Annotated in this window: 113 protein-coding genes, 4 tRNA genes and 1 pseudogene (1 of these 118 cut by a window edge); 57 read left to right on the forward strand and 61 right to left on the reverse strand. The window is 66.7% G+C overall.

All coding sequences use genetic code 11. The annotated features are described in order from the left end of the window. Together NS6_RS18930 and NS6_RS18935 are read left to right on the forward strand one after the other, a co-directional pair. Positions 1-333: arsenate reductase/protein-tyrosine-phosphatase family protein (locus NS6_RS18930; RefSeq protein ID WP_068043587.1), on the forward strand; the 333-nt coding region annotated here is incomplete at its 5' end. 35 nt (positions 334-368) lie between these two features. Beyond that, entirely contained in the window at positions 369-1076 is a 708-nt protein-coding gene (locus NS6_RS18935; RefSeq protein ID WP_040793579.1) for a hypothetical protein, read from the forward strand. On the opposite strand, the gene NS6_RS18940 is transcribed toward NS6_RS18935, so the two are convergent. The 4 genes from NS6_RS18940 to NS6_RS18955 are packed head-to-tail and all read right to left on the reverse strand — an operon-like array spanning position 1073 to position 4718. Then, positions 1073-1879, reverse strand: a complete 807-nt coding sequence (locus NS6_RS18940; protein WP_245551288.1) for an alpha/beta fold hydrolase — start codon at positions 1877-1879, stop codon at positions 1073-1075. The two genes, NS6_RS18935 and NS6_RS18940, sit on opposite strands and share 4 nt — an antisense overlap. Next, complete coding sequence (locus tag NS6_RS18945) at positions 1876-2958, reverse strand: flavin-containing monooxygenase (protein WP_040793580.1); 1083 nt, start codon at positions 2956-2958, stop codon at positions 1876-1878. The genes NS6_RS18940 and NS6_RS18945 overlap by 4 nt, the downstream gene beginning before the upstream one ends. Then, complete coding sequence (locus NS6_RS18950) at positions 2955-4184, reverse strand: MFS transporter (RefSeq protein WP_083874789.1); 1230 nt, start codon at positions 4182-4184, stop codon at positions 2955-2957. Before NS6_RS18950 ends, NS6_RS18945 begins: the two co-directional genes overlap by 4 nt. Before the next feature lie 15 nt (positions 4185-4199). Further along, the gene (locus tag NS6_RS18955) at positions 4200-4718 is read right to left on the reverse strand and encodes an ArsI/CadI family heavy metal resistance metalloenzyme (protein WP_040793606.1); all 519 of its coding nucleotides are present in this window, start codon (positions 4716-4718) and stop codon (positions 4200-4202) included. 96 nt (positions 4719-4814) lie between these two features. Here NS6_RS18955 and NS6_RS18960 point away from each other — a divergent pair, with 96 nt between their 5' ends. From NS6_RS18960 to NS6_RS18975, 4 genes are all read left to right on the forward strand, one after another. Further along, a complete protein-coding gene (locus NS6_RS18960) occupies positions 4815-5174 on the forward strand; it encodes an Rv2640c family ArsR-like transcriptional regulator (protein WP_040793607.1) in 360 nt (119 codons plus the stop codon). Positions 5175-5770: 596 nt separating this feature from the next. Then, entirely contained in the window at positions 5771-6142 is a 372-nt protein-coding gene (locus NS6_RS18965) for an AbrB/MazE/SpoVT family DNA-binding domain-containing protein (RefSeq protein ID WP_068043589.1), read from the forward strand. After that, positions 6139-6624: a site-specific integrase gene (locus tag NS6_RS18970; RefSeq protein WP_068043591.1), complete on the forward strand. Its 486-nt coding sequence runs from the start codon at positions 6139-6141 to the stop codon at positions 6622-6624. The genes NS6_RS18965 and NS6_RS18970 overlap by 4 nt, the downstream gene beginning before the upstream one ends. Continuing rightward, positions 6621-6998, forward strand: coding sequence for an SgcJ/EcaC family oxidoreductase (locus tag NS6_RS18975; protein ID WP_245669410.1), 378 nt, complete (start codon positions 6621-6623; stop codon positions 6996-6998). The genes NS6_RS18970 and NS6_RS18975 overlap by 4 nt, the downstream gene beginning before the upstream one ends. Before the next feature lie 190 nt (positions 6999-7188). On the opposite strand, the gene NS6_RS18980 is transcribed toward NS6_RS18975, so the two are convergent. Continuing rightward, positions 7189-7911: a nucleotidyltransferase domain-containing protein gene (locus NS6_RS18980; RefSeq protein ID WP_068043592.1), complete on the reverse strand. Its 723-nt coding sequence runs from the start codon at positions 7909-7911 to the stop codon at positions 7189-7191. A 397-nt stretch (positions 7912-8308) separates the two neighbouring features. Further along, positions 8309-8452 (reverse strand): DUF2306 domain-containing protein, encoded by a 144-nt coding sequence (locus NS6_RS35475; RefSeq protein WP_210747036.1) that lies wholly within the window; start codon positions 8450-8452, stop codon positions 8309-8311. 1806 nt (positions 8453-10258) lie between these two features. Between NS6_RS35475 and NS6_RS18990 the strand changes: the two genes are divergently transcribed. The 3 genes from NS6_RS18990 to NS6_RS18995 all read left to right on the forward strand — a co-directional run bounded on the left by NS6_RS18990 (position 10259) and on the right by NS6_RS18995 (position 13260). Then, positions 10259-11803, forward strand: a complete 1545-nt coding sequence (locus NS6_RS18990) for an ArnT family glycosyltransferase (protein WP_157112833.1) — start codon at positions 10259-10261, stop codon at positions 11801-11803. 187 nt (positions 11804-11990) lie between these two features. Further along, complete coding sequence (locus NS6_RS35220) at positions 11991-12131, forward strand: hypothetical protein (protein WP_168443459.1); 141 nt, start codon at positions 11991-11993, stop codon at positions 12129-12131. Positions 12132-12684: 553 nt separating this feature from the next. Continuing rightward, complete coding sequence (locus NS6_RS18995; RefSeq protein ID WP_068043917.1) at positions 12685-13260, forward strand: TerD family protein; 576 nt, start codon at positions 12685-12687, stop codon at positions 13258-13260. A gap of 73 nt (positions 13261-13333) precedes the next feature. Here NS6_RS18995 and NS6_RS19000 read toward each other — a convergent pair whose 3' ends face one another. Then, complete coding sequence (locus NS6_RS19000) at positions 13334-13747, reverse strand: DUF6223 family protein (RefSeq protein ID WP_068043595.1); 414 nt, start codon at positions 13745-13747, stop codon at positions 13334-13336. A 324-nt stretch (positions 13748-14071) separates the two neighbouring features. Here NS6_RS19000 and NS6_RS19005 point away from each other — a divergent pair, with 324 nt between their 5' ends. Together NS6_RS19005 and NS6_RS19010 are read left to right on the forward strand one after the other, a co-directional pair. Continuing rightward, positions 14072-15187, forward strand: a complete 1116-nt coding sequence (locus tag NS6_RS19005) for a sensor histidine kinase (protein WP_068043598.1) — start codon at positions 14072-14074, stop codon at positions 15185-15187. Beyond that, on the forward strand, positions 15184-15846 hold the full coding sequence (locus tag NS6_RS19010) for a response regulator (protein ID WP_068043600.1): 663 nt from the start codon (positions 15184-15186) through the stop codon (positions 15844-15846). Before NS6_RS19005 ends, NS6_RS19010 begins: the two co-directional genes overlap by 4 nt. 280 nt (positions 15847-16126) lie before the next feature. On the opposite strand, the gene NS6_RS19015 is transcribed toward NS6_RS19010, so the two are convergent. Both NS6_RS19015 and NS6_RS19020 read right to left on the reverse strand, forming a co-directional pair. Beyond that, the gene (locus NS6_RS19015; RefSeq protein WP_068043602.1) at positions 16127-16630 is read right to left on the reverse strand and encodes an allene oxide cyclase barrel-like domain-containing protein; all 504 of its coding nucleotides are present in this window, start codon (positions 16628-16630) and stop codon (positions 16127-16129) included. 144 nt (positions 16631-16774) lie between these two features. After that, a complete protein-coding gene (locus tag NS6_RS19020) occupies positions 16775-17965 on the reverse strand; it encodes an NAD(P)/FAD-dependent oxidoreductase (protein WP_068043604.1) in 1191 nt (396 codons plus the stop codon). 424 nt (positions 17966-18389) lie between these two features. Here NS6_RS19020 and NS6_RS19025 point away from each other — a divergent pair, with 424 nt between their 5' ends. Next, on the forward strand, positions 18390-19346 hold the full coding sequence (locus tag NS6_RS19025) for an RNA polymerase sigma-70 factor (protein WP_068043606.1): 957 nt from the start codon (positions 18390-18392) through the stop codon (positions 19344-19346). 69 nt (positions 19347-19415) lie between these two features. Here NS6_RS19025 and NS6_RS19030 read toward each other — a convergent pair whose 3' ends face one another. From NS6_RS19030 to NS6_RS19145, 24 genes are all read right to left on the reverse strand, one after another. Beyond that, positions 19416-20543 (reverse strand): FAD-dependent monooxygenase, encoded by a 1128-nt coding sequence (locus tag NS6_RS19030; RefSeq protein ID WP_068043608.1) that lies wholly within the window; start codon positions 20541-20543, stop codon positions 19416-19418. A 52-nt stretch (positions 20544-20595) separates the two neighbouring features. Beyond that, positions 20596-20994 (reverse strand): RidA family protein, encoded by a 399-nt coding sequence (locus NS6_RS19035; RefSeq protein ID WP_068043610.1) that lies wholly within the window; start codon positions 20992-20994, stop codon positions 20596-20598. Beyond that, the gene (locus NS6_RS19040; protein WP_068043612.1) at positions 20991-21332 is read right to left on the reverse strand and encodes a hypothetical protein; all 342 of its coding nucleotides are present in this window, start codon (positions 21330-21332) and stop codon (positions 20991-20993) included. Before NS6_RS19040 ends, NS6_RS19035 begins: the two co-directional genes overlap by 4 nt. Next, a complete protein-coding gene (locus tag NS6_RS19045; protein ID WP_068043614.1) occupies positions 21329-22414 on the reverse strand; it encodes a Rieske 2Fe-2S domain-containing protein in 1086 nt (361 codons plus the stop codon). Before NS6_RS19045 ends, NS6_RS19040 begins: the two co-directional genes overlap by 4 nt. A gap of 1 nt (position 22415) precedes the next feature. Beyond that, positions 22416-22643 (reverse strand): recombinase-like helix-turn-helix domain-containing protein, encoded by a 228-nt coding sequence (locus tag NS6_RS19050; protein WP_068043615.1) that lies wholly within the window; start codon positions 22641-22643, stop codon positions 22416-22418. Next, entirely contained in the window at positions 22636-23226 is a 591-nt protein-coding gene (locus tag NS6_RS19055; RefSeq protein WP_084471196.1) for an alpha/beta fold hydrolase, read from the reverse strand. The genes NS6_RS19050 and NS6_RS19055 overlap by 8 nt, the downstream gene beginning before the upstream one ends. A gap of 4 nt (positions 23227-23230) precedes the next feature. Then, on the reverse strand, positions 23231-24907 hold the full coding sequence (locus NS6_RS19060; RefSeq protein ID WP_068043617.1) for a thiamine pyrophosphate-binding protein: 1677 nt from the start codon (positions 24905-24907) through the stop codon (positions 23231-23233). Positions 24908-24964: 57 nt separating this feature from the next. After that, entirely contained in the window at positions 24965-25753 is a 789-nt protein-coding gene (locus NS6_RS19065; RefSeq protein ID WP_068043619.1) for an SDR family oxidoreductase, read from the reverse strand. A 51-nt stretch (positions 25754-25804) separates the two neighbouring features. Beyond that, positions 25805-26545 carry an SDR family oxidoreductase gene (locus NS6_RS19070; RefSeq protein WP_068043622.1) on the reverse strand — a complete coding sequence of 247 codons (741 nt, stop codon included), beginning with the start codon at positions 26543-26545 and terminating at the stop codon, positions 25805-25807. Continuing rightward, the gene (locus NS6_RS19075) at positions 26542-27372 is read right to left on the reverse strand and encodes an alpha/beta fold hydrolase (protein WP_068043623.1); all 831 of its coding nucleotides are present in this window, start codon (positions 27370-27372) and stop codon (positions 26542-26544) included. Before NS6_RS19075 ends, NS6_RS19070 begins: the two co-directional genes overlap by 4 nt. 18 nt (positions 27373-27390) lie before the next feature. Next, positions 27391-28353, reverse strand: coding sequence for a VOC family protein (locus NS6_RS19080; protein WP_068043627.1), 963 nt, complete (start codon positions 28351-28353; stop codon positions 27391-27393). 28 nt (positions 28354-28381) lie between these two features. Then, positions 28382-29335 (reverse strand): PDR/VanB family oxidoreductase, encoded by a 954-nt coding sequence (locus tag NS6_RS19085; RefSeq protein ID WP_084471197.1) that lies wholly within the window; start codon positions 29333-29335, stop codon positions 28382-28384. A gap of 32 nt (positions 29336-29367) precedes the next feature. Then, a complete protein-coding gene (locus NS6_RS19090) occupies positions 29368-29886 on the reverse strand; it encodes a cupin domain-containing protein (protein ID WP_068043629.1) in 519 nt (172 codons plus the stop codon). Between the two features lie 42 nt (positions 29887-29928). Further along, positions 29929-30270 (reverse strand): RidA family protein, encoded by a 342-nt coding sequence (locus NS6_RS19095; RefSeq protein WP_068043630.1) that lies wholly within the window; start codon positions 30268-30270, stop codon positions 29929-29931. A 12-nt stretch (positions 30271-30282) separates the two neighbouring features. Next, complete coding sequence (locus tag NS6_RS19100) at positions 30283-31887, reverse strand: aldehyde dehydrogenase (RefSeq protein WP_084471229.1); 1605 nt, start codon at positions 31885-31887, stop codon at positions 30283-30285. Positions 31888-32064: 177 nt separating this feature from the next. Then, entirely contained in the window at positions 32065-32907 is an 843-nt protein-coding gene (locus NS6_RS19105; RefSeq protein WP_068043632.1) for an aspartate dehydrogenase domain-containing protein, read from the reverse strand. Between the two features lie 130 nt (positions 32908-33037). Further along, positions 33038-35506 (reverse strand): xanthine dehydrogenase family protein molybdopterin-binding subunit, encoded by a 2469-nt coding sequence (locus tag NS6_RS19110; RefSeq protein ID WP_084471198.1) that lies wholly within the window; start codon positions 35504-35506, stop codon positions 33038-33040. Next, entirely contained in the window at positions 35503-36051 is a 549-nt protein-coding gene (locus tag NS6_RS19115) for a (2Fe-2S)-binding protein (RefSeq protein ID WP_084471199.1), read from the reverse strand. The genes NS6_RS19110 and NS6_RS19115 overlap by 4 nt, the downstream gene beginning before the upstream one ends. Beyond that, entirely contained in the window at positions 36044-36919 is an 876-nt protein-coding gene (locus tag NS6_RS19120) for an FAD binding domain-containing protein (RefSeq protein WP_068043634.1), read from the reverse strand. Before NS6_RS19120 ends, NS6_RS19115 begins: the two co-directional genes overlap by 8 nt. Next, positions 36919-37740 carry an ABC transporter ATP-binding protein gene (locus tag NS6_RS19125; protein ID WP_068043636.1) on the reverse strand — a complete coding sequence of 274 codons (822 nt, stop codon included), beginning with the start codon at positions 37738-37740 and terminating at the stop codon, positions 36919-36921. Before NS6_RS19125 ends, NS6_RS19120 begins: the two co-directional genes overlap by 1 nt. Further along, the gene (locus NS6_RS19130; RefSeq protein WP_245669411.1) at positions 37733-38656 is read right to left on the reverse strand and encodes an ABC transporter permease; all 924 of its coding nucleotides are present in this window, start codon (positions 38654-38656) and stop codon (positions 37733-37735) included. Before NS6_RS19130 ends, NS6_RS19125 begins: the two co-directional genes overlap by 8 nt. Then, complete coding sequence (locus tag NS6_RS19135; RefSeq protein ID WP_068043638.1) at positions 38632-39423, reverse strand: ABC transporter permease; 792 nt, start codon at positions 39421-39423, stop codon at positions 38632-38634. Before NS6_RS19135 ends, NS6_RS19130 begins: the two co-directional genes overlap by 25 nt. Position 39424: 1 nt before the next feature. After that, the gene (locus NS6_RS19140; protein WP_068043640.1) at positions 39425-40396 is read right to left on the reverse strand and encodes an ABC transporter substrate-binding protein; all 972 of its coding nucleotides are present in this window, start codon (positions 40394-40396) and stop codon (positions 39425-39427) included. A gap of 307 nt (positions 40397-40703) precedes the next feature. Further along, positions 40704-41249, reverse strand: a complete 546-nt coding sequence (locus tag NS6_RS19145; protein ID WP_068043642.1) for a MarR family winged helix-turn-helix transcriptional regulator — start codon at positions 41247-41249, stop codon at positions 40704-40706. Positions 41250-41474: 225 nt separating this feature from the next. On the opposite strand from NS6_RS19145, the gene NS6_RS19150 reads away from it, so the two are divergent. Beyond that, positions 41475-42605 carry an XdhC family protein gene (locus NS6_RS19150; RefSeq protein WP_068043643.1) on the forward strand — a complete coding sequence of 377 codons (1131 nt, stop codon included), beginning with the start codon at positions 41475-41477 and terminating at the stop codon, positions 42603-42605. A gap of 72 nt (positions 42606-42677) precedes the next feature. Here NS6_RS19150 and NS6_RS19155 read toward each other — a convergent pair whose 3' ends face one another. Then, positions 42678-43517, reverse strand: coding sequence for an AraC family transcriptional regulator (locus tag NS6_RS19155; protein WP_068043646.1), 840 nt, complete (start codon positions 43515-43517; stop codon positions 42678-42680). 146 nt (positions 43518-43663) lie between these two features. Here NS6_RS19155 and NS6_RS19160 point away from each other — a divergent pair, with 146 nt between their 5' ends. Beyond that, positions 43664-45109 (forward strand): DHA2 family efflux MFS transporter permease subunit, encoded by a 1446-nt coding sequence (locus NS6_RS19160; RefSeq protein WP_068043647.1) that lies wholly within the window; start codon positions 43664-43666, stop codon positions 45107-45109. A 42-nt stretch (positions 45110-45151) separates the two neighbouring features. On the opposite strand, the gene NS6_RS19165 is transcribed toward NS6_RS19160, so the two are convergent. Further along, positions 45152-45559: a hypothetical protein gene (locus NS6_RS19165; protein ID WP_157112834.1), complete on the reverse strand. Its 408-nt coding sequence runs from the start codon at positions 45557-45559 to the stop codon at positions 45152-45154. Between the two features lie 103 nt (positions 45560-45662). Here NS6_RS19165 and NS6_RS19170 point away from each other — a divergent pair, with 103 nt between their 5' ends. Further along, the gene (locus NS6_RS19170; RefSeq protein ID WP_068043650.1) at positions 45663-47657 is read left to right on the forward strand and encodes an APC family permease; all 1995 of its coding nucleotides are present in this window, start codon (positions 45663-45665) and stop codon (positions 47655-47657) included. Between the two features lie 71 nt (positions 47658-47728). Here the strand turns inward: NS6_RS19170 and NS6_RS19175 are convergent, their stop codons facing one another. Continuing rightward, positions 47729-49060 carry an alpha/beta hydrolase gene (locus tag NS6_RS19175; RefSeq protein WP_068043652.1) on the reverse strand — a complete coding sequence of 444 codons (1332 nt, stop codon included), beginning with the start codon at positions 49058-49060 and terminating at the stop codon, positions 47729-47731. Between the two features lie 265 nt (positions 49061-49325). Between NS6_RS19175 and NS6_RS19180 the strand changes: the two genes are divergently transcribed. Next, positions 49326-50036 carry a rhomboid-like protein gene (locus NS6_RS19180; protein ID WP_068043929.1) on the forward strand — a complete coding sequence of 237 codons (711 nt, stop codon included), beginning with the start codon at positions 49326-49328 and terminating at the stop codon, positions 50034-50036. A gap of 65 nt (positions 50037-50101) precedes the next feature. Here the strand turns inward: NS6_RS19180 and lysX are convergent, their stop codons facing one another. Next, on the reverse strand, positions 50102-53419 hold the full coding sequence (lysX, locus tag NS6_RS19185) for a bifunctional lysylphosphatidylglycerol synthetase/lysine--tRNA ligase LysX (RefSeq protein WP_084471201.1): 3318 nt from the start codon (positions 53417-53419) through the stop codon (positions 50102-50104). Between the two features lie 91 nt (positions 53420-53510). Then, positions 53511-53807, reverse strand: a complete 297-nt coding sequence (locus NS6_RS19190; protein ID WP_157112835.1) for a hypothetical protein — start codon at positions 53805-53807, stop codon at positions 53511-53513. A gap of 249 nt (positions 53808-54056) precedes the next feature. Between NS6_RS19190 and NS6_RS19195 the strand changes: the two genes are divergently transcribed. Continuing rightward, positions 54057-55001 (forward strand): SAM-dependent methyltransferase, encoded by a 945-nt coding sequence (locus NS6_RS19195; RefSeq protein WP_084471202.1) that lies wholly within the window; start codon positions 54057-54059, stop codon positions 54999-55001. 253 nt (positions 55002-55254) lie between these two features. Here the strand turns inward: NS6_RS19195 and NS6_RS19200 are convergent, their stop codons facing one another. After that, positions 55255-56325, reverse strand: coding sequence for a LacI family DNA-binding transcriptional regulator (locus tag NS6_RS19200; RefSeq protein ID WP_084471203.1), 1071 nt, complete (start codon positions 56323-56325; stop codon positions 55255-55257). A 125-nt stretch (positions 56326-56450) separates the two neighbouring features. On the opposite strand from NS6_RS19200, the gene NS6_RS19205 reads away from it, so the two are divergent. The 5 genes from NS6_RS19205 to NS6_RS19225 all read left to right on the forward strand — a co-directional run bounded on the left by NS6_RS19205 (position 56451) and on the right by NS6_RS19225 (position 61867). Then, the gene (locus NS6_RS19205) at positions 56451-57050 is read left to right on the forward strand and encodes a DUF1989 domain-containing protein (protein WP_068043659.1); all 600 of its coding nucleotides are present in this window, start codon (positions 56451-56453) and stop codon (positions 57048-57050) included. After that, on the forward strand, positions 57047-57658 hold the full coding sequence (locus NS6_RS19210; RefSeq protein ID WP_068043661.1) for a flavin reductase family protein: 612 nt from the start codon (positions 57047-57049) through the stop codon (positions 57656-57658). The genes NS6_RS19205 and NS6_RS19210 overlap by 4 nt, the downstream gene beginning before the upstream one ends. A 42-nt stretch (positions 57659-57700) precedes the next feature. Beyond that, positions 57701-59053 carry an MFS transporter gene (locus NS6_RS19215; protein WP_068043664.1) on the forward strand — a complete coding sequence of 451 codons (1353 nt, stop codon included), beginning with the start codon at positions 57701-57703 and terminating at the stop codon, positions 59051-59053. Then, positions 59050-60336: an amidase family protein gene (locus NS6_RS19220; protein WP_068043667.1), complete on the forward strand. Its 1287-nt coding sequence runs from the start codon at positions 59050-59052 to the stop codon at positions 60334-60336. Before NS6_RS19215 ends, NS6_RS19220 begins: the two co-directional genes overlap by 4 nt. 352 nt (positions 60337-60688) lie before the next feature. After that, positions 60689-61867, forward strand: coding sequence for an NADH:flavin oxidoreductase (locus NS6_RS19225; RefSeq protein WP_245669412.1), 1179 nt, complete (start codon positions 60689-60691; stop codon positions 61865-61867). Between the two features lie 54 nt (positions 61868-61921). On the opposite strand, the gene NS6_RS19230 is transcribed toward NS6_RS19225, so the two are convergent. Beyond that, positions 61922-62407, reverse strand: a complete 486-nt coding sequence (locus tag NS6_RS19230; protein ID WP_068043669.1) for a nuclear transport factor 2 family protein — start codon at positions 62405-62407, stop codon at positions 61922-61924. A 226-nt stretch (positions 62408-62633) separates the two neighbouring features. Here NS6_RS19230 and NS6_RS19235 point away from each other — a divergent pair, with 226 nt between their 5' ends. Both NS6_RS19235 and bphC read left to right on the forward strand, forming a co-directional pair. Continuing rightward, positions 62634-63806, forward strand: a complete 1173-nt coding sequence (locus NS6_RS19235; RefSeq protein ID WP_068043670.1) for an acyl-CoA dehydrogenase family protein — start codon at positions 62634-62636, stop codon at positions 63804-63806. A gap of 28 nt (positions 63807-63834) precedes the next feature. Continuing rightward, positions 63835-64746 (forward strand): biphenyl-2,3-diol 1,2-dioxygenase, encoded by a 912-nt coding sequence (bphC, locus tag NS6_RS19240; protein WP_068043672.1) that lies wholly within the window; start codon positions 63835-63837, stop codon positions 64744-64746. A 165-nt stretch (positions 64747-64911) separates the two neighbouring features. On the opposite strand, the gene ctaD is transcribed toward bphC, so the two are convergent. Continuing rightward, positions 64912-66657, reverse strand: a complete 1746-nt coding sequence (gene ctaD, locus NS6_RS19245) for an aa3-type cytochrome oxidase subunit I (protein ID WP_068043674.1) — start codon at positions 66655-66657, stop codon at positions 64912-64914. A gap of 402 nt (positions 66658-67059) precedes the next feature. Between ctaD and NS6_RS19255 the strand changes: the two genes are divergently transcribed. The 4 genes from NS6_RS19255 to abc-f all read left to right on the forward strand — a co-directional run bounded on the left by NS6_RS19255 (position 67060) and on the right by abc-f (position 71416). Further along, on the forward strand, positions 67060-68355 hold the full coding sequence (locus NS6_RS19255; RefSeq protein ID WP_068043937.1) for an APC family permease: 1296 nt from the start codon (positions 67060-67062) through the stop codon (positions 68353-68355). Positions 68356-68640: 285 nt separating this feature from the next. Then, complete coding sequence (locus NS6_RS34840) at positions 68641-68814, forward strand: hypothetical protein (RefSeq protein WP_157112836.1); 174 nt, start codon at positions 68641-68643, stop codon at positions 68812-68814. A 211-nt stretch (positions 68815-69025) separates the two neighbouring features. Next, the gene (locus NS6_RS19260; protein ID WP_068043678.1) at positions 69026-69460 is read left to right on the forward strand and encodes a hypothetical protein; all 435 of its coding nucleotides are present in this window, start codon (positions 69026-69028) and stop codon (positions 69458-69460) included. A gap of 315 nt (positions 69461-69775) precedes the next feature. Further along, a complete protein-coding gene (abc-f, locus tag NS6_RS19265; protein WP_068043939.1) occupies positions 69776-71416 on the forward strand; it encodes a ribosomal protection-like ABC-F family protein in 1641 nt (546 codons plus the stop codon). A 63-nt stretch (positions 71417-71479) separates the two neighbouring features. Here the strand turns inward: abc-f and NS6_RS19270 are convergent, their stop codons facing one another. Then, positions 71480-72307, reverse strand: coding sequence for a Vgb family protein (locus tag NS6_RS19270; protein ID WP_068043942.1), 828 nt, complete (start codon positions 72305-72307; stop codon positions 71480-71482). A 301-nt stretch (positions 72308-72608) separates the two neighbouring features. Here NS6_RS19270 and NS6_RS19275 point away from each other — a divergent pair, with 301 nt between their 5' ends. Then, positions 72609-74075, forward strand: coding sequence for a hypothetical protein (locus NS6_RS19275; protein ID WP_084471206.1), 1467 nt, complete (start codon positions 72609-72611; stop codon positions 74073-74075). 45 nt (positions 74076-74120) lie between these two features. After that, the gene (locus tag NS6_RS19280; protein WP_068043680.1) at positions 74121-74711 is read left to right on the forward strand and encodes a TetR/AcrR family transcriptional regulator; all 591 of its coding nucleotides are present in this window, start codon (positions 74121-74123) and stop codon (positions 74709-74711) included. A 56-nt stretch (positions 74712-74767) separates the two neighbouring features. On the opposite strand, the gene NS6_RS19285 is transcribed toward NS6_RS19280, so the two are convergent. Continuing rightward, positions 74768-75247, reverse strand: a complete 480-nt coding sequence (locus NS6_RS19285; protein ID WP_068043682.1) for a Dps family protein — start codon at positions 75245-75247, stop codon at positions 74768-74770. Between the two features lie 201 nt (positions 75248-75448). Here NS6_RS19285 and NS6_RS19290 point away from each other — a divergent pair, with 201 nt between their 5' ends. Beyond that, positions 75449-76039 carry a type 1 glutamine amidotransferase domain-containing protein gene (locus NS6_RS19290; protein ID WP_068043684.1) on the forward strand — a complete coding sequence of 197 codons (591 nt, stop codon included), beginning with the start codon at positions 75449-75451 and terminating at the stop codon, positions 76037-76039. Positions 76040-76124: 85 nt separating this feature from the next. On the opposite strand, the gene NS6_RS19295 is transcribed toward NS6_RS19290, so the two are convergent. Beyond that, complete coding sequence (locus tag NS6_RS19295) at positions 76125-77306, reverse strand: 4-hydroxybenzoate 3-monooxygenase (RefSeq protein WP_068043686.1); 1182 nt, start codon at positions 77304-77306, stop codon at positions 76125-76127. Then, positions 77303-78535 (reverse strand): MFS transporter, encoded by a 1233-nt coding sequence (locus tag NS6_RS19300; RefSeq protein ID WP_084471207.1) that lies wholly within the window; start codon positions 78533-78535, stop codon positions 77303-77305. Before NS6_RS19300 ends, NS6_RS19295 begins: the two co-directional genes overlap by 4 nt. A gap of 122 nt (positions 78536-78657) precedes the next feature. Between NS6_RS19300 and NS6_RS19305 the strand changes: the two genes are divergently transcribed. Then, positions 78658-79563 (forward strand): LysR family transcriptional regulator, encoded by a 906-nt coding sequence (locus NS6_RS19305; protein WP_068043687.1) that lies wholly within the window; start codon positions 78658-78660, stop codon positions 79561-79563. Between the two features lie 8 nt (positions 79564-79571). Here the strand turns inward: NS6_RS19305 and NS6_RS19310 are convergent, their stop codons facing one another. Together NS6_RS19310 and NS6_RS19315 are read right to left on the reverse strand one after the other, a co-directional pair. Beyond that, a complete protein-coding gene (locus NS6_RS19310; protein WP_068043689.1) occupies positions 79572-80228 on the reverse strand; it encodes a CoA transferase subunit B in 657 nt (218 codons plus the stop codon). Further along, positions 80225-80971 carry a CoA transferase subunit A gene (locus NS6_RS19315; RefSeq protein ID WP_068043691.1) on the reverse strand — a complete coding sequence of 249 codons (747 nt, stop codon included), beginning with the start codon at positions 80969-80971 and terminating at the stop codon, positions 80225-80227. Before NS6_RS19315 ends, NS6_RS19310 begins: the two co-directional genes overlap by 4 nt. 150 nt (positions 80972-81121) lie before the next feature. Here NS6_RS19315 and pcaH point away from each other — a divergent pair, with 150 nt between their 5' ends. The 6 genes from pcaH to NS6_RS19345 all read left to right on the forward strand — a co-directional run bounded on the left by pcaH (position 81122) and on the right by NS6_RS19345 (position 87609). Continuing rightward, a complete protein-coding gene (pcaH, locus tag NS6_RS19320; RefSeq protein ID WP_068043693.1) occupies positions 81122-81844 on the forward strand; it encodes a protocatechuate 3,4-dioxygenase subunit beta in 723 nt (240 codons plus the stop codon). After that, positions 81837-82463, forward strand: coding sequence for a protocatechuate 3,4-dioxygenase subunit alpha (pcaG, locus tag NS6_RS19325; protein ID WP_068043695.1), 627 nt, complete (start codon positions 81837-81839; stop codon positions 82461-82463). Before pcaH ends, pcaG begins: the two co-directional genes overlap by 8 nt. A gap of 8 nt (positions 82464-82471) precedes the next feature. Continuing rightward, positions 82472-83800: a lyase family protein gene (locus tag NS6_RS19330; protein WP_068043697.1), complete on the forward strand. Its 1329-nt coding sequence runs from the start codon at positions 82472-82474 to the stop codon at positions 83798-83800. A 564-nt stretch (positions 83801-84364) separates the two neighbouring features. Next, positions 84365-85600, forward strand: coding sequence for a bifunctional 3-oxoadipate enol-lactonase/4-carboxymuconolactone decarboxylase PcaDC (gene pcaDC / locus NS6_RS19335; protein ID WP_068043698.1), 1236 nt, complete (start codon positions 84365-84367; stop codon positions 85598-85600). After that, a complete protein-coding gene (locus tag NS6_RS19340; RefSeq protein WP_068043700.1) occupies positions 85597-86376 on the forward strand; it encodes an IclR family transcriptional regulator in 780 nt (259 codons plus the stop codon). The genes pcaDC and NS6_RS19340 overlap by 4 nt, the downstream gene beginning before the upstream one ends. Positions 86377-86397: 21 nt before the next feature. Further along, positions 86398-87609 (forward strand): acetyl-CoA C-acetyltransferase, encoded by a 1212-nt coding sequence (locus NS6_RS19345; RefSeq protein WP_068043702.1) that lies wholly within the window; start codon positions 86398-86400, stop codon positions 87607-87609. 116 nt (positions 87610-87725) lie between these two features. On the opposite strand, the gene NS6_RS19350 is transcribed toward NS6_RS19345, so the two are convergent. Further along, positions 87726-88061 (reverse strand): hypothetical protein, encoded by a 336-nt coding sequence (locus tag NS6_RS19350; RefSeq protein ID WP_068043704.1) that lies wholly within the window; start codon positions 88059-88061, stop codon positions 87726-87728. A 98-nt stretch (positions 88062-88159) separates the two neighbouring features. Here NS6_RS19350 and NS6_RS34845 point away from each other — a divergent pair, with 98 nt between their 5' ends. After that, positions 88160-88318, forward strand: a complete 159-nt coding sequence (locus NS6_RS34845) for a hypothetical protein (protein ID WP_157112837.1) — start codon at positions 88160-88162, stop codon at positions 88316-88318. 217 nt (positions 88319-88535) lie between these two features. On the opposite strand, the gene NS6_RS19355 is transcribed toward NS6_RS34845, so the two are convergent. After that, the gene (locus tag NS6_RS19355; protein WP_068043706.1) at positions 88536-88871 is read right to left on the reverse strand and encodes a hypothetical protein; all 336 of its coding nucleotides are present in this window, start codon (positions 88869-88871) and stop codon (positions 88536-88538) included. Then, positions 88868-89152 (reverse strand): hypothetical protein, encoded by a 285-nt coding sequence (locus NS6_RS34070; protein ID WP_168443460.1) that lies wholly within the window; start codon positions 89150-89152, stop codon positions 88868-88870. The genes NS6_RS19355 and NS6_RS34070 overlap by 4 nt, the downstream gene beginning before the upstream one ends. Positions 89153-89537: 385 nt before the next feature. Here NS6_RS34070 and NS6_RS35935 point away from each other — a divergent pair, with 385 nt between their 5' ends. The 3 genes from NS6_RS35935 (at position 89538) to NS6_RS19375 (ending at position 91895) form a co-directional block, all read left to right on the forward strand. After that, complete coding sequence (locus NS6_RS35935) at positions 89538-90419, forward strand: helix-turn-helix domain-containing protein (RefSeq protein ID WP_068043710.1); 882 nt, start codon at positions 89538-89540, stop codon at positions 90417-90419. Next, the gene (locus NS6_RS19370) at positions 90416-90622 is read left to right on the forward strand and encodes a DUF397 domain-containing protein (protein ID WP_068043711.1); all 207 of its coding nucleotides are present in this window, start codon (positions 90416-90418) and stop codon (positions 90620-90622) included. Before NS6_RS35935 ends, NS6_RS19370 begins: the two co-directional genes overlap by 4 nt. Positions 90623-90815: 193 nt before the next feature. Beyond that, complete coding sequence (locus NS6_RS19375) at positions 90816-91895, forward strand: hypothetical protein (protein WP_157112838.1); 1080 nt, start codon at positions 90816-90818, stop codon at positions 91893-91895. Between the two features lie 132 nt (positions 91896-92027). Here NS6_RS19375 and NS6_RS19380 read toward each other — a convergent pair whose 3' ends face one another. The 3 genes from NS6_RS19380 to NS6_RS19390 are packed head-to-tail and all read right to left on the reverse strand — an operon-like array spanning position 92028 to position 94403. Further along, entirely contained in the window at positions 92028-93392 is a 1365-nt protein-coding gene (locus tag NS6_RS19380; RefSeq protein WP_068043714.1) for a DUF6297 family protein, read from the reverse strand. Continuing rightward, positions 93383-94018 carry an ABC transporter ATP-binding protein gene (locus NS6_RS19385; protein WP_245669414.1) on the reverse strand — a complete coding sequence of 212 codons (636 nt, stop codon included), beginning with the start codon at positions 94016-94018 and terminating at the stop codon, positions 93383-93385. The genes NS6_RS19380 and NS6_RS19385 overlap by 10 nt, the downstream gene beginning before the upstream one ends. A gap of 55 nt (positions 94019-94073) precedes the next feature. Then, on the reverse strand, positions 94074-94403 hold the full coding sequence (locus NS6_RS19390) for a DUF6412 domain-containing protein (RefSeq protein ID WP_068043719.1): 330 nt from the start codon (positions 94401-94403) through the stop codon (positions 94074-94076). A 167-nt stretch (positions 94404-94570) separates the two neighbouring features. On the opposite strand from NS6_RS19390, the gene NS6_RS19395 reads away from it, so the two are divergent. From NS6_RS19395 to NS6_RS35945, 9 genes are all read left to right on the forward strand, one after another. Continuing rightward, the gene (locus tag NS6_RS19395) at positions 94571-95839 is read left to right on the forward strand and encodes an ATP-binding protein (protein WP_068043721.1); all 1269 of its coding nucleotides are present in this window, start codon (positions 94571-94573) and stop codon (positions 95837-95839) included. Between the two features lie 161 nt (positions 95840-96000). Beyond that, a complete protein-coding gene (locus NS6_RS19400) occupies positions 96001-96543 on the forward strand; it encodes a hypothetical protein (RefSeq protein ID WP_068043723.1) in 543 nt (180 codons plus the stop codon). A gap of 115 nt (positions 96544-96658) precedes the next feature. After that, positions 96659-96728 (forward strand) — tRNA-Trp (locus NS6_RS34850). Between the two features lie 49 nt (positions 96729-96777). Next, positions 96778-96851 (forward strand) — tRNA-Met (locus NS6_RS19405). 88 nt (positions 96852-96939) lie between these two features. Beyond that, a tRNA-Leu gene (locus NS6_RS19410) sits at positions 96940-97013 on the forward strand. Between the two features lies 1 nt (position 97014). Continuing rightward, positions 97015-97088 (forward strand) — tRNA-Leu (locus NS6_RS19415). A gap of 566 nt (positions 97089-97654) precedes the next feature. Next, positions 97655-97897, forward strand: coding sequence for a helix-turn-helix transcriptional regulator (locus NS6_RS19425; protein ID WP_068043945.1), 243 nt, complete (start codon positions 97655-97657; stop codon positions 97895-97897). A 4-nt stretch (positions 97898-97901) separates the two neighbouring features. Further along, complete coding sequence (locus NS6_RS35940; protein ID WP_245669415.1) at positions 97902-98354, forward strand: HipA N-terminal domain-containing protein; 453 nt, start codon at positions 97902-97904, stop codon at positions 98352-98354. Beyond that, positions 98321-99049 carry a type II toxin-antitoxin system HipA family toxin gene (locus NS6_RS35945; protein WP_068043728.1) on the forward strand — a complete coding sequence of 243 codons (729 nt, stop codon included), beginning with the start codon at positions 98321-98323 and terminating at the stop codon, positions 99047-99049. Before NS6_RS35940 ends, NS6_RS35945 begins: the two co-directional genes overlap by 34 nt. 57 nt (positions 99050-99106) lie before the next feature. On the opposite strand, the gene NS6_RS19440 is transcribed toward NS6_RS35945, so the two are convergent. The 3 genes from NS6_RS19440 to NS6_RS19450 form a co-directional block, all read right to left on the reverse strand. Then, a complete protein-coding gene (locus tag NS6_RS19440) occupies positions 99107-100321 on the reverse strand; it encodes an SfnB family sulfur acquisition oxidoreductase (protein ID WP_068043730.1) in 1215 nt (404 codons plus the stop codon). Next, complete coding sequence (sfnG, locus tag NS6_RS19445; RefSeq protein WP_068043731.1) at positions 100318-101436, reverse strand: dimethylsulfone monooxygenase SfnG; 1119 nt, start codon at positions 101434-101436, stop codon at positions 100318-100320. Before sfnG ends, NS6_RS19440 begins: the two co-directional genes overlap by 4 nt. Positions 101437-101891: 455 nt before the next feature. Next, positions 101892-103265, reverse strand: coding sequence for a styrene monooxygenase/indole monooxygenase family protein (locus NS6_RS19450; RefSeq protein ID WP_068043733.1), 1374 nt, complete (start codon positions 103263-103265; stop codon positions 101892-101894). A gap of 149 nt (positions 103266-103414) precedes the next feature. On the opposite strand from NS6_RS19450, the gene msrC reads away from it, so the two are divergent. Continuing rightward, positions 103415-103906, forward strand: a complete 492-nt coding sequence (msrC, locus tag NS6_RS19455) for a free L-methionine (R)-S-oxide reductase MsrC (protein WP_068043735.1) — start codon at positions 103415-103417, stop codon at positions 103904-103906. Between the two features lie 81 nt (positions 103907-103987). Here the strand turns inward: msrC and NS6_RS19460 are convergent, their stop codons facing one another. Next, a complete protein-coding gene (locus NS6_RS19460) occupies positions 103988-105205 on the reverse strand; it encodes an acyl-CoA dehydrogenase family protein (protein ID WP_068043948.1) in 1218 nt (405 codons plus the stop codon). A gap of 232 nt (positions 105206-105437) precedes the next feature. On the opposite strand from NS6_RS19460, the gene NS6_RS19465 reads away from it, so the two are divergent. Further along, entirely contained in the window at positions 105438-106583 is a 1146-nt protein-coding gene (locus NS6_RS19465; protein ID WP_068043737.1) for an LLM class flavin-dependent oxidoreductase, read from the forward strand. Between the two features lie 234 nt (positions 106584-106817). On the opposite strand, the gene NS6_RS19470 is transcribed toward NS6_RS19465, so the two are convergent. The 3 genes from NS6_RS19470 to NS6_RS19485 form a co-directional block, all read right to left on the reverse strand. Continuing rightward, positions 106818-107183 (reverse strand): hypothetical protein, encoded by a 366-nt coding sequence (locus NS6_RS19470; RefSeq protein WP_245669416.1) that lies wholly within the window; start codon positions 107181-107183, stop codon positions 106818-106820. A 250-nt stretch (positions 107184-107433) separates the two neighbouring features. Then, a complete protein-coding gene (locus NS6_RS19480) occupies positions 107434-108783 on the reverse strand; it encodes a type II toxin-antitoxin system HipA family toxin (RefSeq protein ID WP_068043740.1) in 1350 nt (449 codons plus the stop codon). Then, complete coding sequence (locus NS6_RS19485; protein WP_084471233.1) at positions 108776-109102, reverse strand: helix-turn-helix transcriptional regulator; 327 nt, start codon at positions 109100-109102, stop codon at positions 108776-108778. The genes NS6_RS19480 and NS6_RS19485 overlap by 8 nt, the downstream gene beginning before the upstream one ends. 264 nt (positions 109103-109366) lie before the next feature. Here NS6_RS19485 and NS6_RS36470 point away from each other — a divergent pair. Then, a pseudogene (locus NS6_RS36470) lies at positions 109367-109585 on the forward strand (SAM-dependent methyltransferase); the annotation flags it as partial. 360 nt (positions 109586-109945) lie between these two features. On the opposite strand, the gene NS6_RS35950 reads toward NS6_RS36470, so the two are convergent. Further along, positions 109946-110362, reverse strand: coding sequence for a hypothetical protein (locus tag NS6_RS35950; RefSeq protein ID WP_068043744.1), 417 nt, complete (start codon positions 110360-110362; stop codon positions 109946-109948). A gap of 402 nt (positions 110363-110764) precedes the next feature. Between NS6_RS35950 and NS6_RS19495 the strand changes: the two genes are divergently transcribed. The 3 genes from NS6_RS19495 to atzD form a co-directional block, all read left to right on the forward strand. Beyond that, entirely contained in the window at positions 110765-111430 is a 666-nt protein-coding gene (locus NS6_RS19495; protein ID WP_068043746.1) for a GntR family transcriptional regulator, read from the forward strand. Between the two features lie 338 nt (positions 111431-111768). Then, complete coding sequence (locus NS6_RS19500) at positions 111769-113064, forward strand: nucleobase:cation symporter-2 family protein (RefSeq protein ID WP_068043952.1); 1296 nt, start codon at positions 111769-111771, stop codon at positions 113062-113064. Beyond that, positions 113061-113425: the 5' end (the start) of a cyanuric acid amidohydrolase gene (gene atzD / locus NS6_RS19505; RefSeq protein WP_068043748.1), read on the forward strand. Its footprint extends 694 nt past the window's final position; 365 of the gene's 1059 nt are visible here — the first part of the coding sequence; its start codon is at positions 113061-113063; its stop codon lies off the right edge, out of view. Before NS6_RS19500 ends, atzD begins: the two co-directional genes overlap by 4 nt.

Here is a 113425-nt window from a genome sequence, read left to right on the forward strand (position 1 = left end):
CACCTCGCCGACGGGGCGATCGAGGTCCGCTCCGCCGGCAGCGCCCCCGCCGAACACCTCAACCCCGCGGCAGTGCAGGCGATGGCCGAGGTCGGGATCGATATCACCGCCCAGGCCCCGAAAATCCTCACCCCCGCCGCGGTGCAGTCCTCGGATGTGGTGATCACCATGGGCTGCGGCGACACCTGCCCGGTCTTCCCTGGAATCAGCTACCGAGACTGGGACCTGGAAGACCCCGCCGGCAAAGGCGTGGAAGCGGTCCGCCCGATCCGCGACGCGATCCGTGCACGGGTGGAGGCGCTCATCGCCGAGCTACTGCCCGCCCACGCCTGAACCCCGCTCAGCCGACCACCGTCGAGGTAGCAGCGATGACCGGCGCCACGCCCGCACCGGGCCTCGGTGCTCGGGCATCCGCGCGATATCGCGCGGACCTGCTCGGCACTGGGGTGGTGATGGCGGCGCCTGTGACGGGCTGGTGGGCAGCGCATCTGGTCGGCCCCGGGCCAGCCCGGGCGGGGCTCACTGCGGCCGTGACGGTCACGTTCCTGGCCCTTGGCACCGGCTTGTTCCGGAGCCGGGAGCCGCGGTGGAACCCGCTACTGATTGTGGCCGATGCGCTACTCGAACGCCGAAAAAGCCTGTCCGGCCCTCTGCTCGCCGGCCACCTCCTCACCCAGGTAGCGGCAGCGACTGCCGTGGCCGGTGGGGTGGCCGCGGGGTGCTTCCTGGCCGGGATCACCCCTCCGGCGGTGCCCGCCCCGGGTGGTGTGCACGCATTGAGCGAGATGACCGCCGCCGCAGCGGCGGTCATCTCGTTCTTCGCCGCCACCTGCACACCGACGCTGAGAATGTCCACGGCCGGTGCCAGCGCACTGGCTGCCGCGGTGTTCCTGGTGACAGGGGCAGGGTTTCTCGGCAACCCCGCCGTGGTCGCCGGCGCGGTCGTGCTCGGACTGGATCCGGCGCTGGCGTTGGTGATCGTTGTCTGTCAGCTGGGTGGTTGCCTCATCGGCTACGGGGCCGCCACCGCCTGGTGGCCGGATATCGGCCGCCGCCTCGACACCCTCACCACCTAACCCGAGAGCAGGGCCTGGGCCAGGCCGCCAAGGGCGACGTGATGGCCTTGTCCCGACAGCGTTTTGCGGATCGGGTTCCGGAGTGCTGTGGTGAGCCGGTCGGCGGCGTCGAGGATGTAGTCGGCGCTGGTGGTGCCGGTGATCACCGTAGTCTGGGCGGTGATCGCGGCGTAGCGGCCCACGTCGGGATCCAGGCCGGCCAGCACCCGCAACGTCGCGGCCAGGGTCGGGGCCTGGGCGACCTTGTGCCACCACAACGGATCACTACGCAGCACGGCCAGCTCAGCAGCAGAGAACCCGCCGGATACCGCGGAGGCATCCAGGATCAGACGCTCGTAATCCCCGCCCTCGATCCCCGCATCCACTGCCGACAGATCAGGAATCGGGTACATGACCGGTAAGGGTGGTTCGTAGACGGCCAGCCGCGACACCCGATCCGATGCGCGCAGTGCGGTTTCCAGGGCCAGGACCGCACCGAAGGAGTAACCGAACACCACCTCGACCGGCCCGACCGCATCGATCACCGCGACGATATCGGCGACCTCGTGCGCGATATCCGGCGCCGACTGCGGGGTTCCGGAGGTGCCGTGACCGCGGCAGTTCATCGCCACCACCGTGTAGTGCTCGGCGAGATAGCCGGCCAGCGACAGCATGCTCACCGCGCTGCCCAAGCCACCGTGCACCACCAGCAGCACCGGCCCGGAACCCTGGACCAGGTAGGTGATCGGGGTGCCATCGGCGGACAGCACGCGCCCACCCCGGACCAGCACCTCCGAACCCGTGCCCAGCGGTGCGGTGGTCACTCGGCGTGCTCCCGCTGCGGTGCCGTCGCCGGCCGCAGCCGCCGCACCAGATAGGCCGCGTCCCGGCCCACCCCACGCAGCGAGTTCGACGACGGAGTGCGCTGCCACTCCAACCCGAGAAAACCCAGCCCCGGATGAGTGAGCGACAGGCCTCGGCGCTGTCGCGGCACCCCGGACTCGGTCACCGCCCCGACACCGGCGAGATAGGGCAGGTGCGGGCGGTAACCGGTGGCGAAGACGACCGCATCCACCGGCGTGCGAGTATCGTCCGGCCACACCACTCCCTCGGAGTTGAAGGCGGTGAACACTTCTCGTCGCTCCGGCTTCCCGGCGTCGAGCGCGGCCCGGTAACGGCCGGCGTCGAGCACCGGCTGCGTCGGCGCCTGTTTCACGATCCAGCCCAGCGGGGCGGCGTCGAATCCGGTGAGAGTGAACCAGAAATGCACATCCCGGCCCAGCGGACGCTGCGGCACGAACTTCACCGGCGCCCGGCTGGCCAGCACCACCTTCGCATGTCCGGCCAGTTCGGCGGCGATCTGCACCGCGGAGTTCCCCGCGCCCACCACAACCACCCGCTGGTCGGCGAACTCGCCCGGATGACGGTATTCGCTAGCGTGCAGGACCCGGCCTCCGAACTCGTCGCGGCCGGGCACGGCGGGCAGGAACGGGGAACCGAACGACCCGGTTGCCGCGATCACCCGCGGCGCGGTGAACACCGCACCCGATCCGGTGGTGACCGCGAAACCCTCACCGTCGCTGGAGGCGACGGAATCGACGACAGTGCTGGTGTGGATCTCGGCGTCCAGGGCTGCGGCGTAGGAGCGCAGGTAGTCGATCACTTCGTCGCGGTGCGGGTACCGGTCCGGACCCCCGGGGAACCGTCGCCCGGGTAGCGAGCTGTAGCGGGCAGGGGAGAACAGCGTCAAGCTGTCGTAGTACCGCGGCCACGACCCGGTCGCCTCCGGCGAGGCCTCCAGGACCGCGGTGCTCAGACCTGCGGCGGTGAGGTGGTGGGCGGCGGCGAGGCCGGATTGGCCGCCGCCGATGACCACCGCGTCATAGTCGTATTCGCTTGTCACAACATTTCTTTCTTCGAAACACGGATACCGGTAAGTGGCGCGATCATCGCGGCGAGGGCGGCGACGGCGCCGAGGATGAGGTAGGTGTGGGCGTAGCTGCCGGTCCACGCCGACAGCACGGTGCCCGCCCACGGGGCCAGCGCGGACACGACCACCACGGGCGCGGACAGTAGGCCGTTCAACCGGCCGTAGTGAGTGGCGCCCCACCGGTCGGTGATCGCGGTGGCCTGGATCAGCGTGAAGATCCCGCGCACCAACCCCGCACCGATCGCGACCGCGATCAACACGATCACCGCCGACACCACCCCGAGCAGGGCAGTCGAAGCGGCGAGAGCAGCCAGTACCACGACGGTGCGGGCGGTGACACCGGTGTGGCGGGCCAGCGGCAGATATCCGATCCGGCCCAAAACCTGTCCGGCGCCGCCGAGCCCGAGCGCGGTCGCAGCCAGACCGGGGCCGAAGCCCTGTTCCTGGAGCAGAGCGACGAGGTTGAAGATGCCGGCGAAGCTGGCGAACGCCGCCAGGCACATGGTCACGACCAGCGCGGCGAAGCGTGGGCTGCGCGCGATCTGCGAGTGGTCGGCATGCGCAGCCACGGTCGGGACTGGTGGATCCGGCCACAGCGCCCGCAGTCCGAACCAATGCGCCGGGATCGTTAGTACTGCCAGAGCCGCGGCGAGGACGAGATAGGTGGCACGCCACTCGATGCTGGTGTCCAGAGCGGCGGTGAGCGGCGCGAACACCGTGGACGCCAAACCACCGGCCAGAGTGAGGATCATCAGCGCGGTCACGCGCTCGGCACCCCACCAGCGGGTCAGCGCCGCGAACGCCGGCGGATACAACACCGCCCCCATCGCCACCCCGGCCGCCAGCCAGCCAAGATAGAACACGGCAAGGTTCGGCGCGGACGCGATCGCGACCAAGGCGGCTACCCCGAGAACCGATCCAGCGGTCATCACCCGCCGCGGACCGGTCCGATCGATCAACGCGCCCACCGGAATCCCGGTGAGCGCGGTCGCGAGCTGGCCGAGCGAGAACGCCGCGGTGATCACCGGCGCCGACCACCCCGTCTCGGCGGTGATCGAGGTCGACAACACCGGAAACGCGTAGTACAGGATCCCCCAGCTCGATATCTGGGTCAGGCACAGCACCGCCAACACCCGGCGACGCCCCGCCCGCGACAACCCGTCCTCCGCCGCCGCGGGCGCGGTCTCCACATCGGTCACGCCGAAACCCGGGCTCTACCGAGCGGCAGCGGCCGGGGCGCAGCACGCCACGCCCGACTCGACCTCCGCCTCAGAGGTGGAAACGTCGCCGCGGCCGTCGGTGCCACAGCACGCCTGCACCGCCTCGCCGTCGTCCTTCCCCGCGAACCGAGGTTCGGTGCCGAAGTGCTCGGTATCGGCCAGCACGGTGTAGACCTCCCACCGCTCGGCATTCGGGCCGGTCACCCACACCTTGTCCTGGGTGGCGAAGCAACACGTGGTCGCGATCTGCTCCTCGGTGAACAGACCGGCTTCCGACAGGCGCGCGATCTCGGCGTGCACCTTCTCCGAGGACTCCACCTCGACCCCGAGATGGTTCACACTGCCACCCTGACCGGGATTCTCGATGAGGACCAGCTTCAGCGGCGGCTCGGTGACCGCGAAGTTCGCATAGCCGGGCTTGCGTTTGGCCGGCTGGACTCCGAACAGGGTCGAGTAGAACTCGACGGCCTGCTCCAGATCGTCGACGTTGAGTGCGAGCTGAACACGTGACATGATGACCACCACCTGTGTGACATATATCGAAGAGTTGACAGCGCCCAGTGTGCCACCTTTTCGACATAAGTCAATATTGTCGGTAGGATGGATTTCATGCCCAAAGCGCTGCCCGTCATCGACATGACGACCCCCTTGTGCTGCCCTCCTGTGGCCGCGGGCCCGATCGACGACGAGGCCGCCCTACACGTGGCCCTGCGGTTGAAAGCTCTCGCCGATCCGGTGCGCGTCAAACTGATGTCGCTACTACTGGCCAGCCCCGAGAACGGACGCAATGGCGGCGAACTCGCCGACGCGGTAGGGCTGGCTGAATCCACGGTCAGCCATCACCTTTCCCAACTCCGCAAAGCGGGGCTCGTGAACTCCGAACGCCAAGGCATGAACGTCGTCCACCGCGTCCACCGCGACGCTCTGGCCGCGCTCTGTGTGGTCCTCGACCCCGACTGCTGCCGGTGACCACCGGCTTAACTTCAAACATCTCGCCTGCAACGCCATCACCCGATACCCACTCAGGCGTCTTCCGCACGACCACGGGCGCGCCCTACGAGTAAACCCTGCGTATACCCATGTCGCTTGATCCCCTCGACGCCATCAACCTATCGTTCGATGCGATCGAACACACGAAACCAGCAAAGTTGCTGGTTAGAGGGGTTCAAGTCCCCCCTCGCGCACCGCTCTACCCTCGATTCCTGCCATTCGTGACAGGAATCGGTGTGCGAGCGGCACTCGAACCACCGAAACCGGGTGAAAACACCACCGCGGAGAGCCACAGCCCACCGAGGATCAGTAGCCGCGCTCCCGAAAAATCCGGATGTCTCCGCGAACCCACGTCCCGCCAGCGGCTGGAGACCAACGCCCGACCCACCCGTACGTGACTGCTGACATGGTTCGAGTGGCGCGACAGCCCGTTTTCGGGTTTCCTGAAATCAGGGAATCGTCGGCTGGCAGACAGTCAGGAATTCGCTGTGCCAGTTAGACCTTCCTGTCCTGCCTTCTTGCCCCCGATCAGCGGGGCACCGGCCGCACCCGGTCCCGGTCTCCCACTCCCCGCCGTGCCCTCGAGCCGTCCCGGCTCTGCACAGCAGGACCTGTTCGCGGTGTCGGTGATCAACGACCGCTCCCGCGTCGTCGCCCGCGCCGTCGTCGATCGACTCGGCCGGCAGCCCGGCCAGCACCTGTACGACAACCTCCGTGGTGGCCTCGTCGTCATCACCGCGGTCCCGGCCGGGCACAGCCGCCACACCCTCGCCAACCGCGGCCACCTCCGGCTGCCCGCCGCCATCCGCCGCGCCGCCGGCATCACTGCCGGCGACACCCTGCTCTTGGCCGCCGCACCCGACCACCACCTCGCCCTGCTCTGCCCCACCGATATCCAAGCTCTCCTGCTGGACAGCCTTCTCGGCCACATCACGGAGCAGCCATGACCTTTGAACCTCCTGAACCCGACGTGGTCTCTGCCGACCTACGCATACCGCTCGATCACCTCGGTGTGGACTCCGACAGCCTCGCCCGCGCCGCTGCCGCCCGCCTGATGCCGACATTCGCCGAGTACATCGGACACCTGGAATCGGTAGTCCCCGCCGAAACCCTGCGCACCTACCGCCCCTACTGGCGCCGCCTCGTCCACGCCTGGCCCGAGCACCGCCTCGACACCCCCACACCCCGCGACCTCGACACCCTGATCGACCACACCCGCCGCAACGCCGAAACCCGCCGCAACACCCGCGCAGGCCACGCAGCCGCAAACCACATGATCGACGCCCTGCGCTGCCTCTACCGCACCGCCATCGACGAGGGACACCTCACCCCACTCACCAACCCTGCCGCTCGCGGGCGCAGCGTTCGTCGCGAGTTTCGCCGCCCTCGAGTCGCGGGCCTGCGTCAGCGGGGACCGGTGACGCCGTGACCGGCGAAACCGCCGTCCTCGCCCTGCTGCGCGCGCAGATGGAAGCCTGGGCCGCAGGTGACGGCACCGCCTTCGCCGCCACGTTCACCCCCGACGCCGATTTCGTATCGGTAATCTGGGAATTCATCCAGGGCCGGACCGAACTCGCCGGGTTCATGAGGGGCACCCATATGGCCGAACCCGATACCACCACGCTGCGCTTCCCGGTACCGAATGTCGCGGTGCTGGTCGCCGTGGGCGATCGCCCCATGCCCCCGGGCGCGACCGCGCCACCGGATGCCCGGTCCGTGCAAACCCGGGTCGCGGTGCGCCACACAGGAACCTGGCTGTTCACCACCTTCCAGAACACCCGGATCAGCCAATTCCCGCAGTGAGTCCGGTACGTGGCATGCCCGTGCGGCAGCCCAAGCCAGTCCCCGCGAGATCTCCTCACGCTCGGCCGGCGTCAGGTACCGGCCATGCCGAACTCGGGGTCGCTTTCGGATTCCTCCGGTCTGGGCCAGAAACCGGCGCACATGCTGCAGCGGAATCCGGAGTGACCGCGACATCGAACTGGGCGAGGGCTCAGGCGGGTCCCTGGGCGGTGAATCCGTCGAAGAATCGGCCACCGAAGATGGTCAGCGCCTGGGTGACGGTCTCGACGATCGGCTCTGGGTTTCCCTGAGCCACCGAGCGAACACCGTGGGCCAATGCTTTCGCGTACTCCGTACCGGCATGGTGGTCGAAGGCGGCCAGCTCCCGGTGTAACCATTTGCCGGTCCCTGTCCAGTGGCCGTGTCCGGTGAGCAGCAGGTCGGCGGTGGCCTGCCACAGGTCGGTGGCGATCAGGAGCCGTTCGTCGTCATCCGCGCAGCCCACGAGATCATCCAGCCGGTCGGTGATCCCGTAGCGAGCCGACTGTAGTTCCTGCGCGGTAAGCGGGTCCGGACCCGCGGCCAGCTGTGTCGCACATCCTTCCCGCAGAGATTCCCCGCTGCCGTCGTTGTCGAGCAAAACCAGAGAGCGACCGATCAGGCGCAGGGTCGCCGGCCGCCGGTCCTTGCGGTCCTTTGCCAAGAAGTGCCGCATCGCCTCTTCGGTGTGCACGAACAACTCGACCGGCCACCCTTGATACCGCAGCGATTCGCTATACGGGGCCGGCCGACCATCGAAGAGCACGCTGATGTCCAGATCCGAGGTGGGCGTTGCCATTCCGAGCACGGTGCTGCCACCCAGCCACGCTGCCCGCGCCCCGGGGAAGCGTTCACAGACCAGACTCCGCGCGATATCGAACCCGTCGATGCTCATCCTCCTATCGGACCCCACTCCACACGGCGGAGCAACGGGGCCGAAGGCGTCCCACTACCCGCCGCGGCTCCGCTACCGGACCTGCTCGCGCGATACCATGCCACCGCCGAGCGCGTCGAGGACCGCTTTCGGTGCGGACCGGTAGCGAAGCTCCTGAGGTCTTCGTCTCGCCGGCCCACTGATCCTGAATCGGCTTGGGCGGAGGGACTTTTCACCGACCGGCCCGGACGACTCTGCGGGGTACCGTGGGCACCCCCGCCGGAGGAGATCCGGATGAGAAGTCACCGCGAACGCGCCGACATCGCCGCCTACCCCACCCAAATTTGGCCGATCGGGATCATCGAGTGCGCGTTGTCACCGAGTGATCCGGTGGTGGTGGCGCCGAACGGAATCTGCACTATCGGCAGGAGGGGCACAGGATCCGGGACGTGACGGCCAGGAAGGTCAGCGCGTAATTGCGCATCATCCATTTGCGGTGCCGCTCGAAGTCGCGGCGGCGGGCGGAGCGACAGGCGAGGTACCCGGTGACCAGCCACAGCACGGCGGGATGCTCAGGCCGATCTGGGTGATCGGCCTGCCGGTAAGAACGGCCACCGGGATGCCGGTCAGCGCCGAGGGCAGCACATCACCGAGCAGGTAGTAGTGCACGTCGCCGGCGATGTCGAGGCGGCTGCTGTTTGATGTCGAGCAGCAGGTTGGGGCTGACGAGGACTGCGCCGGCGATTACTGCGCCGGTGAACATCAGCCACCCGCGTGCGGCGTTCGGCGACGCGGTATCCCGGTGCACGGCTATGAGATCTCCCAGGGATTGGATGTCGGCGAACGGGCGGCCCGCACGGACCATCCGGTGTGCGGCGGTTGTTCAACGTGCCGGCGGGCGGACCGGTCTCGCGTCCGTTGAGTTGCGCTGACCGTCTACGCAAATTTGCGTATAGTGGATGCCGCCTTCGCGCCGATGCTCTCCTGGACTGCACTGGCGCACGATGGGGGCGTCTCAGGAGTCGGACCGGTGCGGAGGCGGTCGTTGTGAGTACCTCGACGGGTCATCACTGTCAGTACGCCGTCGGTGATGGTTCCAGTGGTCGAGGCCGATACCGGTCGTGAAGCGCGAGACGGTGGGAAATATCCGCCGGTTGAAGCTGTGGAACCGGGCTACCTTTGATCGTCACGTTGCCGTAACAGGAAGGTGGATCGGGTGAAAATGATGCTGGGTGTGCATGGCGGTAGCGCAGCTATCTCGAGGGTGGCAGCTGCCACCCTCACAGCGCTGGGAGTGGGTGCCCTAGTGGCTGTCGGTGCTGGCTCTGCGCAGGCAGCGAGTCCACAGGATTGTGGTCTGCAGCGAGATCTTTTCGGAGCTTCGGCACAATGTCCGGTCGGCGAAGGCTGGATCTACGAATTGTCTGTCGAATGCTTCGGCCTCAACATGCCATTTGCGAAACCGCCGACCATCGGGCCGTACACCCAGACGATTTCGACCCTTGCGGCCGGTCCGAGTATATCGGCAAGTTGTATGACAGGAGGGCCGGCCATCGCTGGCGTGGTCACCAATGCCTACGTGACGCCTCACCAGCTCTGGCGCTGACCGAAGCACGGGACGGAACTTCTCGATGCCTTCAGCCGTCGGATCACGAAAGCCGACCTGGTCGGATCCATGGGCACAGTCGATGACTGCTACGACTGTCAACGCGATGATCGAATAATCATGGAACAGAAAGCTCCGGCATCCGACTCTGGAGCATGTCTGCGGCGCCCCCGATGGCAGACGGTCCGGAACTCTCCTTGCGGATCTCGCGCAGGGCGTCTCTCTCCAGACCAGCGGCGACGAGCAGCTATTTCAAACGGTCATCCCATTCCCGCAGATCCTCGGTCACCTCCGTTTGCCGGTGCCGACCCGTCCGAGCCGCGAATCACTAATGATAACGGGGACTATCGGAACTCCGATCAAGGATTGTGTACCTGATTACGATCGCCCTGGCAGCGCTGGGCGGCTTCTTCATCGTGAACGCACAGCGGGCATGGAGCACCGCACGACGGGTGCACACGAACGGCGTTCCTGTTCGCGGCACGATACTCGGGGTCGACCCGTCCGGGCCGACCGGAATTCCCGACGGCTATGTCGACCTCAGAGTCCGCTTTCGTACGCACAGTCGGTGCCGTGCGAGGAGAACTGCGGGCGTATACAGTGGACCAGTTCCAACCACCGTGCCGGGGGCGCTGATCCCGTTTATCGGCCGAGTTTCGTGACGCCGATCAGCCTGGGCCTGACATCGTGTCCAGGGTGAACTGCGCAACTGTGCGGAACGTACGGGCACCCGGCATCGGTCACCTGGCCGATAATCGTGGTGTGGATGGCTTCACTGAGTCGGACAGATTGCTGCATCGTTGTTTTCGTGAGTTCTGGCCGCTGCTGATGCTTGCGGGCACCGTTTTCGGAGTGTTGACGGCATGCTCCGGGCGGTATGGTTTTCACCGCGACGAGTTTTACATCCGTGAATCCGGTAGGCATTTGGCGTGGGGTTACCCGGATCATCCGCCGCTGAGCCCGTTACTCGCCCGGCTCGCCGATGAGCTCGCACCAGATTCCCTGATGGCGTTGCGCCTCCCGGCTACCCTGGCGGCTGCCGTCACCATCGTGTTGGTCGGTCTCACCGCCAAAGAGTTCGGCGGTGACCGCCGTGCGCAATTCTTCGCCTCGGCGATAGCGGCGAGTTCGGTCCTGGTACTGGCTTCGGGCCATGTCTTGTCGACCGCGACGCTCGATGTCGCGTTCGGCACCGCGCTGGTGTTCCTCGTCGCGCGTCTGGTGCGCACGGGTGATCGGCGCTTGTGGGCGGTGGCCGGGGTCGTGCTCGGGGTCGGTCTGCTCAATCGGGTGTTCCTCGCCGTGTATGCCGTCATCGTCTTCGCCGCTGTCGTCGCGGTGGGTCCACGAGATCGGCTGCGCAGTTGGTGGCTTCCGATCGGGGTCGGGCTGGCGGCTGCGATCGCGGCACCTACGGTTGTCTGGCAGGCTCGTAACGGGTGGCCGCAGTGGCAGATGGCGACCGAGATCAGTGCAGACAACAGCCGCTGGGAGTTGATGGTCTATCAGCTCGTGATCGTCGGTCCGTTGTTGCTGCCGGTGTGGGTCGCCGGATTGTGGTGGCTGCTGAAACGGCCCGCGACGCGCAGTTTCGGTGTCGCGTTCCTCGCTCTGCTGGGGCTGTTGCTGATCACCAGCGGTCAGCAGCATTACTTGTTCGCCGCCTACCCGCCGTTGCTGGCCGCGGCCGGCGTCGCCGCGTCGCAATGGATCGGCGGTGGTGCTCGACGACTGCGAGTGCTGGTGGCGGGCACGGTGGTTGCTGTTTCGGCCGCGATCGCGGCGGTGTTCTCACTGCCGATATTGCCGGTATCGGTGCTTGCCGATACGCCGGTCGTCGGTGTCAACGGGGAAGTCGGTGAACAGATCGGGTGGCCGGAGATGGGCCGGACGGTCGCTGAAGTCGTTGATCGACTTCCGGCCGGGCTGCGCGCCGAAACCGTGGTTATGGCCGACAACTACGGACAGGCTGGTGCGATAGCGGAATTCGGCCCCGGCTTCTATGGTCAGACCACGCCGTTTCCGCCTGTCTACAGTGGGCATCAGGCTTATGGGTGGTGGGGGCCGCCTCCCGAGCGGTATACGACGGCTGTCGTCATGGGCACCGACGCACCATCGATCGTCCCGCCGTGGGCCGAGCAGGCTTGCGGCCGGCTGACCGAGGTTGCCGTCGTGCACAACGATTACGGCATCGAGAATCAAGAGAACGGCACCCGGGTGTTCCTGTGCCAGGACCTGACGACATCCTGGGCGGATCTGTGGCCCTCGATTCGTCGTATCGGACCCGCCGATCTCCCGGAACCCTGACCCTGTCACGGAATCGACAGGCGGCTTCAACCATGGTGCCCGGAACCCAGAAGCCGGTCGGCGGTACACCACAAAGTTCGACGATGCGCCAGGGCATCACTGGCCATGCCAGCGTGAGCGCCGCATCGCCCGGCGTCAGCAGCGCGGCCAGAACCGTGACCTCGGCGGGATCTTCATCGTCAGTTCGTTGATCGGTATGCTGGTGACCGGCACGGAGCAGCGGATTACGCAACTGCGCAAGGGCCGGGCCCCGCTGATCGAGGCCCGGCACACGGTGGTGCCGGGCTGGTCGGATCAGGTGTTCACCGTGGTAGCACCGCATACCTGATCTTGCTGCTGGGCAGCGCCGAGCGTGCACCGCAGCGATATTCGACACAGCGTGCGCCCCGTGGACACGGAGCGGCGGCGCCGTGCCCCGGTCGACCGGTAGTGTCGAATTCGTGACGAACGGTGAGGGGGGACCGCGCGCCCGGCGACCGAACCCACAACCTGCGTCGGTGACGGCGGCACAGCTGCGGCAGGCGGTGTGGGCAGCCAACAGCGAATCCGCGCGGGCCGCGAGTGCAGCGCACGCGGCGGGGCTCGGGCTGAGCCGCGAGATGATCGAACTCATCGAGCTACGCCGCCGCGTGCTGTCGATCGCCGAACAACTCGATGACCGCGGCACTCCTTACGCGATCGAGGATCCTGGTACCGACCTCTCGGTCACATCGCGTACGCCCCGCACGATGATCGTCCCTCCTTACAGCTCACCCGGATCGTCGGTGCCGCGATGGGAAACGGCACCGCCACGGACATCAGGGTCGATACCGTTACCTTCGCCATCGGCCGATCCGTATCGGTGGCACGGGAAGGTTCATCACGGCAAGAGAGGACTCGCAATGGGTGTCACTCTGGCCAAGGGCGGCAACGTCTCGCTGTCGGAACAGGCCCCGAACCTGACCGCGGTTGCGGTGGGTCTCGGCTGGGATGTGCGCTCCACCACCGGCATCGACTTCGACCTCGACGCCAGTGCCCTGGCCACCGGCCCCGATCAGAAGGTGCTCTCCGATCAGCACTTCATCTTCTACAACAACCTGCGTTCCCCCGAAGGAAGCATCGAGCACACCGGCGACAACGTCACCGGTGAAGGCGAAGGCGACGACGAAGTGATCAATGTCGACCTGGCCAACACCCCACCGACGATCACCAGTATTTTCTTCCCCGTCTCCATCCACGACGCGCAGGCTCGCCGGCAATCCTTCGGGCAGGTCCGCAAAGCGTTCATCCGTGTCGTGGACCGCGCCAACGGCGCTGGACTGGCCCGTTACGACCTCGCCGAAGACGCCTCGTCGGAAACCGCGATGGTCTTCGGAGAGCTCTACCGCCACGGCACCGAATGGAAATTCCGCGCCATCGGCCAAGGCTACGCTTCCGGGTTGGCCGGCATCGCTCGCGACTACGGCGTCAACATCTGACACATGGCGGCACCGTAACGTCCGAGATGTGGTGGGCGGCACGCAGCGATCGGGGCTCGAGGCCAGGACGGTCTCATACGGTCCGGCTGCGAGTGCGAACAAGGGCCGATACAGCGAGGGTGAGTCCGAGCACCCCGAGCAGCATCGCCAGCCAGGCCCCGACGATCCCGTTGCCCGTGCCGGGCCCGCCGTCGGCCTGCGCCGCGAACAGGGCGCCCAAGGCCAGACTGCCCGTCCCGAGTACCAGGGCGATAATGGCCTGTTTCTTCCCGCCACGGCTACCGATGGCACGTACCAGCGCCAGCACTCCAGCGATCAGGCCGAGAAGTCCCATCAGCGCGGTCAAGGTGGGTCCAAGGCGCCCGGAGGTCATCCCGTGGTCGGCGGCGACCAGCTGGACCGAGGCGTACGCCACCGCTGGTTCGACCGGGACGAGGCCCGCCGGAAGAGCGCCCACAGTGGCGGCAGGCAGGCAATGGACAAACATCGAATGCTCCTTCGTCGAACGACTGGACGACACTCATCATGGCGATGGCGGCACCCCCTCCACATCGTGCGGGCGTAGGCAATTCGAGCTACCGTCAGCGTTGTACGCGACTACTACGGAGGCAGCAGAGCGGCCCGGAAATACTGCGGCCGTGGTAGATAAGCGATCATCCGAGGCAGGGGTGTCGTGCACGGACATCCGGTTCGCGCCTACAGCTGCCGGCGAATCAGCACCCTCGACCGAAACGAGAGTCGCCGTCGACCCCGCAATTCGGCGCCCGGATTACCTGTCCACGGTTGCTCGACGCGGCGCTAGGGTGCACTTATGAGCTGGCCACGGATAGGCGCCACAGATTGGGCGATCGCCGGCGCCGTGGCGACGGTTCTGCTCGCCACCGGGTTCACCGTGGCCGAGCCCCCCACGGTGCTCGCACCGCTCGGTTACGCATTGCTGATCGCCGGTGGCCTGGTGCTGGCTGCGCACCGCACGAACCCGGTCCCGGTTCTGACTGCGTCCGGATTGTGCGTGCTCGGGTATCACGCCTGCGGTTTCGACGTGGCCGCCGTCCCGTTTCTGGTCGCGGTGTACGCGACGGTGCGTGCAGGTCACCGGATGATCGCGGCGGCGGGTTCGGTTGTCATGGTGGTGGTGCTTCCGTTCGCGATGCTGGCCGCCCATGGTGAGTGGACTGTGGGTGAAGCGTTTTCGCGGGCCCGCGACACTCTGCAACTTGCCTGGCTGGTCGCTGCCGCGGCGGCAGGTGAGGCGCTGCGGCAGGCCGAGCGGCGAGCCGATGAGGCCGAGCGCACTCGGGAGGAGACAGCGCGGCGCCGCGCCGATGAGGAGCGATTGCACATCGCGCGGGAGCTGCACGATTCGCTCACCCATCAGATCTCGGTCATCAAAGTACAAGCCGAGGCGGCGGTCCATGTGGCCCAGAAGCGCGGTGAGAAGGTGCCCGAGTCGTTGCTGGCGATCCGTGAGGCCGGTCGTCACGCCGCGCGAGATCTCAGAGCGACCCTCGAGGTGCTACGCGATGACGACACCACCCCACGGCAAGGGCTCGACGACGTCCCGGAACTGGTGCATCGTGCCCGCGCAACCGATTTGGCCGCGACGCTGACGATCGACGGGCAGCGCCGCGAACTCCCGGCAGCAGTCGACCGAACCGTCTACAGGATCGTTCAGGAATCGCTGACCAATACTTCACGGCACGCCGGCGCCACGACGGCCCGGATCCGGATCGACTACCGCCCCGACACTCTGGTCGTACAGGTCGAGGACGATGGCAACGCCGAACCTGGCAGCCCACCGGTGCACGGCGTCGGGCTGCTCGGAATGCGCGAGCGCGTCACTGCTCTCGGTGGGCAATTGCGGGCGGCGCCCCGCGCCGAGGGCGGCTTTTCCGTAAGAGCCGAAATTCCCGTGGAATCAGCATGATCCGCGTTCTGCTGGTCGACGACCAGCCACTCATCCGTAGCGGATTCCGCGCGCTGCTCGACACCGAGGATGATGTCACGGTGGTCGCCGAGGCCGCCGATGGGCACGCGGCCTTCACATTGGCCAAACGCCATCGGCCAGATATCGCGCTCATCGATATCGAGATGCCGGACGTGGACGGTATCGAAGCAACCCGGCGCATCGCCGCAGACCCGGAACTGGTCGGAGTGCATATTGTGATCCTGACCAACTACGGCTTCGACGAATACGTATTCCACGCCTTACGGGCCGGTGCGGCCGGCTTTCTCGTCAAAGACATCCAGCCGGAGGATTTCCTGCACTCCGTACGTGTCGCCGCGCGGGGCGACGCTCTGCTGGCACCGTCGATCACCCGCCGGCTGATCGACCGCTACATCGCGCAGCCGCTCGACAGCCATGCCGGCCGGCGGATAAAGGGACTGACCGCCCGCGAGCGCGAGGCCGTGATCCTGGTTGCCCGGGGTCTGTCCAACGACGAGATCGCCGACCGCATGGTCATCAGCCCGCTCACCGCCAAAACCCACATCAATCGCGCCATGACCAAGCTCGGCGCCCGCGACCGCGCCCAACTCGTTGTCTTCGCCTACGAATCCGGCCTGGTCACCTCGCGCGGTACTTGACGGCTCGTCAGCGATCCCCTTTCGCCCGCACGCTGCTCGCCGCATCCAGGATCAGCGCTCCAGTCGAGCTCGCCGGAAGTAGGTACCCACGCACACCCACTCCGCCGAACCCGTCGGACGCCAACCGGTGCGCGTGCATTGCCAACTGGGTGAACAGCCGACTCCGCACGGATAGGTGACACCGCGCTGCCCGCGAATCCGCTCGCACCAGTGGTGCTACGCGCCCCCGGCAGCCGGACTTCCGGCCCTACAAATGGACGATATATTGTTGGCCCTTCATTCACTCCTCGGGGAGAACGACCTCGGCACGCATCCGTTCATCCGGAGTGTTGATATCCCAGAAACGAGCAGTACCGGTCGCACTCCTATATGCGCCGGTACCACCGGTAATCGCCAAATCGAGCGGGCTGGCCCCCTCGAGCCACACCGCCTGCATGGTCAGCGATCCCCGCTCCATCTGCGCGGTGAGCACGCACTGCATGGTGATCTCATCACCCTCGATGTAGATGGTCTGACACGAGCCACCACCGTGCCCGATCCGACGGCCATCTTGTTGAATGCTGCCCGAGTAGACGACCGTATCGCCGAGGCTCGGGCCCGGTTTGTCGAGATCCAGAGCCGCAAGTTGATCCGTCAACGCGACTGCTTCGATAATCTCCACCCGCGGCGCCGACCCGTCCTCGCTGCCGTCGTCAGCACCACAAGCGCTGAGCCCACCTCCGACGAGCAGGACTCCGGCGACAGCAGCCAACCTGGCTCCGACCGGTGATTTGGCGTAAAACATTATCTTCTCCTCTTATATGGGGACTTCCGATATGTCTCGTCGAGCGGCGCCGTGACGTCCCGCCGCGCCGCGTTTCGATTGCACACACGATTCGTCCGGTCTCGGGCTGCCAACTTGCGGTCAGATGATCTTCAGGTTGGGCCACTATGCTGCGGACCCGCTGGGGAAGCTGTCCCTGGTGGTGACCAAGCGGTATTTGCGGTTCGGCTTGCCGAAAGTCGGGTGGCCGACAGCCCAGGCGGCGGTATCGATGATCGCCATTTTGACGCGTGCGGCTGCCCGGCCGCGCAGGGCTCCCGATTTGGCTCGCGCGTCTCCGTCGACCAGTTGGAACAGTCCGTCTTTGCGACCGAGGCTGATGTGGTTGCCGATATAGGAGAAGGTGGTGGGCGCGACTCGGCGGCCGGTGAGGTGCGCGATGATCGCGGCTGTGGCCGCCTTGCTGGTGGGGCCCGCGGATGCGCACGACATGGGATACGGCAGGCCGTTGTCGCCGATAACGAAGGCGCTGTCACCGGCGGCGTAGACGTCCGGATGGGAGACCGAGCGCATCTGCCGGTCGACCGTGAGTTGTCCGTTGGGTTCGACCGCGAAGCCACTGGCCGCGGCGATCGGATGTACGGCGAAGCCGGCCGCCCATACGATCGCGTCGGCGGGGAACGCGGTACCGTCGGCGGCGATCGCCCGGCCCGCCTCGACGCGTTCGATCGGGGAGTTCTCGTGGACCTGGATACCGAACCGGTCGAAAGCGCGCCACAGGTGCCGGTGGGCCTTGTCGCCGAGCCGGCCGCCGAGTTCGCCGCGGGTGACGAGGCCGATTCGAAGCCGGGGGCGGGATTCGGCGAGTTCGGTGACGGCCTCGATCGCGGTCAGATTGCCGCCGACCACCAGCACGCGCCCGCCTTCGTCCAGCTCGTCCAGGCGTGCGCGCAGCCGCAGCGCCGCCGGTCGCGCCGCCACATGATAGGCATACTCGCCGACGCCGGGAACGCCGTGGTCGTCGATCGTGCTACCGAGTGCATAGAGCAGGGTGTCGTATTCGATTCGGCCGGGACCGTCGTCGCCGGTCACGGTGACCGACCGGTTCTCGGCGTCGATGCCGGTGATACGGGCTACCCGCAACCGGATTCCGGTGCCGGCGAAAATCTCGGCGAGCGGCCGGTGGCGCAGCTGCTGTCCGGCGGCGAGCTGATGCAGGCGTAGCCGCTCCACGAAATCGGGTTCTGCGTTGACGACCGTGATCTCGAAGTCGTCGGAGTGAAGCTGTCGGGCAAGAAACGTCGCGGAGAAGGCTCCGGCGTATCCGGCCCCGAGAATGACGATGTGGTGCTTCATGGTTGAGGCTCCTGTCGGTTTCGCGTGCTCACCGAACAAGACACCGGTGGGCCCGATTTCCTGACAGGGCCGTTTAGTGACGTGCGCCACTCCATACTGTCGACCCGGTGGACGCTACGGATGGCCACGATGCGTCGATCACCGAGAAACCCGCGCACCGAACTTCTGTGATCTGTTTCACAACTTGTCAGGATTTGCGGGGCTGCGGTGTCTGGTTATCGACCCGTTCGGAGCGAAGGAGACACCAAGGGCAAGCGAATCGGGGGCGTCGTGGTCGGCGGTGGATACGCCGGGGTGAGGGCGGCCGACCGGTTGCGGCAGCGCGATGACGTGTCCGTGACCGTGATCAATCCCCGGCAGGTCGTCGTGCCACAGCTGTGTCTGCATCACACCGGGCCCAGGATCCACTCGCGGAGAGGACATCATGCACACAGCAGGCGAACCCGGCGAACGACAACAGGCCGAGGGCGAGGCCGACGGCCCGAACGATCCGCACGCTGTTCTCGCGGCGACGAGAACCTTTGTTGCGCACCGTAATTTATTGTTCACCGTCGCTTACGAGATGCTCGGATCCGCGGCAGATGCCGATGATGTCCTGCAGGAAACCTGGTTCCGCTGGGTCGGCGTCGACACAGCGCAGGTCGATGACCAGCGGGCCTACCTGGTTCGGATCACCACGCGGCAAGCGCTCAACCGGCTGCGGTCGGTGAAGCGGCGGCGGGAGGCCTACGTGGGCTCCTGGTTACCGGAACCACTGCTCACCACCCCGGATGTGGCCGCCGATGTGGAACTCGCCGAAAGCGTATCGATGGGGTTGATGGTCGTGCTCGAAACCTTGACGCCGACCCAGCGAGCGGTCTTCGTGCTGCGCGAGGCGTTCGGCCTGGGCTACGACGAGATCGCGGCCGCGGTCGACAAGTCACCCGCCGCCGTACACCAGATCGCCCACCGGGCCCGCCGCCACGTCGAAGCCCGGCGGCCGCGCCGGCGGGTCACCGCGGACGAGGCCCGCGCGGCGGTGGATGCGTTCCAGCAGGCGTTGGAGACGCGGGACCTTCAGGGCCTGCTCGACATACTCGCCCCCGACGTGGTGGCGATCAGTGACGGTGGCGGTATCAAACAGGCGAGCCCGCGGCCCGTCATCGGCGCGGACAAGGTGGCTCGATTCGTGGTCGCGGGCCTCACCAGGCATAAAATCGCGCTCACCGCCGAACCGGCCGCGATCAACGGCAGCCCCGCTTTGGCGCTGCACATCGACGGGGAGCTCGACGGTGTCCTCGCGCTACGGGTCGAGGACACCCGGATCGTCGGTCTCTATCTGGTCCGCAACCCGCACAAACTGACCTATATCGACTCCGAAACCGTCCTCACCCTGCGCTGAACCAGCGACGTGCCGAAGGAGTACACGTCGCCGAAGCCGCCGACACCGCGAGCGAACAACTCATGGTCGCTACGCGTCGGCCAGTGGCACATTCCAGGCGTCGTACTCGTACACCCAGTCACCGTTTCCCGCCGTTTTCAGCCATTCGTTGGATCGGGAGCCGCGTTGGATCCGGGCGGTCCGGTCCATCCGGGAGTTCTCGTAGCCGACCAGGGCATCGGCCGCGCAAGCGTAGTTGTCCGCCCCGAGGCAGCGCGCCAGCACCACCGCATCCTCGATCGCCTGACCTGCACCCTGTGCCATGAAGGGCATCATCGGATGGCACGCGTCGCCGAGTAGCGTCACGGTCTCCCGTGTCCACGCGGGCAGTGGATCACGCACGTAGAGCGCTGATTTCAATACCTCGTCGCAGGCGTCCAGCAGAGCGCGCGCGTCCGGGTGGAAGTCCCGGTACAGGTCGCGGAGTTCGTCGGCGCTGCCGGGGGTCGTCCACGACTCCTCGGTCCACTCGTCCTGCGCGCAGGTGGCGAAGATGAAGATGTCCTTGCCCTGGCTCAGTGGGAACGTCACGATCTGCGTGGCTGCGTCCGGGCCCCACCATTTGGTGAAGCAGTCCAGGTTCGGCACCGCGGCGACCGCCGCCGCGGGAACCACCGCGCGGAACGCCACGACACCGGTGAAGGTGGGGTGCTCCCGGCCGAACAACACGGTGCGGACGGCCGAATGGATTCCATCCGCTCCGATGATCACGTCGGCCCGGTGGGTACCGCCGTCGGCGAAATGGATCGTCTGGTCGCGGACGTCGACTACCTGCCGGCCCAGCGCTACGTTCTCCCCCGGCAGCGCTGCCTCGAGAGCGGACATGAGATCACCGCGGTGCAGGGTGAGCTGCGGTGACCCGTAGCGCGCTTCCGCGGACGAACCCATCTCGAGCCGTGAGGTCTCCGCGCCGGTATCCCAGGTCCGGCTGATCCGGAACTGCGGCCGGGCCGCCGAATCCCGCAGCGCCGGGCCCAGACCGAGGCCGTCGAGGGCCCGGACGGCGTTCGGGGTGAGGTTGATATCGGCGCCGACCCGGGCGAAGCGGGCGGTCCGCTCGAAGACCTCCGCATCGATACCGAATTTCCGGAGTGCCAGGGCGGCGGTGAGACCGCCGATACCCGCCCCACAGACGGCCACACTCGGTGCCTTGCTCATGATCTCTTCCTAACCTTTCGAAAGTGTGAATCCGATCCGGGCCGGCGGCGGATCAGGTGCGCGCGTGTGATCCGAGGACCCCTTGGGCTTCGATCTCCACCTTCAGGCCGGGCTCTACGAGCGCCGACACTTCGACGAGCGTCGAGCACGGGAAATCGCCGGAGAACACCTCGGAGCGTGCTCTCCCGACCGCCACCCGGTCGGCGATATCGGTCAGATAGATCCGCAATACGAGAATGTCGTCCACCACAGCACCACAGGCCTCGGTGAGCAGCCGGATCCGCCGGAATGCCTCCTGAGCCTGGAGGTAGGCATCGGCGCCGCCCACTGTTCCCTCAGGACCGCCGGCGTGCATACCGGACAGGAAGAACTGACCGCCGTGCACCCTGGCGTTGCTGAACATGCCCGCACGCGGCGGCTCCGGAACCGTCTCCGTCGCAACCCGGCTCATGCGCCGCGCCGTTCGCGGGATTCGCGGGTCAGCCGCTCGCGGACCGGTACGAAGTCGTAGGTCGGGTAGAAGTCCGTGTGGAACACACCCCACGCCCGCCGTTCCAGCTCCACGTTGACGGCGGCGAGCTTCGCCACCGGCAGCCGTAGCGTCACAATCTGGCCGACCCCCATCGCGACCACCCACGAGACCACCTCGCACCCCGGCGGTGGAAAGTGCTCCCACCAGCCGGCGTCGTCGAGTTTGCCCTGGATCTGTTCCAGGTTCTGTGCCTGGTCGTGCCGCAGGAATACGGTCAGCATCATGGTGTCGGCGGAGACCGCCCCGGTCGTGCTCATACCGGTTCGCCGGCCAGGATAGCGGCCTGTTTCTTCGCGTCTGCCCGGTAGATGCGGCGGATCCGCGAAACTCCCAGGTCGTGTTGATAGAGGTGTTCCTCGTGATCGGCGTCGGCGGCCAGGGCCTCGAGCACTTCGCGGTCCTGCTCGAGTACCTCCCAGTGCCGGGCCTCGAGCCGCGTGCGGTACAGGAAACGCCACACCTCACGTTCCCATCCGTCGACGCGGCGGGTACGCCAGTGGAAGATCGCGGAATTGCCGGCGTCGATCGGCGTGGCCATGCCGACGATGCCGAAAACACCGCCGGGCCCGGCGTTCGGGGCGTAGGGGATCTCCAGGTCCACGTAGTCCATAGAGCCCCGCACGTACTCGACCCAGTCGAAGTTCACCCCGACCTGATCGGTTTTCTCGAAGAAGAAGCCGCGGTCGGTTTCCCGGATCCGGAAGCGCGCCGAGGTGTCCCCACCGGACATCGAATGCGAATCGCGGTGCAGGAACGCACCGTGCATCGGATCGAGGACATTGTCCATATAGAAGCGCCAGGGCCCGGACCATTCCGCGAAGTTCGGGAACCAGGAGACGGCCTCGTCGGTGAGCCGGTCGGGCAGCACAAATGGTGTGGGTTCGGAGTCGTGGGTCAGCGGGACGAACGCGAAGATGGTGTCGGCGGCCTCGACGACCTGCAAGGACACCGTCGCCCGTTTACCTTCGAGCGCGCAACCGGGCATACCGGGTACGGAGACGACAGTGCCGGTGCCGTCGACTTGGACGCCGTGATACTTGCAGGCGAGCCGGTCGCCGAGATGCTGCCCGACCGACAGCGGGGCGCTGCGGTGCGGGCAGCGGTCCTCGAGCATATGGACGGTCCCCCGTGGGTCCCGGAACAGCACCCAGTCGACGGACAGGCGGGTGACCTTCTTGGATTCGCCGGGTTTCACCATGCGCGACGGCAGGATCGGATACCAGCGGTCGCGCAGCCCGGTGGCGGCGATATCGGCGGCGGTCATATCCCTGCGGACACCGACCGCGCGCTTCTTCGGACCGCCGGTCGCGGTTGGGGCGGATGTGGTCGCGGTGGTCATCTCAGTCTCCCAGTCGTCGCATCTCGGCGCGGAAATTGTCCTCGTTCCAGGCTTGCCCGTCGGGAGCGTGCAGCCCGAGATCGTTCAGTCCCGCGATCAGTCCCGGCAGGTCATGAGTGCCCCGGCCGAAAACCTCCATGATCGAACCGGACAGTTTTGTCTCGTAGGGGCTGATCGGTTCGGGGTGTGTCTGGTTGGGTTCGAGGTAATGCGCGGCTTGTTCAGGCATTGGCTTTCTCCTGTCGCTGCGATGCCATGGCATCGAGACCTTCGGCGATAAAGGTGAACGCGGTGACCCACTCGTTGAAGGAGGCAGCGCGTTCGCGGTGGGCCGGGATCGTGCCGCCGTCGATGACGACGAACACGCCGTTGTCGATGCCACCGGCGATGCTCTGCGCGGTAGCGATATCCGCGTGCCCGTCGGGGACCGAGGCGATCACCAGGCTCGGTGCGGTCACCCGCGTCAGGAGTTCGCAGTACTCGGGAACGTCCGGCTCGATCTCCGGGTCACCCAGTACGAGACTGGTGACGAGTGCGGGGCGCCGGGCGGCGAGCGCGATGGCGCCGTATGCGGTGGCGCCGGTGGCCAGCAGGTGCACGCGGTCGTGGCCGAGGGCCGCCACGGCGGCCGCGACCTCGTTCACCCACGGCTCGACGGATTCCGGGTCGGCCGGGTCCAGCGCGCCGGACCGGTACGCGAGGGCGCCGAGCGCCTCGATCTGATCGGCGAACCAGCGGTCCGGGTCCGGTCCGGCGTGCAGACATACCAGTGCCTGCGCCGGGATCTCGTCGTCCCATTCGTTGCGGTTCATCGGATCAGCCCTCCCGAACCGGGATGTGTACGGGTGGTGTGAACGGGCCCGGCGGCGGTTCGACTGCCGCGATATCGACCTCGACGATCGCCGGACCGCGCGTCGCCACGGCGTCCGCGAACGCTTTCTCGAAACGTCCCGGACCCTGGACCAGGGAGTAGGGCATATCGAGCGCGGCCGCGAGCAGATCGAACCGCGGCGTGAACAGGTCGACACCGGATCGATCGAACCCGTTGGCCGCCTGCATATTCCGCAGTACGCCGTAGCCGCCGTCGTTGAATACCACTACGACGCACCAGGCGCCGCTGCCCGCGAGCGAGGCGAGTTCGCCCAGATGCACGGCGAGACCGCCGTCCCCGGCGATCACGGCGGTCGGCACCTCGGGCCGGCCGAGGGCGGCGCCGATCCCCATAGCCAGCCCTTGGCCGATACCACCGCCGAGGGGAAAGATATTGGTCTCGCGTTCGTAGAAGGGCAGCAATCGATTGCCCCACTGGCTGGACGGGATGGTCACATCGCGCGCCACAACGGATTCGCGCGGCAGTACCGACCGCATCGCCGTACAGATCTCGGCGTAGCCGCCGATATAGTCCGTGAGTGCGGCCCGTACCGCCACCCGGGTGGCGGTGACCTGGGCAGACCACCCCGGGTCCACCGATGTGCTGGTCAGGGCTCCGTTGATCGCAGCGAGGGTGGCCGCGGTATCCCCCACGATGCCGACCTTCGCCGGATAGATCCGGCCGATTGCCGCCGGATCCACATCGATCTGGATCTGGGCGGCGGGTAACCGCAGGTGGTAGCTCTTGGTCTCGTTGGAGCGGAAATGGGTACCGACCGACAGCAATAGATCGGCATCCGCGAGCAATGGCGCGACCTCCGGCGCCGTCGCGAAGTTCCCGATGACCAGCGCGTCGTCCTCGGGCACGATCGCCCGCCCCGAATTACTGGTCAGCAGACCCGCACCCAGGGTGTGCAGCAGGGCGGCCAGCTCGGCCTTCGCGCCGGCCGCTCCCCCGCCCACCCAGAGCAGGGGACGCTCGGCCGCCGACAGCAGTGCCACGGCCTCGGCGATCGCACTGCTGTCGGGTGCCGGCGTATCGAAAACCGGCGGCTCGTAGGCGCGCTGATCGGCCGGACGTGCCAGATACTGGAGATCCGAGGGCCATTCGACACTGGCCGGGCCCTGCGGGGCGGCCAGGATATGGGCGATGGCGATTTCCAGATCGGCTTCGACATCCTCTGCGCGTTCGATGGAGGCCGCATAGCGGGAGACGGCGTCGAGCATCTGGAGTTGTTTGGGCACTTCGTGGATGACGCCGCGTGTCGACCCGCCGGCACCGAGGTACTCGCTCTCGATCTGGCCGGTCACGTGCAGCACCCGGCTACCGGCGGTCAGCGCTTCGAGCAGGGAACCCGCGGCATTGCCGGCGCCGGTTCCCGTGCTGGTGATCGCGACCCCGATCTTGCCTGTCGCCCGCGCGTACCCGTCGGCGGCGTTGACCGCCGCCGCTTCGTGACGCACCTCCACGAACTTCAGCTCCCGCGCCACCGCTTCGACGAGTGGCAGGTTGTGGATGCTGATCACGCCGAAGGCGGTGTCGATTCCGTGCCTGCGCATCACGGCGACGAGCACATCGCCCCCGGTGGGCTCCTTGGTGCCGGGGCTGTCGGTGGTCGTCATGATGGGTCCTCCGGAAAGAGATCTGGGAACGGCGGATACGCCGGACCGGGCCGATGGTCAGATGTAGCGGCCGACGCCACCGCCGACGTCGATGCTGGTGCCGGTGGTGTAGCCGCTCAGTGGCGAGAGCAGGGTGACGATCGGGAACGCGACCTCCTCCGCGGTGCCGAAGCGGCCCAGCGCGATACCGCGATCGGCGGCGATCTCCGCACTCCACGCGTCGTAGTCGAGTGCGGTCCCGGATGCCTCGAAGCGGCGGCGCCACTGCCCGGTGTCGACGAGGCCGAGCAGTACCGAGTTCACCCGGGTTCCGTCCGCGGCGAGGTCCTCGGCCATGGAGTGGGTGAGGTTGAGCAGCGCGGCCCGCGCCGCCGAGGTGACGGCCAGGCGAGGTTCCGGCTGGCGGGAGAGGATCGCGTTGACATTGACGACGGCGCCGCGGTCCGCGGCTGCGAGCGCGCCACGGGCCGCGCGCACCAGGTTCCAGGAACCGAAGATCTTCAGGTCGAATTCCGCGCGTATCTGTTCGTCGGTGGTCCGGGCCAGGGGCGCCATCAGCGAACGTCCGGCATTGCACACCAGCCCGTCGATTCCGCCGAATCGCCCGGCGGCGGCGCCGATGAAGGATTCGACCTCGTCGCGATCGGTGACATCGCAGGCGGCGAGGTGGATCCGGGCGGGGTCGGCACCGTCGATCGAATCGATCGCCGCGCGCAACCGGTCCAGATCGCGGGCGCAGGCGGCGATCCGGGCGCCCTCGGCGATCAGCATCCGGGTGGTCGCCAATCCCACACCGGAGCTCGCGCCGGAGACGACCACGGTGCGGTCGGTGAGCTGCAGATCCATCGAGTGTCGGTCTCTCTGTGAGGGAGGGTTTCGGTAGGCCGCAAGGGTCGATCAGTTCATGACGAATCCGCCGTCGACCACCAGGGTCTGGCCGGTCAGGTAGCTCGCCGCGTCCGAGAGCAGGAACTGCACCGTCCCGGCGACATCGTCCGGGGTCTGTTCGCGGGCCAGCACCTGGTTGTCGGCGTAGAGCCGGTACCGCGACGCCGGCACCGTGGCCGTTGCCTCCACCCGGGTCAACCCGGGTGCGACGGCGTTGACCCGTAGCCCGTGCGGGCCCCCGTCGCGCGCCATCGTGCGGGTCATCGCCATGACCGCACCCTTGGAGCCGACATAGTGCACCAGGCGCGGCGACCCGTACAGGGCGGCATCGGAGGCGATGTTCACGATCGCGCCGTTGCCACTACGAGTCAGCTGGGCGAAGAGGTGCTTGCTCACCAGCCAGGTACCGAACGCGTTGACGGTCATCACCTGCTGGAAGAACCCCTCATCGAGTTCCCAGAAGGCATCACCGCCCACACCGTCGGCCAGCGCCGCATTGTTGACCAGCGCGTCCGCGCCGCCCAGGGCCGCCACCCGGCGCGCCAGGGCCACCACCGAATCGCGATCGGCGATATCGGTGACCACAGAAGTGACGTCGTACCCCTTGTCCCGCAACGTTTTCTGGGCATCGTCGGCCAGCTCGGCACGCATCTCCGCAATGACGATCCGGTCGCCCGCGGCGGCCAGCCGCTCGGCGATCGCGAAACCCAGTCCACGGCCCGCCCCGGTGACCACGATCAGTCTGCTCATTCGTCCAGTTCCTTCCAGAACCGCAGGATGTGTGCGGCCACCGCGCCCGGTTTTTCCTGCACCGCCGCATGGCCGGCACCCAGGATCAGCCCGAAGCGCGCCCCGGGAATCGCGTCGGCGAGCAACCGGGATTCGTCGACACCGGTGACGACGTCGTCCACCCCAACCAGAACCAACGTGGATGCCGTCAGAGTTGCCAGGCTCGGACCGGTGTCGGTGCGGGCCATGAACTCGGCGGCAGCGGTGTAACCGGACAGCCGGACCCGTGCCATATCGGATTCCACCGCGCGCGCGATCTCGGCGCCGCAGCCGGGCGAGACCAGCCGCCCCGCCCGGGCGGCCGCGAATGCCGGAGCACCGGCCGCACGCAGTTCACCGATCCGTGCCCGCATCCCCTGCGCCCGCTCCCGGCTCACACCCGAGCCGCGGGTGCTGTCGGCCAGGACGAGCGAACGGACCGACGCCGGATCCGCGGTGGCGACCACGGTCGCGATCACCCCGCCCCACGAGGTGCCGATCAGATGTACCGGCCCGCAGTCGAGCTCGGCGATCAGTTCCGCGACGACCAGCGCGTGGTCGTACCTGCCGGTGGAGCCGTCGGCGCCCGGCGCCGGATCGGCGGACTGCCCGTATCCCGGCGCGTCCCAGCAGTATGTGCGGTAGCCCCGCGTGCTCAGTACTTCGGCCAGTGCGCCACAGGCCGCGGCACTCCCGCCGATCCCGTGCAGGAGCAACACCGGGTCGCCCGCGCCGCGCACCTCGAGCGAGACCCCCCGCGCCGAAACCCACCGGGTCGTCCGGGCGGCCGATTCGGCCGTGGCGGTCACGGCTGCCTCCTGCGCATCTCACTGACCCCCGAAGAAGTAGTCGTCCATCCCCGGTGCGACCCGGCCGCGGTGCCCGAGATCGGGCACTCCGGCCATGGCCGCGCGGACCGTGGTCGTCGGCGGACCCGCAGTGCCCCACTGGTCGGAGAGTTCGGGCGTGCGCTTCCAGGTCCGGCACAACCAGCGGTCCTCGTCGATCTGGGCCACCTCGGAGGTGTACTCGCACACCAGTCCGGCCGGATCGGTGAAGTAGGAGAAGGTGTTGTCGCCCGGACCGTGCCGGCCGGGGCCCCACTGCGGGACGATGCCGCTGCGTTTGAGGCTGCCGAGACCGCGCATGAAATGGTCGAGACTCTCCATCTCGTAGGCCACATGGTTGATCGACGGGAAGTCGGCCTGGTTGAGGGCGATGACGTGGTGGTCGGAATTGCACCGCAGGAAGGTCATCTGGTGTTCGGACCAGTCCGAGATCCGCATACCCAGCACCTGGGTGTAGAAGTCCGCGGTGCGATCGATATCGCTGGTGTTGAGCACGATATGCGCGAGTTTGCGGGGAATTGCCCGGCGACCGGCCGGTTCCTGTGCCGAGACCGCGAATGTATCGGCGGACAGTTCGAGGCAGCGGCCCTCCGGATCGACCAGTTGCAGGCCGTAGCCGCCACCGGCGTCGTCGAGCCGGCCGGGCTCGCGCAGCAGCGGGATACCCAGCTTCTGTAGTGCGCCGGCCGCATCGTCGACCTCGCGCGGCGTGCCGACCGCGAACGAGATCCGGTCCAGTGCGTTGCCGGTGCCGGCGCGCAGTTGCAGAACGTGGTGCTCGGTACCGGTGGCACGCAGCCAGAAGGTGTCACCGTCTTCGTCGACGGTGCTCAGGCCCCACGCCTCGTGGTAGAAATCGCGGGAGCGGGCCGGATCGGGCACCGTGACCGATACCGACCGCAACGCCCGGAGAGTACAGACCGGTGTTCCGGAGAATCGCATGATCGACCTTTCTGTCGAGGGTGGCCGGTTACAGGTCGAGGACGAGTTCGGCGGAGCGGCAGCGGGAAACGCAGACGAACATGGTGCCGCCCGTCTGCTGTTCCTGAGGTGAGAGCAGGAAGTCGCGGTGCTCGACGTCACCTTTGACGACACCGACCTCGCAGGTCCCGCAGATACCCTCGGTGCACGAGCTCTCCACCGGCACACCGGCGTTCTGCAGGGCACTCAGGACCGAGACATCCGGCGCGACCGGAATCCGCCGGCCACTGGTAGCGAGGACCACATCGAAGGCGGTATCCGTCCCGGTGGTCACCGGTTCGGGAGCCTTGAACCGCTCGATACGCAACTGCCCGGGATCGGTCAGCGCGTCGGAGCAGGCCGTCATCAACGACTCGGGGCCGCAGCAGTAGGTAACCGCATCGCCGTCGATAGCTCCGAGCAGCCCGGCGAGGTCGGGGTATCGACCCGCTGCCGCCTCGTCCGCGTGGATCGTCACGCGGTCGGCGGGCAGCGAGCCGATCTCGTCGAGGAACGCCATCGTCGACCGGGATCGGCCGGTGTAGAGCAGCGTCCAGTCCGCGCCCGCGCGGTGCAGGTCGCGCACCATCGAGAGGATCGGGGTGATACCGATCCCGCCCGCGACCAGGATGTGGCGGGCCGCGGTGTCGAGCGCGAAGTTCTGGCGCGGGCCCTCTACTTCGAGGAGCCCGCCGACCGGCAGCAGGTCGTGGATATACGCACTGCCGCCCCGCGAATCCGGTGTGCGCAGTACCGCCACGGTCCACCGCGACCGGTCTCCGGGATCCGAACAGAGCGAATACTCGCGGACGAGGCCGTTCGGCAGATGCAACGCGAGGTGCGCTCCGGGTGCCCAGCGCGGCAACTCGGTACCGGCCGGATCGACCAGCGTCACGCTGACGACCCCGTCGGCTTCCCAGGTCTTCTGCTGGACGCGCAGCGTCCGCCTCATCGGCTCGTCCATCGGGCTCTCCTCGTCCGTCTTCCGGTACTCGATCAGCGAGTGACGCCGAACATTTCGGAGCTGGGCGGGTAGGTGGGCAACTGCGGCTTGGGAGTCCCGATGATGACGCAGAACAGCGCATCGGCATCGGAGACATTCGCGAGACTGCGCGGCACCCCCGCGGGTACGCGAATCAGATCGCGGTAGCCGAGTGTGCGGACCGCCTTCTTCGTCCCGTCCTCGACATCGTGGACGGCGACCTCGATTTCGCCTTCGAGAACGTAGAAGACCTCTTCGACGTCGTGATGGGTGTGCTCGGGACCGACCGCACCGGCCGGCAGCCGCATATTGGAGAAGGTGAAGTGATCGGCCTTGATGATGTTGTTGTCGGTGTCGTGGTTACCGGTGGCGCCCGAGCCGATATAGCGGATCTGGGCCCTCTTGAATCGGTCGCCGCCCTGGGCGGCCTGGAACCCGAGAGTGTCCCAGTCCTCGTAGCGGGTATCGGCGGCGGCGATGCAGGAGTCGATCAGAGCGTCGAGATCGACGCCGGCCTTTTCGGTGCTGGACATGATGTGCCTTCCTCAGTCGGTGATCCGTAGGGTGCGGGTGTACTACCCGCGGTGGGCGATGGCCTCGATCTCGACCGTCGCGCCGTAGGGCAGCGCGGCGACCTCGACGAAGGACCGGGCCGGACGGGGTTCGGCGAACACCGCTTCGTAGTGCCGGTTCGCTTCGTCGCGCAGGGCGACGTCGGTGACGAAATAGGTGGTCTTCACGACGTTCTCGAGCGTCATATCGATGGTCGCGAGCCGTTCGCCGAGCCGGGCCATCGCGGCTTCGAGGGCTGCCCGGCGGCCGGGGACCGCGATACCGTTCTCGTCCACCGACAGTGCGCCGGAGACGAATCCGAAACCGGCGGCACCGAAGGCTGGGCTATAGGGATGAGCGCTCACGGTGCTCCCTTCTCACCGACCTGCCCAGGGCAGCGGCTGCCCGGACACGTCGAGGTAGATGCTCTTCTGGTTCATGTAGGACCGGATTCCGTCGCGGCCCTTCTCCGTACCGATCCCGCTGTCCTTCAGCCCGCTGAAGGGAGTCGAGATACTGAACTGCTTGTAGGTGTTGATCCACACCGTTCCGGCCTGGACGGCGCGGGCGGTCCGCCACGCGCGGCGGTAGTCCGAGGTCCAGATTCCGCAGGCCAGACCGAATACCGTGTCGTCGGCCTGGGCGACGACGTCGGCCTCGTCCTCGAACGGGAGCACGACGGCCACCGGCCCGAAGATCTCCTCCTGGCAGACGGTCGCACTGTTCGGGACGCCGGTGAGCACGGTGGGCAGGTAGTACGCGCCGTCGGCGAGGGCGGGATCGGTGGGAACGGCGCCGCCGCACAGCACCGTCGCGCCCTCGCGTACCGCGTCGTCGACCATCGCCGCGACCCCGTCCCGGTGCGCACGGGTGACCATGGGCGCCACCTGGGTTCGCGGATCGGTGCCCGGCCCCACTCGCAGCGCCGTGGTGGCTGCCACGAGGCGGTCGACGAATTCGCTGTATACCGCGCGCTGTACGAAGACCCGGGACCCCGCGATACAACTCTGACCCGATGAGGAGAAGATGCCGAACAGCACCCCGGCCAGCGCCTGATCGAGATCGGCGTCGGCGAAGACGATGGTGGGCGATTTACCGCCGAGTTCGAGGGTGATCGGCATCAGCTTCTCGGCGGCGACATGTGCCAGCCCGCGACCGGTCCGGGTACCACCGGTGAACGAGATCTTGCCGATTCCCGGATGCCGGGCGAGTGCATCGCCGACAGTCCGTCCCGGTCCGGGTAGCACCGACAGCAGGCCCGGCGGTAGGCCGGCTTCCTCTGCCAGCCGGGCCAGCAGCAGGGTCACCCACGGCGCCCAGACCGGCGGTTTGGCGACGACCGCGTTACCCGCGGCGAGGGCCGGGGCGATCTTCTGTGCATCCGAGGCGATCGGTGAGTTCCACGGGGTGATGGCGCCGACGACCCCCATCGGCTCATGGGTCGCGAAGGTGAGATACGGACCCCGCCGGGGTGTGATCGTTTCCTCCATCGTCTCCAGCGCCGACGCCATGAACCGGAAGGTGCCGGCGGCGCTGCGCGCGAGGGCACCGGTTTCGGCGAGTGTCTTTCCGGTATCGGCGGTTTGCAGGGCGGCAATGCGGTCGGTGTTGGCCTCGATCGCGGTACCGATCCGGTACAGGACGGCGGCGCGCTCGTGCGGCAGCAGCTCGGCCCAACCGGAACTTGCGACAGCCCGTAGGCCACCGTCGACGGCCAGATCGACATCATGTGCGACGGCACCGTGCAGGTGGGCGAAGATCCGGCCCGTGGCCGGATCGATCGATTCGATGACAGTGCCCGAGCCGCGAACCCACCGGCCCGCCACGAAGATCTCATCGGTCGTATCGAGAACCGGTGTGGCCGTCCACGAGTGCTCGAGGTCCGCGGTGTCGGCGGGTACTGCCGGGGCGTGCGGCCCGAAGGCGGTGATCTCGTTCGCCTTCTGCGGCGAACGAGTGCTCGTGCTGCTCGGTAAGTCCATCGGGGTCTTCATCCGTTCCCTCTGTCGCAGCACTGTCCGGAACCGCATGAGCTCCGAATCCTTCCGGTAAAAGAGTCTGAGCTAAAAGATACTTACCGTCAAGATGTCTGCGTGAAGTTGTCGTAATGGCCCGGCCCGGGCCCTTCGGGGTGTTTGCCGTGGCGTCCAGCGGACCGTTCAAGCGATGAGATTCGGATGGCCGGTCAGATGCGCCAGCGTCCGCAGGATCGAGTACGGCACCACCGCACTGGTCCGCGGATTGTCCGCGCTCGGCAGATTCTCGATCTTGATCGAATACCTGCCGATCGGTCCCGACGCCTCTATCTCGTGACAGGTGAGCTCCGCGTGCGGATCGGCGTACAACTCGACCGACACCGACTCCCAGTCACTCACCGCGAAACTCACCGCGGCCGCGACATTCAGCGATTTCGGGAACAGCCGCGCCGCCTCGGCCGAACTGCCCGCGAAAACCTGGAGCCGCGTCGCCGTGCCGCCGATTCGCTGCCGCTGCGCGGTGTCCATCCACGGTTGCACCAGCGACTCCGGCGATTTCGTCGACCGGACGAGCACCCGGTCGAACGGCGCCGCGTCGCGGGCGGCAGCGAGGAGATCGAGGCCGCCCACCGCACCGTGCGTACACACCACACGCCCCGGTCCGTGACCGGCGATCCGCTGCGCGAACGCCGGATCCGACAGCGCCCCGACCGACGACACCAGCAGGTCACGCCCGGCGTCGACCACCTGCTGGGCAACCTCCCACACCGCCTCCTGGGACGCGCATTCGACCACCACGTCCGCGATGTCGAGGGCTTCGGCGAGGCCGAGCGCGGGCGCCGGGAGATCCGCGACCGGTGACCGATTGACGATCCCGGCCAGTTCGGCACCGGGTACGTCCCCGCGGCGGAGCCGCTCGGCCACGACCGCACCGATACTCCCGTAACCGAGCACGCACACCCGCACCGGACCCCGGCCCGCGGATAGTGCCGCGGCCGGGCCCGTGAGCTTCGACGCCGAAGTCATAACACCCTCCCGGAGACAGTCACCTGTAGCCGGCGGATATCGCCGCACGGGCGCGGACATCGCCTCATCGCATCCGCGAAATCGGTGACCTGCGGCCTACAGAGCCCGGGACGCGGGTGGCGGTATCGCCTCATCGCACCCCCTCGGAAACTCTGGCGGATGTGGTCCGCGGCGACCGCGGTGCAGGCGGAGGTACCGCAGCAGCACGCGCGGCGATCGCTTCGTAGACCCGCTGCGGTGACAGCGGGAGTTCGGTGATCTGCGCACCCACCGCATCCGCGACGGCCTGGGCGATCGCGCTGGCGACGGGCAGCATCCCCCCCTCCCCCATGCCCTTGCTGCCGAACGGTCCCGCCCCGTGCCCCTGTTCCTGCGTGATCGAGACGAACCGCTCCGGAATGTCCTCGGCGAGCGGCACCCGATACAGCAGCGCTTCGGCATTGAGCAGCTCGCCGCCGGGGTCGTACCGGAGTTCCTCGAACAACGCCTGTCCCAATCCGAACACCGCCGCCCCTTCGTCCTGACCGCGACACGCAATCTTGTTGATCACCTTGCCGGCGTCACCGCTGACCGCCAGTTGCAATACGGTGATCCGGCCGGTCTCGGGGTCGACCTCCACTTCGGCGGCGGCCCAGCCGATCTCCCAGAACACGCACGGCGCCTCGAGCGGCGCACGGTGATCGTTGCGCGCCTTGTAGAAACCGTCGGCGGAGAATTCGAATCCGGTGTTCCCGAAGACCTCCATGATCATCGGGAAGAGATCGTGCACGGCTCCGCCGGGTATGTGCACATGCCAGTCCACGAGTTCGAGCCCGGCGGGATCGACGGCGAGTTGCACAGCGGCCCAATCGAGTACCTCGTCACGGAGTTTCTCGGCCGCCGTCCGTACCGCCTGCCCCATCACCGCAACTCCCGAGGAAGCGTTGGTGCCCTGGTCGAACGGGGTGTTGTCGGTGTCGATGCGTGCGTAGGCCACCCGGGCGGGATCGCAGCGCAACACCTCGGCGACCAGTTGCGCCATCGCGGAGTGCCCACCCTGCCCCATCTCGGTGAGCGCGCAGTTGAGCAGGACATCACCCCGCGTGGTGACCTTGACCCGCGCCATGGCGGGCTTGTTGATACCGCCGCCGTCCTTGACGCCCACCGAAACGCCCATCCCCCGGTTCCCGGTCCGCACCCGCTCGTGGTAGCCGATCGCATCGGCCACCACCCGCATCCCCGCCTCCAGATCGGAGTCGATACCGGACTCCCCCGGAACGAACTCCTCGCCGAGCGCCTTGAGGTTGCGCACCCGCAGTTCGTACGGATCGAGTCCGAGGCGATCGGCGATCAGGTCGACCTGCCGCTCACTGGCCCACGTCGCCTGGGTACCACCGAATCCGCGGTAGGCCCCGGCCGGGACGGTATTGGTGGTGACGACCTGGCACACCGAATCGATATGCTGCCAACGGTAGGCGCCGGGCATCCGGTAACCGGCCTTCTCCGCGACCGCGGGGCTGTGCTCGGCGTAGGCACCGCCGTTGAGCAGTACCGTCGAGCGCCGCGCGACGAACGTACCGTCGGCCCGCACCCCCGATTTCACGATGAGGGTCGCCGCGTGCTGGGACACCGTGAGGAACACTTCCTCGGTGGTCATACAGAACCGGACCGGCCGCCCGCCGCTGAGCTGCGAGAGCCGGATCGCGACCGGATCGGCCTTGGGCCCGTTCTTCGCGCCGAAGCCACCGCCGAGCAGCGGCACATGAACACGGATACGGTTCTCCGGCAATCCGAAAACGCGCGAGAGCTCCTTGCGCAGATTGAACGGCGACTGGGTAGCGGTCCACACCTCGATCTCGTCGGCGCTCGCCTCGGCGACGGTCACGAATGGTTCGAGATGCATATGGTTCATCCGCGAGAAGTGAAAGGTGTCCTCGAAGACGTGGTCACAGCTGTCCCAGACCGAAGGCGAGCCGGTGCTGTACCGGAATTCGTAACTCACGTTCGGCGCACTGCGCAGCGACGCCGACGCGCCCTGCCCGTACTTCGGGATCACCCCGAACGGCTCGTCCGGATGGATGACCGGCGCTGATTCCGCGAGTGCCTCGTCGACGGTGAACACCGCCGGCAGCACCTCGTATTCGACCCGGATCAGGTCCAGTGCCGTGAGCGCGGTGCGCTCGTCCGCGGCGGCGACCGCCGCCACCACATCACCGACGTACCGGACGACGCCGGTCGCGACCACCGGCTGGTCCTTGACCATCGTCCCGTAACACTGCAACCCCTGGATCTCGTCCTGGGTGACGACCGCGGTGACCCCCGGCAGCGCCCGCGCGGCCGAGGCATCGATGGATACGATGCGGGCGTGCGCGTGCGGGCTGCGCAGCACCTTCGCGTGCAGCATGCCGGGCCGCACGATATCGGCACCGTACTCGGCCCTTCCGGTGACCTTGGCCGTAGCGTCCGCACGCGGGCCGTCGCGTCCGGTCACCCGGTGTTCCGGTGGCGCCGTCGGCAACTCCCGGATCCGGTACCCGCCGATCGCCGGTTCGTCGACAATGTGGGTGCGCGCGTCGATCTGCGGGTCGCGGCTACCCGGCCGGTCCGATACCGCCGTCATTCGCGCTCCCCGTCCCGCGCGACCGTCAGTTCCGCCGCACGTTCGACGGATTCCATGATCATCTCGTAGCCGGTGCAACGGCAGGTGTTGGAACTGATCCACTCGCGGATGGTGCCGCGGTCGGGCCGGGGTTCGCGGCGTAGCAGACCGGTCGTCAGCATCAGCATGCCGGAGGTGCAGAAACCACATTGGTAGCCGCCGCATTCCGCGAAGGCCCGCTGCTGCGGCGACAGAGTTCCATCCGGATCCGCCAGTCCCTCGACGGTCTCCACAGCGGCGCCGTCGACCGCGAACGCGAATGTCGAACAGGAGGCGACCGGAACATCGTCGACCAGTACCGTGCAGGCGCCGCAGACACCGCGCTCGCACGAGCGCCGCACACCCCGGCAGCCGAAGTCCGCACGGAGCATATCGAGCAGCACCGCGCTGGAATCGATTCGGCAGTGCCGCTTTTCGCCGTTCAGACTGAACTCTATCGAGGTGTCGAACGCACCCGGGGGGACTTCCGCGGCGGCCGGACTCGTCTCGGTATCGGGTTCACTCATGCGGTTCGTCCTCACGATGATGGGTGGCAGTGGCCGCCTCGGTGAGCAGCCTGCGGATCAGTACTGCGACCAGGTGCCTGCGGTATTCGGCGGACCCGGTGTAATCGGCGATATCGTCCGGCAGTTGCGCGGCGAGGACCGCCGCGGTCGAGGCCACGTCGATACAGGCGGCCGATACCGCCTCGGTGCCGGCGCGCAACGAGAATCCCCGGCGGTACTCCGACCCCGCGGTGGCGTGGACGGACAGGGTGGCGTCGGTTTCCCGGCGAATCGCGACGGCCACTGTCGTGGTGGGGCGCATGGAACGCTCGTACCCGAACCACACCAGATCCGCAGTGGGCACCGCGATACCGGTGAGCAGCGCGGTGGTGTCGTCGGCCCACAGATCGCCGGGTGCGAGGGTACGGCCGTCCGCGATCGCCAACCGGGCATCGAGCGCACCCAGCAGCAAGGGCATCTCGTAGCGAAACCGCCGGGCCATCAGATTCCCGCCGACCGTGCCGGTATACCGGATCCGGACCGTGGCGATCCGGGACCACGCCGCCGCGAGTCCGGGGACTGCTGCGGCGACCGTTGCACTGGTCGCGCCCTCGTGATGGGTCACCATCGGCCCCAGAGACAGCACACCGTCGTCGTGGGTGATCGTTTTCAGGCCCGCGACCTTCCGCAGCGATACCAGCGCCCCGGGCGCACAACCCTCCCGGACCCTGGCCACGAGATCGCTGCATCCGGCACCGATCACCGCCTCCGGTTCCGCCGCGAGCACCACCTCGGCCTCGGCGATCGACTCGGGACGGTACAGCCGGAACGGCGCGAGCGCCGATTGGCTCTGCGCGACGATTCCGGATCCGTCGACCGTGGCCCGCATCAGTGCGCCTTGCTCGCAACCGCATCGCGTGCACCGTCGGCTGCCACGCCCTCACCGCGCAGCAGCCTGGTCACATGCGAGCGGATCTCGACGAACCGCGGATCGGTCTTGGTGGTGATGTGATCGCGCGGCCGCGGCAGGTCGACCTCGATCGTCTCGGCCACGATGCTCGGCGGCTTCGACAGCACGATGATGTGATCGGCCAGGTAGACACTCTCGTCGATATCGTGGGTGACGACCAGGACGGTGATCCCGAGCCGCGCCTGGATCGTCAGGAGCAGATCCTCGAGTTCGGCGCGGGTCTGGGCGTCGACCGAGGCGTACGGCTCGTCCATGAGCAGCAGTTTCGGGTGGCTGGCCAAGGCTCGGGCGATGGCGACGCGCTGTTGCATACCGCCCGACATCTGCCAGGGGTAGAGCTTCTCCTTACCCGACAGACCGACCGCGTCGATGGCTTCCTGTACCCGGACAGCGCGCTCTGCCCGCGGTAGATGTTCCAGTGGGAAGGCGATATTGCGGTCCACCCGCATCCACGGGAACAGTGAGCGCGCGTAGTCCTGGAACACCATGGCCAGACCGTCGGGCACACCGGACACCTGCCGACCGTCGAAGGTGACCGCACCGGTCGTCGGCACGTCCAGCCCGCTGATGATCCGCAGCAGGGTGGATTTACCGCAGCCGGAGGGTCCGACGATCACGCTGACTTTTCCGGCCGGGGCGTCGGCGGTGATATCGCGGACCGCGAGATTGGTTCCGTAGGACTTCGAGATGCCGGTGAGGACCAGCTCCGCGGACGTGGTCGTCACATCTGTACTAGTCATTTTGCTGAGTCACTCCTCGGTGCCAGGCCAACGCCCGCCGTTCGACGAACACGAAGATGAAATTGAGTGCGACGCCGAGCGCGGCCAGCACGATGAGAACGGACCAGAACCCGGTGTAGTCGAAATCGCGTTGCGTCCGGATCAGCAGATAGCCGAGACCGTTCTCCGCCTTCTGCAGTTCGGAGATGATCATGATGATGAGCGAGAGCGACATCGCAGTCCGCACACCGGCGAAGATCTTCGGCCCCGCGCCGGGAAGGATGATGTGTGCCAGCACATTGCGGCGGGAGATCTTGAACACCGCCGCCGCCTGCATCCGGCCGATGCCCACGCTCTGGACACCGTCGATCGTGTTGAACAGGATCGGCCAGACCACCGAGAACGCGATGAGGAAGATCTTCGGGCTGTCCCCCGTTCCGAACAGGAAGAAGAACACCCCCAGCAAAGCCGGGCTGGGCAGCGACCGCCCCAGGTGGATGAGCGGCTGGAACAGCGCCGTCAGCACCGGAACGACACCCAGTACGACGCCCAGCGCGACCCCGATCACGACAGCCAGCAGGAGCCCCGCCATCGCCCGGTAGACGCTGGGGAAGAAGTGGTCGAAGGTCGCATCGCCGAGGAACAACCGGCCGGCGTCGGCGCTGAGGAAATCGGTGAAGACCCGCTGAAAGGCATCGAGCGGCGGCGCGACGATCAGCGAGCCGACTTCCGACTGCGACAGTGCCCACCACCCGGCGAAGATCAGCACCGGAACCAGCAGCCGGAGACCGGTATTGCCGGCCAACCGCGACAGCGAGCCGCGGGTGCGCGCGGCCGAGGTCACGGCGGGAGACTTCGGTCCCGTCCGGACCGCTGTCGCGGTGAGTCCGGTGTCGTCGGTCGATGCGACCATCACTGGGCCAGCCCCTTCTTCCATGCGAACACCTTGTTGTCGAGGGCGGTGAAGGCGGTGCTGACCGCCAGGCCGAGCACCCCGGCCACCAGCGTCGCGGCGTATACGGTGTCGAGGTTGGTCGCGTTCGCGCTGTTGAGCAGGATGTACCCGCCGATTCCCTGCCCGTTGCCGATCAGCAGCTCCGCGCTGACAGCGACGATGAGCCCGATCGACGCGGCGATCCGGATTCCGGTGAACGCGAACGGAAGCGCGCTCGGGATCTTGATCCGGCGCAGGATCGCGATCCCCGAGAGACCGAAGGTCCGGGCCGTCTGCACGGCGGTGGCGTCGGTGGCACGGACTCCGTACAGGGTGTTCAGCAGGATCGGCCACATACAGGCGAGCGCCACGGTGATCGAGAGCGGCAGCATTCCCGAACCCAGCAGCAACACCAGGACCGGCCCCAGCGCGACCGACGGCAACACGCGGAACACCTCGACGGGGAGTTCGAAGGCGAGGAACACCTTCGTGAAGGCGCCCATCAGGCCGCCGAGCACCATACCGGCCACCGTCGCGATCAGTAGGCCGAGCATCCATTCGCGGAGGGTGAAACCGACCTCCTGCCAAAAGGTCTGATCGCCGAACAGCGCACCGGTTTCGGCCAGCACCCGGCTCGGAACCGGTAACCCGGGCGTGGAGATCAGTCCGGTCCGGATGACCACTTCGGTCAGCGCGGCTGTCCCGATTACACCCACGATTCCGTAGGCGATCCGCTGGTTCCGGCCGAGCGGTTCACTGAGGAGATTCATATCAGTCCTCGAGCGTGACGAGATGCGAGGTGACGTCGAAGCCCTCGGGGATCCGTCCCTGGGCGCCGAGCATATCGGCGACGGACTGCATCTTCGCCGGATCCATCCGCGACACGAAGATCGGCAGCGACATCTTCTGGGCCACCTCCGCGGGGACCTTCGCGACACCGGGCAGCCAGTTGCGGAAATCGGCCTCGTGGGCGGAGATATCGGCTCCCGCGGCGTAGATCGCGCGGGCGAACGCCGCGGTGGTGTCCGGATTCGCGTCCACGAAATCGTCACCCGCAACGAAGATCGACGCCGGCAGTGCGTTGTTGGTACCCGTGGTGAGGTCGGCGATCTCCCGCATCCCGGCGCCGCGCGCGGCCGAGGAGAACGGCTCGGGCGCGTAGCCCACGTCGATCGACTCGGCCTGCACCCCCGGCAGCATCTCGGGGAACGGCACCTCGACGTACCGCGGCTCGATATCGACCCCCTGGTCGGCTGCGAGGTTGGCGATGGTGACATCGCCGATGTTGTTGGTGGTGTTCACGCCAACGGTCTTGCCGTTGATATCGGCGAGCGAGGTGATCGGCGAATCCGGTTTCACATAGAGGATTCCACTGCCGTCGCCGAGCGACGCCGTATGCGCGACGGTCGTGATGGGCGTCTTGCGGGACTGTGCGATCGCCGCGGAAATCGAGTTGGCGATGCTGAAGTCGAGTTCGCCGGAGGCGACCTTCTGGATGCCGATGGGCCCGCCCTGGATCGGCTCGAGCTTCACCGTAAGGCCCTCCTTCTCGAAGAAGCCTTTCTCATCCGCCCAGTACACGGCCGCATAGTCGGCCAGTGGAAGGACGCCCACCGAGACCTCGGTCTGCTCCAGGGTGCCGTCGGCCGCCGCGGCGGTGCGCTCGCTCGAACCGCTGCACGAGCTCAGGACCAATGCGGAGCCGGCCAGCAAGGCCGCGGCCGCGAGGCGGATTGTCGTCATGAACGTCTCCTGTCGGGACGATGGTGGCGACCGGGCTGGGGTCCACCGCGGTTGCCGAACATCTTGGCTGCAAGAGATTTGTACTTCCTTACCGCTAAGAGGTCAACGCCGGATGGGCACGAATTCGACGCTTAACAGCTGGTTAACCCCACCGGAATCTGCCGCCCCGAACGAAGAGATGCAGGTCACACACCCAAATGGAATGTGACGGCCCCCACAGACAAAATCGAAAAGGTTTCGCGAAAACGGCCCGGAAACGACGAACGCTCCCAGATCGTGAGATCCGGGAGCGTGCAAGGCAGGCCACTCAGGCGGTGCGATCGACCGCGGCTTCACCCTCGTCCACCGGCAGCTCGGCCATTCGCAGCGACCCCTCCAGCACCGCAAGCAACCCCGCCAGCCGATCCTTCTGGTCGACATCCAGACCCACCAGCATCCGCGTGAGTTCGGCGAAGTGCGCATCGGCAACACGGTCCACGAGGTCGCGCCCCGCATCGGACAGAGTCACGTAGACGACGCGGGCGTCCTCGGGGTCGCGTTCCCGCAGCACCAGCCCGGCCTCCTCCAGCCGGTTGACCCGCAAGGTCAGGCCACCCGTCGTGACGAGCGTCTGCTTGGCCAGCTCACCCGCCGTGCGCCGGAATTCCGGCTCGGCGCGGCGCAGGCAAGCGAGGACGTCGAATCCCGCCTCATTGGTGCCGAACTGCTCGAACACACCATTGATCCGGGAACGGTAGAGCAGGAAACTGCGGTGCATGCGCCCGAAGATCTCCAACGCCGAGACGTCGAGTTCGGGCCGCGATTGGACCCATTGCCGGATGATCTCGTCGACACCGTCCGAGTTTTCCGTCACTACCTCTGCCCCAACCCATCTTCTCGTTGCCTGCACTCACTTACCTTTGCGCAAAGGCACTGTACGATCATTTCTGTCATCGCACCAGAGCGAGACTCCGGCGATCGTCTCGCCGGGACCGCTCGGCCGCCCGCCGACACAAGGATCGATGGCGGCAGCGCGCCGCATACAGGTCGCTTCGGTGACACGTACGCGGACCGGCGAGATAGACAGAGGGTAGTCCGGATGTACGAAGTGCTGAACACAGTGGCCCGCCTGCAGGCAGCCGGAATCGATTGTGCCCTGGTCACAATCATCGGATCGGCGGGCTCGATTCCCCGACCGGTCGGCACTGTCATGGCCGTCGCGCGTGATGGAACCGTTGTCGGCAGTATCTCGGGCGGCTGCATCGAAAGCGATGTCTTCCATCTCGCGACCGAGGTGATGGACACCGGGAAGGCGACCGTCCGCCGATACTCGGCCGACGATGCCGGAGCCCTCGCATTGCTGTGCGGTGGCTCGATGGACGTCCTCGTCCAGCGCGCGCGGCCGGCGGATCTTCCCGGCCTCTCCCTGGTCGCGGAAAGCGTCGCGGCGGGCCGGCCGGTAGCCACGGCCACCGTCGTCTCCGCGGGCCCGCACCTGGGCAGATCATTTGTGGTGACCGGCGACTCGCGGACCGGCACCTGCGGCGATCCGCGCGTGGATGCGGCAGTCGTCGCGCGGGCCACTGGCCACCTGGAAGCCGGCACGGCGACGACGATCCGGCTCGGTGAGACCGGAGACTGCGCCGAAGACACACTCTCGGTACTGATCTCGTCGATCGCCCGGCCACCGAGGATGCTGGTGTTCGGCGCGGTCGACTTCGCCCACGCGCTCGTCCGAGCGGCAAAACTGCTGGGGTACTCGGTGACACTGTGCGACGCCCGCCCGGTTTTCGCGACTCCCGAACGCTTCCCGGAAGCCGACGACGTGGTCGTCATGTGGCCCCAGGACTACCTGAAACAGGCGACGATCACACCGTCCACCGCCATCTGCGTCCTCACCCACGATCCGCGCTTCGATGTCCCGGCGCTGAAGATCGCCCTGCGCTCCGCGGCGGGCTACGTGGGTGCCATGGGCAGCCGCCGGACACACACCGACCGCATGGCACGCCTGCGCGCTGCCGGGTCGACCGAATCCGAGCTGAGCCGGCTGTCCTCCCCGATCGGCCTCGATCTGGGCGCCGCCACACCGGAGGAGACCGCCGTCTCCATCCTCGCCGAGGTCATCGCGCTGCGCCGCGGCGGCAGCGGCCACCGGCTCGGACGAACCACCGGGCCGATCCACCTACCAGCACCCGACCACAGGTACCAGGGCGTGCTGGACACAGCGTAGGAGCCGAGGCGCGTCCGTCCCGCCTGCCGTGGTCATCGATCGACAACGATCCGGCGGCGGATGACGCGACGGTCAGACCTCGCCGACGGCGGGGGGCCGCTGTGAGCATGAGTGCGCTTCCACCGGCTCATTCGATTCCCAGGTCGAGCCGGCGTCTGCGTGGAGGTAGCGTCCGGGTGAGGTCCCCACGGTCCGGCGGAACGCCGCGAGGAAAGCGCTCGCTGTCGCGTATCCCACGGCGTGGGCGGCCTGGGATACGGTACGGCCTTCGGCGAGGAGCGGCAGGGCTGCGCGCAGCCGCATATGGGTGCGCCAACGATCGAAGCTCATACCGGTGTCGCGGACGAAAAGCCTGGTCAGTGTTCGCCGGCTCACGCCGATGTCGTGCGCGTGTGTTTCGAGGCTGCGGGGGTCGGCAGGGTCGGCGAGCAAGGCGTCGGCCACGGCGCGGACCCGTTCGTCCACGGGTTGCGGAACGTCGATCGGCAGGGTCGGTACGGGGTGCAGCAGGTCCAGCACGACAGCCTCGGCTCGCTGCCGTACGTCTTCGGCGAGATCGCGGCGGGCGAGATAGGTGATCAGTTGGGCCAGTAGTGCGCCGACACCCACCGCGGTGGGCTCGGACCAGCCCATGGAACAGGCGGCTGGATCCAGGTAGAGGCTGCACAACACCGCCTCGCGGGTGGCGCCGGTTCGGTGCACCACACCCGCCGGTAACCACAGGGCCCGGGTCGGCGGCAGTACCCAGTACGCGTCGGCGACAGCGACACTGAGGACCCCGCGGCGTGTCCATGCCAGCTGGTGGTGGGTATGACTGTGGGCGGGGATCCATTCCCCCGACGTCAACGGGAATTGGTCGACAATGATCACTCCCGCGCCGGACGGATCGAACGAATCGGCGGATTCCAGCATGACGCCAGCTTATGTCCTCAACGCAACATCATCGGGCCTCATTACGTATTGTGGCCAGCTCAGCAGGGCACATAGCGTCGTAGCGTGCTGAAAAATCTCGTGACTCATCAGGGTTGGCGTACGCCCTCGAAGCCGGAGCGTCTGCCGTGAAGCCGGCAGTTGCTTCCGTAGCCCCCGGCCGGCGCCGGGCGGCACTGGTGGTGCTGTGCTTCGTGCAGTTCATGCTCGTCCTCGACGACAATGTGGTCAGCGTTGCCCTCCCCACCCTCCGCGACGAGCTGGGCTTCAGCGGCGCAGGGCTGGCCTGGGTAGTCAACGCCTACTTCCTCGCATTCGGTGGATTGTTGTTGCTGGCCGGGCGCGCGGCCGACCTGCTGGGCCGCCGCCGCGTCTTCCTCCTGGGGGTGGCGATGTTCGGTGCGGCAAGCCTCGCGTGCGGGCTCGCCCAAGAGCCATGGCAACTCGTGCTCGGACGGTTCGTTCAGGGCGCCGGCGCGGCAATGGCCAGCCCTGCCGCGCTGTCGTTGATCACTCTGCTGTACCCGGACACCGCGGAACGCACCCGGGCACTGGCCATCTGGGGCGGGATCGCAGCTCTGGGCGGCACCGCGGGCCTGGTGATCTCCGGCGTACTGACCGACCTCACATCCTGGCGCTGGATCTTTCTCATCAACCTGCCGGTGGCGGCGGTGGCCCTGGTACTGCTGCCGCGCTTGATCCCGGAAAGTCGTGCGCACTCCCGGGTACGCCTGGATATACCCGGCACCGTGCTGGGCACCGGCGCCGTGGTGTCTCTGGTCTACGGCCTGCTCCGAGCCGGGGAAACGAACTGGTCAGACGTCTCCGTCATCGCAACCCTGCTGCTGGCTGTACTCTTGGCCGCCGCATTCCTCGTGGTGGAATCCAGGGTGGCGGAGCCGATGGTGCCGTTGGCGTTCCTGGCCGACCGGACGCGTTCGGTCGCCAACGCGGCGACTTTGGTCTTCTCGGTGGCTTTCTTCGCCATGGCCTACTTGTTGATGATCCACTTGCAGACCGTTCTCGGATACGGCCCGCTGAAGGCCGGGCTGGCCTACCTGCCCTACGGCGCCGGAATTCTGGTGGGTATGCGCCTTTCCACGTACGCGATCACGAGGATCGGGATGCGATGGCAGCTGGTCTCGGCGTTCCTGATCAGCGCAGCCGGGCTGCTGATGCTGTCCGGTGTGGCGGCGGGCGATCCATACGCAACAGGCGTGCTGCCGGGCATGATCGTCACCAGCCTGGGATGCGGGCTGAGCCTGCCGGCCCTGACGGTGGCCGCGGTCTCCGGCACCACCACGGAGAATGCCGGCCTCGGCTCGGCGTTGTTCAGCTCGGTGCAGCAGATCGGTGGCGCGATCGGCATCGCGGTTCTGGTCACTGTGGCCGAACGCCACAATGACGCCTCGACCGGTTCCGCCGAGTCGCCGGGCTTCTCCTTCGCGCTCACGATCGCTGCCGGCCTCCTCGCCCTCGGTGCTGTCCTCATAGCCGCACTGCTGCGAACACACCGCACGACGCCGGCCTCCGCCTCGGACGACGACCGGATACCGGCAGCGGACCGGGCCTGACCCTCGGCAGACACTGCAGGTCCTGCGGTGTCTGCCGGTTGCTCATCGCAGACAATCGGTGGCGAGGCGATACGGGTCGCCACCGACCAGGTTGTCTGGCTTTTTGTCGCCGTCCGAGATGATCGGCCACTCGGCCATCATCTCGGCGGCGGTGTCGGCGGCCATGATCGTGTCCGGCTGTTCGAGGTTGTCGACCACCCACACCCCGGTTCGGTCGCCATCATCTCGAGCGACGCGTAGCGCGACCCAATAGTTGCCCGATTCGGCGTGATAGGCCGTCGACTCCTGCACGACCAGTGGGACCGGTTCCCCTCCATCGGCTATCGCCGTAACGGTTGCGGCGGGAACCGCGAGGCACTCGACCGGTTCCGTACCGCAGGCGGGCAGTATCGGAACGGCCATCGCGGTCACAACGAGAACAGGAATGGTGACTCGCGTGGTAGCGGGCATACCTCTAGCCTGCACCGCCACCGCGACGAGCTGAAGCAGACGCGCCGGACCGGGCCGGAGCGCGCCCTTTTCGCTGGTGCCGGGCAGATCTATCGTTGTAGAGGTGGCCGTGGTCGGCGTCGTCAAACGACTGCTGGTAGGGCCCGCGTTACGTACCGAGCGCGAGCGTGGGCAGTTACTGCCCAAATGGCTGGCATTGCCGGTCTTCTGCTCGGACCCCATCTCGTCGGTCGCTTACGCCACGGAGCAGATCCTGCTGATCGTCGCGCTGGGCGGCGCCGCGTACTTGGAACTGGCCGCGCCCGTGTCGGTGGCTGTCGCGGCACTTATGGCCGTGGTGGTGCTCTCCTACCGTCAGACGTGCCACGCCTACCCCGGCGGCGGCGGGGCGTTCGTGGTCAGCAAGGACAATCTGGGCGAGAAACCGGCGTTGATCGCGGCGGCCGCCCTGCTGGTGGACTATGTGATGACCGTGACCGTATCCGCGGTGGCCGGAGTTCTCGCCATCACCTCACGGTTCCCCGGCCTGCAACCGTATGCTGTCGAGCTCGCCGCCGGCGCGGTACTGGTACTGGCCGTGGGCAACCTCCGCGGGTTGAAAGAAAGCGGAAAGGCGTTCGCCGCGCCCACCTATGTGTTCATCGCACTGGTGTTCCTGCTGCTCGCCACCGCGGTGGTCCACGACCTTCTCGGCGCGGGAATCCCGGTCGCCTCAGGTGCGAGTGAGCAGCTCATCGCGAAGGAACCGACCGGTGGATACCTGACCGTGCTGTTGGCATTGCGGGCCTTCGCATCGGGCTGTACCGCGCTGACCGGTGTCGAAGCGATCAGCAACGGCGTCCCCGCTTTCCGGCCGCCCAAGGCCCGTAATGCGGCCACCACCCTGACGGTCATGGGCGTACTGGCGATCGTCATGTTCACCGGTCTCACCGTCCTGGCCCTGAAGATGCACGCGCGGGCCTATCCCGACGGATTCCCCTCGGTGATCAGCCAGCTCGGTGCCGGAATCTGGGGCGCGAACTCTATCCTGTTCCTGATCTTCCAGCTCGCGACCGCCGCGATCCTGATCCTGGCCGCCAATACCGCATTCAACGGTTTTCCGGTGCTCGCCTCGATCCTGGCGAGACACCGCTACCTGCCCCGGCAGCTGTACCACCGCGGTGACCGGCTCGTCTTTTCCAACGGCGTCCTGTTTCTCGCGGGCTTCGCAGTCGTATTGATCATCGGATTCGACGCCAATATCGACAAGTTGATCCAGCTCTACATCATCGGGGTATTCACCTCGTTCACCCTGAGTCAGACCGGTATGGTGCGGCGCTGGCAACGCCTGCTGGCAGCGAATTCCGAGCCGGGAGACCGCCGGCGCATGCGCCGGTCACAGCTGATCAACCTCCTCGGGGCAGTGACCACAGGATGTGTCCTGATAATCGTCGTCCGGTACAAGTTCGCCGGTGGCGCCTACCTCGCGATCATCGCGATGGCGGTGCTCTACGCCTTGATGAAGGCGATCAGCGTCCACTACCGCCGAGTCGGGGACATGATGGCGGTGTCCGAGGACACCGGAGTGATCCAGCCGAGCCGCAACCATGCCATCGTCTTGGTGTCCCAGCTGAACCAGCCCACCGTGTTCGCCCTCGGTTACGCAAAACTCACCCACCCCGACCAGCTCACCGCGCTGTCTGTCGCCATCGACGAACCCGAGACCCGGCGTCTTCGCGAGCAGTGGGAACGCCACCACTTCGACATTCCGTTGACGATCGTCGAGTCCCCCTACCGGGAAATCAGCCGGCCGATTCTCGGCTATATCCGCCGGCTGCGCCGCGGATATCCCCGCGATATCGTCACCGTCGTGATTCCGGAGCACGTCGCCGACCACTGGTGGGAACAACTGCTACACAACCAGAGCGCACTCCGGCTGAAAACCCGGCTGCACTTCGAACTCGGGGTCGTCGTCGCCAGCGTGCCCTACCAGCTACGGTCACCCCACGACCCGAATCAGCAACCGGCCGGGTCCGCCGACGCCACACCCGGCCGGCCGGCCCGGACGAGCAGAGCAAACCGGGCGAGTAGTCCCGGTCGGGCAGCGGGGACGATATGACTCGCTGTGACGAGCCACCGCTGAACCGGTAGTCACCCGCAATCGGATGCCGGCGCCGGTGGCGAGGACCTCTACAGGGCATCGAGGCCGAGCCGGCCGCCGAGCCACGGCAGCTCCTTTTCGAGCCCGGCAGACCACACGGTGAAACTGTGCGCACCCGGCACCTCGGTGAGATGGACATCCATGCCCGCGGCGCGGGCCGCGGCCACGAGCGCCTCTATCGCCCCGCGCGTATCGGTGTCGTCGACACCGACCACGAACGCCCCGGCCGAGTCGGGATACCTGTTGTGTGCGAGCAGATCGGCGGGATTGTTCCGAGCGAAAGCCTCCGCGTCACCGCCGAAAACCTCCCGAATCGTGGTGTTGCGATCACCGAGGGAAGGTTCGGCCTGCCCGGACATATCCACAAATGTGGGATAGACGTCGGGGCGGGTGGTTGCCAACTGCAGGGCGCAGGTACCGCCGGCCGACAGGCCGCCCACCGCCCACGCCCGCGGGTCCGGATCGACCTGCAAGTGGGTACGCACCCACTGCGGCACATCGACGCTCAGGTAGGTGGCGGCATTTCCGAGCGGCGAATCGACGCAGAGCGGATTGTGGAACTGGCCACCGGTGGCATCGGCCAGGACGACGATCGGCGCCAGCCCTCGATGTGCGGCCGCGTACGCATTCATGGTCTCGGCCAGCCGGCCACCGACCAGCCAGTCGCTGGTGCCGCCGGGTTGCCCCGCGAGCAGGACAAGCACCGGCAGGTCGGGCCGTGGCGTGGCGAAGTAGGCCGGCGGCAGGTAGATCCGCGCCTCCCGGGCGGCGAACCGGGAAACGGTACCCGGAATTGGGGTCTTCGTCACCGCACCGGACTTCGGCAGGTCAGCGGGGGGAGTCCAGCTTCCGGGCTGCGGACTCTCACCGGTTCCCGGCTCGGGTGCCAGCGAGGAATCGAACGGAACACTACGGAAGTCATTGATGCCGAGGACGGCACGTACCGTCGGATAGGCGTCGTAGACCGCGTTGATTCCGCCCGCGGCGCAGAGCACCACCGCCGTTGCGGCGGCAAGCAGCCCGGCGGCAGCCGAGGGCCGCGACCGATCCCGGCGGCGGACGATCCAGCGGCCGACGAGCAGCGCAACAGCGAGCACACCCAGCCCTGACCAGACGTAGACGACCGTGGGCAGCCGGTCGGGAAAAGGCTGCCATACCTTCTCGACGAGCACGCCGGCGAGCACCACGATCACCACATCCGCTACCAGCGCCGTGGCAAGCCCGGCGAGCAGCCAACGCCGGTGCAGCCGGGTGGCCAACGTCGCCAGGCATACGGCCGTGACAACGACGAAGACGAAAAGTGCGCCGGTAGTCGTCACACGCAGATCCAGCACCGATCCGAGGAGCCCGGTCCACGACATAACGTCCAGTATGCGTCCCGTGGCACCCGCAGAACTCACGACCCGACCGCCTGTCGGCGAATGGCGAAAGGTTCTAGGATTGAGCGTTGTACGCCGTAACTCGCTCGGCCGGAGTGTTCGTCGTCAGCCGCGCACTCAGGCCGTCATCCGTGGGGAGACAGGTCGTATCGGCACCCGAAGGCGATGACGCTGTGCTCCCCGGTTCCGGTAGCAGGCGGCTCGGGTCGCAGGCTCCGTGGCGAAACTCCATGCGGAGGGGCCGCAGATGAGTGATACCGCCGGCACCGGCCACGCAGCGCGCCGTGGCTCGGCACTCCTGTGGCGATACCTGCGCAGCGCTCCGTGCACCTTCTCCTGGCTGACGCTGCTGTTGATGACCACGATCGTCCAGCGTCTGCTGCCGAGCAACGAGTTGGAACACCTGCTGGGTGAACGTTCGACCAACCTCCACCACCTCGAATCCGACCCGGTTCATACCCTGATCACCAGTCTGCTGTGGATCGACGGCCGATCCTGGCTTCCCTACCTGCTGTTGTTCTGTCTCTTCCATGCACCGGCGGAACGGTGGCTCGGCTCATTACGCTGGGCGGCCGTCGGCCTCACCGCACACGTCGGAGCCACCTACCTCAGCCAGGGAATACTCGCCGTAGCCATACACCGCGGTTACGCCGACCCCGGAATGGTCGATGTACGCGATATCGGGGTCAGCTATTTCCTGGCGGGCATCGTCGGAGTTCTCACCTATCGCGTGGCCCGCCCATGGCGGTGGCTGTACCTCGCAGGCATCCTCATATGGTTCGGAATTCCGCTCCTCACCGACCCCACATTCACCGATATCGGACATTTCTCGGCACTTTCGATCGGGCTGGCCGCCTACCCACTCACTCGTGGACGAACCCCACCGCCCCGGAACCCGGCGGTTGTGCCGCCAGGACACCGGACCGGTACCCATCCGGCGCCCCGCTCGAATACCTGAGAACACGACGACGCTTCGCGGATGAAAGCCGGATACCGGGCCGGACAGCGCCCTGTCGGCCCCGGCTACGTGTAGGGTTTGGCCAGCGGGAACGCCAGTGATTCCCGGATACTGCCCCCCGTGACAAGCATGACGACCCGGTCGATGCCGATTCCGAGCCCGCCGGTCGGCGGCATGGCATGCTCGAGCGCCCGGAGAAAGTCCTCATCCAACTCCATGGCCTCTTCGTTGCCGGCAGCGCTCAGCAACGACTGCTCGGTGAGCCGACTGCGCTGATCGACCGGGTCGGTCAATTCGCTGTAGGCCGTGCCGAGTTCGACACCCCACGCCACGAGATCCCATTTCGCCGCGACACCGGCAATGGTCGGATGCGGCCGGGTCAACGGCGACACAGAGGTCGGGAAATTCGTATAGAAGGTGGGGAACCCGGTACCACGCTCGACCAGGTGTTCGTACATCTCCTGTGCCAGGGCACCCGCGTCCCATTGCGGTTGATGCGGGATTCCTCGTTCGTCGCACAACTGCCGCAGGACCGGGGCCGGCGTCTGCGGGGTGAGCGGGTGTCCGACCGCCTTGCTGAGGGCGTCGTGCACCGTCTGCACCGGCCACTGCCCGGAGATATCGATATCGACCGGAGCGCCGTCCCGGCCGGGACGCTTGACGATCGGTCTGCCGTGCGCGGCGAGCGCGGCCGCCTGGATGAGGCTGCGGCACAGATCCATCATCTTCTCGTAGTCGCTGTATGCCTCGTAGGCTTCCAGGATCGTGAACTCCGGGTTGTGGGTGAAGTCGGCGCCTTCGTTGCGGAAGACCCGGCCGAGTTCGAAAACCTTGTCCATACCGGCAACGCACAGGCGCTTGAGATACAGCTCCGGCGCGATTCGCAGGTACAGGTCGAGGTTGTAGGCGTTGATGTGGGTGCGAAACGGTGTCGCGTTCGCACCCCCGTGGACTTGCTGGAGGATGGGCGTCTCGACTTCGAGGTAGCCGCGGTCGGCGAGCGTATCGCGTATCGCCCGGACGATGGCGCTGCGCTGTTGCAACAATCTGCGGGCGCTCGGGCTGACCGCCAGCTCGACGTAGCGCTGCCGCACCCGGGATTCGGGATCCACGAGTCCGCGCCACTTGTCGGGCAGCGGGTGCAAGCACTTCCCGTCCAGCCGCCACTCGGCGGCGAGGACGGACCTAGTCCCGGTCCGGCTCATCCCGGCCACACCGCGAACACCGACCAGATCCCCCAGGTCGAAGCCGGCGAACTCGCGCACGCGATGACGGCCCACCCGCTCGGCATCGACCAGTACCTGGATATCACCGGACCAGTCCCGCAGTACCGCGAACACCACACCGCCGAAATCGCGCAGCCGGACAATACGGCCCGCGATATCCACCGCGGCGCCTCTCGCCACCCCGGTCGCCGCGCCGATGGTGTGGGTCGGTGCCATGGCGACCGGATACGGGTCGACCCCGGCGGAGCCGAGGGCACCGAGCTTATCCAGCCGGACCCGGACCTGTTCGGGCCTGCGGGGTAGGTGCGGTGTCGGGGCACGTTCAGCGATCCGGGGCGGGCTGCCGTCGGTGTGCAGCGCACCGGACTTCAGTAGCTCAGCGGGTACCGCGATCCGCGTGCCCGTGTATTCGCGCGCGGCGTCACCGCGATCGTGACGCCACGGCATCGTAACGAAACCCTCCGCCACCGCGGAAGCCCAACCGACTCGAGGTAGCGCCCGCTTGTCCTGGTAACAGAGGAACCGGGGTACCCACTGCGGCCGGTATTTCGCATTGGCGCGATACAGGGACTCCAGTTGCCACCACCGTGAGGAGAACACCAGCAGCGATCGCCACAACCGCAGCACCGGCCCCGCACCGATACGCGCGCCTTCCTCGAACACCGAGCGCATCACCGCAAAATTCAACGACAACCGCCGCAGTCCGAACATGTCGGCGACCGCCGCGAGTTCGGTCACCATGAACTCCACACAGCCGTTCGGGGCGTCCGGGGCGCGTGTCATCAGATCCAATGACGCGCCGGTGGAGCCCCACGGCACGAACGACAGCAATCCGGCACGCTCCCCGTCGGCGGTCAACGCCTCCACGAGTAAACAGTCACCGTCGAGGCGGTCGCCGAGCCGGCCCAACGCCATCGAAAAACCTCGTTCGGTCTCGGTATCCCGCCAGAGATCGGCCAGTCGGATGATTTCCGCCATCTCAACCGCCGGGATGTCCCGGTGCCGGCGCACCCTGACCTGGAGTCCGTGCGCACGAGCCCGGGTGACCGCCTGGCGGACCGGACGCATCTCCTGTCCGCCGAGCGTGCGCAACGCATGGGTCGAGACGACGGCCTCGTCGCCCAGCGGCAACACCCGGGCCCCGGCCGCCGCGTGGGCCTGCGCCCCCGCCTCGCTCGCCCCCATCACGGCGGGTTCCCAGCCGTACCGCGCGCACAAGCTGCGCCATTCGGCAATCGCCTTCGGCCAGTGGACGGCGGATCCGAGCGGGTCACCACCCGCCAGGCACACGCCGGCTTCGACCCGATAGGTGATCGCCGCGGTCGCGTCGAGCGCAAACACCACCGACTTGTCGCGGCGGGTGGCGAAGTAGTCGAGCGAGTCGGGGTCGGCCGAGGTGGCGAGCAATCCGCGCAGGGCGGATTCATCGATACCGGCCATCGCATTGCCGGCGCGCTGGGACCGGAACAACACGAAGACCGCGGCCAGCACTGCCACCACACCGACGAGCCCGAGCAGGGTGTTGAGTACCGGCCCGGGACGTCCGTTGAATACTTCCGACTCGTGGCTGATCGCCGCGGCGAGCGCGGTCACCCGGGCGAACGACCAGGCCAACCGCTGCCCCGGGGCGAGTGTTCCGGGAAAAAGCTCGACCAGCCCCCATCCGAGCATCGTCCCGGCGAACAGCAGACCGGCGAGCACGAGCAAGGAGCGCCGGCCTGCACCCGGCCGCACCCGCGTATCGAACTCGCCGCGTGTCGCGACCAGTATCGCGACCACCACCAGGTGGACTCCGAGAGCGATCCCGGCGTGCACATTGCGCTTCGTGATCACATCGAACAGATTCAGCAGGCCGAACGCGACCATATACCCGGTCAGCAGCCACCAGGCGACTCGTTTGCGTCTTGCCAGCGCGGCAGCCAGCAGACCGAGAACCAGCGCCCAGGTGACACTCGTATCCGGTGCGCCGAAATAGTAATGGTCGAGATACACGCGGGGAACGTGCAGCAGTTTGCGCAGAGCCGGGGAAACGCTCCACAGGAAAACCGCGGCGGCGAGTACGCCGACGGCTACCGCGGTGAAGTGTGGAACCTCAGCCCATCGGCCCGTCCACTCCCGTCGAATGCGCGACGATGCCGGCTCCACTTCGGTAGCCATCGCGACCCTTCCTCACGATCAGCCTCGGCCATCACTCTCATCGTCGTACCAGGGAAAAATCGCCGTTGCGCTTGCAGCCGCCGGTCCAGGCTCAACACGACGGCCGCAGGATCACCAACGTGACGATGATTCCGGCCGTGATCGCACCGGCCGCCATGATTGCCAGCACCAGCGAATGCGATATGTCGGCGACACCGGCACCCAGCAGCAGGCATGTGATCACAGCGAGTACCGCGGTGACCCGATCGATGCGGATCGGGCCGTTGCGACCGGCTCCCGCCCACGGGCCGACTCGGCCTCGCCGGTTCGGCTGTCCATCGTGCTCGGCGGAGAATTGGTGACCGTTGACGCGCGGTTGCTGCCGCGCGGACATTCTGTGTCGGGCCATACCGAGGCCTTCCGATTTGTGTCTTTCCACCCGAGCGGCAGTACCCGTCGGAGTGTTGCTGTCACATACACATGCGCGCACAGTCACCTCGCCGACTGCCGCGTTCCCGACTGTAGCCCTGCCAGGACATTTTGACGATAACTTTCGCCGGTACGAAGCCGGCAGATAGACGTAGAATTGTCGGCGTATGTTTTCATCCGCTCGCCGGTTCGTTCGGTGACGCGGCAGGTTTTCTTACGCCCGATTTCGATGGGCGACTGCCCCATTCATGTATACCGATCCGTTCGGGAGGTTTCGGTCGTGCGAACCGATGGAGACGAATGGGATATCGTGACGGGTGTCGGACTCACCGCGTTGGGAGTGGCGACCTTCCGGGCACTGGAATCCGGCGCACCGAATCCGCTCATTCACGACGGTTACGCGGAAATGTTCGTTCGCGCGGCCGGTGAACCGAATTTTCTGGATGTAATGGCGGACCCACCGACCCTGGCCGGCGCGCCACTCGTACCCGGCTTCATGGGAATACGGACCAAATTCTTCGACGAATTCTTTCTCTCGGCCGTCGAGGACGGTATCGCGCAGGCGGTGATCCTCGCCGCCGGGCTGGACGCACGAGCGTATCGGCTCGACTGGCCTCCCGGAACCATTGTCTACGAAATCGACCAACCCGATGTGCTCGAGTTCAAAAACCGGGTGCTGGCCGAACACGCGGCGACACCACGCGCCGAGCGCCGCACCGTGGCCGTGGACCTGCGCTCGGACTGGCCTGCCGCGCTGGCGGCAGCCGGCGCGGATCCGGCCGCCCCCACGGCATGGTCGGCCGAAGGGCTGCTGCCGTACCTACCCGGAGCGGCTCAGGACGCATTGTTCGCGCATATCGATGAACTGAGCCCGGCCGGTAGCCGAATCGCGGTGGAGACCGTCCCTCCCGGCGCGGCGAGCAGCAGTTTCACCACAATCGCAGCGAAGTACCTGGACAAGAATCCGTTCGGCAATATCGACCCGGCCGAACTGTTCTACTCCGACGACAGAGCCGATCCGGAACAGTGGCTGAGAAGCCACGGCTGGTCGGTGCATGCCGCCGCGCCTGCCGAACTCGCCGCCGCCTACGGAGTAACGCTTCCGGAACTTCCCGAAGAACTGGAACAGCACTGGCAGCGACCCCGGTACCTCTCTGCGGTACGGAAGCCCTGAACGAAGTAGCCCGCAATGAGTGAGCAACCGGTAGCCGGATACCACGAGTTGTGCGCCGTTGTCCCGTGGCCGGACAAATCCAGCGCCGCCACACGATCGCTGCGTTGCCGGCAACGCAGCGATATGGTCCCACCAGCGAATGTGCTGACCAACCATGTACCAGAACCGCACCGTGGCCCCGGCCCCCCGGGACCGAGCGGGTCTGTCCCGCAACGAGTCGAGGACAGAGCAACGGCGGGCTGCGCCCCCTCTGCTATTCCGATACACGCCCCGCGCCGGCCGGGGAACGTGGCGGACGGTGCCGGTCGTCGTCTACTCCGGTCGACTCGCGAACGATGAGGGCCGGCTCGAGTGCGACAGAGGCCGGTTTCCTGCCGGCCATGGCCTGCTCCAGTAGCCGGAACGCGGTGCGGCCCATCTCCACCATCGGAGACCGAACGGTAGTGAGTGGCACGGGCAGGTTCTCGGCGAGCGGAGTGTCGTTGTAGCCGACTATCGCCACATCATCGGGTACACGGAGCCCGCGATCCCGCAAACCGCCTATCGCGCCGATGGCGGCGAAATCGTTGGTGGCGAAAATTGCGGAGGGCACCGGCCCGCGGGCGAGGAGTTTCTCGACACCGGCTCGTCCGGCCGCGGCGTCGAATCCGGTGCGAACGAGGCGATGTTCGGGAAGTGTGAGGCCGTGTTCGTGTAGGCCGGTGCGGAACCCGTCGACGCGCAGGTTCGCTGTCGATGTGAACGTCGGCCCGGCGATCACAGCGACGTCGTGGAATCCGAGGCGGGCGAAGTGATCGGCGACGAGATAGCCGCCGTGTTCATCGTCGGCGAAGGCGCCGGGGTACGGGCCCGATGCGCGTGAGGTCAGGACGAACGGCACCCCGTCGGAGGCCAGCTGGCGCAGGATCGGATCCTCGATGCGCGCATCGGCGAGGATGATTCCGTCCACCCTGCGGTCGAGTAGTTGGTGTATGCGCGATTGTCGCTGAGCCGGGTCGTCGAGTGAGTTCGTGACGAATGCGGCGTAACCGTGCTCGGAGGCGGCGTCGTCGATGCCTTCGAAGATGGTGGCGAGGACGAAATCCTGGAGCCGGGGCACTACCACGCCGACCTGGAGTGTGCGTGCTGTGCGCAAGCTCGCCGCATGGGGGTTGCGTCGATAGCCGAGTTCGGCCGCGCAGGCGAGGATGCGCTGGACGGTCTCGGCGCCCGCCCATTTCTCACGTTCTTCCGATGGGCTGTTGAGGATCCGCGACACGGTCGAAACATCGACTCCTGCAGCGGAAGCCACGGCTCGCAGCGTCGGTGCGTTGCGCTTGGCCACTACCTGGTCCTCCCGCCCTCGTATGCCAGAGATCTCATCGCACCATTGACCCTACCCGAACGTTTGTGTAAAAATGTGACCCCACATAACCCAATCGTTTGTGTACTGGAAGGGAGCGTGGCGTCATGGAACTTGCTGCCCGCACCGGAACGACAGTCGAGCTCGCCGCCGGAGACGAACTCGTGGTGAGGAACACGCACGGCGGGCAGGTTGTCGATACCTGGGCGCTATCGGCGGAGAACCCGATGCGAGTTCTGTCGGCACCTCATACCTGGATGCGCCACGGACGATTGGCGATCCGGGTCGGCGACAACCTGGTGGACAACACCCGCCGCCCGATGTTGTCGATGATCGAGGACTCGAGCCCGGGCGATCACGATATGCTCATCCCGAGCTGTGACCTGGCCCGCTACCGGCAACTCGGGGTCGAGGGGTATCACGACAATTGCCATGACAACTTCTTCGAAGCGCTGGCCGCGGCCGGTTTCGAAGCTCCGCAGTTCGTTCCGCAGCCGCTGAACCTCTTCATGCGCGTCCCGATTGCGGCGGATGGTGCGATCTCGATCGATTCACCGCTCGCACTTCCGGGCGATCACGTTCGATTGGTCGCGCTCGAGGATGTCGTGGTGGTGCTCTCGGCATGCCCGCAGGATCTCGCACCGACAAATGGAGTGGGCCGGACTCCCACGGGTGTCACCTACGAGGTCACCGGACCACGCGCATGAGCGCGATGATCTCCATCGATCACCTCGGCGCCGCCGAACGATTCTCGATGGTGTCGTGGACCGTCGTGCCGCGGCCGATCGCGTGGATCACCTCGGTGAGTCCGGCCCAGGAGAACAATCTCGCACCTTTCAGCTTCTTCACGATCGCCTCCACCGACCCGCTGATTCTCATGGTCGCCATCGAGCCGCGCGAGGACGGCAGCCCCAAGGACACGCTCAACAACATCTTGGCAACGCGGGAGTTCGTCGTGCAGATCGCGGAGACCGATCGTGTCGACGAGGTCGCCCGAAGCGGTGCCGACAGCCCGCCCCATTTCGATGAGCTGGCCGCGCTCGCGCTGCCGACCAGTAAGGCATCCCGAGTGTTGCCGCCCGTTATCGACGGATGCGCCGCCGTCTTCGAATGCGAGCTTGTGGAAACCCGTTCTTTCGGCCGCGAAACCTTGGTGTTCGGTGAAGTTCTCACCGCTCGGGTCTCGGAGCGGCTGATCACCGAGTCGGGCCGCATAGACAAGGCGGCCCTCCGCCCACTCGGCCGCATCGGAAGCACCTTCGCAGCAAGCACGCTGCTACCACGATCCGCCGCGCCCGCACAGGCCGCAGGCTGAACCGCGGGAGACCGCGCCACTTCACTGCAGAGGAAATGTCCTATGTCCGATCCCGCTGAGTCTTTTATCGATCGCGCCCCGCTCACGCGATTTCATCTGAAACTGACGGCTTTCTCGGCCGGTGGCCCACTACTCGACGGCTATATCGTCACAATCATCGGTCTCGCGCTGGTGACACTCGGCCCGGCGCTCGACCTCGATGCCACAGAGACGGGCCTCGCCGCAGCATCAGCGCTCGTGGGCATCCTTGCCGGTGGTGTCGTGTTCGGTCGGTTGACCGACCGTATCGGCCGCAAGGTCATGTACATCGGCAACCTGATCGCTTTGAGCGCCCTCTCGATCCTCAGCGCGTTCGTGGTCGAACCATGGCAGCTCGTCGCGCTGCGCTTCGCGCTGGGTGTCATGATCGGCGCCGACTATCCGATCGCGAGTTCGATGCTCGCGGAGTTCGTCCCCAGCCGGTATCGCGGGCGGCTGCTCGGTGCCCTGTTCGCCGCGTTCGGTGTCGGTGCGGCACTCGCCGCCGGCGTCGGGTGGGCCTTATCGGCATTCGGGCCCGACGCGTGGCGGTGGATGCTCGCCTCTCCTGCCGTCATAGGTGTGGTGACACTCGTGCTTCGCCTGAACGCACCGGAGTCGCCCCGCTGGTTGCTCAGCCGTGGTCGGCGCGCAGAGGCAGAGCAAGTCGTCCACAAGATCTGGGGTCCGGACGCACAGGTGGATGAGCTGCACGAACCCGTAGTGACTCCGGCAACACTGATGACCCGGCTTTCGATTCGGCGAATCGCCTACGTGAGCGCATTCTTCATCGCTCATGTCATCCCACTGTTCGCCATCTACAGTTTCGGGCCGACACTGCTGCACGACCTCGGTATCGGAACCGAATCACAGTATCTACCCGAACTGCTCATCGCGTTGCTGTTCGTCGTGGGCAGCGTGCCAGGTCTCTGGCTGGTCGATCGGATCGGCCGGATCCCATTACTGGTCAGCACGTTCGCGATCATGGCGCTCACTTTCGGGTTCATCGCCGTTGTCCCGGGGGCACCGCCGAGTCTGCTGTTCGCCGCGCTCGCGCTGTACGCGGTGGCGTCGGGAGCGTCGAACTTCATCGAGATCATTGTTCCCAACGAACTGTTCCCGACCTCTGTACGAGCCACCGCGACCGGGATCGTCGTGGCGATCAGTCGTGTCGGTGCCGCGATCAGCACCTTCTTTCTTCCCGCCTTCTTGACCGGGTTCGGTATCGGCGCAGTGATGTGGTTCCTCGCGGCGGTCAACGTTTTCGGGCTCTTGGCGACCCTCCTTCTCGGTGAGGAGACGAATGGGCGCCCGCTCGGCGGACTGTCCCGCTCGCAGCGTCTTCCGAGCCACTCGGCAGTGGGTGGTGTGAAGTGACCGGTCCGGGTGAACACCGCACACCGGAAAACGCGCTGGCGCAAGCACAACAGACTCAGAACGTCTTTCTCCAGTTCACACCTGCCCGCGCGGCGATCGATGCACCGGGTCGGGGAGGCGAGCTCGCCGGCGTGCCATTCGCCGTGAAGGATGTTTTCGATGTCCGCGGGACCCGTACCTCGGCAGCGTCACAGATCTTCGACCGGCGGCCATCTGCCCGCCGGGACGCGGAAGTCGTGCGTCGTATCAGCGCGGCCGGAGCAGTACTGATCGGCAAGACCACCATGAGCGAGCTCGCGTATTCCGGGCTCGGAGTCAACGAGAGGTTCGGCACGCCGACACTGACGCGGGGCGGTCGCCAATATTTGATCGGTGGCTCGTCGTCGGGCTCGGCAGCGGCCGTTCGTGCCGGAGTTGTGGCGTTCGCGCTCGCCAGCGATACTTCCGGATCCGGAAGAATCCCGGCGGCGTGGGCGGGGGTGCCCGGCTTCCGTCCCAGCCTGGGCCGCTATCCCAGTGCCGGCATGACCTCTCTCGCACCGACACTGGATTCGGTCGCGGTGATCGCAGCCAGCGTCGCACACCTGGAAACCATCGACCGGATTCTGGCGAGAGAGTCGCCTGCGGTCCCGGAACCGTGGACCCCGGCCTTCGTCATTCCGCACGACGAATACCTCGCCAGGTGTGATCGGCATGTCCTCGAACGGTTCCACGCCGATCTGGCTTGCTTGCGCGGAAAAGGGCACCGAATCGTCCAGCGCAGGATCGAAGTTCTCGACACCGTCCAACGGCTCCACCGGCAACATGTCCCGATCGTGGAGTCGGAGGCATTCGCCGCATTCGGCGCATATCTCGAGCAGCCGAATCTGCTCTCCTCGCCGGTCCGGCGCCGGCTGCAGCGTTCACGTACCCGATTGCAGGAGTTCGGCTCCACCGCGCTCTACGAAGCCATGCCATCGTTACGGCACCAGTTCGGCCAGGAGCTGGGGAGCGCTGTCCTGCTGAGCCCGGCAGCCGAGATCGATGCGCCCGCCTACGTGGACATCCGCGACTCCCCGGAGTTGCACGACGAAATGAATTCGCGCGCGCTGACCTTGACGATGATGTTGAGCTATCTCGATTCGCCGAGTGTCATCATTCCCACCGGCGATGACTTCGCCGGGCGGCCCTCGAGTCTCCAGCTCTCCGGCCGGGCCGGACAGGACCGGCGCGTATTGAGCGCGGCGCAATTGCTTGCTCCGGCCCGAGCGCGATCACCTCGGGAAAGCACTAGCCCGCAATGAGTGAGCACCACGCCCCGGCGGCCCCACTCACTCGAAGCCGGCGGACCCCGCAGCGGATCGACGAACGCACCGCCCGCCGCAGCAATCTGTAACCGGCCACCGTGAGTTGGGGCGGGATCGCGCGCCGCTGTCACCGTGGCCGGACAAATCCAGCGCCACCACACGATCGCTGCGTTGCCGGCAACGCAGCGATCTGGTCCCACCACCACGAATGTGCCGACCCACTGGACACCAGGACCGCACCGTGGTCCCGGTCCCGGCAACTCCCCCGGCCCCGTCAGTGTGTCGTCTGCCACTTCCGGTGAGCGAGAACGAACAGTACGCCGCTGACCGGCGACCATACGCTGGCAGTGTGGAAGGCATTCAGGAAAGCTCTCGGACCCCGACGACCGATCACCACGCCGCGCTGTTCCGGCCGCTGACCGTCCGTTCGCTGGACCTGGCGAACCGCATCGTCATGTCGCCGATGACTCGATCGGGATCGCCGGACGGGGTCCCCGGCACCGATGTCGCCCACTATTACCGGCGCCGCGCCGCCGGTGGAACGGGTCTGATCATCACCGAGGGTGTCGCCATCGACCATCCGGCCGCCGTCGACAATCGTCGCGTGCCCCGCATGTACGGCGAGGATGCGCTGGCCGGGTGGCGGACTGTGGTCGACGAGGTGCACGCGGCGGGTGGCCGGATCATTCCGCAGCTGTGGCATGTGGGTCCGCTGTGGGGTGCGATGAGCAGGACCCCCGACCCGGCCGTCACGCCGATGCGGCCGTCCGGCCGGTGGGGCACCGCCGGGACCACGTCGTATTCCGACGAATACGTTGCGCGCGCCGCGCAACCCACCGGGCCGATGACGGACAACGATCTCGCCGAGATCATCGCCGCCTATGTGCGTGCGGCGGTCACCGCCACCGAACTGGGTTTCGACGGTATCGCCCTGCACGGCGGTCACGGCTACCTGCTGGATTCGTTTCTGTGGCACGACACCAACACGCGCGACGACCATTGGGGCGGCAACCTCGCGGCGCGTAGCCGGTTCCCCGCCGCGGTGGTCGCGGCCATCCGCGAAGCCGTGGGCACCGATATGCCCATATTCTTCCGTTTCTCCCAGCACAAACAGCAGGATTACACCGCCCGCATCGCCGAGACTCCCGACGAGCTACAGGTGGTGCTCGGCGCACTCGCCGATGCCGGTGTGGACGTTTTCGACGCCAGTATCCGGCGCTTCGACATCCCGGCTTTCGAGGGTAGTGATCTGTCGCTGGCCGGCTGGGCCAAGAAACTCACCGGCGCGCATGCCATGGCTGTCGGCAGTGTCGGGCTCGGGAAGCCGCTGCGTGACAGCCGCGCCACGGGGGCCGCGGAGGTTGTCGACAACATCGCGGAGGTCGATCGCCGCATCGAATCCGGCGAGTTCGATCTCATCGCCATCGGCCGCCTGCACTTGGCCGATCCCGCGCTCGCTACGACGCTACGTACCGGGTCCTCGCTGACACCGTTCGATCGCGCTGTCCACGAGGGTAGTTTGCACTGACCCGTTGCCTCGCCCCGGAAATCGGGGCGGCGGCCGGAAGACCGGCCGGTGACGTCACCGGCCGGCGCGGCCCAGTAGTTCGCGCGCAACCGCACTCCCGTCGAGTAGCCGGGCGGTGCGGCGCTCGATCAGCCATGAGCCCTCGACGCGGGCCAGCTCGAAACGGTTGGCGGTAACGCGCCACACCCGGAACGAGTCCGCTTCGGGGTCCCGGCGCAGCAACAGCGAATGGCAGGTCGCCACCGCGGTATCACCGTCGACCCGGATATTGACGGGGTCCAGTAGGTGACCACACCCTTCGGCGATGTAGTCCTGATGCGGCGCGGTGCGCACCATCTCGGTGATCGCGTCGCGGCCTTCCATCACCCGGATATCGGTGTCGTACACCGCGTTCTCGGCCCACAATCGGCCGACGGCGGCGGCGTCACCGGCGTCTACGGCGGGACCGTAGGCCGTCAGCACGTCGTGGACGGCGGCCTTGTCTTCGAGCAGTTGTACCCGTTCGAGCAGGGAAGCCACCAGTTCTGCGGTATCGGTCACGGCAATCCTTCCGGAAATCGGGCGTTGCGCCCGGCGGTGCGCTGTTCTGTCTACCGATACCGGCAGATCGGGACCCGCGACATTCCGCTGAACGGAATCCTCGGTGTGCCGCCACCTCAACATTGACAGTGTTGTACGCACCGCACCCGCACGGTGCTCACAGGTGACAGGACACCACACAGTTCCGGCTCCGCGACGGGGCCCTGTTTCGAGAAAGAGCCGCATCATGGGCGACGTACTGGACAAGATCATGCAGCACGCGGACGAGATCCGTGCCGGAGCCGCCGAAGGCGAATCTCTGATGCGGCTTTCCGATACCACCGCGAAGCAGCTGCGTGATTCGGGCGTCATCCGCATGTTGCAGCCGAAGGAGTACGGCGGCCTGGAGGCACATCCGCGGGAGGCCGCCGAAACCACCATGGCCATCGCCGCGCTCGACGGCGCGGCCGGCTGGGTCGCCGGCATCGTGGGCGTTCACCCGTGGGAACTCACGTTCTTCGACCCCAAGGCACAGGAGGAGGTCTGGGGTCAGAACAACGATATGTGGATGGCGTCACCGTATGCGCCGATGGGTATCGCGGTCCCGGTCGAGGGTGGTTACATCCTCAACGGGCGCTGGTCGTTCTCGTCCGGCACCGATCACTGCGGGTGGATCATGATCGGCGCCGCGGTCGGTGACAAGGACGGTAAGCGCACCGGCAAAGTGCTGCATGTGCTGCTGCCGCGGTCGGACTACGAAATCGACCAGGACAGCTGGAATGTCATCGGCCTGCGCGGCACCGGGTCGAAGGATCTGATCGTCAAGGACGCGTTCCTCCCCGAACATCGCACCCTGGACTCCGAGATCGTGATGAGCGGTAACGGCTGGCGGCACGCAGGCCGCGACGAAACGCTGTACCGCTTCCCGTTCTCGTGCATTTTCCCGCTGGGCATCACCTCGGCGCTGATCGGGATGACCGAGGGCGCGCTGGCCTGCTATATCGCAGTACAGAAGGAGCGGGTGCAGGTCACCGGCGTTCCCATCCGAGAAGATCCCTACGTACTGTTCGCCATCAGTGAGGCCGCCGCGGAGATTTCCGCTGCCCGCGTATCGCTGCTGGAGACGGTCGACCGGTTCTGGGACAAAACCGACCGCGGCGAGGAGGTCGGCTTCGAAGAACGCGCGATCGGCCGGCGCACCCAGATCGCGGCGGCGTGGCGCGCGGTGCGCGCGATGGACGAGGTCTTCGCGCGGGCCGGCGGGGCGGCGGTGCATGTGAAGACACCGATGCAGCGGTTCTGGCGCGATGCCCATGTCGGCCTGACGCATGCCATCCATGTGCCCGGCACGATCTATCATTCGGCAGCTCTGACGCAGCTCGGCGGCGATCCGCAGGGCCCCTTCCGCGCAATGATCTGACCCGCTTCACTATTCGAGGACCAGGACAATGACAGAACTACGCGGACTCGGCTACCTCAGAGTCCAGACCCGGGATATCGCACGCTGGCGCGAGTTGCTCATCGACGGCCTCGGCATGGCCGTGGGTTCCGGACCCGAACCGGAGGGGCTGTATGCCCGCATCGACGAGCGGCGTGCACGTATCGCGGTGCTCCCCGGCGATTCCGACCGGGCGCTGGCCGTCGGCTGGGAGGTGCGGGACGAATTCGCGCTGCGGCGGGTCCGCGAGGCGGTGGAGAATTCGGGGCGAACCGTCGAGGTGTTGTCCCGTACACAGAGCGCCTATCTCGACGCTGAGCAGGTCATCGCGTTCGACGATCCCGCCGGCACCCGGCTCGAGGTGTTCTTCGGCCCGGTACTCGACCACAGCCCACTGGTGACACCGTTCGCCGGCCGGTGGGTGACCGGTGCCCACGGCCTCGGACATGTGGTGCTGCCGACCGCGAAATTCGCCGAATCGTACACCTTCTATACCGAGGTGCTGGGCTTCCTGCCGCGCGGTTCGATCCGGCTCGACGAAGAAGGATTGAACCGGGTGCGGTTCCTCGGCATCAACCAGCGCCACCACAGTCTCGCGCTGTGCCCCGCCCCGCCGACGGAGGAGCCCGGCCTGGTCCATCTGATGACCGAGGTCGATACCCTCGACGCGGTCGGACAGGCGCTCGACCGCGTCAATCGCCAGGAGTTCTCGATCTCCTCCACGCTGGGCCGGCACACGAACGACAAGATGGTCTCCTTCTATGTGCGTGCACCCGGTGGCTGGGACCTCGAGTTCGGCACCGAAGGCATGCTCGTCGACGAACGGCACTACACCTCCGAGGAAATCACCGCCGATGCGTACTGGGGTCACGACCAGTCCGGGTCCGAGCCGTTGAAGGCGTTCCTCCCACCGGCCGGCTGATCCACACCTCCGGCACACCCGGCTCCACGTTCCGGCCGGGGCCGCGGCACTGTCCGGAAGGCACGGTCGTATCGAGCTCGCTCGGCGCCACCACCACATCGGCCATGCGTTCCGGCGGAATCCCGTACCGACGGACGTGTGCCGCAGCGACCGCTCCGACGCCTGCTACGTTCTGCCTGCCCCGGGTGGTGTGGACAGTTCGGCGCCGGCCCCGGCGGTGCTTCGGCGGCCCACATGGGATTCCGCACGCAGGCGTTCGGACATGTGCGGGTAATGCAGTTCGAACGCGGGCCGTTCGGAGCGGATCGGCGGCAGTTCGTAGAAGTTGTGCCGCGGGGGCGGGCAGGTCGTCGCCCATTCCAGGGAATTGCCCGCACCCCAAGGGTCGTCGACGGTGACCACTTCTCCGTAGCGGTAGCTCTTGAACGCGTTCCACACGAAGACGATCATGGAAGCGCCCAGCACGAACGAACCGATGGTCGAGACGGTGTGCAGCGCAGTGAAACCGTCGTCGGGCTGATAGTCGGCGTAGCGGCGCGGCATACCTTCGTCACCCAGCCAGTGCTGAACCAAGAAGGTGAGGTGGAAGCCGAAGAAGGTGGTCCAGAAATGCACGCGGCCCAGGCGTTCGTCCATCAACCGGCCGGTGATTTTGGGGAACCAGAAGTAGATTCCGGCGAAGGTCGCGAAAACGATGGTGCCGAACAGTACGTAGTGGAAATGCGCAACCACGAAATAGCTGTCGTGCACTTGCCAGTTCAGCGGCGGGCTCGCCAGGATCACCCCGGACAGACCGCCGAACAAGAAGGTGACGAGGAAGCCGAGGGAGAACAGCATCGGCGTTTCGAAGCTCAGCTGCCCCTTCCACATGGTGCCGATCCAGTTGAAGAACTTCACCCCGGTCGGGACCGCGATCAGGAAGGTCATCAGCGAGAAGAACGGCAGCAGCACCGCCCCGGTGGCGTACATGTGGTGAGCCCACACCGCCATCGACAGGCCGGCGATCGATATCGTCGCGAACACCAGCGTGGTGTAGCCGAAGATCGGTTTACGGCTGAACACCGGGAAGATCTCGGAGACGATGCCGAAGAAGGGCAGCGCGACGATATACACCTCGGGATGCCCGAAGAACCAGAACAGGTGCTGCCACAGGAGCACCCCACCGACGCCCGGGTCGTAGATGTGCCCGCCGAAATGCCGATCGTAGGCCAGCGCCATCAGCGCCGCGGTGAGGATCGGGAACGCCAGCAACACCAGGATGCTGGTGATGAAGACATTCCAGGTGAAGATCGGCATCCGGAACATGGTCATCCCAGGGGCCCGCATACAGATCACGGTGGTCATCATGTTCACCGCGCCGAGGATGGTGCCCAGCCCCGATATCGCCAGGCCCATGATCCAGAGGTCTCCGCCTGCCCCCGGCGAGAACTGCTCGGTACTCAACGGTGCGTAACCGGTCCACCCGAAATCGGCGGCGCCGCCGGGCGTGATGAAACCCGCGGTGGCCATGGTGGCACCGAACAGGTAGAGCCAGTAGCTCAAGGCGTTGAGCCGGGGAAACGCCACATCCGGTGCACCGATCTGCAACGGCAGGATGGCATTGGCGAAGCCGAACACCACCGGGGTGGCATAGAACAGCAGCATGATCGTGCCGTGCATGGTGAACAGCTGGTTGTACTGCTCCGGTGAGAGGAATTGCAGCCCGGGACGCGCCAGCTCACCGCGGATCAGCAGCGCCAGCAGGCCACCGATCAGGAAGAAAGCATTCGCCGTCACCAGATACAGCACCCCGAGCACTTTCGGGTCGGTGGTGGTGACCATCTTCCGCAGGAACGAGCCCTTGGGCCCGACCCGAGCCGGGAACGGCCGGGCGGCGGTGACCTCGGCCTGTGAAGATGGTGGAACTGCCATCGGACGCTCCTCTGGTCGGTCCGGCCGGGCATTCGGGTCCGTTGCCCGCGGGTCTACCCCGGTCGTATCGCGCCAAACCCTGCCCGCTGCGGGTGATGGACCGGGTGAGCGACACCCCTGCTCACGCAAGTTTCAGCGAAAACACCGATACTCGGCGCCCACTCGGCCATCGGTCGGCCGCCGCCGAGCTGCCGACCGTCGCACCATGATCGCTCGGGTCCGCCACCTCGGACCGCCGAGCCGGAACCGGTCGGCCGATACTCCGGAAGCCGGGCGAATGACGGCGGGCCGGTAGGTGCGCAAGTGAACCGGAGTGGCGAAGTGGCACCGCGGCGGCTCTTCTCCCCCTACCATCGGCGGCGAACCGATTCGATCTCCGGCCCGGCCGAGCGCGAGGGGAACATGGTGTCCGAGACCTCCGCTGCCGGTGATCCGGGAGAATTGCGGCGGTCCCTGGGGGTGACCGACGCCGTGGTGATCGGGCTCGGCGCCATGCTCGGGGCAGGGATTTTCGCGGCCCTGGCCCCGGCGGCGCGCGCCGCGGGTTCGGGATTGCTGCTCGGGCTGGCCGTGGCCGCGGTGGTTGCGTACTGCAATGCCACCTCTTCGGCCCGGTTGGCCGCACTTTATCCGGCGTCCGGCGGCACCTACGTGTACGGGCGGGAACGGCTCGGGGAGTTCTGGGGATATCTGGCGGGCTGGTGTTTCGTCGTCGGCAAAACCGCTTCGTGTGCGGCAATGGCGTTGACGGTCGGCGCCTACGCCTGGCCCGCATATGCCCATGCTGTTGCGGCCGGCACGGTGGTCGCGCTGACCGCGGTGAACTATCGCGGGGTCCGGAAATCGGCGTTGCTCACCCGGATGATCGTGGCGATCGTGCTGGCCGTGCTCGCCGCCGTGGTCGTCGCGGCGGGCTTCGGTGACGCCGCGATCGGGGCGCGCGACACCGGGACCGGGCTCAGTGCGAACGGGGTGTTGCAGGCGGCAGGCCTGCTTTTCTTCGCGTTCGCGGGATACGCGCGGATCGCCACGCTCGGTGAGGAAGTGCGCGACCCCGCCCGCACCATCCCCCGCGCGATACCGCTCGCTTTGGCGATCACCGTGGTCGTGTACGCGCTCGTCGCCATCGCGGCACTACGAACCCTGGGCCCGGACGGTTTGGCGGCGGCGGCAGCTCCGCTGTCGGATGTGGTGGATGCGGCGGGCGCCGGGTGGCTCGCGCCGGTGGTGCGCGTGGGCGCGGTCGTCGCCGCGCTGGGGTCGCTGCTGGCCTTGATTCTCGGGGTTTCCCGCACCGTGCTGGCGATGGCCCGGGACCGGCATCTGCCGTATGCCCTCGCGGCGGTGCATCCGCGTTTCGCGGTGCCGCATCGCGCCGAACTCGCCGTCGGGGCGGTGGTGGCGGTCGCCGCCGCGTCCGCCGATATCACTGCGGCGATCGGTTTCTCCTCGTTCGGAGTGCTGGTGTACTACGCGATCGCCAATGCTTGCGCCTGGACGCTGCGGCCGTCCGAAGGGCGGCCGGGACGGCTGATCCCGGTGGTCGGCGGGACGGGATGCCTGGTGCTGGCCTTCAGCCTGCCCGCGCAGTCGGTGGTGACCGGCGCGCTCGTCGTGGCGGCGGGTGCCCTGCTCTCGGCCGTCCGCCGGCGCCGGGGTTCGTCCGGTGGGCCTGCCGCGGATACGCAGCAGCGCTAGAACGTATCGACCAGCACGTTCAGCTCGCCCACGTGGGAGCAGAAGACTCGTCCGATCGGCAGCCGAGCGCGGGAACACAGCACCCGCCGAGCGAGCGCACCGGAGCACGAGCGGCACGGTGCGCCTACGTGACCTCTGCGCGACCTCGCACCGGGTGCACCGCGACCCTACCGAGATATCGGACGCGGAAATTGATAGTTCCTTGTCTGGTTTCCGTGCTCTCACCGGCGAACACTGGGTCCGTGCGCAACGACGTCCGTGGTTCAGCCGATTGGAGGAAACGTTATGCCAGCAAGAATCACCAAGATTTTCGCTGCGAGCGCCATTGCCCTGGCATTGGGCGTAATCGCCGCGCCCGCCGCGTCTGCCGCGACGACCGATATCCAAGAACCGGTGATCCCGGGTTTGGGATCCGTTGAAATCTGCTTTCCCCTGGGCAGCGCAGAAGTCTGCATCTGACACCCCGGAAAAGTTCCACCGAAATTCCCGCCACAAACCACATGTTGCATGCACGCCCTATGCGAATGAGCAGACCCGCACTCTGTGGTCTGCTCATTCGCATTCCGGCGTGGGCGTGCACCTACGGGGCATTGCCACCACCCGAAAGTAATAGCTAATATCAATCGGTCCGACCGGTCGGGATCTGCCAACTCGACAGAACGGAACCTCCATGAGGCCAGCAGCGCGTTTCCAGCACGTCGGCCCTCGACTTCTCGGCGCGATCGTCGGGGCCACCGCCCTCTTCTTCGCCGCCGCTCCCGCGGCCGCTCTTGCGGGAACCCTCAACTGGGTCCAGGCCGACAACGGACCGAACCCGCAGGTCGAACTGCACAGCTACTGTTCGGCTCCGGGGCAGGTCGGGCATCTGGCGGACGGCACCACCGTCTACTGTTCCCCCGTCTCGGGTAGCGACACCTTCGCGTGGTCGTACTACACCGAACCGATGCCGATGGATCCGAACAGCATCGACTACAACTGCGACAGCGCGAGCTGCACCTATCCCGACGGCTCCCAGGTCCCCATCGAACAGCGCTGCGGTATGCAGTGCGGCGAGCCGCCCACACCGGGTGACGTGCAGAACCACCTGAACAATTCCCGCCGCTGAGCCCGGTAGCGCGCACCGGCCGCACCATCGTCGACCGTACATGCCCGGCCGTGGGCGAACGACCACGGCCGGGCCGCCGCCTTCTGATACGGCCGACGCGGTGCGGGTTGTCGAAGTCGACGCGGCTGCTATCGTCGTGGAGTCATCGAGATACAGGAGACCGACCATGGTTGGTGAACTCGACATCTCCGGGGTCACCCGGCTCTGACGGCCACCGGTTGGGCGCATACGGGCGCCGCTGTCGTGGCCATGCCGTCGTTCATCGATCATTTTCCCGGCGCATATGCACGCCGGACGACATACGAGGTCTCCCCCATGGCTGATGCCTTCATCGTCTGTTCGAATCTGTCGTTCTCCTGGCCGGACGACACCCCCGTGTTCACCGATCTGTCCTTCACCGTGCCCGGCGGGCGTACCGGGCTCGTGGCCCCCAACGGTGCCGGTAAGAGCACACTGCTCCGCTTGATCACGGGCGATCTGCGCCCATCCGCCGGCAGCGTCACCGTCGACGGCGTGGTCGGCTATCTCCCGCAGACCCTGCCACTGACCGGCGATATGACCGTGGCCGAACTGCTGGGTATCGCCGCGATCCTGGCAGCGCTGGAAGCGATCGAAGCGGGCGATACCGCCGAAGAGCATTTCACCGCGATCGGTTCGGAATGGGATATCGAGGAACGCACCCACGCCCAGTTGGAGCGGCTGAGGCTCGGCGAGCTCGAGTTCGACCGCCGGCTGCACACCCTCAGCGGCGGGCAGGTGGTCTCGCTGGGCCTGGCGGCACAGTTGCTCCGGCGCCCCGACGTCCTACTGCTCGACGAACCCACCAACAATCTCGATCTGGAAGCCCGACACCGGCTCTACGACCTGCTCGGCGACTGGAACGGCTGCCTGCTGCTGGTGAGCCACGACCGGGCGCTGCTGGACCGCATGGACCGGATCGCCGAACTACACGCCGGCGAAATCAACTATCACGGTGGGAATTTCACCGATTACGAAGCGGCGGTGCAGGCCGCCCGCGAGGTGGCGGAGAAGAACATCCGCAATGCCGAGCAGGAGGTGAAACGCGAGAAACGGGAGTTGCAGCAGGCGCGCGAACGCGCCGCCCGCCGCGCGAGCAACGCGGCCCGTAACCTCGGCAACGCCGGCCTGCCTAAAATCTTCGCGGGCACCATGAAACGTAACGCGCAGGAATCCGCGGGCCGCGCCGATGGTACACACTCGGCCCGAGTCGATGCCGCACGAGCCCGGCTCGACCGCGCCGAGCAGACATTGCGTGACGACCGGAAGATCGCGTTGCAGCTACCCGGCACGAATGTGCCCGCCGGGCGCACGGTGTTCCTCGGTGAGAGGATCCGCTACCAGGTGGCCGACCGGCAGATTTTCGCCGATCCCGGTGTCGACCTGGCGATCCGGGGCCCGGAACGAATCGCACTGACCGGCCCGAACGGCGCCGGAAAATCCACTCTGCTGCGCATCCTGCACGGTGACCTGGCCGCCGAATCCGGTGAGATCACCCGCGCGGACGGCCGGGTGGCGTATCTGTCACAACGACTGGATCTCCTCGACCCCGAACGCACCGTGGCCGAGAATCTGGCCGATTCCGCCCCCGAGCTCCCTGCGGCCCAGCGGATGAATCTGCTGGCCCGCTTCCTGTTCCGGGGTTCCCGGGTGCATCTTCCGGTCGGCGCCCTCTCCGGCGGTGAACGGTTGCGGGCCACCCTGGCCTGCATCCTTTTCGCCGAGCCGGCACCGCAGTTGCTGTTACTCGACGAGCCGACGAACAACCTGGATCTCGTGAGCGTGGGACAGCTGGAAAACGCACTCGACGCCTACGAAGGAGCGTTCGTGGTGGTCAGCCACGATGAACGTTTCCTCGCCGAAATAGGTGTGCAGCGGTGGCTGCGGCTGTCCGAAGGGAGGCTGTCGGAGGTTTCGGCCCCGGTGATCGAGGGCTGAACGCCGGGGTTTCACGCCGGTCGGATCGGGCCGTGCCTGCGCGCGGCGGCAAATGCCCGCCGCTCACAGTGGAATACGTTCGAGACTGCCGGATTCCATGGCGACCCACACCGCACCGTCCGGGCCGACCGCCAGCCCGTGCGGTTCGGCGCCCGGCAACTCTGTCCCGGTGATATCACCCGTCGGGGTGATACGACCGAGCCGCGAGGTCGCCCATTCGGTGAACCACAGGGCGCCGTCCGGCCCGGCGATTATTGCGTGCGGCCGGGCGGCGCGATCGGGTAGCGGGAACTCGGTGATCTCGCCGTCGAGGCCGATTCGCCCGATCTGCCCGGCGCCGATCTCCACGAACCAGAGAGCACCGTCCGGGCCCGGCGTGATACCGACCGGCATGGCCTGCTCGGTGGGCAGGGGATGGACGGTTGTTGCGCCCGTGAGATCGGTGCGGCCGATCGCGTTGCCCTGGTTGAGGGTGTACCAGAGCGCGTCATCGGAGCCGGTGGTGATCATCGACGGCATTCCGGGAGCCGGGTGGTAGGTGACGGATCCGTCGGTGGCCAATCGGCCGATACGGTCGGCCTGTAGTGCGGTGAACCACAGGGCACCGTCCGGGCCGGTGGTGAGACCGTAGGGCGATTCGACCGGGAACCAGCCGAGGGCCCCCGCCTCGGTGATCCGGCCGATCCGGTTCCCACGGGATTCGCTGAACCACATGGCTTCGTCGGGGCCGGCCACGATCACCGTCGGCTGTCCATCGGGACTGTCCAGTGAGTAGGTCCGGATTTCGCCCTCCCGGTATCGGCCGATCGCGCCGGCCTCGGCCAAGGTGAACCACAGCGCGCCGTCCGGTCCCGGACTCACCCCGTACGGCGACCCGGCAATTCGAACCATATCCACTCCCGTTCTCACGCCCGGCCTCCCACCGGTCCACACGGCAGGCGCCTACGGCATTCGTGGTTTCCGCGCCGCGCACCGACGGCAAACCCCAAGCCTGCCACACGTGGATACCCCGGCGCGGTCCGTTATTCGCCGCGATCGGGCCTGCGCGCATGTTCCCCGCCACTGCGAAACCGAGACGGAACTCCACGCGGCAGCGCCGTGCCGACGGGAACGAGCAACAGCCAAGCTACAGTTGCGTAGCTACGCCGATGTAGCTACATTGGCCTTGCTTATTCGAGAAAGAGAGCAGCTGATGACCGAAGCCCTGCACATCACCGTCGACTGGTCCACTCCGACCATCACGTCACGAACCACGCTCACCACCCACCTGTGGACCGCACCGCCCTTGCAGCGCAGTTCACCGATCCACGACAAGGCCTTCGAGGCACTGCGCGCACTCCGCGCCGACCGGGCGCGGTTTCTCCCCTGGTGGTCTTCGCCGAAACTGTCCGTCCCCGAACTAGATCCGCCCACCGACGGCCGCACCTCCTGGGATTTCCGGCGCCTCGACGAATTCACCGATGATTTCCTGGCGGCGGCCGAGGGCCGGCCCGTCGTCGCGAACTTCGCCACGATCCCCGCCTGGATGTTCGAGGATGCGGAGCCCGATGCCTACCAGGACGACCCCGCGGCAATCCACTGGGATTACGAACACGGCAAGAAGTTCCGCGATCCGGAATTCACCGAAGTCGCCGAACATTTCGAACGGATCGGCCGCTGGTACATCGACGGCGGATTCACCGACCAGTTCGGTGTGCGCCACGAATCCGGCCGCGCCGACAGGTTCGCGTACTGGGAGGTGCTGTGCGAACCCGATGTGGGACACGAACTCTCCCCCGAGGCCTACACCAGGTTCTACGATGCGGTAGTCGAGCGGTTGCGCGTCCTGGACCCGGAGATGAAATTCGTCGGGCTCTCACTGAGTCCCATCAATTTCGATCCGGAATACTTCTGGCATTTCCTGGACCCGGCCAACCACAAGGACGGCATCCCGCTCGATGCGTTCTCCTACCATTTCTACGCGACTCCGCAGATCCTCGATCCGGTCGATCTCGCCGGAAACGCTTCTTTCGAGGAATGGCCCGGTGTGTTCTTCGCACAGGCGGACGGGTTCCTCCACCAGGTGCAGTTGATCGAATCCATCAAACGCCGGCTCTCCCCGGGCACCGAAACACATATCAACGAAATCGGCACTTTCGCGCCGGATGTCGTCAACCCCGACCCCGAAGCGCCCGAAGGTTATTGGGCGCTGAGCGGGGCGCTCGTCAGCTACCTGTGGTCGCGGCTGACCGAACTCGGTATCGATCTCGTCGGGGTGGCCGAGTTCATCGACTACCCCGGGATGATCTACGGCGCCTCGCTGCTCGACTGGAACACCGGCGAACCCAATGCCCGCTACCAGGCATTGAAACTTCTGCTCGACAATTTCGGCCCCGGCGACACCCTGCACCGGGCCGGCGCACAACCGTCGCTGGAGTCACCGGAAACCCGCGTGCACAGCCAAGGTTTCGTCTCCCCGGACGGAGTGCGCAAAGTCCTGCTGGTGAACAAATACCCGGAGCCGGCACGGGTCCGGTTCGCCGATCCGGTCCGCACGATCAGCACGGTCGACACCACCACCGGCGACGGGCCGGCCGTCACCCGCCCGGTCCGGGACGGCGAGGTGGAGCTCGGTCCATTCGCCACCGCGGTGGCCACCATCGATTCCGCCGCCGACTAACCTGCACGAAAGAGATCCCGCCCGATTACCGGAAAGACAGGAAGCATGCCCGGCACCCGTGCCCGCCGCAGCGACGCCGAAGTGGTCGCGGCCGTTCGCGCCGCGGTGGTCGAAGAACTCGCCGAGGTGGGGCTGGGCAGGCTCACGATGGACGGTATCGGGCAGCGCGCCGGTATCGCGAAGACCTCGCTGTACCGGCGCTGGGATTCCCCGCAGGCCATCCTGCTGGATGCCCTACAGGCCGGTTTCCCGCAGGAACAACCTACCCCGGCGCCGACCGATGATCTGCGCAGCGACCTCATCGAGGCGCTGCGGCTCATGATCGCCTGGCTCACGACGCCCGTCGCGCGGGCCACCGGCGCGATCCTGGCCGAACGAGCCCGCTATCCGGAGCTGGCGGAGGCCGTCTACACACAGGTTTTCGAACCGAAGGGCGGCCGGTTCACCGGGACGGTGCTGCGCCACTATGCCGCGGCCGGGCGGATCGACCCGGACCGCCTCACTCCTGTCGTCCTCGATATCGGTGAGGCGCTGGTCCTGAAATACACCCTCGATTCGGGTGAACTGCCCGACGAGCAGACCCTGGCCGATATCGTCGACCAGGCCGTTCTGCCCGCGGCCGACCGGCCGCACTGATCCACCGGGTCGCGGATGGCCGGTTTCCGGCCATCCGCAAGCGCGGTGGTCCGGACTCAGGCAGTCGACAGCTGCGCCTGCCACATCCAGTGCAGCTGTTCCAGCCGGGCCGCGATCGCGATGAAGAGATCCTGCGTCACCGGGTCGGCCTTTTCTGTGGTGTCGATACGCTCGCGGAACCGGCGGATCACGGTGCTGAGGTTGTCGACGATCGCATTGATGACCGCGGTGTCCTGCTGCCAGCCGTCGGGGAATTGCAGCCCGGCCGCTTCCTTGGCCACGGTGGCCGCGCGCCCGTCAGGACTCACACCGATGGCGGTAGCCCTTTCGGCGGTCGAATCGGTGAACTCCCGGGCCGCGCTGACCAGCTCGTCGAGGGCCAGGTGCACGGAGCGGAAGTGGGTGCCGAGCACATTCCAGTGGGCCTGCTTGGCGATCAGAGACAGATCGATCAGGTCTACGACGCTCGCGCGCAGCGCGTCGCCGGTGATGCGCTGCTGTTCCGGGTCGAGTGTGCTCTTGATCGGGACGTTCATCCTCGGATGCCCTTTCTCTCGTTGCGCTCGATGCGCCGGACAAGGGGGCGACTACCCGGCCGCGCGGCCCTCAATCATCGATATCGGTATTGCCGAGACCACTGCCCGCCGGCCCGGCGGACTCCGGTACCGGCGGGCGATCCACGTTTCGCCGGCACGGGCCCGGGTAGGTCGCAACCACGCACTCGGAAAGGAGCAGGTATGGGCCGGAAGCACAATCTGACCGGACAGCGGGTCGCGGTACTCGCGGCGGACGGGGTGGAGCAGGTCGAACTCGTCGCGCCACGGTCTGCCGTGGCAGATGCCGGGGCCAGTACCGCCCTGCTGTCACTGGAGCCGGGCGAGATCCAAGCCATGAACCACGACGTGGAGAAGGGCGATACCTTCCCGGTGGACCGGGTGGTCGGCGAATGCAGCCCGGACGAATTCGACGCCCTGCTCCTTCCTGGCGGCACCACCAATCCCGACAAACTGCGCCAGGATCCGGACGCCGTCCGCTTCGTCCGCGATTTCTTCGCCACCGGTAAACCGGTCGGGGTGATCTGTCACGGACCGTGGACGCTGGTGGAGGCAGATGTGGTGCGTGGCCGCACCCTCACCTCCTACCCCAGCGTGCGCACCGATATCCGCAATGCGGGCGGGAATGTGGTGGACGCGGAAGTGGTCACCGACCACGGTCTGGTGTCCAGCCGTAACCCGGACGATCTGCCCGCTTTCTGCGCGAAGATCGTCGAAGAATTCGCCGAGGGCAAGCATCCCGTGCATCCGGAAGGCGCGACCGCGCCTCGTTGACCGGCGCCGGTTCGGATCGGTATCGCCGATCCGGCACCTCGGACAGCCGGGCGTACCGAATATGCTCTCGGGCAATACGTTCGGCTTATCGTGCCGGTTGCCATCCGGTGTATGCCTCGGCCAGGTAGGCCGCGCCGTGCCGGGAACCGGTGACCAGCGAGAGTTCGCCGCGCTGCCGCTCGATATCGAAGTCGGAGGCGCCGTCGACGGAATGCAGCATGGTGGTCATCCAGTACGAGAAGTGCTGAGCTTTCCAGACCCGGTCCAGCGCCCGCTCGGTGTAGCTGTCCAGCGCCCGGTCCCCGGCACCGGCGAGGAAATCGGTGATCGATTCGTGCAGGACTTTCACATCCGCGAGGGCCAAGTTCAATCCCTTGGCACCGGTGGGCGGCACGGTGTGGGCGGCATCGCCGGCCAGCAGCAGCCGGCCGTGCCGCATCGGGGCGGTGACGAAGGACCGGAACGGCAGCACCATCTTGCCGGTGATCGGGCCTTCCCGGATTTCGAAACCGTTCCCGTTCACCCGGCGGCGCATCTCCGCCCAGACCCGGTCGTCGTCCCATTCCTCGGGTCGTTCGCCGGGCGCGCACTGGAAATACATCCGCTGCACGGTGGGGGTGCGCTGGCTGACCAGCGCGAAACCGTGATCGGAGTGGGCGTAGATCAATTCCGGATGCGAGGGCGGCGCCTCGGCGAGGAAACCGAACCAGGCGAAGGGGTATTCGCGGAACCATTCGCGGCGGGCGCCTTCGGGGAAGGTTTTCCGGCAGACCGAACGCGACCCGTCGGCGCCGACCACCAGGTCCGCCTCGATCCGGGCCGGCCGCCCGTCCATCTCGGTGAAGGTCACCACGGGCCGCTCCCCCGAGATGTCCACCGCGGTATCGGCCACGCCGTAGCGCACATCACCCTGATCGGCTTCCCGGCGGGCGGCCAGATCGACGAATACATCGTTCTGCGGATACAGCCACACCGATTCGCCGACCAGTTCCTGGAAGTCGATGCGATGGTTGTCGCCGCCGAACCGGAACACCACGCCGTCGTGCCTGTCGCCCTCGGTGATCACCCGATCGGAGACACCGGTGTCCACCAGCGTGCGCACCGATCCCGCTTCGAGAATGCCCGCGCGGATCGTGGTGGCGATCTCTTCCCGGCCGCGGATATCGACGACCACCGAGTCGATCCCGGAGCGGTGCAACAGATGCGACAGCAGCAGCCCGGCCGGCCCCGCGCCGACTACGGCTACCTGGGTGCGGGTGGATTTCATACGGCGTACTCCTTCGACTTGCCGGAACCGGACGCCGCGGCTCGACCGGTGTGGTGGACGGCCAGGGCGGGCACCGTCGCCAGCGCGAGCAGCCCGAGCGCGGCGACCAGGGCGAAGAGGTAGAAACCCCACGGATGCGCGGAACCGGCGACGATGAGCGCTCCGGTGATACTCGGCCCGAAGATGGCGCCGAGCCGGCCCACAGCGGCCGTGAGTCCGAGCGCGGTGGCCCGCACCTCGGCCGGGTAGGCCTGGGTGACGTAGGCGTAGACGAGCACCTGAGCGGAGAACACGAAGATCCCGGTGACCAGAACCAGCGCATTGAGCAGCACGGTGCTGGACACCTTGATGCTGAGTACCGCGAGCAGGACGGCGGCGGCGCCGAACCAGACCAGGATCGTCGGTTTGGTCCCGCGACGGTCGGCGAGCACACCGGCCACGACGAGCCCGATGATCGCACCGATATTCAGCACCAGCAGCAGTGTCAGCGAGGTGGACATGTTGTATCCGGCGTCGCGCATGAGCTTCGGCAGCCACGTGTTCAGGCCGTAGACCAGCAGCAACCCCATGAACGAGCCGACCCAGACGCCGAGCGTGATGCGCAGGTATTTCGGTTGCAGCACAACGGTGGGCGCGACCCGTTCGGTCTTGCCCTGCGCGGCCAGGTACGCATCGGATTCGGGCAGCTTGAACCACATCAACGGCAACAGCAACAGCCCGGCCGCACCGCCGGCGTAGAACAGGATCTCCCAGCTGGGGATGAGCCAGAGCGCGGCCACCGAGGCCAGCACCGCACCGAAGTGGTAGCCGGTCATGGTGAAAGTGCTGGCGAATGCCCGGCGGGAGGCGGGCATATGTTCGGCCATGAAGGTGAGCGCGGTGGGCATACACGCGCCGAGCCCGAGCCCGGCCAGCAGCCGGAAGGCGCCGAACACCCCGATCGACCCTGCCCACGGCACGGCGATCGTGAATACCGAGAACAGCAGGATCGAGCCCAGCAGCACACTGCGGCGGCCGTAGCGGTCGGCCAGCGGCCCGACCCCGGCGGCACCGATGGCCACGCCGACCAGGGAGAGGGTCGCGGCGAAGGTGGCGCTCGCGGCGGTGAAGCCGATGTGGTTCTCGTCGATGAGGGTCGGGATGACCGCGCCGAGGACGACCAGGTCGTACCCGTCGAGCAGCACGGTGAGCCAGCAGAGCGCGGCCGGCCACGACAGTAATTTGTTCATGAGTGGGAATTCATTTCTGATCTTCGGGTCAGCGTCGACCCGGGCTGTGATGGCACTCACGCTAGGCTGGCATTCTCCAGAAATCCAATAGATGTTTTTCTATTCGCGAATAGAGGAGATCTATGTCCGATTTCGACCTGAACCTGGTGCGCACCTTCGTCCTGCTGTACGAGACCCGCAGCGTGACCGCCGCCGCCGATCTACTCGGCGTCACCCAGCCCACCGTCAGTTACGGTCTCGGCAAACTTCGCCGACGCCTCGACGACGAACTCTTCGTCCGCGGTCCCGGCGGCCTGGCCCCCACCTCGGAGGCCGAGCGACTGTACCCGCCGCTGCGCCGGGCGCTCGCCGATGTCACCGAAACACTGGGCACCACCGCGGAATTCGATCCCGGCCGGCCCACCCGATTCACCCTCGGACTCTCCGACCTGGGCGAGGTGACAGTACTGCCGCTCGTCCTGGCCGAACTCGCGGCACAGGCCCCGCAGGCCCGGCTGCGGGTGGCGGCGTTCGACCTGGAAACGGCCACCGACCGGCTGACCCGCGGTGAAATGGATGCGATCGTGGCCAGCCCGGTCCTGGATTCACCGCGGCTGCGCCGGACCGTGCTGTTCACCGAGGGCTACGCCGGGATGGTCGCCGCCGACCATCCCCGGCTGGAATCCGCGACCCCCACCCAGGCCGCACTCGAACAGGAACGCCACGTCGTGGTCGACGGCGCGACCGGGCATACCGGCCCGCGCAAAGCACTGGTCGAGCATCGGCTGGAGAACCGGATCGCGGTGCGGGTCACCCGGTTCGCGACCCTCCCCTACGTAGTGCAGGACAGCGAACTGGTCGCGATCGTGCCCGAACGGGTCGCCCGGACGCTGGCCCGCACACACCCGGTGCGAATCTTCGCCCTGCCGTGGCCGATCGAACCGGTCGAGGTGGCCGCCTACACACGTCACGCGCCGGGCCGCGGCGGGCCACAACAGTGGTTTCTGGAGGTCATCCGGACGGCGATGACGCGTATGCCGGCACTGTGAGCGCGCCCTCAGCCCACTCGCGCCGACAGTTGCGCGGCGACCTCGATATCCGCACCGGTGGCCGCCCGCACCTCGGCAACGGTGACGCCCGGCGCGGTTTCCACCAGTACCAGCCCGTTCTCGGTCACGTCGAGGACGGCGATATCGGTAATGATCCGGTTCACGCAACCCAGCCCCGTGAGCGGCAGCGCGCATTCTTCGACGATCTTCGGCTCACCCGAACGTGAGACGTGTTCCATCATCACGATCACCCGGCGCGCACCGTGCACCAGATCCATCGCCCCGCCCATCCCCTTGACCATCTTGCCGGGAATCATCCAGTTGGCGAGGTCACCGCGGGCGCTGACCTGCATCGCGCCGAGAACGGCCACATCGACCTGTCCGCCGCGGATCATGCCGAACGACGCCGCCGAATCGAAGAAGGAGGCACCGGGCAGCACGGTGATGGTTTCCTTGCCCGCATTGATCAGTTCGGGATCGAGTTCGTCCTCGGTCGGGTACGGCCCGACACCGAGGACACCGTTCTCCGAATGCAGGACGACGGTGATGTCGTCGGGCAGATAGTTGGGCACCAGGGTCGGCATGCCGATACCGAGGTTGACGTATTGGCCGTCGGCGAGTTCCGCGGCGACGCGGGCCGCCATCTGTTCGCGGGTCAGTTTCATGCGCGCACCGTCCTGTTCTCGATTCCTACGTCGACCTTGCCGACCTGGACGACCCGCTGGACCTGGATGCCGGGGGTGTGCACCTGGTCGGGGTCGAGTTCGCCGGGTTCCACCAGATGTTCGACCTGGGCGATGGTGATCCGGCCCGCCGCGGCGGCGGGCGGATTGAAGTTGCGGGCGCTGGCGCGATAGACGAGGTTGCCGTACCGGTCGCCTTTCCAGGCGTGAACCAGGGCGTAATCGGTGACGATCCCGCGTTCCAGCACATAGGTGACCCCGTCGAATTCGCGGGTTTCCTTCGGTGGACTGGCCACCGCGACCCCGCCCGCCCCGTCGTAGCGCAGCGGCAGCCCGCCCTCGGCGACCTGGGTGCCCACACCTGCCGGGGTGAAGAACGCCGGGATTCCGGCGCCACCGGCGCGCATCCGTTCGGCGAGGGTGCCCTGCGGGGTCAGCTCCACTTCCAGCTCACCGGATAGGTACTGGCGTGCGAACTCCTCGTTGGCACCGACGTAGGAGCTGATCGTGCGGCGGATCCGGTGGGCGGCCAGCAGTACACCGAGGCCGAACCCGTTGGTTCCGCAGTTGTTGCTGACGACCTCCAGGTCCGTGGCGCCTTGTTCGAGCAGCGCGTTGATCAGCGCTTCGGGGATGCCGACCAGCCCGAATCCGCCGACGGCCAGTGATGAACCGTCGGGGATATCGGCGACCGCTTCGGCGGCTGAGGCAAAGACTTTGTCCATCACGCGCTCCACAGTAACCGCATCTGTACGTATTGTGAACTCATGTGCGTATAGTGAACGCATTGAACAGTGATTGCCTCGGCCGACGCCGCGTCCTATGCTGTTCGCAATCCGTAGCAGTGTCCACATCCCGAACGCGAGGTCGCGCGCATGCTCCAACTGCCACCGCGGTACCGCGGTATCGACAAGAACGAGGAAGCTCCGCTCGACTTCGCCGAATACCGCTCCACCACCCTCCGCCACCCGAAACAACCGCTGATCCTGCTCCCGCAACGACTCGGCGAGCTCACCGGCCCGGTGCTCGGCGAAGGCCGGGTCACCGAGGCCGACGCCGATCTCACCCTGGCCCGCGGCGGGGAAGCACAGGGGCAGCGGATCATCGTCCACGGCCGCGTCCTCGACAGCGACCACAAACCCGTACCCGACACGCTCGTCGAGGTCTGGCAAGCCAATGCCGGCGGCCGCTACCGCCACCAGGGCGATCAGTGGCCCGCACCGCTGGACCCGCATTTCGACGGTGTCGGCCGAGTCCTCACCGACAGCGACGGCCACTACTCGTTCACCACGATCAAGCCCGGCGCCTACCCCTGGGGCAATCACCACAATGCCTGGCGGCCCGCGCATATCCATTTCTCGCTGTTCGGGCGTGCCTTCCCCCAGCGCCTGGTCACCCAGATGTACTTTCCGGACGACCCGATGTTCTTCCAGGACCCGATCTACAATTCGGTTCCCGACGGCGCCCGCCAGCGCATGGTCAGCGTGTTCGACTACAACGCCACCAAAGACAATTGGGCCCTGGGCTTCCGGTTCGACATCGTATTGCGCGGTCGCGACGCGACCCCCTTCGAAGAGGAGGACGATCACGATGAGTGATACCGAATTCGCGCCCCGCTACCCCGTGATCCCCGGTGATTTCACCACGGTCGAATTCGGCCCGACCCCGTCGCAGACCGTGGGCCCCTACCTCCATATCGGACTTCCCTGGCCCGATGGATCCGATGTGGTCGCACCGGGAACCGAGGGAGCGATAACCGTCACGGTGACAGTTATCGACGGGGGCCGCAACACCGTCCCCGACGGCCTGATCGAAATCTGGCAGGCCAACCGCGACGGCGTATTCGAGCATCCGGACGATCCGCGCCCGCAGACCGATCCGGCATTCCGTGGCTTCGGGCGGTGCCCGCTCGACGCCACCGGAACCGCTCGGTTCACCACCGTCAAACCCGGTGCGATCACCGTCGGCGACGGGTCCGATCAGGCACCGCACCTGAATGTCTCGGTCTTCGCCCGCGGCATGCTCGACCGATCGATCACCCGCCTCTACTTCCCCGACGAGCAGGCCGCCAACGCTACCGATCCGGTATTATCCGCGCTTCCGGAGAACCAGCGGCACAAGCTGATTGCCGCCACCACCGAGGAGGGCTATCACCTCGATATCGTGCTGCAGGACGCCGACCCGGACGGCGCCGAGACGCCGTTCTTCTACCTGTAGGAGTACGCGTGCCGCGTGGAGAGCTGTTCGACCCGCTGTTCGGTGCCGCCGAGCTCGGCGCGGCACTATCGGACCGCGCCTGGATCGCCGCCCTGATCGAGGTGGAATGTGCACTCGCCCGCGCCCAGGCGGTGATCGGCGTGCTCGATGAGGGGCACGCCGCAACCATCGCCGCAGCCGGGCCGGAGCTGGCCGCCACACTCGATCCGGCGGAACTCGGCGCGGCCGCGGTGGCCGGCGGTAACCCGGTGATCCCGCTGGTACGCAGATTGCGGGAAGTCTGCGCACCGGCCGGGGTTCCCGGATCCGCCGTCCACAAAGGCGCAACGAGCCAGGACATTCTCGACAACGCACTGATATTGCTGACCCAGCGCGCCGGGACACTGATCGTCGACGACCTCCGCTTTGCCGCCGACGCCGCCGCCGGGCTGGCCCGCGACCACCGCGACACCCCCATGGCCGCCCGCACCCTCGGCCAGCAGGCCCTGCCCACCACTTTCGGTGCGCTGGCAGCCGGTTGGTGCAAAGCCCTGGACCGGGCCGCCGGAGCGGTCACCGCCGCACTCGCCGATCTGCCGGTCCAGTTCGGCGGGGCCGCAGGCACACTCGCCGCCCTGTACCCGAACGGCCTGGCCGTCGCCGATGTCCTGGCCGCGGAACTCGGGCTGGCGGCGCAGGGTATTCCGTGGCATACCGACCGCACCCCGATCGCCGAACTCGCCACCGCACTCGGTGTGGCCGCGGGCGCGGTCGCCAAGATCGCCACGGATATCGTGGCGCTGTCCGCCACCGAGATCGGTGAGGTCAGCGAGGACTCCCCCGGCGGGTCCTCCGCGATGCCACACAAACGCAACCCGGTCGCCGCCATCACCGCCCGCGCAGCCGCCCGCCGCGTCCCCGGCCTGGTCGCGGACGCACTCGGCGCGATGGACCACGAACTTCAGCGCGCCGCCGGCGCCTGGCATGCCGAATGGGAAACCGTCACCGATCTGCTCCGGCTGACCGGTGGTGGCGCTCACCGGCTGGCGCAGAGCCTGACCGGTCTGCACGTCCACCCGGAGGCCATGGCCCGTAATCTCGCGGTCACCGGCGGCCTGCTGCTCGCCGAGCGGGTCACCGCGGCGCTCTCCGAGCACACCGATCGCGCCCGCGATATCGTCACCGCGGCAGCGACCGCGAACCCGCCCGCCCTGGATTCCGACCCCACGATCATCGAATACCTTGGGGCGCAACGGGTTCGTGAACTTCTGGATCCTTCCGGCTACCTGGGACACGCGGCCGATCTGGTGACACGGGTGCTCACCGAACGCGACGGCACCCGTGCGGAACCCCGGTGACACCGGTGCGCACCGAACGCAACGCCCGTCGGCGAAACCCGCGCCGCCCCTGGACCCGCGGCACAGTGGGGCGGCCGCTACAGAAGGCGACGGTCCGCACACGGAACCCGGCGAGCTATCCGGACCAGTTCGTACCTGCAGCATCGAGTGCCTGCACCGATACCGAACGGGGGCCGGGCCGGGCTGCGAACCGCAGGGTCGACCCCACACGACCGATCGGACGAACCAGCGCACCCGCTGCCCCGCTCCGCGCTCCGGAAGCCGGGCCGGCCGCCTATTGCGCGAACATCGCACGACCGCATACCCAGATTCTCACCCTGGCGAGATCACCGTCACCGGCGAACGGCAGACAGGACTCCAGCCTCCTGCTCCACGTGCTCTGCATCCCCGGTTGCCACCGGTGTGCCGGCAGTTGTGCCGGAACAACTTCGGTGCCACACCCACGAGGCCCGGCCCCCGGCCTACAGCCGGGCCCCGCGCCTTGCGCGGCGGCGGAAAATCCCGCGAAGCGGCCGAGAACACTTGATGCAAAACACTTTTCGCAACCCGAACGGAGCAACTGAAATGGGCGCACACGCAGCGGATTCGATCTCGGCCGTCGAGCTCTCCTACCGAGCCACCGGACCCGAGACCGCGGCGTCGACCGTCGTATTCCTCGGCTCGCTCGGCTCGAATCGGTCGATGTGGGATCCACAGGTGGCCGCACTCTCCGCCGACCACGAGGTTCTCGCCGTCGACCTCCGTGGCCACGGCGAATCCCCTACCGGTGCAGGCGATTACACCATCGCAGACCTGTCTGCCGACGTCCTCGCGCTGCTGGACGGCCGGGGCCGCGACCGTGTCCACCTGGTCGGGCTTTCCCTGGGCGGCGCGGTCGCCCAATGGATCGCGGCCCATCATCCGGCCCGGGTCCGGACACTCACGCTGCTGTGCACCGCCGCGAAATTCGGCACCCCGCAGAGCTGGCTCGACCGGGCCGCCGCGGTACGTGCCGACGGCACAGCGTCCATTGCCGAAGCCGTGGTCGGCCGGTGGTTCACCGCCGGACTCGCCGACCGCGACCCCGAACTGATCGCTCACAGCCGCAGCATGGTCGAGACGACCGCCGACGAGGGGTACGCCGCCTGCTGCGTCGCGCTGGCCCATTTCGACAGCCGCGCCGACCTCGCCCGGATCACCGCCCCCACCCTGGTGATCGCCGGCGCCCAGGACCCGGCCACCACACCCGGCGATATGCGTATCCTCGCCGACGGCATCGCGAACTCCACCCTGCACATCCTGGAACCGGCCGCCCATCTGGCCAGTGTCGAACAGGCCGGACCGGTGACCTCGCTCATCACTGCGCACATCGGCGGCCACCACGAACGCAATCACGCCTTCGACCAGGGGATGGGGGTGCGCCGGGCGGTATTGGGCGACGCCCACGTCGACCGTGCCGTCGCCGGCACCACCGAATTCACCGCCCCCTTCCAGGATTTCATCACCCGCACCGCCTGGGGCGATATCTGGAGCCGTCCCGGCCTGGACCACCACACCCGGCGCCTGCTGACCCTCGCGATCCTCACCGCCATCGGCAACACCCACGAACTGGATATGCACATCCGCGCGGCGCTGCGGGCCGGGCTCGATCCGGACGAACTCGCCGAGGTCTTCCTGCACACCGCCGTCTACGCGGGCGTGCCGAACAGTAACCTCGCCTTCGGACTCGGTAAGGCGGCGCTCGCCGAGGGCCTGCTCACCGAGGGCACCGGGCCCGAGCCGGCCGGGTCCGCGAGCGCAGAGGAAACACCACGATCATGACCGAACCCTCCCCGGATTACGTGCAGTCGCTGGGCCGCGGCCTGGCCGTGATCCGTTCCTTCGATGCCGGCCATCCGCGGCGCACCCTCAGCGAGGTCGCCAGGGCCACCGACCTCACCCGCGCGACCGCCCGCCGTTTCCTGCTGACCCTGGTGGAACTCGGCTATGTGCGCACCGACGGCTCCCAGTTCTGGCTCACCCCGCGCGTGCTGGAACTCGGCTACAGCTACTTGTCCAGCCTGAGCCTGCCCGAGGTCGCGGGCCCGCATCTGGAATCACTGGCGAATCAGGTGCACGAATCGACCTCGGTATCCATCCTCGACGGCGAAGACATCGTCTACGTCGCCCGCGTACCCGTCAGCCGGATCATGACCGTATCGATCACCATCGGCACCCGCTTCCCGGCCTTCAGCACCTCGATGGGCCGGGTCCTGCTGGCAGGCATGCCGGAGCAGGCGTTCGAGGAATACCTGGCGAAGGTCACCTTCACCCCGCTCACCGACCGCACCGTTCTCAGTGCCGACCAACTCCGCGAGCAAGTAGGTAAGACCCGGGAGGCCGGTTACTGCCTGGTCGACCAGGAACTCGAACAGGGCCTGCGGTCGATGGCCGCCCCGATCCGCGACCACACCGGTGCGGTCTGCGCCGCCGTGAACATCTCCACCCACGCAGCCCGCTACACCGCCGACAGCGTGCGCACCGACCTGTTGCCGCCGCTGCTGTCCACCGCCTCGGCCATCAGCGCCGACCTCGCCCGCGTCCAGAACCACGCCTGAAAACTCCCGCGAAGGAATCCCATGATCGACGCTGTCATCTGCGAACCGCTGCGCACCCCGGTCGGCCGATTCGGTGGAGTGTTCAAAGATCTCGCGCCGGAAACTCTGGCCGCGACCTTGATCACCGAATTGCTCGACCGCACCGGCCTGCCCGCCGACCAGATCGACGATGTCATCCTGGGCCAGGCCTCCCCCAACGGTGACGCGCCGGCGCTCGGCCGAGTCGCTGCCCTCGACGCCGGTCTCGGCGTGGACGTCCCCGGCTTGCAGGTGGACCGCCGCTGCGGCTCCGGACTACAGGCCGTGCTCCAGGCATGTATGCAGGTGACCACCGGTGGTAGCGATCTGATCCTGGCCGGTGGCGCCGAATCCATGAGCCGGGCCGAGTTCTACGCCACCGGTATGCGCTGGGGGGTGAAGGGCGAGAGTATCTCCCTCGACGACCGGCTGGCCCGCGCCCGCGTCACCGCCGGCGGTAAGAATTTCCCGGTCCCCGGCGGCATGATCGAAACCGCCGAGAACCTGCGCGCCGAATTCGCGATCAGCCGCGCCGATCAGGACGCTCTCGCAGTGCAGTCGCATCAGCGCGCGGTCGCCGCCCAGCAGTCCGGCCGCTTCGCCGCGGAGATCGTCGGAGTCCCTGTTCCACAACGGAAATCGGATCCGATGCTCGTCGCCGCCGACGAACATCCCCGCGCCGATACCACCGTCGAAGCCCTCGCGAAGCTCCGCCCGATCCGCGGCAAGGCCGATCCGGACGCCACCGTCACTGCCGGAAACGCCAGCGGACAGAACGACGGCGCCGCCCTCTGCATCGTCACCACTCCGGAGAAAGCCCGCGCACTCGGCCTGCGCCCATTGGCCCGCCTCGCCTCCTGGGCGGTCGCCGGGGTCGCGCCCCGCACCATGGGCATCGGCCCGGTCCCCGCCACCGAAAAAGCCCTCGCCCGACTGGGTTTGACGCTCGACGATATGTCGGTCATCGAACTCAACGAAGCCTTCGCCGCCCAGGCCCTCGCCGTCCTGCGCACCTGGAAGGTCGAACCCGACGACGAACGCCTCAACCCGAACGGTTCCGGTATCTCGCTCGGCCACCCGGTCGGCGCCACCGGTGCCCGTATCCTCGCCACCCTGCTCCGCGAACTCGACCGCCGCGAGGGCCGCTACGGCCTGGAAACCATGTGCATCGGCGGCGGTCAGGGGTTGGCGGCGGTTTTCGAACGCCTGACCTGACCCGCACGCACGGTCACCGCAGCCACGGCCCGGTGATCGCGGCACCGGTCTCATCGCCTCGGCAAGTACCCGCTCACCCGTGTTTTCGACGTGGTGAGCGGGTATTTCCAGCTTTGTCAGGGAAGTACCTGCGGCACCACGCCCGGGTTCACGACGCCGACCAGCGCACCGATGAGGCCGCCGAGAATCGGGCCGCCCGACCCGGTGGCCGAACCGACCGCCGAGCCGATTCCGGCGCCCAGCGCCGCACCGTTCAGCACGGGATCGGGGTACTGTGCGCCCGGGTCGGTGGTGTCCTGCGGGGCCTCCAGCGGAATGCCGGCAATGGGGACGGCGGCTTGCGGGTGCGCCGCCGGATCGGCGGCGGCCGACGCACTACCCGCAACAGCAGCACTGGCGATGAGTGGCAGCGCGGAAGCGACGACGGCCTTGACGAAATAATTCGAGAGCATTGCTCGCCTTTCGAACGAGTTGAGAAACAGCCGCAGACTAACCCCGGTAACCGGAGTCCCCATGCTTGGGAGTGACAGATGACCCTGCTCCAGATAGCGTGCGGCACACCACGGACCCGGCGCCGGTGCTGATGATGGGCGAATCCTGGGGCCGGACGGTTGGGGCCACCATCATGAGCCGTGGTGCCGGTTTCGCCTACAGCGCCATGACCGCGCTGCCGCACTCCTCCACCGGGTGGACGCCCGCACGGGATTGAAGCCGGACGATTTCACCGTGTTCTCCGATTGGCTCGCGAACCTGCGATCGTGACCTGGAGGCACCCGGCACGCCGTGGCAGCACCCTGGAACAGCAGCACACCGCGATGCCGAGCTGCGATAGCCCAGAGATCGAGGGCGGGACAGGCCGACCGGCAGCAGTGCACTTCGCCGGGGACAGCAGCCGCCTACGGCACCTGTATCCACGCGGGAGACGTTCATCCACTGCCGCGGTCAGGGCGGGGAACAGCGTACGCACCGCGCGGAACAACGCCGCTGGCTGTTACCAGATCCGCGAGCGCGGTCAGCGTATGCCACGTCCGTTCACGCCGTACCTCTTCGAGCGTGAGGTGTGGGACCACAATGACCTCGGTCCCGTGCTCCAGCACATGCTGTACCGCGATGAGTACCCCGAGCCGCGGTCCTGTGTCGGTGACCACGGTGTACACGATCTCGAGGGTATTCGCCCGGACGATCCGTTCCAGTTCGGTGCCGTTGTAGTCGGACCGGCGCAGCACAATCGCCCGTCGGCCGGCGGGTCGCCCCTCGGTCACGGCCGTGCCTTCGCCGTGTACTCGAGCGCCGCTTCGTAGCGCGGACAGCGATGGGCGGCGTGCACGGCCATCACCTGGTGTGCGTGCGCATACCCGCCGAGCGGCGCCTCTTTTCCGCAATGCGGTGTGGGATAGTCGAGCGCTCGAAGGCGGTCTGCGATCTGCCGCAGAATCTTCGGATCATCGGTGACCCAGGGCTTCCCGGAGTGCAACAGCCGCAACGTCGCGGCCATGGCCCGGCTCCCCGGGGCTCTGAACGGCAGGGCGGGTATCTCTGTCATCGGAGTACTCGGCTTTCGGCAATGGAATGGTGTGCTGGAGCGGGCCGCTACATCGAGTGCCGTCATCTCGGCTCCGGGGCCGAGCGATACGGACGGCAGGCCCGGCAGCCGGAGCAGTACATCGCCGTTTCCGCGTGACTCCTGGTTTTTCGCGGTAAGGTCTCGGATCAGTCGCACCTGGGATGGGGATCTTCTGGGCGGCTTGTTGATCCGAGGTTCCCGGCTGTCGGGTAAACCCAGCACATCACTGGACAACAAGCTCGCACAAGCGCGATCTGCATTTGCACAGAAGCTATTCCGAAAGGCCAGAGCGGTTGTCACAGGCGTGCCGAAGCTCTTGCCGAGTGCAAACGACCATCACACCGGATGCAAAGCGAGGAAACCCTTGCCCGAAGACAATTCGACCACTCTGCCCCGCCGCCAACTCGGGCGATACCTCCGGGAAGCCCGCGAGGCGGTGAATATGAACCTCGAAGATGTCGCACCGATATTGCAGGTTTCGGTCAGTACGTTGTCCCGTGCCGAGCGCGGGCTGACCGGGATACGAGTACCCGATGTAGAAGCACTCTGCCGCATCTACGGTATCGACGATCCCGGAGTAGTTGCGGGGCTGGTCGGCCTGGCGAAACAGGCGGCGGTCAAGAACTGGTGGCACGAGTTCGACGATGTCGTGTTTCGCGGGTTCAATATGTACGTGGGACTCGAGTCCTCAGCCAAACAGCTGACCATCTACCGTCCGGACTTGGTGTCCGGCCTGTTCCAGGCTCCGGACTATGCACGCGCTCTCGAACGCGCCCACCTGCCGGATGAAACCGAGGAGATGCGGGACCGACGCATCCAATTCAAGAAAAGGCGTCAAGCGCTGATCACCCGCAAGACCAAGCCTGCCACCGTGGACCTGGTGGTCCACGAATCGGTCCTACGCACGGTGATCGGTGGAACGAAGGTAATGCGGGCGCAGTTGAACCACCTGGCAAATATGCCCGCCAATGTGACGGTATCCGTGCTCCCATTTACAGCAGGATCTCCCACCGGCATCGCGAACGGCCCGTTCACGATCCTGGAATTCGGCCAGGACGCCAAAGGGCGAGAGAAATCGCCCACGGTCGTCTACATCGAGTCCTTCGCGGGTGACATATATCTGGAACGTACCAAGGATGTGGCCCGGTATCGTCAGGGATACGACGTCATCCGGCAATCATCGCTCGACGTTGCAGCCAGCAAGAGCCTGATAAGGCAGATAGCAGCCAGGGAGTACAGCGCATGACCATCGACCTGTCCGCGGCCAAGTGGTTCACCTCGAGCCGAACATCAGCTGGCAAGGACTGTGTGGAGGCCGCTTTCCTCGACGGCGGACTGGTCGGCGTCCGTGACTCGAAGAACCCGACCGGCCCGGCCCTGGTCTTCACACCGTCGGAGTGGGATGCCTTCACCGCAACTATCCAAGGCAGCACACCCGACGGAATCTGAGCACTCCCTCGGTTGCCGTTCTGTGCTCGATAGTGGTGCGGCCTCTTCGCAAACGATTCGCGAAGAGGCCCTTTCACTCGAAGAGACTGTCTCGCGCGTCCGCTCGTATCGCCGGACACTCGAGTAGTTCTACCGACCCACTGTGCTGCTTTCCACCGATTCGCCGCAGCGCAACCGGCGCGATGCTCAATGTATGAACTGGATGAAGCGTGCGATACCGGCACGGAAAGCGAAGGCAGTGCGGCGGACCGCCATGCGCTCCGCGGTTGCCGGGGTTGTCGCCTCGGCCGCCGTGACGGCGCTCGGCGGATGCACGCTCACCCCGGACCGCGAGAGCGAAGCCCGCGAACTCACCGAGGCAGTGGAGACGATGCCCGGGGTTTACGACGTGAGCAATATCTACAGCAACGATTTCACGGCCGGTGTTCTCGTATCGCTCAGGGTGAAGATGCACAAGGACGCATCCCCAGAGCAGACCGAAGCTGTCGCACAACGGATCGCCCACAGTTACCGGACGGACTTCCCCGGGCACAACCGCGATATGCGCCTCCAAGTAGCCGGCGGGTTTTTCGAACACCACACCGGTACGCGGAATACGGACAACCTGTCGCACGAATCCATCTCAACCGACCTGCGGACCCTCTGGCAGATCGGCGCGGCGATGCCGACACCGCGGCTCGTCAGCTGGAAACGGTCCCATTCTCAGGCCGAACTGGACGTCGGTGACGCCACCGACGAGTCGGTATTCCAGGCCGTCCGTTCCGTACTCGGCGACAGGCCGGTTCGAGTACTCGCCACCACGGGCGGCACACCGCCGCTTCAACCGGTTGAACTTCCGTCCAACGATTCTTTCCCTGATCTCCGAGCTCGGAACCTCCCAACCCGATGGCAGATCGACCTCCCGCTCAGCCCCGCCGACGAGGCCCGCGCCCGCGAAAGTGTGGAACGGTCACAATTGAAGGTCGGCAAGGTCGCCCTATCCGGTGGACACATAGACGAAATGCTTGTCTACACATGGAGTCCCCCGCAGGCCCACGACGACCTCTCCGTACTGATCGAAAACACCGCCGCCACTGCGGCCCACCCGCTCCTGCTGCGATGGGAATACCCCACCCGGCCGAGGCCCGATCTCGAGTTCAAAGGCTCCATCCATGTCGCAGGCTGCGACTACGTCGATACTTTCGGCGAGGAGAACCCGCAGGACTACTACACCCCCGAAGCCATCGCCCTGCAACAGCAGTTGCGCAGCGAATACGACACATGCCCGAAATGAGTTCACGCCACCCCAGCAGCTCGGCAGTCTCCTGCTCCCCGGCCACGCCTTCGTCGGTCTTCGATGTGCCCTATCAGAGCCGGTATCTCCAGATCACCATTCGAATCCAGTTCGCAGAGTCGGTCCGCGCGCTCACATCACCTGAACCAGCAGCACCCCGGCAACCGCGAGAATCGGTAGTCCGCGGATCAACTGGCGGATGAGGTCGACCGGCAGCAGTCCACTTTTCGTGACCAGCAGCAGGCCTTCGTACGACAGGGCCGGACGTGTCCGGATCCGGTATGCCGCCAGGGCCGCCGCGGCCGTACTGATCGCCGTCGCGGCCGGGCCGGTGGCGGCGACGGTGAGAGCGGCGGTGAGGCCGAGCACCACGACCGGGAGGATGAGCATCGGCCGCCGCAGCGCATGATCACCGGCTCCCAGGAGCACGCGCAGTGCCGGATCGCCGCAGATATCGCGCAGGCCCGCGCTGAACAACATCGCAATCCAGAACGAACCACCGAGTCCGGTGAACGCGACGAGCAGCGGGGTGCCGACGACGGTCGCGAACCACACGGCCGCCACCACCGCCGCCACGACCACGTAAGCGGAGGGACGACGGCGGTGCCGTAGCAGATCCGCCCACAGCAGTGCGGCGGCACGCCCGTCCGGCAACTGCCGGGACACAGACCGGCCGACCCGCCGCCACGCCCGTTCCTCCAGGATCCCGGCGAGCATCGAGAGATCCAAGCTGGTCAAGGATGCCTGCGCTCCGGAGGAGAGATCACTTCCGGAAGACAGGTCCGCGCGGCTGAGAAACCGGCAGCTCGCGGCAGCCCATATCGCGAGAGCCGCCACCGGGGCCGCCGCGCCGAACACCACCGGCCATGCGGTGAGTACCGGAAGTTCCCACCGCACCGCCGCCGCCAGGGTCAGACCGAGCCCGGCCAGGACGAAACTCCGGCGGAGCAGCGGAAGAACCGGGCCGGACAGTCTGTGGGACTGGACGAGGACCGCGACGGCGACGACGACCACACCACCCAGTGATCCCAGGACGGTCAGCGGCCCCCACGGGCTCGCACCGGAGATATACGCCGCGAGACGCCCGACAACAGTTCCTGCGGCCATACCGGCAGCGAATGCCGCACCGACACGGACTCGCAGCAACCTGCCCCGGTCCACCGGCGTGGACAGCAACCACTGAGTGTCCGCAGCGTTCGCGCCGACCGGCCCGAACGCCGGCGCGAGCAGCAGCCCACCGCCGACTGCCAGAGCGAACAACGCCCACGCGCCGGTAGCGGCCCCACTCGGTCCCGCGGTGAACAGGACCGAACCGACGACGGCGGGCCGGGTCGCGGCCCACCAGAGGATGCCGCCGCCGATATAGGCACCGAGTACCAACAGCACCAGGCTGCCGGCCCGGTTCTCCCGCACGGTGTGATTTCGTGTGAAATTGCGCCGCAGGGAGAGTATTTCGCGTGCCGCCGGAACGGCGGGTGTGGTTTCCGTCAGCGCCACAGGTCACCGTCCACGACATCGTCGGCGACCGCCGCCACCAGATCCGGGTCGTGCGAGACCAGCAGGATCGCCGTATCCGATTCCTTCTCCGCGATGAGGGCGTGCGCCAGCCAGGCGCGGCCCGCACGGTCCAGATGCTGCTCGGGTTCGTCGAGCACCAGCAACCGCCGCGGCCGCACGAACGCCGAAGCCAGCGCCAGCCGCCGGCGCTGACCACTGGACAGTGTGACGGGCAGCTGGTCGGCTGCGCCGGACAAACCCACATCCGACAGCGCCCGGCTCGCCACCCGATGCGGTTCGGCGGTGCCGTGCGCGATTGCGACGAGTTGCAGATGCTCATGAACAGTGAGATGGGCGAATGTGGCGTCGTCGCCGCTCACCGCGGCCACGGTGCTCCGGAAATGCGGCTGTGCTTCGTCGACGTCGCGGCCGTCGATCGTGATCCGGCCGGCATCGAGCCGGTCCCGGCCGAGTACGCAGCGCAGCAGGGTCGATTTACCGGCGCCGTTCGCACCGACGATCGCACAGCTTCGACCGGCGGCGACACCGAAGCCGACATCCCGGAAGACGGTCAGTTCACCGAAGCGGCGTTCGGCCGCACAGACTTGCAGAATAGGTTCGGACACAGGGGTACTCCCGTTTTCCTCGTGAGACATGACCAGGCGAGGAAGCGGGGACCGCTCACAAAGTGGCAGGCAGCACGGTCCCCGCACGGGGGCCGGGAGCTCTGGGGCGCGGCCGACCGGCCGCATCGGGGTGGCTTTGCCGGCGGAACGTGCCACGCAGCCGCTGCTCCTCGGCGGTCGGCCCGCGCACGGTCCGGCACTGCCCGAACAGCAGATCCTCCGCCCGGGACACCACGAGGTAGGCCACGGCGACGGTGACGACGACGAGCAAACCGGCCAGCAACAGGGCCCGGGTATCGGGCTGGGTGAGCACTGATCCGAACGCGGCACCCCAGACCAGCAGAAACGCCACCACGGTATTGACGAGGTAGCGGCCACTCAGCACACCGCCAGATTAGCCGATCCGGCGGTTGTGCCGAGCAGAGCATTCAGGATCCGAGGAGTTCGTCAGTCGAGAAACACTGCTGACGGGAGACAGACTCACATGCTATCAGCAGACTAGAGTTCCTGCTATTACCAGACTAGATTTCCTGCGATCCGTAGACTAGTGCCGTGACCGCATACCGCCGCCGGATTCTCGACAAGAGCCTGGACGAACTGCAACCGCATCTCCGCGCCCTCGCGATCTTCGGCCCCAAAGGCGTCGGTAAGACCGCGACCGCTGTCCAACGTGCACAATCGGTCATCGACCTGAGCCTCGCCCGCCAACGCGAGATCATCACCGCCGATCCATCAATACTGAAGGAAGTCCCCGGCCCTGTTCTGGTCGACGAATGGCAGCGGCTCCCCGAAGTATGGGATCACATAAGGCATGCCGTGGATGCGGGGTCCCCTCCGGGGCATTTCATCATCGCCGGAAGTTCGGCCCCCAGGGGAGCCGTGATCCACTCGGGAGCCGGACGCATCGTCCCGATGCGGATGCGCCCGCTGAGTCTGACAGAACGAGAGGTTGACGCACCCACCATCAGTCTCGCGGCACTCCTCGAGAGTGAGGCAAGTATCAGCGGAACCACCCGGATCAGACTCGCCGACTACGTGGAGGAAATCACCGCCTCGGGATTTCCTGCGATCCGCACGCTCCCACCGCGAGTACGCCGCGTCGAGCTGGACGCCTACCTGACGAACGTCGTGCAACGCGAGTTCCCCGAGCAGGGCTATCCCGTTCGGAAACCAGAGGTCCTTCGCGCATGGCTCAGCGCCTACGCGGCCGCTACCTCCACGACGACCGCATATTCGAAGATTCTCGACGCAGCGACTCCGGGGCTCCCGAACAAACCCGCTCAGGAAACCACCCTCGCCTACCGGGACGCGCTGTCGTCACTCTGGTTGCTCGACGCGATCCCGGCTTGGATTCCGAGCCGAAACCATTTGGAGCGATTGGGGCGTTCCCCGAAACATCAGCTCGCGGATCCGGCCCTCGCCGCGCGCCTGCTCGGACTGGATGCTTCCGCGCTTCTCCGAGGACAACAGGGGCAACGCCGACTCTTCGAGGGAACCATCCTCGGCGCCCTGTTCGAGCACTTGGTCTCGCTGAGCGTCCATACCTACGCCCAGGCCGCCGAAGCCCAGGTCGGACATCTGCGGACACGTAACGGCGACCATGAGATCGACTTGATCGTTCAGCACCCGGACGGCCGCGTACTCGCGATCGAGGTCAAGCTTGCGGATCGCGTGGCCGACGCAGATACGAAACACCTCGCCTGGCTCAGAGACAAACTAGGAAGTGATCTCATCGATGCACTCGTAATATATTCGGGCGAGCGAGCGTACCGCCGCCAGGACGGCATTGCCGTCGTTCCGCTGGCACTACTCGGCCCCTGAGTACAGGGCCCCAGCCAGCGCTACCGACCGGCCCACAGTCGACCCTGGACACAACGGGCCCGGCAGCCGGTCGTTACGTTCGCGCCGAACCTTCCCAAATACCACGTTGACCAGCATTTTTCTGCTATCTTTGGCCGCACCTGACCGAAGAGGAGAGATCCATGGTGCGGTCGAGCTTCTTCCGTATCGGCCTCGGCGCGGCCGTCGCTGCCTTCGTGCTGGCCGTTTTCGCCGCGATCTTCCCGGCCGCGGCCGCCGCCCAGGATGTCCGGCCGGCGATCTCTCTCGCCGCGACGGTTTCGGGGACCACCGTCGACTACACCGTCGCCAACGTCCCCAACCGGCGCGATACCTTCCCCGTCATCCCCGGCGAATGCACGACCGTCCTGGTGAACACCGCCGTCGCCGCGCCCATCCTCGCTCCCGCCGCCGTCGACACCCTCAGTGGCCGCGAACCCGACGCCTTCGCCCTGTTGCAGCGCCTGATCGCCGACGGCGCCGTCACCGCGGGCCCGCGCGTCCAGTTCGCCTCCGCCACGGGGCAGGTCACCGGCTCGTTCACCGATATCCCGCGCGGGGTCTACCTGGTGGCCACGATCTGCAATGTGAGCCCGATCAGCGGCGAGTTCCGGCCCGAACTGCTCGATATCGTGCCCGTTGTCGTCACCGATCTGCGCGCCGGTTCGGCGACATCCGCGCAGTAACCGCTACCGGATCGCGAAACGTATTCGCACGACCATTCTTTCCGGAAATCTTCTCCGTTAAATCGGTTGACCCGTCTGCGACGATAGAAGCATCACGGAGACGAGAACTCCGCGAATATCCGAGTTAGCGGTAACGGCCCGGTCTCCAAAACCGACGCCCGCGGGTTCGACTCCTGCCGGATATGCGATATCGCCGAAAACTCGGCGATGAGATTCCGGGTTGTCCCGGAACAACGCGGTGTAGCGCAGTCAGGCAGCGCGGCGGGCTCATAACCCGCAGGCCGTGGGTTCGAATCCCATCACCGCAACTATCCGGTTGAGCACATGGCGTGCAAGGAGGCTGTAACCCTCCTGCCTTCGGGCATCGGTGGTTCGATTCCATCCGGCCGGACCGGAGCCCTTCTACCCCAAATGGCAGAGGGACCGGATTCAAAATCCGGTAGTTGCGCGTTCGAATCGCGCGAAGGGCACGCTCCTGTAGCCCAATTGGCAGAGGCGGCGGTTTCAGGAACCGTTGGTTGGGGGTTCGAATCCCTCCAGGAGTACTACCGACCGAATCCGCCGGCGGGCCCGCCGATAACCGGATTGCGACGAGAATGGGAGTCCACAGCGGACCGGACAGGGAGTGGCCGTGGCGGAGACGAACGGATCTCGAAAAGCCTATTCGGCAAGTGCCGGTTCCACGAGTTCGCCCCGAGTCCTGAAATCCTCGGTACAGCAGTTCTACTCCCTGGAAACGTATTTCGAGCTTCTCACCGGAGCCGGTTTCGCGGTGACAGCGCTGCGGGAACCGCATCCGTCCCGGGTCGAGCGCGCTGCCGATCCCTGGTGGAACGAGAACTTCGGCCGGCCCTGCTCCTTCTGCCCGAATGCCGGCCGTACCCCTACGCCGCGATCTGCCGGGCGATGACCATGGACCGCCGCCGAGGGCAGCGAGATGGTTCAGAGCACGCCGTGCAGCGGTGGCGGGCGATGAGCGAACCCGGAGCGATACCCGCGCGCAGAAGCTGTTTTGATCCGATCATGGAGATGCATATACCGATCTCATGAGCATTTTATGCAAATGATCGATATATCGATCATTTGAGTAATTGTGCGCTATGATCGCTATATGCATCAGATGCGAGCCGTCACCTCGGTCGAGTTCGGCCAAGCCGTGCGACGCGCACGGGAGCGACGAGGCCTACACCAAGCGGACCTCGCCGAGCGGCTCGGCGTCACGAGAATGACCGTGTCGCGGCTGGAACGGGGAGGCGCGGTCAGTATGGAAACCGCCATACGTGCGCTGTCCGAGTGCGGCTACGAGACCATGGTCGTACCCAAGTTCAGCCGGGTCACCGTCGAGGGAAGGTAACCCGGTGGCCCGAAAGAAAGCTCCCGGCCTGGCCGTTTGGCTATATGGGCATCGCGTAGCCCACCTCACTGAACCGGGCACCTACCGATACAAACTCGAATTCACCGACGAAGCACTGGACGTCTTCGGTCCAGGGGCGCGAGTGCTTTCTCTCGCGCTCCCCTTCGACACCAAGGCGGTTACCGATGCAAAGGGAACGGGTCCTCGACCCGTAGCCGCGTTCCTGGAAGGACTTCTCCCCGAAGGGAGCCTCCGCCGCCATCTCGCCGCGAATCTCGGCGTTACCGCCATCGACAAACTGGAGCTGCTGCGCGCAGTAGGGGCCGAATGCGCGGGTGCGGTGCAGTTCCTCCCCGAAGGCGAAGTTCCGTCAGCGGGGACGGCCAGGGAGCTCACCGCCGATGAAGTGAGCCGGGTGGCGCGGTGTCGTCACACATCATCAAACCCGAGCCGTTGAGCGGTGCCGCCATGCCGCATCTCATTCAGACGGAGCACTGGGCGATGTCTGTGGCTGACGCTGCCGGTCTCAGCGCCGCCCAGACCAGAGTCGAAATCTTCGACGGGCGTAGCGCTCTTGTTGTTGCCCGCTACGACCGGACCTCCGATGGGGAAAGACTGCATCAAGAAGATTTCTGTCAGGCCCTCGGATTGGACCCGGACGCAAAATACGAAAGCACAAGCGAGTACGAGCGCCTCGGGTCCAGGCTGCGCCGCCTCGCCTCAGTGGCGGCCGACCGCGCGATCGACCCCCAAACATTTCGCGTCGACCTGCTGTCGGCGGTAACATTCAATGTCATCGTGGGCAATGGTGACGCCCACTCGAAGAACTATTCACTGCTACTGAGCCGTCGCGGCGAAGTGTCGTTGGCGCCGCTGTACGACTCCGCCCCGGTCATGTACCTGGATTCTCGATTCAGAGGCACGGGCCACGTCATCAACGGGCGCACCGGCATCGACACTGTCGACGAAGCCGATCTCGTGGCCGAAGCCCGCTCATGGGGGCTGGCGCCGCGAGTCGCCCAGAACACAGTCCGCTCGGTGATGGCGAAAGTTTGGGATGCTGCGCACTCGATCGCGCTGCCGCCCGGCGCCGAACAAGTCTCGGACAGGCTTGAAACTCTCTGGGTGCGGCGTCAGTGGACTGTGCCGTAACGCAGAGGCTTCTCGAAATCCGTCGAGGCCCACACGGCCAGACCACGGCGAGATGGTTCAGAGCACGCGGTGCAACGGTGGCGGTGTTCCGTGCAGCAGGGTACGGCCGATGTGCTGATACTTCCACCGGACCGGGTCGTGCAACGTGTGGGTGCGGGCATTGCGCCAGAAATGGCTGAGATTCAGTTCCGCTGCTGCACTACGTGTTCCGCTCACCTCGAACACTGCGGCGGATATCTCGTTGGCGGCACGGTCGGCGAGGATCTTGGCGGTGGCGACGGCAATCGAGGCGTCCGCCACCCGGTCCGGCGCGCCGATCGCCGTATCCACCGCGATCCCAGCGGTCCGTAGCACGGATTCGGCGGCCGCGACGGTGACGCCGAGTTCGCCGAACCGCTGGATCAGCAGCGGGTCGTCGATCGCCCGTTCCACATGGGCTTCGAACCAGGGCCGGCTCTTTTCCCGGACGAATTCGGTGGCGGCGGTGAGCGCACCCCGGGCGATACCGGTGTCGATGGCCGCGTGCAGGAGTTGCGCGGAGGCGCCGTACGCGGTCGGGGCGTCCACGGCGGCACTGCGGGGCACCAACTGGTCGCGTTCCACCGCTACGCCCTCGAACAGCACTGTTCCGCTGCCGGTTGTCCGCTGCCCCAACCCGTTCCAGTCGTCGACTATCCGCACACCCGGTGAATCGGCGGGCAGGAAGGCCACATACTGTCCGGGCGGGAGACCGGTCCGGCCGTCGGGATCGTCGAGCCTGGCGAGGACGGCCAGGATATCCGCGAACAGCGATCCGGTGCAGTAGTACTTGGTGCCGTCGATCCGGAACCGCTGCCCGGCCTCGATCGGCGTCACCGTGGTCGCGATATCCGCCACTGTGGCCCCGCCGCGCTCGGATTGTGCGTTGGCGATGCGCGCGCCGTTCAGGACCGCCGTCAGATACCGGCGCTGCTGTTTTTCGGTGCCTGCCAGTTTCAGCAGGTTCACGTAGACGAAATGACTGTGCGGGATCTGCGCGATATTCGGGTCGGCCGTCGCGAGCAATCGCACGTATTCGGCGACTTCGCTCGGGGGAACATCCGCGCCACCGAGCGCAGCCGGTACCGTCACCGCCAGCAGCCCGCTCGCGGCCAACTGCTCCAATTCGGCGAACGGCAACCCGCGGGTGGCATCGCGCTGCGCCGCGTCGGCCGCGAATTCGGCAGCCAGCTCCGCGGCCACCGCGCGGCCCTGCTCCGCGGAGACTATCCGCGCAGCCCCGACGGCGGTCATCGGCTCGCCGCGGCGGCAGGGCGCCGCGCGGCCTCCAGTTCCCGCACGAGCGGCAGTACCTTCGCCCCGAAATATTCGATCTCCTCCTGGAAGTGCAGGAACCCGCCCAGGATGAGATCGACACCCAGGTCGCGGTACGCGACGATCCGTTCGGCGATCTGTTCCGGCGTGCCGATCAGCCGGGTGCGGAAGCCGTCGTTGTACTGGACCAGATCCTCGTAACTCGAATCCGCCCACATCCCCTTCTGGTCCTGCGTCGAGGCACCTGCCTGCCGGACTGCATTTCGGAAGCCTTCGACGGCGGGTTTGTTCGCCTTGGCGATGATTTCGCGCAAGGTGTCCTGCGCCTCTTTCTCGGTATCGCGGGCGATGATGAAACCGTTCAGCCCGAACTTCACGTCCCGGTCGTGCACGCGGGCGACAGCGCGTAGATCGTCGAGCTGCTCGGTGACCCCGTCGAAATCCTTGCCGTTGGAGAAGTACCAGTCGGCGTAGCGGCCTCCGTTGCGGCGGGCCGCGGACGAGTTACCGCCTTGGAACAGTTCCGGATTCGGCCGTTCGGGGGTGTTCAGTGGTTTCGGTTTCAGGGTGAAATCGCGAATGCGGTAGAAGTCGCCGCCGTAGTTCACCTCGTCCTCGGTCCAGATCTTGCGGATCACCTCGAGGAATTCTGCGCTGCGCCGATACCGTTCGTCGTGTTCGAGCCAAGGCTCACCCAGGGCGGTGAACTCCCCCGCGAACCAGCCCGACACCACATTGATCGCGAACCGGCCGCCGGACAGGTGGTCGGCGGTGGCGCCGAATTTGGCGAGCACCGCCGGATGCCACAGCCCCGGGTGCACGGCCGCGATCACCTTCAGTCGTTCGGTGGCACCCAGCAGCGCCAGGCTGAACGAGGTGGACTCGTGCTGGTACTCGGCACCGTAGGAGGCGGTGTAGCGGACCTGGGACAGCGCATAGTCGAACCCGTTGCGTTCAGCGGTCTGCGCGAGTTTCTTGTTGTATTCGAAATCCCAGCCGGTGCGCTGTTCGATCTCACTGGTCACCAATCCGCCGCTGACATTGGGCACCCAGTAGGCGAACCGGATTTCATCGGTGGTCTTCTCGGTGGACATCGCTGCTCCCGCTGGTGGCCGTGGGCTGGTCTGGACGCCGGGGTGCAGTACCCCGGCGCGACCTCAGTCCACCAGCGCGGTGCAGGGGGTACGAGGGTTTGAATCTGCCGGATCACATCCCGCGCAGACCCGCGTACCGCTTCGGTCGCTTCCCGATCGGGTATCGCCCCCAACTCTCTCCTACCCGCTCGACCCGGGCCGGCCCGTCCTTTCCCACGACAGTCGTGCCCCTGCGCTGTCCGCACGCGGCGCGGCCGGTCGCACCCAGCTCCAGGCGTCCCCGCCTCCCGCTGGATCCCTCATTTGCGACCGGCCGCGACCGCGCCTCACACCAGGGCTCGGATTGCCCCGGCCCCGCCGGGCAGCGGCGGCGAACGCTGCCCAGCGGACGATCCATTACTCACCGGCGGCCGACCATGCCGACCACGACCGTCGGCCCGTCCGGCGATCCCTGATCACGCCGTGGTCGCGGCCGGACTGTACTGCGACCGGCTGAACCGTCCCGCGGGCCGGAACCGGCCGAGAACCGTAGCAGCATCCTCGCCGGTGACCGCCGCGATGAGTTCCTGCGCGTCGGCCACCGAATTCACGGAGCGCGCCGCTTGTGGGCGGTGCAGTGTGCTCACGAGCGCGGCGGCGAACCGCGGATCGGCTGCGGCCGCGGCGAAGAACTGGTTGCCGATTTCGGCGAATTCGGGGTCGCTGAGGAACAGCCGGGTGACCTTGGCCGCGTCTTCGGCGCGGAACTCGAGGAACGCTTCGTACTGCGCGGTGATCCACCCGGTATCGAACGGCCCGTCGTGCGCTGCGGCCGCGGTGACCAGGCGTTGCGCCTGGATGAGGCCGCTCTGCGCGCCCTGCCCGGCGATCGGATCGTAGGCGACGGCGGTGTCGCCGAGCGCGGCGACCGGATGCCCGCCCGCGGTGTGGCCGACGCCGCGCCGGAACAGCGGCCGGACAGCGCCTTTCAGCCAGGAGTGCGGGTCCTCGGCGATCACCTCGGTGGCGAGGACCTCGGGCAGGTCCCAGTCGAGATAGTCGCGATAGAGGTCGGTGACGATGCGGTGCGCCGATTCCGCGGAGTCGGCGGCCGCGAACCGCTTCTCCCAATCGCTGCCCGGCCGTGCCCAGCCGAGGAACGCCCAGCTCGGACCGGCATCCTTGTGCAGGTACGGCCCCCACCAGCCCTCGCCCTGCTCGGCCACGATGGAGAAACCACTGCGTCCGCCGCCCGCCGGGCTGCGGTGCGCGAACACCGATTCGTCGTACCCGAGTCCCGTAACCGTGACTGTCAGCAGGCTGCGCTGCGGCGCGTCGTAGACGGTGCGGGTCTCGTCGATGTCGAACAGGCCGGACAGTCCTGCGCGACCGGTCGCCACGAGGGTGAGGTCGTTATCGGCCGCGATGGGGTCGAGCCGCTCCGGGGTGACCGTATCGACGACGAAGCGGCCGCCCCGTTCGAGGAATGTGGTGAGCCGTTCGTCGGCCTTCAGCCGGGTGTCGACGGCGAGTCCGTGGAAGCCGTCGAAGGCGCCGTCGAAATCGATGAGTTCCTCGCCACCGCCCGCGACCCGGATGGTCAGGCCGCTGTGCAGCGGCGCACGATCGAGGTAGGTCGGTAGACCGAGCGCTTCTTCGGCGGCCTGGGCCTCACCGAAGATCAGTGCTGTTCCGGTGGCGGGTACGGAATCGCGAAGTGCGCGCTGGTCGCGTTCGCTGTAGACGGTGACGACGAATCCGGCGTCGAGTAGTCCGAGCGCCGCGGTGACACCGGCCTGACCGGCGCCGATCACGGCGGCCTTGCGGGTGGAGGTGTGCTGGGTTGTCATGGCGCAATGGTCGCGAGCCGCGCACCTCGGATGCAGGGTTACGCTCACCGCGAATTGATGACGAATCCCGTGAGCCGTCGAACTTTTCGTCCCGGGTCCCGAACCGGGCGGGACAGTTCACCGGCACCGGCGGTCTACCATCGCCGACCATGAGCTTCGACCTCGTCCCGCTGACGGGCGACCGCACGAACCGCTACCGGCAGCTCACCGAGCAGGCCGCCGCACTGGTCGCCGGCGAACCCGACCGCATAGCCAACGCCGCCAACCTCAGCGCACTGCTCTACCACTCGCTACCGGAGGTGAACTGGGCCGGTTTCTACTTCTACGACGGTCACGAGCTCGTGGTAGGGCCGTTCCAAGGGAAGCCGGCGTGTGTCCGGATCCCCCTCGGCAAGGGCGTCTGCGGTACGGCCGCGCAGACCCGTCGCACCCAACTCGTACCCGATGTCCACGCCTTCCCGGGGCATATCGCGTGTGACGCCGACAGCCGATCGGAAATCGTGGTTCCGCTGCTTCTCGAGGACGCCCTCATCGGCGTCCTCGATCTGGACAGTCCCGAACCCGGCCGCTTCGATGACACCGACCGCCGGGCACTCGAAACTGTCGCAAAGATATTCACCGATTCGCCGGCCGCCTGCTGATCGGTCCGGCGCCCACTGTTCGGCGAGCCGAGGCTTGCGACGAGACCGTCCATCCACGTCGCCGGAACCGCTGGGCGGCGGTCATCGTGGTGTCCCTTCTGTACGTTCGCCCGCGCTCCACGCGAACGGGAGCCGGGTGCCGTTGAGCAGGTGATCGCCGATGGCGCGGGCTTTCTGGATGGCCGGGTTGTGCACCGATACGGTGCGGGCGTTACGCCAGTGCCGGTCCAGGCGCAGTCCCTCCGAGACGATGGAGGCACCGCCCACCTCGAACAGTTGGGTGGTGGCCGCCAGAACGGTGTCGATCACGCCCAGCTGCGCATGCGCCGCGGCCAGTTCGGCCTCGACCAGATCCTTTTCCTCGCGAGCCCCGACGGCAAGTACCGCGTCGAGGACATCGGCGACCGCCAGCACACTGGCGCGGGCACTGAACGCGGCGGCCGACAGCCGGCCGATCACCTGCTGCACCAGGGGATCGTGGCGGGGCAGATCCGCGGCGGAATGGGTGTAACTGCGGCGGCGTCCGGCGACCCATTCGCGGGTGTCCTGTTCGGCACGCTGCGCGATACCGGCCAGAACCGCGAGCTGCACGAGCTGTAGGTAGGCCGTCGAATAGGTGGGGCCGGCGGCACCGTAGCCCGGACCCAATACCCGGTCGGCCGGCACCGCGACGTCGGTGAACTCGGTGGTGCCGCTGGCAGTGAGCCGCTGACCGAATCCGTCCCAGTCATCGCGCTGGCGCACGCCTTCGGCGGTGGCGTCGACGAGTACCGCGACCCGCTCCCCGTCCCGATCGGCGGCCACGAGGATATGGTCGGCGTACAGCGAGCCCGTGCTGTAGTACTTGATCCCGTTGAGCAGCCAGCCTGCACCGGCCGGGGTCAGCGCGGTCCGGTAGCGGTCCACCGCGCCGGCGCCGGATTCGGTGATCGCGTTCCCCACCAGCGCCCGCTGCGCCACCGCCCGCAACCAGTGCTCGCGTGCGGGTCCGGGGTCGGTCAGCAGCTGATCCTCGACGAACGCGAAATGCACCCGCAATGCCTGCGGGAGGTTGGAGTCGGCGGCGGCGAGTTCGATCAGCTGCCGGAACAGTTGCCGGACACTCACCCCGAACCCACCGTATTCGACCGGCACCCGCAGGGCACCGAACCGTGCCGCGCGTAACCGCCGCACTTCGTCGTGGGCGAGGCGGCGATCGGTCTCGCGTTCGACCGCGCCGGCCGCGATATCGGCGTAGATCGGCGCGAAGACGGCATCCAGATCGGCATCGGAAGCGGCTTTCGCTGCGGTGGAGGTCATGGGCTCACGATCACCGACCACACGGGAGGGTTCACCGGTTTCGCGCACCGGGATCGAAACCCGTCCGGGAAAAAATCCGGCCGATCCGAACCGGTGACAGCCCGGCGCCGACGAGCGAGGATCGACGATCGGCCCCGATCTTCGTCCCGGCGCCCCGGCCGGGTGCCCGCAGGCCGCACGCCACGGACGGATCGACCACGTATCCGACCGCCCCAGCTCGAAGGATTGCCGAATGAGCCTGTCGTTCCACTGGTTTCTGCCCACCTACGGAGATTCGCGCGGGTTGGTCGCCGGCGGCCACGGCACGGCCATGTCCGGCGACCGGCCCGCCTCGCTGCGCTACCTGAACCAGGTCACGGGCGCCGCCGAGGAGAACGGGTTCGAGGCCGTCCTCACACCCACCGGCGCCTGGTGTGAGGACGCCTGGCTCGCCACGGCCATGCTGGTGGAGACCACCGAAACCCTGAAGTTCCTGGTCGCGTTCCGGCCCGGCCTGGTGAGCCCCACCCTCGCCGCCCAGATGGCCGGTACCTTCCAGCGGCATTCCCGCGGCCGGTTACTGCTCAATGTGGTGACCGGCGGCGAACCACACGAACAACGTGCCTTCGGCGATTTCCTCGACAAGGAGCAGCGCTACGAACGCACCGGGGAATTCCTGCACATCGTGCGCGAACTGTGGGGGGCCCGCGAACCCTTCACTTTCGACGGCAAACACCTGCAGGTAGAGAACGCCCTGCTGAACAACCACCCGGACCCGGTGCCACCGGTGTTCTTCGGCGGCTCCTCCGGCCCGGCGGGCCCGGTCGCCGCCCAGTACGCCGATACCTACCTGACCTGGGGTGAACCACTACTCGCGGTCGGCCAGAAACTGGACTGGATCCGCGGACTGGCCGCCGAGCGCGGCCGGACACTCGATTACGGTATCCGCCTGCACGTGATCACCCGTGACACCTCCGAAGAGGCGTGGGCCGAAGCCGACCGCCTGCTACAGGGAATCGACCCCGCCGATATCGAACGCGTTCAGAACAACTTGGCGCGCAGCGAATCCGAGGGCCAGCGCCGCATGCTCGAACTCCACGGCGGCAGCACCGACCGGCTGGAGATCGCCCCGAATCTGTGGGCGGGCGTCGGCTTGGTCCGCGGCGGCGCGGGTACCGCACTCGTCGGTTCGCACGAGGAAGTGGCCGAGCGGCTGATCGAGTACTCACGACTCGGGATCACGCATTTCATTCTCTCCGGGTACCCGCACGTCGAAGAGGCGTACTGGTTCGGCGAAGGCGTGCTGCCGATCCTGGAGAAGCGCGGCCTGTGGCGCCGGGCGGTGGACCGCACCACGGCGCCCGTCGGCACCCCCTTCGCCAGCGCCTCCACCAGCTGAGAAGCCCCACCTACCCGCCCGCCGGACGTAGCTCACCGTTCTCACCGGAAACGAGTTACGTTGAGCGGGTAGGTGCGGCGATATCGCTCGGTGAGGTCCGGCCCGCGCCCGGCCGCTGCGCTACCGCCTGGGGATGAAGATCCTGCGTACCGCCTTCCCGCCGCCGGTCACCACCTACAAACCGAACCTCTTCGAGACCATCCCGTTCGACTGAAATCGGGCTGCGGCAGCAGTTCAGTCCCGGTAGATCTTGACGTAAGCGTTCGTCGCGGTTCCGACACTCATCGGGCCCAGGCATGAGGCCGTGCCGTTACCGGACGGCCCGAAGGAACCACTCCACGACCCCTGATAAGGGCCGATTGCCATCAGCGGAAAGGCGTTGGGCACCCCGTGCAAGCCGAAACACTCGACGATCAGGGCGTACTCCCGCCCGGCGGGGCCATCGTCGAAACACGTCGCGGACGCGCCGACCAGATCCCGCGTAACAGCACAGTCCTGCGGTGCGGCTTGGGCGGAGCCCGTACCGAGCACCGTAGCGAAACCCGAAACCGCGACGGCGGTGACGAGAGCACGTGCGGCGACCATTGTCGTCCTTTTCATCTTAAGTCCCATCTTCCGCCTCGGTTGTCTATCGCTTGACCATCGATTTTCCACCGTGGACCGTTACGAAATGGGGAACAACACGGCGCACCACCCGCTCCGCAACCGGCCTGCCGGCGCAGCTGAATGCGGTCGGTTCTGCGGATGGGTCGTAGTTCTCCACGTCCGAGCCGAACGACTCGGCCGCCGGGAGTTCGTGTGCTGTGATCGGGTGCACCTTCAGGATGCCGGTCAGCTGTTCGTTCTGAACCTAATCCACTTTTCCCTCAGGCGAACTCGATTTTTCCCCGCCCGCGCCGGAGGGATCCGCAACCGCTTGCGCAGCGCGCGGAACAACCCTTCGCACAGTGGTGGTATCGATCGTGGCGCACTGCACTGCCACGGCCCGCGTCAGGCGTGCACGTAGCTCTGGAGGCTCGGCGGTTCGAATACCTCCGGCCTCCGACAGCGCCTCGGGAAGAGCGGCGACCAGTTCGCGGGTTCGGGCGATCAGCCGGTCCGGATCGGTACCGACGGCGCGGGCGAACTTCGCCACATGATGCAGCGTGACCTCACCGAACCGCGCCCGACCGCCTATCGGCATCGCCACGCGGCTCAGCGCCGACCCGGGATCGGGGTCGTACGGGAGTGAGCTGGCAACGTCGTAGCACGGAGCCAGAACGGCATCCAACCCGTTGAGGATGATCGAGTAGTTCTTGGCATGCGCATCCGGTGCGCCGAGTAGATACTGTGCGATCACGATATCCGCGAATCGATCGACGTCCGTCGCTGTGGCCTCACGGGCGAGGAGCCGCGCGATATGGGTAGCTGCCGGTCCTCCGTCGGAGGGGTACTTTCGTTCCGGCGGCACCGACAATGCTTGGCACAGATCTTCCTGGTGCAGCCGGATCACGCGCCCGTCGATTCCGGTCAACCGGTCGTATCGTTCGACCACAAGTGCTGGTACACCATCGAATTCGGTGAACTCCGATACCGCTGAGCTGATCCCGACCGCGGCCAGCGCTCGCAGACACAGATGCTCGTTCAAAGCCTGATCGGGGAATCGCGCGATTCCCGGCTTCACGATGTGGGTGCTCGCGGCATTGCCGTGCGCGTATGCCCACTCACCGTCCGCGGTGCGTACGACCGCGAATTTCGACTGGGCACCTGCCAGGCTCCACCGTTCGTCTGCTCCGATCCACTGTTGCGGCATTCGCAGCAACGCGCGCAGACGATCGCCGATCCGGCCCGCGGTGACCTGTTCCAGCCCGCCGTCCCTGCCCAGCACGTCGTTGAGATCCTCCGGGGCGACGAGCTGAACCGCGCCGGCACAGTCGCGACCGATATGTCCGAGCAGTTCGATGGCATTCCATGAACGCACGCCGAGCTGCCGGGCCAGGTTCTCGCGCACATTGGCATCGTCAGGCAGCAGGTTCATCAGCCAAGGAGATACCGTGCGGTGGTCGTAGGTCCGTGCCGGGGCCACCGGCATCGACAGCGACAACGGGGTCGCTTCGGGCTCCGAGGCGTAATCGTCGAGATAGGTGTATCTGGGCCGGCCCGCGGCATGCGTTACCGCGCCTGCGACCCGACCTCCCAATACGACAAGCAGGTCACTCATGTTCTTCGGCCCCACTGGGTTCCGGAGGTAGACCCTGCCGGATCCGACCGAGCAAGTCCTGGACTGCCAGCTGGTCCGCCGAACTGGTGGGCTTCTGTTCTGCAGGAGCAATAACCAAACGCATCTTCAAAGCATCGGCGATCTGCGCGAACCGGCCGATCTCGCCGCGTGGACTCCCGGCCTCGACTCGGCTGACAAGTTGACGGGAGACTCCGGCAAGGTCTCCCAGCTGCTGCTGGGTCAAACCGGCCTCTATCCGCGCTCTGCGTAGCGCGGCACCCAGCTGGATCAACTGACGGCGCGTCCGAGCCTGACTCATGATGTCATGGTACTGCACCATACAGATTTGTCATGGCTCCGTAACATCTAAGAAAATTGCACCACGATATTCACCGCAGACTGAGTTTAAAATACCTGCTCATCAGCCCATATTTGCTGTCATCAGTGAATCGATGTTGCGGTTCCATAACTGACTATATATGTTGTAGTACCGCTACATTGATGGCCCGCCCGGTTCCGATGATCACGATGGATCCAGAGCGTCCCGTCCTGCTGACGCCCCTCGGCCAACGGGCACACCTTTAGGCCGGCCGCCGCCGGCTGCGCTGTCACCGGTCTGGATTTCTCCTCCCGATCCATCGAGTACGCGCGGATGGCGGCCGCAGAGTCGGGCGTCGCTGCCAGATACCTGCACCAGGACTATCTCACCTACCGCGATACCGAGCGCTACGACGTCATCATCATGATCATGCGCGATTACAGCGCCATGGTCCCCGACGCACGGCGCCGGCTCCTCGGCGTAGTCCGTGAGCGTCTTCACTCCCGACCAGCTCACTGCGGAGCTGAGCGAGGCCGGACTCGCTCCCGTCGAGATACTCGGCGACGTCGCCGGAGCTTCATACGACCCCGCTGCATCCCAATTCGCTGTCACTTCCCGTCTCCTGCAATAAGTGGATGGCGGGACGGATCCCGCCCGGTACCGTCCTCCTCGGTCGTCGAACCGGTTCGGGATAACCGGACCGATACCTACGGCAGCGGTAAGGCACGCGACGCTGTGACCACTGCCCGCGTGTCACCGGGGATGAAACTCGATCCCGCTGGCGGCCGAACCGGGCTGCAGCGCCTTTTCTCAGATGAATTTTCTACTAGAGGTGTTTTCTCCCTACTCGGTAGCTTCCAGGACGAATCGCCGCACCCGAGGAGTCGAGAGTTGATCCTGCTCACCGCCGCGCCCGTTTCCCGGATGCCGGGCACTGTTCCCACTGTCCCCCGTCCCTATTGCGGCGAACCTGCTCCGCAACCGTGGTGAGCGGATGCGAGTACTCGTCCCGGCCGTCGAGTCTTCCGGTTGGCCCGCTTTTACGCCACCGCAGCGTTCGCCGCCCACCCCGACAACCCCCTCCGGGAACAAGAGAAAACCGCTCGACAGCTGCTCGGCCGAGACCCGCACACTTTCCGGGAATGGGCGCGCACGTTCGATCCCGCCCCACCGAGAAGCACGCATGAGGACATGCTGACCGGTCACCCCGTCCTCGGCGACCAGTTGCACGAGATGGACCGAGACCAACACCTCGATCATGGATCCGGCCAGCAGTTGAGAGGTGAACAGTTCGTGGCATTGATCTACGCCTCGGGCCGAACCTGTCTCCGTTGCGCGGGAAGCACTCCTACACAATGCGCCGATCGACAACCGGCGCAGGATCATCCCCGCGTGCGCGGGGAGCACGGGTTGATGTCGGCCCCGATGACCGCGCCGTCGGGCTCATCCCCGCGGGCGCGGGGAGCACACTTCTCGACCTGCTGGATTACGAGCGAAAGTGGTGGTTTTCATTCACTTTGCACTCCAATCGAATTGCGAGTAGTCGGTGTCAGCTCGAAGACAAGTGGGATGAGCCGAGGGGGCGTCTGCACCAGCGTAGGACCAACCTTCGCTTCCGGAACCTGGCGCAGCGGATTTCCGCGCCACCAATAGGCTCGTCCTGTGACCGCATCGCAGGACAGCAACCGGACCTCGCCTCGCGCGACAGTTGCGGACGCGCTGCGCGACGATATCCTCGCCGGTCGGCTCTCCCCCGGCGATCGCTTGCGCGAGGTCGATCTCGCCGAGCGTTTCGGGGTCTCCCGGATTCCGGTGCGTGAGGCGCTGTCGCAGTTGCAGAGCGAGGGGTTCGTCACGCTCGTTCGCTATCGCGGGGCGACTGTTTCTGCTCCGTCCGGTTCGGCGGCTCGGGAGCTGGTGCAGATCCGGCGTGGGCTGGAAGTGCTCGCCGCGCAGTTGGCGGCGCGCAACCGGGGCGGTGTGGTGGCCGGGGAGTTGGAGCGGGCGGTGGAGCTCGGGCGGGCCGCGGATGCGCGGCATGCGCACGATGATCTGCCGTCTTTGACCCTGCGCTTCCATACTCTGGTCGCCGAGGCGTCGGGTAATCAGCAGCTACAGGTCATGCTCGAGCAGATCCTCGAGCGGGTGTCGTGGATATTCGGGCAGCGGCTCGATACCCGGACCCACACGTCGTGGAGCGACCATGCCGCGATCGCACAAGCGATTCTCGCCGGTTCCCCGGTGCAGGCGGGGTATCTCATGGACGAGCACATCGCCCGCGACGAGGAACTGATCGTGGCGATGGACTCCGACAGCGCGCGGGACTGAACCCGCCGAATCCCCGGCCGGATGCGGATCCTTCGGCCTGCTGACGGGCCGGCTGCCACTGTTGTGCGCACCGCGTAATCGGTGCGTAACATGCCTGCACCCTGGCCACCTTGTCGCACCATCCGGGCAATCGGTGTTCCGGTGCTCGGGCTGCACGTCAAACCACGCTTGTATACAAATCCGCCCATATTCAAGCGCTGATTCCGTCGGTTACGGCAGTGGAACCTATCGCAACACCACGGAAACGTTGTTTGTATACAAATTTAGGTGTTGCTTATTTCTTCTGCCCGAGGCCAGGTCCTATGTCAACCGACGCCGCCCCGACCCAGTCGCCGCCGCTGAATAACCCTCCCCCGCTTCCTGTCTGGCGCACCGCGCTTTTCGGTGTTCAGCATGTGCTCGTCATGTACACCGGCTGCGTCGCGGTGCCGCTCGTATTCGGTGCCGCGCTGGGCCTGGACAGCTCCACCATCGCGACCCTGGTGAATGCCGACCTACTGGTCGCCGGTGTCATCACGCTCGTGCAGGCCCTCGGTATCGGGAAACTGCTGGGGGCGCGGATGCCGGTGGTGGCGGGTGCCTCGTTCACCGCGGTGACGCCGATGATCCTGATCGGTGAGGAATACGGGCTGTCCGCCGTGTACGGCGCGATGATCGCGGCCGGGATCTTCGGCATGCTGGTGGCGGTGCCGTTCTCCAAACTGGTGCGGTTCTTCCCGCCGATGGTGCGCGGGGCGGCGGTCACCATGATCGGGCTGTCGCTGATCGGCAAGGCCGTATCCATGACCTTCGGGGACGAACCGGCGGGTGGTGCGCCGCTGGCGCTGGCGGCGGGCGTGGTGCTCACCATCATCGCGCTGATGAAATACGGGCGCGGGCTCATCGCGCAGTCGGCGGTGCTGATCGCGCTGGTGCTGGGCACACTGGCCGCCGCTGCGCTCTCGCTCACCGATTTCGGTGCCGTGGGCAGTGCCGCCTGGTTCGGACTGCCGAACCCGTTCCTGTTCGGCACCCCCACCTTCCCCATCGCCGGAATCATCTCGATGTGCCTGGTGATGCTGGTGATCTTCACCGAATCCACCGCCTACCTGATGGCCACCGCCGACAACTTGGGCCGGCCGCTGGACCGGAAGCAGCTGGCCCGCGGGTTGAGCGCCGATGGCGCCTCGGCGGTGCTGGCCGGATTCCTGACCTCGTTCCCCGACACGATCTTCGCTCAGAACGTCAGCTTGGTGCGGATGACCGGGGTCGCCAGCCGGGGTGCGGTCGCGGTGGCCGGAGGTCTGCTGGTGGCGCTGGGCCTGGTGCCGAAGATGGGCGAGGTGGTGGCCAACCTGCCGGGGCCGGTGATCGGGTCGGTGAGCCTGGTCATGTTCGCCACGGTCGCGGGCGTCGGGATCGCCACGCTCGCCCGGGTGGACTACTCCCGTAACGACAACCTGCTCGTGGTCTCGCTGGCGATGGGGATCGGGATGATCCCGGTGGTCGCGCCGGAGGTGTACGAGGGGCTGCCGTCGGCGGTGCGGATCATCGCCGGGGGCGCGATCACCAGCACGGTCATCGTGGCGTTCGTCCTGAATCTGCTGTTCAACCACCTGCTCACCACCCGGACCCCGAAAGAGAGCGCCGCATGACCGGTATCGCCCTGCTCACCGTGCCCACCGCCGACCCCGGCGATACCCACGCTTTCCAAGTCCTGACCGAATCGGGTTACCGTGCAGACGATCTCGTCTCGGTGATCGGTAAGACCGAGGGCAACGGCTGTGTCAACGATTTCAGCCGCGGCCTGGCCGCCGCGATCTGGGAACCGCGGATCCCGGAGGCCGCGGTCACCGTGTTCTCCGGCGGCACCGAGGGTGTGCTGAGCCCCCATGTGAATCTTTTCGTCCGCGACGAGAAGCGCTATCCCGGTTTCGATCGCGGGCTGGTCGCGGCGGCCCGGCGCAGCCGGTCGCTGGACCCGGCGGAGATCGGCCGGGCCGCCCAGATCGACAC

Source organism: Nocardia speluncae NBRC 108251, from assembly GCF_001613245.1.
Lineage (GTDB): Bacteria > Actinomycetota > Actinomycetes > Mycobacteriales > Mycobacteriaceae > Nocardia > Nocardia speluncae.

Excerpts from the sequence above, each read along its gene's own strand:
- NS6_RS19165 (WP_157112834.1), bottom strand. The coding sequence starts at position 45,559 with ATGCCCGCTACCACGCGAGTCACCATTCCTGTTCTCGTTGTGACCGCG.
- NS6_RS19020 (WP_068043604.1), bottom strand. The coding sequence starts at position 17,965 with ATGAAGCACCACATCGTCATTCTCGGGGCCGGATACGCCGGAGCCTTC.
- NS6_RS19055 (WP_084471196.1), bottom strand. The coding sequence starts at position 23,226 with ATGAACCGCAACGAATGGGACGACGAGATCCCGGCGCAGGCACTGGTA.
- NS6_RS19285 (WP_068043682.1), bottom strand. The coding sequence starts at position 75,247 with ATGAACGTCCCGATCAAGAGCACACTCGACCCGGAACAGCAGCGCATC.
- NS6_RS19125 (WP_068043636.1), bottom strand. The coding sequence starts at position 37,740 with ATGACTAGTACAGATGTGACGACCACGTCCGCGGAGCTGGTCCTCACC.
- NS6_RS18995 (WP_068043917.1), top strand. The coding sequence starts at position 12,685 with ATGGGTGTCACTCTGGCCAAGGGCGGCAACGTCTCGCTGTCGGAACAG.
- NS6_RS19300 (WP_084471207.1), bottom strand. The coding sequence starts at position 78,535 with ATGAACAAATTACTGTCGTGGCCGGCCGCGCTCTGCTGGCTCACCGTG.
- NS6_RS19450 (WP_068043733.1), bottom strand. The coding sequence starts at position 103,265 with ATGACAACCCAGCACACCTCCACCCGCAAGGCCGCCGTGATCGGCGCC.
- NS6_RS19400 (WP_068043723.1), top strand. The coding sequence starts at position 96,001 with ATGGTGCGGTCGAGCTTCTTCCGTATCGGCCTCGGCGCGGCCGTCGCT.
- NS6_RS19080 (WP_068043627.1), bottom strand. The coding sequence starts at position 28,353 with ATGCGATTCTCCGGAACACCGGTCTGTACTCTCCGGGCGTTGCGGTCG.
- NS6_RS19060 (WP_068043617.1), bottom strand. The coding sequence starts at position 24,907 with ATGACGACCACCGACAGCCCCGGCACCAAGGAGCCCACCGGGGGCGAT.
- NS6_RS19115 (WP_084471199.1), bottom strand. The coding sequence starts at position 36,051 with ATGAGTGAACCCGATACCGAGACGAGTCCGGCCGCCGCGGAAGTCCCC.
- NS6_RS19190 (WP_157112835.1), bottom strand. The coding sequence starts at position 53,807 with ATGGCCCGACACAGAATGTCCGCGCGGCAGCAACCGCGCGTCAACGGT.
- pcaDC (WP_068043698.1), top strand. The coding sequence starts at position 84,365 with ATGGGCGCACACGCAGCGGATTCGATCTCGGCCGTCGAGCTCTCCTAC.
- lysX (WP_084471201.1), bottom strand. The coding sequence starts at position 53,419 with ATGGCTACCGAAGTGGAGCCGGCATCGTCGCGCATTCGACGGGAGTGG.
- NS6_RS18935 (WP_040793579.1), top strand. The coding sequence starts at position 369 with ATGACCGGCGCCACGCCCGCACCGGGCCTCGGTGCTCGGGCATCCGCG.
- NS6_RS19295 (WP_068043686.1), bottom strand. The coding sequence starts at position 77,306 with ATGAAATCCACCCGCACCCAGGTAGCCGTAGTCGGCGCGGGGCCGGCC.
- NS6_RS19130 (WP_245669411.1), bottom strand. The coding sequence starts at position 38,656 with ATGGAAGAAGGGGCTGGCCCAGTGATGGTCGCATCGACCGACGACACC.
- NS6_RS19485 (WP_084471233.1), bottom strand. The coding sequence starts at position 109,102 with ATGAGTCAGGCTCGGACGCGCCGTCAGTTGATCCAGCTGGGTGCCGCG.
- NS6_RS19015 (WP_068043602.1), bottom strand. The coding sequence starts at position 16,630 with ATGTTTTACGCCAAATCACCGGTCGGAGCCAGGTTGGCTGCTGTCGCC.
- NS6_RS19030 (WP_068043608.1), bottom strand. The coding sequence starts at position 20,543 with ATGAGCAAGGCACCGAGTGTGGCCGTCTGTGGGGCGGGTATCGGCGGT.
- NS6_RS19140 (WP_068043640.1), bottom strand. The coding sequence starts at position 40,396 with ATGACGACAATCCGCCTCGCGGCCGCGGCCTTGCTGGCCGGCTCCGCA.
- NS6_RS18970 (WP_068043591.1), top strand. The coding sequence starts at position 6,139 with ATGACCTTTGAACCTCCTGAACCCGACGTGGTCTCTGCCGACCTACGC.
- pcaG (WP_068043695.1), top strand. The coding sequence starts at position 81,837 with ATGAGTGATACCGAATTCGCGCCCCGCTACCCCGTGATCCCCGGTGAT.
- NS6_RS19150 (WP_068043643.1), top strand. The coding sequence starts at position 41,475 with ATGTACGAAGTGCTGAACACAGTGGCCCGCCTGCAGGCAGCCGGAATC.
- NS6_RS19275 (WP_084471206.1), top strand. The coding sequence starts at position 72,609 with ATGACCGAAGCCCTGCACATCACCGTCGACTGGTCCACTCCGACCATC.
- NS6_RS19050 (WP_068043615.1), bottom strand. The coding sequence starts at position 22,643 with ATGCCTGAACAAGCCGCGCATTACCTCGAACCCAACCAGACACACCCC.
- NS6_RS19440 (WP_068043730.1), bottom strand. The coding sequence starts at position 100,321 with ATGACCGCCGTCGGGGCTGCGCGGATAGTCTCCGCGGAGCAGGGCCGC.
- NS6_RS19180 (WP_068043929.1), top strand. The coding sequence starts at position 49,326 with ATGAGTGATACCGCCGGCACCGGCCACGCAGCGCGCCGTGGCTCGGCA.
- NS6_RS19210 (WP_068043661.1), top strand. The coding sequence starts at position 57,047 with ATGAGCGCGATGATCTCCATCGATCACCTCGGCGCCGCCGAACGATTC.
- NS6_RS35950 (WP_068043744.1), bottom strand. The coding sequence starts at position 110,362 with ATGATCGAGGTGTTGGTCTCGGTCCATCTCGTGCAACTGGTCGCCGAG.
- sfnG (WP_068043731.1), bottom strand. The coding sequence starts at position 101,436 with ATGTCCACCGAGAAGACCACCGATGAAATCCGGTTCGCCTACTGGGTG.
- NS6_RS19205 (WP_068043659.1), top strand. The coding sequence starts at position 56,451 with ATGGAACTTGCTGCCCGCACCGGAACGACAGTCGAGCTCGCCGCCGGA.
- NS6_RS19345 (WP_068043702.1), top strand. The coding sequence starts at position 86,398 with ATGATCGACGCTGTCATCTGCGAACCGCTGCGCACCCCGGTCGGCCGA.
- NS6_RS19305 (WP_068043687.1), top strand. The coding sequence starts at position 78,658 with ATGTCCGATTTCGACCTGAACCTGGTGCGCACCTTCGTCCTGCTGTAC.
- NS6_RS19290 (WP_068043684.1), top strand. The coding sequence starts at position 75,449 with ATGGGCCGGAAGCACAATCTGACCGGACAGCGGGTCGCGGTACTCGCG.
- NS6_RS19255 (WP_068043937.1), top strand. The coding sequence starts at position 67,060 with ATGGTGTCCGAGACCTCCGCTGCCGGTGATCCGGGAGAATTGCGGCGG.
- NS6_RS34840 (WP_157112836.1), top strand. The coding sequence starts at position 68,641 with ATGCCAGCAAGAATCACCAAGATTTTCGCTGCGAGCGCCATTGCCCTG.
- NS6_RS19100 (WP_084471229.1), bottom strand. The coding sequence starts at position 31,887 with ATGGACTTACCGAGCAGCACGAGCACTCGTTCGCCGCAGAAGGCGAAC.
- msrC (WP_068043735.1), top strand. The coding sequence starts at position 103,415 with ATGAGCTTCGACCTCGTCCCGCTGACGGGCGACCGCACGAACCGCTAC.
- NS6_RS19195 (WP_084471202.1), top strand. The coding sequence starts at position 54,057 with ATGGGCGACTGCCCCATTCATGTATACCGATCCGTTCGGGAGGTTTCG.
- NS6_RS19090 (WP_068043629.1), bottom strand. The coding sequence starts at position 29,886 with ATGTCCAGCACCGAAAAGGCCGGCGTCGATCTCGACGCTCTGATCGAC.
- NS6_RS19280 (WP_068043680.1), top strand. The coding sequence starts at position 74,121 with ATGCCCGGCACCCGTGCCCGCCGCAGCGACGCCGAAGTGGTCGCGGCC.
- NS6_RS18980 (WP_068043592.1), bottom strand. The coding sequence starts at position 7,911 with ATGAGCATCGACGGGTTCGATATCGCGCGGAGTCTGGTCTGTGAACGC.
- NS6_RS18955 (WP_040793606.1), bottom strand. The coding sequence starts at position 4,718 with ATGTCACGTGTTCAGCTCGCACTCAACGTCGACGATCTGGAGCAGGCC.
- NS6_RS19315 (WP_068043691.1), bottom strand. The coding sequence starts at position 80,971 with ATGGACAAAGTCTTTGCCTCAGCCGCCGAAGCGGTCGCCGATATCCCC.
- NS6_RS19085 (WP_084471197.1), bottom strand. The coding sequence starts at position 29,335 with ATGGACGAGCCGATGAGGCGGACGCTGCGCGTCCAGCAGAAGACCTGG.
- NS6_RS19340 (WP_068043700.1), top strand. The coding sequence starts at position 85,597 with ATGACCGAACCCTCCCCGGATTACGTGCAGTCGCTGGGCCGCGGCCTG.
- NS6_RS19465 (WP_068043737.1), top strand. The coding sequence starts at position 105,438 with ATGAGCCTGTCGTTCCACTGGTTTCTGCCCACCTACGGAGATTCGCGC.
- NS6_RS19035 (WP_068043610.1), bottom strand. The coding sequence starts at position 20,994 with ATGAGCCGGGTTGCGACGGAGACGGTTCCGGAGCCGCCGCGTGCGGGC.
- NS6_RS19065 (WP_068043619.1), bottom strand. The coding sequence starts at position 25,753 with ATGGATCTGCAGCTCACCGACCGCACCGTGGTCGTCTCCGGCGCGAGC.
- NS6_RS19350 (WP_068043704.1), bottom strand. The coding sequence starts at position 88,061 with ATGCTCTCGAATTATTTCGTCAAGGCCGTCGTCGCTTCCGCGCTGCCA.
- NS6_RS19215 (WP_068043664.1), top strand. The coding sequence starts at position 57,701 with ATGTCCGATCCCGCTGAGTCTTTTATCGATCGCGCCCCGCTCACGCGA.
- NS6_RS19040 (WP_068043612.1), bottom strand. The coding sequence starts at position 21,332 with ATGAGCACGACCGGGGCGGTCTCCGCCGACACCATGATGCTGACCGTA.
- abc-f (WP_068043939.1), top strand. The coding sequence starts at position 69,776 with ATGGCTGATGCCTTCATCGTCTGTTCGAATCTGTCGTTCTCCTGGCCG.
- NS6_RS18960 (WP_040793607.1), top strand. The coding sequence starts at position 4,815 with ATGCCCAAAGCGCTGCCCGTCATCGACATGACGACCCCCTTGTGCTGC.
- NS6_RS19120 (WP_068043634.1), bottom strand. The coding sequence starts at position 36,919 with ATGCGGGCCACGGTCGACGGATCCGGAATCGTCGCGCAGAGCCAATCG.
- NS6_RS19005 (WP_068043598.1), top strand. The coding sequence starts at position 14,072 with ATGAGCTGGCCACGGATAGGCGCCACAGATTGGGCGATCGCCGGCGCC.
- NS6_RS19105 (WP_068043632.1), bottom strand. The coding sequence starts at position 32,907 with ATGACTTCGGCGTCGAAGCTCACGGGCCCGGCCGCGGCACTATCCGCG.
- NS6_RS19270 (WP_068043942.1), bottom strand. The coding sequence starts at position 72,307 with ATGGTTCGAATTGCCGGGTCGCCGTACGGGGTGAGTCCGGGACCGGAC.
- NS6_RS19470 (WP_245669416.1), bottom strand. The coding sequence starts at position 107,183 with ATGAAAAGGACGACAATGGTCGCCGCACGTGCTCTCGTCACCGCCGTC.
- pcaH (WP_068043693.1), top strand. The coding sequence starts at position 81,122 with ATGCTCCAACTGCCACCGCGGTACCGCGGTATCGACAAGAACGAGGAA.
- NS6_RS19480 (WP_068043740.1), bottom strand. The coding sequence starts at position 108,783 with ATGAGTGACCTGCTTGTCGTATTGGGAGGTCGGGTCGCAGGCGCGGTA.
- NS6_RS19235 (WP_068043670.1), top strand. The coding sequence starts at position 62,634 with ATGGGCGACGTACTGGACAAGATCATGCAGCACGCGGACGAGATCCGT.
- NS6_RS19070 (WP_068043622.1), bottom strand. The coding sequence starts at position 26,545 with ATGAGCAGACTGATCGTGGTCACCGGGGCGGGCCGTGGACTGGGTTTC.
- NS6_RS19460 (WP_068043948.1), bottom strand. The coding sequence starts at position 105,205 with ATGACCTCCACCGCAGCGAAAGCCGCTTCCGATGCCGATCTGGATGCC.
- NS6_RS19000 (WP_068043595.1), bottom strand. The coding sequence starts at position 13,747 with ATGTTTGTCCATTGCCTGCCTGCCGCCACTGTGGGCGCTCTTCCGGCG.
- NS6_RS19425 (WP_068043945.1), top strand. The coding sequence starts at position 97,655 with ATGCATCAGATGCGAGCCGTCACCTCGGTCGAGTTCGGCCAAGCCGTG.
- NS6_RS19045 (WP_068043614.1), bottom strand. The coding sequence starts at position 22,414 with ATGACCACCGCGACCACATCCGCCCCAACCGCGACCGGCGGTCCGAAG.
- bphC (WP_068043672.1), top strand. The coding sequence starts at position 63,835 with ATGACAGAACTACGCGGACTCGGCTACCTCAGAGTCCAGACCCGGGAT.
- NS6_RS19135 (WP_068043638.1), bottom strand. The coding sequence starts at position 39,423 with ATGAATCTCCTCAGTGAACCGCTCGGCCGGAACCAGCGGATCGCCTAC.
- NS6_RS19370 (WP_068043711.1), top strand. The coding sequence starts at position 90,416 with ATGACCATCGACCTGTCCGCGGCCAAGTGGTTCACCTCGAGCCGAACA.
- ctaD (WP_068043674.1), bottom strand. The coding sequence starts at position 66,657 with ATGGCAGTTCCACCATCTTCACAGGCCGAGGTCACCGCCGCCCGGCCG.
- NS6_RS19375 (WP_157112838.1), top strand. The coding sequence starts at position 90,816 with ATGAACTGGATGAAGCGTGCGATACCGGCACGGAAAGCGAAGGCAGTG.
- NS6_RS19010 (WP_068043600.1), top strand. The coding sequence starts at position 15,184 with ATGATCCGCGTTCTGCTGGTCGACGACCAGCCACTCATCCGTAGCGGA.
- NS6_RS19025 (WP_068043606.1), top strand. The coding sequence starts at position 18,390 with ATGCACACAGCAGGCGAACCCGGCGAACGACAACAGGCCGAGGGCGAG.
- NS6_RS19310 (WP_068043689.1), bottom strand. The coding sequence starts at position 80,228 with ATGAAACTGACCCGCGAACAGATGGCGGCCCGCGTCGCCGCGGAACTC.
- NS6_RS34070 (WP_168443460.1), bottom strand. The coding sequence starts at position 89,152 with ATGACAGAGATACCCGCCCTGCCGTTCAGAGCCCCGGGGAGCCGGGCC.
- NS6_RS19110 (WP_084471198.1), bottom strand. The coding sequence starts at position 35,506 with ATGACGGCGGTATCGGACCGGCCGGGTAGCCGCGACCCGCAGATCGAC.
- NS6_RS19175 (WP_068043652.1), bottom strand. The coding sequence starts at position 49,060 with ATGTCGTGGACCGGGCTCCTCGGATCGGTGCTGGATCTGCGTGTGACG.
- NS6_RS19155 (WP_068043646.1), bottom strand. The coding sequence starts at position 43,517 with ATGCTGGAATCCGCCGATTCGTTCGATCCGTCCGGCGCGGGAGTGATC.
- NS6_RS19260 (WP_068043678.1), top strand. The coding sequence starts at position 69,026 with ATGAGGCCAGCAGCGCGTTTCCAGCACGTCGGCCCTCGACTTCTCGGC.